The following is a 115,343-nucleotide window of genomic DNA, read 5'->3' as shown; positions in this document are numbered from 1 at the left end:
CCGCAGCCGTAAGTCTTGAACTTGGCATCTTCGATGATGCCGGCGTCGTTGACCTTGATCTGCAGGCGCATCACGTCGCCGCACGCCGGAGCGCCGACCATGCCGGTGCCAACATCAGGATCTTCCGCGTCCATCTTGCCGACGTTGCGCGGGTTTTCGTAGTGGTCGATGACCTTTTCGCTGTAAGACATGATTCTCAATCCTCACTCATCAGGGCCGCTCTTGAGGCCCTGCAGTTACGCTGCGTTTATCGCCGCGCTGCTACAGGTCCTGTATCCGGCGGCTTCTATCGTTAGTGTGCCGCCCACTCGATCTTCGAGATATCGACGCCGTCTTTGTACATGTCCCACAGCGGCGACAAAGCGCGCAGCTTGGTAACGGCCTCGCAAACTTTCTGCGCGGCGTAGTCGATTTCTTCTTCGGTGGTGAAACGGCCGAAGGTGAAACGGATCGAACTGTGTGCCAGTTCGTCGTTGCGGCCCAGGGCGCGCAGTACGTACGAAGGCTCGAGGGAAGCCGAGGTGCAGGCCGAACCGGACGATACCGCCAGATCCTTGAGGGCCATGATCAGCGACTCGCCTTCAACGTAGTTGAAGCTCAGGTTCAGGTTGTGCGGAACGCGGGCGGCCATGCTGCCGTTGACGTACAACTCCTCCAGGTGTTCTACCTGCTTGTAGAAACGCTCGCTCAACGCCTTGATGCGTGCGTTTTCGGCAGCCATGTCTTCCTTGGCCACACGGAAAGCTTCACCCATGCCGACGATCTGGTGGGTCGCCAGGGTGCCCGAACGCATGCCGCGCTCGTGACCGCCACCGTGCATGGTCGCTTCGATACGTACGCGCGGCTTGCGGCTTACGTACAGGGCGCCGATGCCTTTAGGACCGTAGGTCTTGTGGGCGGAGAACGACATCATGTCGACTTTCAGCTTCGACAGGTCGATGTCGACCTTGCCGGTGGACTGAGCGGCGTCGACGTGGAACAGGATGCCCCTGGAACGGAGCAGTTCGCCGATCGCTGCGATGTCGTTGATGGTGCCGATTTCGTTGTTCACGTGCATGACCGAAACCAGGATGGTGTCGTCGCGCAGTTCGGCTTCGATCATCTCAGGGGTCACCAGGCCATCGGTACGAGGCTCGATGTAGGTCACTTCGAAACCTTCACGCTCCAGTTGGCGCATGGTGTCCAGGACAGCCTTGTGCTCAATCTTGGTGGTGATCAGGTGCTTGCCTTTGGTGGCATAGAAATGCGCCGCACCCTTGATTGCCAGGTTGTCGGATTCGGTGGCGCCGGAGGTCCAGACGATTTCACGCGGGTCGGCGTTGACCAGGTCAGCGACCTGACGACGGGCGTTTTCGACGGACTCTTCGGCTTTCCAGCCGAACACGTGGGAACGGGACGCCGGGTTACCGAAGTTTCCGTCGACCAGCAGGCATTCACTCATTTTTTGCGCAACACGCGGATCAACCGGGGTGGTCGCAGAGTAATCAAGGTAAATCGGCAATTTCATGGACTATCTCCTAAATCAGGCTGGCTGGCGTGCCGCTAGCTCTTCGGCTGTCATTCGACGGCGGACGCTTCAATCTTGTCCAGGCGTGGCGCCTTGCTGTTGCAACGGCGCTGGTCCTGACGCTGGGCTACTTCTTGCACCTCACGGCGAGTCACAAGATCAGCCAAGCTGATACCGCTCAGAAATTCGTGAATCTGCAGGCTCAGATCGCACCACAAGTGGTGAGTCAGGCAAGTGTCACCGGAATGGCAATCACCCTGGCCTTGGCATTTGGTTGCATCGACCGATTCGTTCACCGCATCGATCACCTGGGCGACCTGGATGCCCTGCATGTCGCGGGACAATTGGTAGCCACCGCCCGGACCACGCACACTGGACACCAGATTGCTGCGGCGCAATTTGGCGAAAAGCTGTTCGAGGTAGGACAGGGAGATGCCTTGGCGCTCGGAGATATCGGCCAAGGACACGGGCCCGTGCTGCGCGTGCAATGCCAGATCGAGCATGGCGGTCACGGCGTATCGGCCTTTTGTAGTCAGTCGCATGGACAATTACCACGGAGTTCGGAATGAGGCGAGTATGCAATTCCCGAGTATTTAAGTCAACTATAAGACCTAGTACTTTAGTCAGGTTTACCCGCAAAAGAGCGGGCGCATCATAGCAAAGGCTGGCTGCGAACAGCCAGTAATACCGAGTTACCGTTCTTCGCGAGCAGGCTCGCTCCTACAGGGGAAAGCATTTCAAATGCAGGAGTGAGCCTGCTCGCGATAAGGTCAACTCGGTCTAGCTGGCCTGACTCTGATCCTTGTCCTTCACACAGGCAAAGTCTTCTTCACGCAGCTCAGGCAGATCTTTCGCACAGTAATTGCTGCCCAGGTCCTTCAGTGCCCCGCACATCCCCTCCAGACGCCCATCGACCGCCTGCAGATGATCAAGGAGCTGACCAATGGCGCGCGCCACCGGGTCAGGCATGTCTTCGCTGAGGCCGTAGGCATCGAAGCCAATCTTCTCGGCCATAGCCTTGCGTTTGGCGTCCTGCTCGACATCGGACTTGACGATGATCCGCCCCGGAATACCCACCACAGTGGCACCCGGCGGCACTTCCTTGGTCACGACAGCATTGGAACCCACCTTGGCCCCGGCACCGACAGTGAACGGGCCAAGCACCTTCGCGCCCGCCCCGACCACCACGCCATCACCCAAGGTCGGGTGACGCTTGCCTTTGTTCCAGCTGGTGCCGCCCAGGGTTACGCCCTGATAAATAGTGACGTCATCGCCGATCTCGGCGGTTTCACCGATGACGATGCCCATGCCATGGTCAATGAAGAAGCGACGACCGACCTTGGCACCCGGATGGATCTCGATCCCGGTCAACCAGCGACCGAAGTTCGATACCAGCCGCGCCAGCCATTTCAGGTCAGCGCGCCACAGCATCGCCGACAAACGGTGAATCCAGATGGCATGCATGCCGGGGTAGCAGGTCAGGACTTCAAAAGCGTTACGCGCCGCCGGGTCTCGGTGGAATACGCTCTGGATATCTTCACGCAAACGCTCGAACATCATTAATCCTTCCGCTTAAGGAGCTCACCACGGGCCGCCTTCTGGGTTTCCGTGAGGATGCCACGCAAAATATTCATTTCCGCCCGGCTGACCGAGCTGCGTCCGTACAACCGGCGCAGGCGCGCCATCAAGTGCCGCGGCTTTTCCGGATCGAGGAATTCGATGGCCACCAGGGTCTGTTCCAGGTGCTCATAGAATCGTTCCAGCTCGTCCATGGTCGCAAGCTCAGCGCTTTTGACCGAAGCCACTTCTTCCTTCTCGACCTTGCTCGGCTGACCTTGGGCCGCCAGCCAGGACATGCGCACTTCATAACCCAACACCTGCACCGCCGCCCCAAGGTTCAGCGAACTGAACTCAGGGTCTGATGGAATGTGCACGTGATAATGACATCGCTGCAGCTCTTCGTTGGTCAGGCCGGAGTCTTCACGACCGAACACCAGGGCGATCTCCGCGCCCTGCCCGGCTTCCTCGACCACCTTGGTTCCGCATTCGCGGGGATCGAGCAGCGGCCAGGGAATGCGCCGGTCGCGGGCACTGGTGCCAAGCACCAGGTTGCAGCCGACCAGGGCATCTTCCAAGGTGGCGACGACTTGCGCGTTTTCAAGGATGTCTCCGGCACCGGAGGCACGGGCATCGGCCTCGTGATGCGGGAACAGACGAGGCTCGACCAGCACCAGCCGCGACAGCCCCATGTTCTTCATGGCACGCGCAGCCCCGCCGATATTGCCTGGATGGCTGGTATTGACCAGGACGACACGAATGTTTTGCAGCAAGGGAGGCGCTCTCGAACACAATAATCGGGAGCAGAATCTTACAGCTCATCCTACCGTTAAGCCATGAAAGCGAACGCCGTCCTTCTCCTGTAGAAACTTTCTGATAGAATGCCCGGCTTTCTTTAACAACCTTAGGTGACACATCCATGCAGCCCATGCTGAATATCGCGCTGCGCGCCGCCCGCAGCGCCAGTGAATTGATCTTCCGCTCCATCGAGCGCCTGGATACCATCAAGGTCGACGAAAAAGACGCCAAGGATTACGTATCCGAGGTGGATCGCGCCGCCGAACAGAAAATCATCGACGCTCTGCGCAAGGCCTACCCGAATCACTCGATCATGGGTGAAGAAACCGGCATGCACGCCGGCACCGGCATCGAAGGCGAAGAGTACCTGTGGATCATCGATCCGCTGGACGGCACCACCAACTTCCTGCGCGGCATTCCTCACTTCGCTGTCAGTATCGCCTGCAAATACCGCGGTCGTCTTGAGCACGCTGTTGTCCTGGACCCGGTTCGCCAGGAAGAATTCACCGCCAGCCGTGGTCGCGGCGCCCAACTGAACGGTCGTCGCCTGCGCGTTAGCGGTCGCACCAGCCTGGACGGCGCCCTGCTGGGTACCGGCTTCCCGTTCCGTGATGACCAGATGGACAACCTCGACAACTACCTGGGCATGTTCCGCGCCCTGGTTGGCCAGACTGCCGGCATCCGCCGCGCAGGTTCCGCGAGCCTGGACCTGGCCTACGTGGCCGCCGGCCGTTTCGACGCCTTCTGGGAGTCGGGCCTGTCCGAGTGGGACATGGCTGCAGGCGCCCTGCTGATCCAGGAAGCCGGCGGCTTGGTGAGCGACTTCACCGGCGGTCACGACTTCCTTGAAAAAGGCCACGTCGTTGCAGGCAACACCAAATGCTTCAAGGCAGTTTTGACGGCGATCCAGCCGCACCTGCCGGCTTCGCTGAAGCGCTAAGCTTCCGGCGACAGAAAAAGCACCCTTCGGGGTGCTTTTTTTATGCCTGGAAATCGATCTGAAACACACCACATACCCACTGTAGGAGCGAGCTTGCTCGCGATGGTCGCCAACGATTACGCGCGCTTTCAGGATTAACGCGGTGCCTTTGGGTTCTTCGCGAGCAAGCTCGCTCCTACAAGGGACTCGCTGCGGCGCATAAATCGCGGGCACAAAAAAAGCACCCCGCAGGGTGCTTCTTTTTTATCCAGCGTCAGCAGATCACTGAGCCGCCTGATTCTCCGACAAGATCAACTTGCCTTCCTTATCCACCGGAATCTGGTTGCCTGGATCACGATCCATGCGCACCTTGCCTTCCTTGCCGTCCAGCGAATACCGCACGTCGTAACCTACAACCTTGTCACTGATGTCGTTAACCGTGTTACAGCGGGTCTGGGTCGTGGTGTAGGTGTCACGCTCTTGCATGCCTTCCTGCACCTTGTTGCCGGCGTAACCGCCACCGACAGCACCCGCGACCGTGGCGATCTTCTTACCGGTGCCGCCACCGATCTGGTTACCCAGCAAACCACCTGCCAATGCACCGACCACCGTACCGGCGATCTGATGTTGATCTTTCACCGGCGCCTGCCGGGTGACCGCTACATCCTTGCACACTTCACGTGGAGTCTTGATTTGTGTCTTGACCGGCTCAACGGCGAGTACTTGCGCGTACTCTGGGCCGCTTTTAACCAGGCTGTAGGTGGCCACAGCACCCCCGGCAGTTACACCGACAGCACCCAGTACAGCACCAACCAGCATCGACTTGTTCACATGAACCTCCTGGACCATCAAATGCGGAACTTGTCCGCGCTTCTCCCAGCCTTGGAGCACAAAAAAAGGCGCGAGTTCAACTCGCGCCTTTTTTGGACTACATCGCTTAAAGACTTTGCCTTCAAGGACGGTCGTCGACTTCCTTCTCGGTATTCACCGGAGGAATCAGGTCTTCAGTGCTCAGGTTCAACCAGATCAGCACCACGTTCGCGATGTAGATCGACGAGTAAGTACCCGCCAGAACACCGATGAACAGGGCGATGGAGAAGCCGAACAGGTTGTCGCCACCGAAGAACAACAGGGCCGCGATCGCCAGCAAAGTGGAGATCGAAGTCGCCATGGTCCGCAGCAGGGTTTGCGTGGTCGAGATGTTGATGTTCTCGATCAGGGTGGCCTTGCGCAGTACACGGAAGTTCTCACGAACCCGGTCGAATACCACGATGGTGTCGTTGAGCGAGTAACCGATGATCGCCAGTACCGCCGCCAGCACCGTCAGGTCGAAGGTGATCTGGAAGAACGACAGGATACCGACGGTCACGATGACGTCGTGGATCAAGGACACGATCGCACCGACCGCAAACTTCCACTGAAAGCGGAAGGCCAGGTAGATCAGGATGCCGCCCAGCGCCATCAGCATGCCGAGGCCGCCCTGGTCGCGCAGCTCTTCACCTACCTGCGGGCCGACGAACTCGACACGCTTGACCGTCGCCGGGTTCTCGCCGCCGACCTTCTGCAAGGCTTCGGCTACCTGGTGACCCAGTTGCGGGTCTTCGCCAGGCATGCGCACCAGCAGGTCGGTGGTTGCACCGAAGTTCTGCACGATGGCTTCGTGATAACCGGCGGTCACCAGTTGCTCACGCACCTTGGTAACGTCGGCCGGACGCTCGTAGGTCAGCTCGATGAGCGTACCGCCGGTGAAGTCCAGGCCCCAGTTCATGCCCTTATGGAAGACACTGAACATTGCCAGCGCGGTAAGGAACAATGTGACGCCGAACGCAAAGTTGCGAACGCCCATGAAGTTGATTGTACGTAACATGGCAGCCCCTTAAATCCACAACTTCTTGAAGTCACGACCGCCGAAGATCAGGTTGACCATCGCGCGGGTCACCATGATGGCCGTGAACATCGAGGTAAAGATCCCGAGGGACATGGTCACTGCGAAGCCCTTGACCGGGCCGGTGCCCATGGCAAAGAGGATGCCGCCGACCAGCAAGGTGGTCAGGTTGGCGTCGAGAATCGCGGTGAATGCCCGACCGAAGCCTTCGTTGATTGCGCGCTGCACGGTCATGCCGGCGGCGATCTCTTCACGGATCCGCGAGAAGATCAGCACGTTGGCGTCGACCGCCATACCCATGGTCAACACGATACCGGCGATACCCGGCAGGGTCAGCGTTGCACCCAGCAGCGACATCAGGGCCAGCAGCATCACCATGTTCACCGCCAGCGCGACGGTGGCGATGAGGCCGAAGAAGCGGTAGATGGCCATGATGAACAGCGAGACAAACAGCATGCCCCACAGCGATGCATCGATACCCTTGGTGATGTTGTCGGCACCCAGGCTTGGGCCAATGGTGCGTTCTTCAGCGAAGTACATCGGTGCAGCCAGACCACCGGCACGCAGCAGCAGCGCCAGTTCGGACGACTCGCCCTGACCATTCAGGCCAGTGATGCGGAACTGCGCACCCAACGGCGACTGAATGGTCGCCAGGCTGATGATCTTCTTCTCTTCCTTGAAGGTCTGAACCGGCACGTCTTTCTCGACGCCATTGACCATCTGCTTGGTGTAAGTGGTGATCGGACGCTGCTCGATGAAGATCACCGCCATGCTGCGACCAACGTTCGAACGGGTCGCACGGCTCATCAGCTCGCCGCCGTGACCGTCCAGACGGATGTTCACTTCCGGCGTGCCGTGCTCGCCGAAGCCAGCCTTGGCGTCAGTCACCTGGTCACCGGTGATGATCAGGCCACGCTCGATCAGCGCAGGAGGACGCTTGCCCTCACGGAACTCGAATTCCTCGGAAGTGGCTTTCGAAGCACCCGGCTCAGCGGCCAGACGGAACTCGAGGTTGGCCGTCTTGCCGAGGATACGCTTGGCTTCAGCGGTGTCCTGCACGCCCGGCAGTTCAACCACGATGCGGTTGGCGCCCTGGCGCTGAACGATCGGTTCGGCAACACCCAGCTCGTTGACGCGGTTACGCACCGTGGTCAAGTTCTGCTTGATGGAGTATTCGCGGATTTCCGCCAGCTTGGCCGGGGTCATCGCCAGACGCAGCACCGGTTGACCATTGAGGTCGGCCGGAACAATGTCGAAATCGTTGAAGTTCTTGCGGATCAGTACACGGGCCTGTTCGCGGCTGTCTTCATCAGCGAAGCCCAGCTGGATGGCACCACCCACTTGCGGCAGGCTGCGATAGCGCAGTTTCTCTTTACGCAGCAGGCTCTTGACGTCGCCTTCGTAGACTTTCAGGCGCGCATCAAGGGCTTTGTCCATGTCCACTTCCAGCAGGAAGTGCACACCACCGGACAAGTCCAGACCCAGCTTCATCGGGTGCGCAGCGAGGTTGCGCAGCCATTGCGGGGTGGTTTGTGCCAGGTTCAATGCAACGACGTAGTCATCACCCAGCGCCTTGCGTACAACGTCCTTGGCCGGCAGCTGGTCTTCAGCCTTGGTCAGGCGAATCAGGCCGCCCTTGCCGTTGGCGGCCAGGGTGGCAGCCTTGACGTTGATCCCGGACTCTCTGAGCGCCGTGCTTACACGGTCCAGATCAGCCTGATTGACCAGCAGCGCAGTGCTTGCACCGCTGACCTGAATGGCCGGGTCATCAGGATAAAGATTGGGAGCGGAATAAATCAGACCGACCGCCAGCACCGCCAGGATCAGAATGTATTTCCACAGAGGATATTTGTTCAGCATCACGCCGCCCGTTTATGACGCGGGGCGCCTTGCGCGCCCCGTCGGTTGAATATGAAGTTGAAACTCAGATCGCTTTGAGCGTGCCTTTTGGCAACGTGGCGGCGATGGCGCCTTTCTGGAACTTCATTTCGACAGTGTCGGAAACTTCCAGAACGACGAAATCGTCGGCCACTTTAGTGATCTTGCCGGCGATGCCGCCGGTGGTCACAACTTCGTCGCCTTTCTGCAGGCTGCTCAGCAGGTTCTTCTGCTCTTTGGCGCGCTTGGCCTGTGGACGCCAGATCATCAGGTAGAAGATGACCAGGAAACCGACCAGGAAAATCCACTCGAAACCGCCGCCCATTGGGCCGGCAGCAGCAGGTGCAGCGGCGTCAGCCATGGCATTAGAGATAAAAAAGCTCATTTAGCACTCCAGTTGCAAATGTTGAATCTTGGGGTCAGAAAACTCAGTCCAAAGGCGGAACAGGTAACCCGCGTTTGGCGTAGAAGGCATCGACAAAGGCGGCCAATGTACCCTGTTGAATAGCCTCGCGCAAACCAGCCATAAGCACTTGATAATGACGCAAGTTATGGATGGTATTGAGCATGCTTCCCAGCATTTCGCCGCACTTGTCCAGGTGATGCAGATAAGCGCGGGAGAAGTTCTGGCAGGTATAGCAATCGCAGGTCGGATCGAGCGGCGAATCATCATGGCGATGGAACGCATTACGGATCTTCAGCACGCCGGTATCAATGAACAGGTGCCCGTTGCGGGCATTACGGGTTGGCATCACGCAATCGAACATGTCCACACCGCGGCGCACACCCTCAACCAGATCTTCCGGTTTGCCAACGCCCATAAGGTAACGAGGTTTGTCAGCCGGCATCATGCCCGGCAGGTAATCCAGCACCTTGATCATTTCGTGCTTGGGCTCGCCCACCGACAGGCCGCCAATGGCCAGGCCGTCGAAGCCGATCTTGTCGAGGCCTTCCAGGGAGCGCATGCGCAGGTCCTGGTGCATGCCGCCCTGAACGATGCCGAACAGCGCCGCCGTGTTGTCGCCATGGGCTTCTTTCGAACGCTTGGCCCAACGCAGGGACAATTCCATGGAAATACGGGCGACGTCTTCATCAGCCGGGTACGGCGTGCATTCGTCGAAAATCATCACGATGTCCGAGCCCAGGTCACGCTGGACCTGCATCGACTCTTCCGGCCCCATGAACACCTTGGCGCCGTCGACCGGGGAGGCGAAGGTCACGCCCTCCTCCTTGATCTTGCGCATGGCGCCCAGGCTGAACACCTGGAAACCGCCGGAGTCGGTCAGGATCGGGCCTTTCCACTGCATGAAATCGTGCAGGTCGCCGTGCTTCTTGATCACTTCCGTGCCCGGGCGCAGCCACAAGTGGAAAGTGTTGCCCAGAATGATTTCAGCGCCAGTCGCCTCGATATCCCGTGGCAGCATGCCCTTGACCGTGCCGTAGGTGCCCACCGGCATGAAGGCCGGGGTCTCGACGGTACCGCGCGGGAAGGTCAAACGACCGCGACGAGCCTTGCCATCAGTGGCCAGCAGCTCGAAAGACATACGACAGGTGCGACTCATACTGTTTCCTCTGGGCCCGATTCTTTAGGGGCAGTCGGCGCAGGATTACGCGTGATGAACATCGCATCACCGTAGCTGAAAAAGCGGTAACCGTTGTCCACGGCAGCCTTGTAGGCGGCCATGGTTTCGGGATAACCGGCGAACGCCGAAACCAACATCAACAGCGTGGATTCGGGCAAATGGAAGTTGGTGACCAGGGCATCGACCACATGAAACGGCCGGCCCGGGAAGATGAAAATGTCGGTATCGCCGCTGAACGGCTTGAGCACGCCATCGCGGGCGGCGCTTTCCAGAGAACGCACGCTGGTGGTCCCCACCGCCACCACACGACCACCGCGAGCGCGGCAGGCGGCAACGGCATCGACCACGTCCTGGCCGACTTCCAGCCATTCGCTGTGCATGTGGTGGTCTTCAAGCTTCTCCACGCGAACCGGCTGGAAGGTGCCAGCGCCGACGTGCAGGGTCACGAACGCAGTCTCGACGCCCTTGGCGGCAATCGCCTCCATCAGCACCTGATCGAAATGCAGCCCCGCCGTCGGTGCCGCCACCGCGCCCAAACGCTCGGCGTAGACGGTCTGGTAACGCTCGCGGTCGGCGCCTTCGTCCGGGCGGTCTATATAAGGAGGCAGCGGCATGTGCCCGACGCGGTCGAGCAGCGGCAACACCTCCTCAGTGAACCCCAGCTCGAACAACGCATCGTGCCGCGCCAGCATCTCGGCCTCGCCACCGCCGTCGATGAGGATCTTCGACCCAGGCTTGGGCGACTTGCTGGAACGCACATGGGCCAGCACGCGATGACTATCGAGCACCCGTTCCACCAGGATTTCCAGCTTGCCGCCGGAAGCCTTCTGGCCAAACAGCCGCGCCGGAATCACCCGGGTATTGTTGAACACCATCAAGTCGCCGGGGCGCAAATGCTCCAGCAAATCAGTGAATTGACGGTGTGCCAGGGCGCCGCTGACCCCATCCAGGGTCAACAGGCGACTATTGCGCCGCTCGGCCAGCGGATGGCGGGCGATCAGCGAATCAGGGAGCTCGAAGGTAAAGTCAGCAACGCGCATGATGGGGTTCGTCTAGCAGGGCCGGGAAGTCTAGCGGAAATATCAAAAATTCTCCATGTACCTGATTGACCAGCGGTTATCTCATCTCTATACTTCGCCGCCATTGAGCCCTGATGGCGGAATTGGTAGACGCGGCGGATTCAAAATCCGTTTTCGAAAGGAGTGGGAGTTCGAGTCTCCCTCGGGGCACCATTTGCAGTACATAGACGACTACCAGCGTCTACGCAACACCTCTAGAGCCCGCTAACTGCGGGCTTTTTGGTCTCTGGGGTTCCATCCCCGTCCCTTGCAAGCCAGCCTCTTTTTGGTACATTTTCTGTACAGATTCCAGTTCGAGAACCGGAGGTGTACAGCCATGCCCCTCACCGCCTTGCAAGTCAAAGCGTCCAAGCCTACCGACAAGCAATACACATTGGGTGATAGTTCGGGTCTTGCCCTTTTGGTTCAGCCGAACGGGCGCAAGTACTGGCATTTCCGCTATACGTACCTTGGTCGGCCGGCGCGGGTGTCGCTTGGTGTCTATCCGAGCATCTCCTTGCAGGAGACTCGTGAACGGGCTGCTGAATGCCGGAAGCTGCTCAAGGACGACATCAACCCTGGCGCCAAGCGGCGGGATGACAAGCAGCAGCAACGGGAGGCCGGGCTCAACACCTTCAGGCGAGCAACGGAGTACTGGTATCAGTTCAAGGCCGACTCCGGCCGCAGCCATGCGACGCTAAAGAAGATTCGCGACTACCTCGACAAGGATCTGCTACCGGCACTCGGCGAGATGCAGCTGGAGCACATCACTCGCGCCGACTGCGCGAAGTTGCAGGCCAGCATCGAAAAGCGTGGGGCGTTCAATGTGGCAGACAAGGCTCGGACCTGGCTCAAGCAGATTTTCAGTCAGGCGATTGCGCGGGGGTTGTGCGAACACAATCCGGCTTCAGAACTTCATGCCATCGCGTTGGTGCCGCCTCCCCCTGAGCACTATCCGCATTTGCGTGAAAGCGAGCTGCCGGAATTTCTTCAGGCGCTGAGTAAGACCACCAGCCGGTTGCCGTCGAGGATTGCTTCGTGGATGGCAATACTGACGGCGAGCCGACCCGGCATGGTTCGGTATGCGACGTGGGATGAAATCGATTTTGAAGAAGGGACGTGGACCATACCAGCTGAACGCATGAAGATGCGCCGGGACTATGTCAGCCCCCTGCCCCATCAACTGATCGCGATGCTGATCAAGCTGCACCAATGCACTGGGCGCAGCCGCTACCTGTTTCCGGGTAGTGGTGAGAAACGGCCCGTCATCAGCGAGAACACGATCAATCTGGTGTTTGCCAAGATTGGCTATAAAGGGCGGATGGTCAGCCATGGCGTTCGCCACACCGCGAGCACACTACTGCGGGAACATGGGTGGCTGAAGGATCATGTCGAAAGCCAACTCGCGCACGTCGAGGGCGGTATCGCTGGCGAGTACAACCAAGCGCTTTACCTGACGCAACGGCGGATCATGATGCAGTGGTATGCCGACTATCTCGATGCGCTCAGGGTTGGGATTACAGCGAGCCTGCGGGATCAGTTTGATACGCGGGTTAATCAGTTTCTGTCGCGCAAGTCTTCGGAGCTTCTCGGGGTCAACGCGGTCGATGGCGGCATCAGCGCCTTGGAAGATGAGCGTGGCGCATTCCAGCGCTAACACGCCAGTGAAATCTCCACAGCGTTGCCTTCCACGCGGGCCCTGCTTGGAAGGGCCTCACTTGAAAAACCTAAAAATCAGTGTAACCGTCTTCTAGAAACCACGGATTTCCATAGACGGCTTATGCCATTCGCAGCCGCAGAATTCTCGAAAAGTCGAGCCTTGACCCTGTCTATCGGCGAGCGTAGAAAAGATCGTGCAAGTGCTGTCGTTGACAGCAACCCAGGTAGCCAGAACCTTTAAGGCTACGCCACACCGTGGTGGTTCTCCCAAAGTGTGATTAGCGTCCGGCGGCTCGCACGGTCACAGCGATGTGATGGATGCCTACTTTTACCAGTGTGCCCACTGCGGCAACTCATCCCCTTTCATAGCTGCCCTGCAGCAACCAATCCGCTTGGCCACTCCCGTGCGCCAACCTGCGCCCGTCTCTTTCTCCCGGAAAGAGACGGGCGCTCCAACCGCTACTGCAGCCCAACTCGTACAGGGCTTTGCGGCATTCCCCTTCGTGACAATTGGCGTGACAAACACCGAAGTCACCAGCAACAGCGATGCAGATGAAGGTGCCGCAGCCCAGGGAATGGACTGCACCTGACTGACAGTCAGGCATGCCCCGGTCATCGAATCACTGCCTTCACCCGACTCAGGATCTCGCGGCGCCGGTCTCGTCAGCCAGCGCAGCCTCCACCCGCCCACTTCCTCGGAAGTGTTCAGGAGGCCAGATCATGAGATGCCCAAGCTCCCGGTCGTAAGGAGTCGCCAGTCCCGCGTTAGTGGACAACCCTCACAGGTCGCAGGGGCCTTGATCCCTGATAACACTCAGCATTCATGGCGGGATGACGTGGGGAAAGTTTTAAAGGTTTGGCTTCGAGAGGAGTTTGATCATGGCATTGGTCGGTAGACGGGACGGGCGGAACTTTGGCTATGGACGGCAACTGAGTTATGCCGGGCCACAGGCGCTACGTGATCTGTTTGGCGGCGGGCATTACGGGACGGTCAAAGCGTACAGTGATCGCTGGCAGGCGTTTGTGCGCTGGTGTCGGTCGGAGGATGGGCCAGGGTTTAACGATGCTCGGCAGATTGCTCGGCGGACTTTGCTCGATTACGCCAGATATCTGCGGCAGCAAGTTGAACAAGGTGAGCTGGCCATCGCCACCGCGCAAAACCGATTGTCCAGCGTGAACCGAACCATGGCCGCGCTTCGCGGTGATCTGAATGTGAAAGTACCGAGCCCGAGCAAGGCACTAGGAATGCAGCGCACCAGCGTTCGTTGCTCGGTGCCGCAGGGCCAAGACCGCGAACACGTGAAGCGGATCGTCGAGGTACTTTGCGCACACCAAATGCCGCGCGCGGCGGCCATCGCTCAGTTGGCGCGAGCCACCGGCATGCGCCTGCGCGAGGCCATTTTGGCCGACCTTCCGCGCCTCAAACGCGAGGCCGAACAATTCGGCAAGATCAACATCCAGGACGGCACCAAAGGTGGCCGCGGCGGCGCAACCGCGCCTCGTTGGATCGCTGTGGATGACCATATTCGCGAAGCGCTGAGGTATGCCGAACAGGTCTCGCCCGACGGCAGCCGCAACCTGCTGGCACCGAACGAAAGCTACCTCGTCTTCCAACGGGAAATCGTCCGACCCGCCCGAGATATCCTCCATACGCACAACCTCAAAGGCTTCCACGAACTGCGTGCGGCTTATGCGTGCGAACGCTATGAGCAGATCACCCATCACCTAGCACCCATTAACGGGGGCAGGTGCAGGCGCCTCGATCCACGCCTTGATCGAGAGGCACGCTTACAAATCAGCTTTGAGCTGGGACATGGTCGAATCGACGTGGTATCGGCGTATATCGGTGGTCGGGTATGAATAAACCATTCGATATGGAGATCTTCTTGGCTGGGGTGCTGACTGGAGCACATGCCACACGCGAACGTCACATCCGCCAGGCCAAGACTATTCAAGCAGCCATTTCTGAACGCTGGAACCGAGATAATCCATGGACATGGCAAAGAAAACATCTCGTTTGGTTTTTGAACGACCACATGAACTCAAACTCGAAATCGACGCGCTACTACTACCTGCTGACTACAAACCTGATCACTCTGCGCCTAGGAAAATCCTGGAACTTTCCACGCTAGCCGAATGCCAGCAACTGCGCGCTCTGTATCCCTCACCGGCAGATTGAGCCAGCCAACGATTTGATTGGGACTAGGGCGGACCCCTTGAGCTCCTGAACCGAACCTCTGTTGTTTGATAACCTCTATGTTTTACTGATGGACTGAGGGTTGTAGCTCGAGGCTACAGGCTTCACCTGAGACGTAGAGGCTGAAGGCGGTGATAGACACTAGTCTGGTGGCGAAGCTAAGGGCTGAGAATGCAAGATTGGTTGCCTTGCTGGATGCTCATGGCATCGAATGGCGCCCGCCTGCTGAGCCAGTCAAAATAGCGATTGTCCAAGCAGAGCCATCACAGCAACTCGATACTGAAGGAAAGCTTGCCCTATTCCGAAGCTTGTTTCGTGGCAGGACGGACGTTTATCCCGTCCGCTGGGAAAGCAAGGCAGGCAAATCAGGATACGCACCCGCTTGCGCAAACGAATGGAGGCCTGGCGTTTGTGAGAAGCCCCGAATTAAATGTGGCGACTGCGGTAACCGCCAGCTGCTTCCGCTGACCGATGAGGTGGTCTATCGCCATCTGGCGGGCGAAGTGGTCGCTGGTATCTACCCCCTACTCCCTGATGACACTTGTTATTTTTTGGCGGTCGACTTCGATGAGGCCGAATGGCGTGATGATTCCAAAGCTTTTGTGCAGTCATGCCATGAGCTGAACGTCCCGGTGGCGCTGGAAATATCGCGCTCAGGCCAAGGGGCTCATGGCTGGATTTTCTTTGAGCGTAATGTTCCTGCCTGCGATGCGCGCCGCCTCGGTGCCGCAATCATCAGTCATGCCTGTGAGCGCACCCGGCAGTTGGCGCTCAGCTCCTATGATCGACTGTTTCCAAACCAGGACTATATGCCCAAAGGCGGCTTTGGAAATCTCATCGCGCTCCCTTTACAAAAGCGCGCCAGGGCCCAAAACAATAGTGGTCCCCGACGGCTTTGGGATTCAGGACATTTTTCGGCGTCTAGCCGACGACTCTGAGCGGACAGCCAAAATCGTCTCGGAGATTGAGCTGGCGTACAACGAGGGTAGAAAAATTCTAGTGCTAACGGAGCGGACGGAACATGTGGATGCCCTTGAATTAGAATTGAAGCAGCGCGTGCATAACCTGTTCACGCTTCATGGGCGAGTGCCTAAGAAACAGCGCATTTCCCGTATGCATGAGCTTGAGTCCCTTCCCCCTGATGCTCCACGAGTGCTGTTGGCAACAGGAAAACTAGTAGGTGAAGGCTTCGATCATCCGCCGTTGGACACGCTGGTGCTGGCAATGCCCATCTCATGGAAGGGAATCCTTCAGCAATATGCGGGACGGTTGCATCGATCGCATGCCGATAAGGTCGACGTGCGAGTGATCGACTTCGTTGACGGGGGTAATGTCGCACTGCTGAGGATGTGGGATAAGCGCCAGGCGGGTTACAAAGCGATGGGCTACCGTATGGCTGATTCCATGGTCACCATGGACCTACTCTAACGTGGTTGACGGTCAACCTCCGTACCAGTCTCAGGATGCTTTTTTCGAGGACAAACAAAACCCCTACCTGCAGATGCAGATAGGGGTTTCGGAATTTAATCTTGACGATGACCTACTCTCACATGGGGAAACCCCACACTACCATCGGCGATGCATCGTTTCACTGCTGAGTTCGGGATGGGATCAGGTGGTTCCAACGCTCTATGGTCGTCAAGAAATTCGGGTACTGAGTCGTGGCCGGTTGGCCTCGCTTCAGCAAATTGGGTATGTAATAGATTTGTGTGTTTCTCGAACTTTCGGTTCTTTCGTCTTCACACACCGCAATCTGGCCTCTCTCGAGTTCGCAAATTGCTTGGGTGTTATATGGTCAAGCCTCACGGGCAATTAGTATTGGTTAGCTCAACGCCTCACAGCGCTTACACACCCAACCTATCAACGTCGTAGTCTTCGACGGCCCTTCAGGGGACTCAAGGTCCCAGTGAGATCTCATCTTGAGGCAAGTTTCCCGCTTAGATGCTTTCAGCGGTTATCTTTTCCGAACATAGCTACCCGGCAATGCCACTGGCGTGACAACCGGAACACCAGAGGTTCGTCCACTCCGGTCCTCTCGTACTAGGAGCAGCCCCTCTCAAATCTCAAACGTCCACGGCAGATAGGGACCGAACTGTCTCACGACGTTCTAAACCCAGCTCGCGTACCACTTTAAATGGCGAACAGCCATACCCTTGGGACCGGCTTCAGCCCCAGGATGTGATGAGCCGACATCGAGGTGCCAAACACCGCCGTCGATATGAACTCTTGGGCGGTATCAGCCTGTTATCCCCGGAGTACCTTTTATCCGTTGAGCGATGGCCCTTCCATACAGAACCACCGGATCACTAAGACCTACTTTCGTACCTGCTCGACGTGTCTGTCTCGCAGTCAAGCGCGCTTTTGCCTTTATACTCTACGACCGATTTCCGACCGGTCTGAGCGCACCTTCGTACTCCTCCGTTACTCTTTAGGAGGAGACCGCCCCAGTCAAACTACCCACCATACACTGTCCTCGATCCGGATAACGGACCTGAGTTAGAACCTCAAAGTTGCCAGGGTGGTATTTCAAGGTTGGCTCCACGCGAACTGGCGTCCACGCTTCAAAGCCTCCCACCTATCCTACACAAGCAAATTCAAAGTCCAGTGCAAAGCTATAGTAAAGGTTCACGGGGTCTTTCCGTCTAGCCGCGGATACACTGCATCTTCACAGCGATTTCAATTTCACTGAGTCTCGGGTGGAGACAGCGCCGCCATCGTTACGCCATTCGTGCAGGTCGGAACTTACCCGACAAGGAATTTCGCTACCTTAGGACCGTTATAGTTACGGCCGCCGTTTACCGGGGCTTCGATCAAGAGCTTCGCGTTAGCTAACCCCATCAATTAACCTTCCGGCACCGGGCAGGCGTCACACCCTATACGTCCACTTTCGTGTTTGCAGAGTGCTGTGTTTTTAATAAACAGTCGCAGCGGCCTGGTATCTTCGACCGGCGTGGGCTTACGGAGCAAGTCCTTCACCCTCACCGGCGCACCTTCTCCCGAAGTTACGGTGCCATTTTGCCTAGTTCCTTCACCCGAGTTCTCTCAAGCGCCTTGGTATTCTCTACCCAACCACCTGTGTCGGTTTGGGGTACGGTTCCTGGTTACCTGAAGCTTAGAAGCTTTTCTTGGAAGCATGGCATCAACCACTTCGTGTTCCAAAGGAACACTCGTCATCAGCTCTCGGCCTTGAAATCCCGGATTTACCTAAGATCTCAGCCTACCACCTTAAACTTGGACAACCAACGCCAAGCTGGCCTAGCCTTCTCCGTCCCTCCATCGCAATAACCAGAAGTACAGGAATATTAACCTGTTTTCCATCGACTACGCTTTTCAGCCTCGCCTTAGGGACCGACTAACCCTGCGTCGATTAACGTTGCGCAGGAAACCTTGGTCTTTCGGCGTGGGTGTTTTTCACACCCATTGTCGTTACTCATGTCAGCATTCGCACTTCTGATACCTCCAGCAAGCTTCTCAACTCACCTTCACAGGCTTACAGAACGCTCCTCTACCGCATCACCCGAAGGTGATACCCGTAGCTTCGGTGTATGGTTTGAGCCCCGTTACATCTTCCGCGCAGGCCGACTCGACTAGTGAGCTATTACGCTTTCTTTAAAGGGTGGCTGCTTCTAAGCCAACCTCCTAGCTGTCTAAGCCTTCCCACATCGTTTCCCACTTAACCATAACTTTGGGACCTTAGCTGACGGTCTGGGTTGTTTCCCTTTTCACGACGGACGTTAGCACCCGCCGTGTGTCTCCCATGCTCGGCACTTGTAGGTATTCGGAGTTTGCATCGGTTTGGTAAGTCGGGATGACCCCCTAGCCGAAACAGTGCTCTACCCCCTACAGTGATACATGAGGCGCTACCTAAATAGCTTTCGAGGAGAACCAGCTATCTCCGAGCTTGATTAGCCTTTCACTCCGATCCACAGGTCATCCGCTAACTTTTCAACGGTAGTCGGTTCGGTCCTCCAGTTAGTGTTACCCAACCTTCAACCTGCCCATGGATAGATCGCCCGGTTTCGGGTCTATTCCCAGCGACTAGACGCCCTATTAAGACTCGCTTTCGCTACGCCTCCCCTATTCGGTTAAGCTCGCCACTGAAAATAAGTCGCTGACCCATTATACAAAAGGTACGCAGTCACCCAACAAAGTGGGCTCCCACTGCTTGTACGCATACGGTTTCAGGATCTATTTCACTCCCCTCTCCGGGGTTCTTTTCGCCTTTCCCTCACGGTACTAGTTCACTATCGGTCAGTCAGTAGTATTTAGCCTTGGAGGATGGTCCCCCCATATTCAGACAAAGTTTCTCGTGCTCCGTCCTACTCGATTTCATGACCAAGAGATTTTCGCGTACAGGGCTATCACCCACTATGGCCGCACTTTCCAGAGCGTTCCGCTAATCTCAAAGCCACTTAAGGGCTGGTCCCCGTTCGCTCGCCACTACTAAGGGAATCTCGGTTGATTTCTTTTCCTCAGGGTACTTAGATGTTTCAGTTCCCCTGGTTCGCCTCTTGCACCTATGTATTCAGTACAAGATAACCATCTTATGATGGCTGGGTTCCCCCATTCAGACATCTCCGGATCAAAGTCTGTTTGCCGACTCCCCGAAGCTTTTCGCAGGCTACCACGTCTTTCATCGCCTCTGACTGCCAAGGCATCCACCGTATGCGCTTCTTCACTTGACCATATAACCCCAAGCAATCTGGTTATACTGTGAAGACGACATTCGCCGAAAATTCGATTCTTGCTCATAACGAGCAACTCACAAATTTTACCTTAGCCTGATCCGTTACCAGTGAAAGTAACGTTCAGTCTATCTTTCTATCACATACCCAAATTTTTAAAGAACGAACTAGTCAAAGACTAGAAATCAATATTCACGCTGGAATACTCATTTCTAAACTCTAACGAAGCAGACCACCTTAAAGGCTGGCCTCTCGTCTTCTTCAATGAATCAAGCAATTCGTGTGGGAACTTATGGAGCAGCTGAGTCGTCGATTAAGGAGGTGATCCAGCCGCAGGTTCCCCTACGGCTACCTTGTTACGACTTCACCCCAGTCATGAATCACACCGTGGTAACCGTCCTCCCGAAGGTTAGACTAGCTACTTCTGGTGCAACCCACTCCCATGGTGTGACGGGCGGTGTGTACAAGGCCCGGGAACGTATTCACCGCGACATTCTGATTCGCGATTACTAGCGATTCCGACTTCACGCAGTCGAGTTGCAGACTGCGATCCGGACTACGATCGGTTTTGTGGGATTAGCTCCACCTCGCGGCTTGGCAACCCTCTGTACCGACCATTGTAGCACGTGTGTAGCCCAGGCCGTAAGGGCCATGATGACTTGACGTCATCCCCACCTTCCTCCGGTTTGTCACCGGCAGTCTCCTTAGAGTGCCCACCATTACGTGCTGGTAACTAAGGACAAGGGTTGCGCTCGTTACGGGACTTAACCCAACATCTCACGACACGAGCTGACGACAGCCATGCAGCACCTGTCTCAATGTTCCCGAAGGCACCAATCCATCTCTGGAAAGTTCATTGGATGTCAAGGCCTGGTAAGGTTCTTCGCGTTGCTTCGAATTAAACCACATGCTCCACCGCTTGTGCGGGCCCCCGTCAATTCATTTGAGTTTTAACCTTGCGGCCGTACTCCCCAGGCGGTCAACTTAATGCGTTAGCTGCGCCACTAAGAGCTCAAGGCTCCCAACGGCTAGTTGACATCGTTTACGGCGTGGACTACCAGGGTATCTAATCCTGTTTGCTCCCCACGCTTTCGCACCTCAGTGTCAGTATCAGTCCAGGTGGTCGCCTTCGCCACTGGTGTTCCTTCCTATATCTACGCATTTCACCGCTACACAGGAAATTCCACCACCCTCTACCATACTCTAGCTCGTCAGTTTTGAATGCAGTTCCCAGGTTGAGCCCGGGGCTTTCACATCCAACTTAACGAACCACCTACGCGCGCTTTACGCCCAGTAATTCCGATTAACGCTTGCACCCTCTGTATTACCGCGGCTGCTGGCACAGAGTTAGCCGGTGCTTATTCTGTCGGTAACGTCAAAACACTAACGTATTAGGTTAATGCCCTTCCTCCCAACTTAAAGTGCTTTACAATCCGAAGACCTTCTTCACACACGCGGCATGGCTGGATCAGGCTTTCGCCCATTGTCCAATATTCCCCACTGCTGCCTCCCGTAGGAGTCTGGACCGTGTCTCAGTTCCAGTGTGACTGATCATCCTCTCAGACCAGTTACGGATCGTCGCCTTGGTGAGCCATTACCTCACCAACTAGCTAATCCGACCTAGGCTCATCTGATAGCGCAAGGCCCGAAGGTCCCCTGCTTTCTCCCGTAGGACGTATGCGGTATTAGCGTTCCTTTCGAAACGTTGTCCCCCACTACCAGGCAGATTCCTAGGCATTACTCACCCGTCCGCCGCTGAATTCAGGAGCAAGCTCCTGTCATCCGCTCGACTTGCATGTGTTAGGCCTGCCGCCAGCGTTCAATCTGAGCCATGATCAAACTCTTCAGTTCAAACATCTTTGGGTTTTGAGAAAACCCTAAACTTGGCTCAGCAATCGTTGGTTACATCTTTGATTTCTCGCGGAGTAACTTGTGATGCTGATAATCTGTTGACTAGCAGTCTGACCCCACAAGCACCCACACGAATTGCTTGATTCAGTTGTTAAAGAGCGGTTGGTTAAGATCTTTCGTCTCAACCGAGGCGTGCATTCTATAGCAAACCCCTTTAAGCAGCACCCTTAAAAGCTTCTGATTTTAATAATAAAATCAACCACTTAAGCCAAAACCAGCATCAAACTGCTCGTTAGCGGGAGGCAAATAATACAGCATTAAAATACGTGGTCAACCCCTGCCTAGAAATTCTTTTCCCTTACCAAAGAGCCTAGGTTGCCACTATGAAAACTTCCAAGGTCTGTACAAAATTTTTACAAATACCTTTTGATTTTTTCCTACCATCAATCTTTAAAAAGCACTGTTGTTTCAATCAGTTACATTCCGCATAGCGCAGAAACGTAAAATGTTTTTACACAGCCTCGCCCCATAGCTGTCACTCGCCAGCGGCAGCTGTCGACCGATTCTGTTGAAAAAGTCCGAGCGGATTGACTCAACCTACACTGAGCTTGAAAAGCGTCCGATTTACGCGTTGCTCGTGCTCCTAGCAGGGCGAGAGTATTGCAGTGAATCGCTCCAGCCCTACCACTTATGCCTGAGTCGTTAATCATGGAGGACGTCACTACCATGCCCTCGGATGATGTACCTGCTATTCAACATATAGTGCAGCGCAAACTCGGACGCTGTCTGTTGCGCTTGCAACAATACGAACGGCAGCTGAAAGCCATTGTCGCGCATGGTGAGCTGAGCGGTCCTGCGGATCGGCTGCCTATCATCCGTGAGCAGAAGGTCGCACGTGCCCAGAACAAGACGATGGGCACGTTGATGGGGATGTTGACTGAAAGCTTTCTGTCCCCGCCGCCCCCAAATGAAGAAGAGTCACAGACGGAAGCCGATTCCGGTGACCAGATCTGGTTCAGCTATCGACACCAGTTGGAAATGCCAGCCGAGCACTATGAGGCAACGAAGGCCGCCCTCAAGGAGCTGGTTGACCTGCGCAATAAACTGGTTCACCACTTCATTGAGCGTTTCGATCTCTGGTCTGAATCAGGCTGCCAGGCGGCGGATGGTTTTCTGGAGGAAAGCTACGAAACCATCAATCGGCATTGTCTGAATCTGCAATGTTGGGCCAAAACCATGATTGAGGCACGAGCTAAAATGGCTTCGTTTATACAGAGCCAAACATTTGAAGACGCGCTCATCGACGGTATCAGGGAGGACGGTTCAATCTATTGGCCTGGCAGTGGGATATGCCGTTGTTTACGTGAAGCAGAAACCAAGCTTGCCGAAGGTGGCTGGACTCGACTAGAAGCAGCGATCCGCTGGATTGGTGGTACCTATCCAGAGCAGACGCCCAAGCGCTACGGTTGCAGCAGCTGGAGGCATGCGCTGCACGAATCACGGCAGTTCGAAATACGAAAATCCCAAGCTGATAACGAACCTACTGCCGTCTGGTATCGCAGCAAGGTCAGTTGAATGGGAAACTGAATCCTCCTCCATTTTGCAAGCGCGCTGAGTGACTGCTCCTAGCCGACTTCTGCCTGTCACTACCGTCAGCTTTGGGTCCAGGCTGTGTAAAAACGCAGACACTGTCTTGAAGTCTGTGTCGCTACGTAAAATCTGCCAATGATTGGTGTATCAGCGGACCTGAAATTTGTGTAGGAACGCGATTTTCGTTCTGGTTCTGACTGTCAAACCTGCTCTAAACCGTTTTTACACAGCCTCGGTCGTTTTCTGCCTGTCATGACTGACATGTTTGGGTCGACAGTTGCCTATAGCGGCAGGCCAGACTCCACCGAACCCAATTGCTTTGTTGACAGCAATGACTCACACAACATGCATCTCGTCGGAAATCAGAAAGGCGAAATCTGGAATCTTCAATCCACCAAGTTCCATTGATATAAATCACTCAAATTTACACTTTTCCGTATATTAAAAAGTGTACATGTGCTTTTATAGATATTAATCAAATGCTTAACCTATTCTTCGAGTCCCCCTCGGGCACCAAAATTAAGAAAGGTCTTGCTTTGCAAGGCCTTTTTTTTTCGCCTGCAGAAAAGCACCTGACACCCCACCGTCCTGTGTAGGAGCTGCCGAAGGCTGCGATCTTTTGATCCTGCTCTTCCATGCAGCCCACAACGGCAGAACATTTCACAAGGATTCTCTCCATGGAATTGCAGCTGGAAAGCGTTGCCCTCTTCTCCCTCAAACTGGCTTATGAATCGGAAGATTCAAGCCCGATTTTGCGGGATGATTTGGTCATGGGTGACTACCAGCGGGATGTGTTTGAGTTGCTGGTGCGGCAGGGGGATGTTGAGGCGATTCAGTTGAAGGTGGATGAGTGTGTGGGGTTGGCGCTGGAGGCCATTGGCGGTGTGGATAAGCCGTTGGGGCGGGAGTTGCGGAGGTTGGCGGGTGAATTTGCCGGTATCCAGACGATGGCGCAGATTGATGCACCGCTCGTTGCGCTCAAGGATTATTTGAAGGACATTCAGTGAATGAAGGCGGACGATTAAAAAATGATAATAAATCCGCCCCTTTTTGTTGTTCATTCAAGCCGCGGCGCAAATCCTGCATCAACGTGTAAGTTGCAAAGCAGGTAGAAGATGGACACGCACCCGCGGCCATTCAACCATACGACGAACAGCTTCAGTCCATACGTCTTTTGCAGACCTGCCAATAGCCAAGTGCAACCGTGGAGGCATACGGCTGACCTTGCTGTTGCTCGTGATCAGGCATAGTTTTGTGTATACGGGCAGGCGATGAAGCGATGTGCCTCGCAGGGCTGTGGGGCACATCAGCAATAGGTCACCGAAAGTAAACAGCTGATACGCCTCAACTTGCACCCTGGTGTCGGGACGTAGTCTGGTATGCCATTGCAGGGAGTCTATATCGCCAAGCCTCACCTGCTCGTCGAGAATGAAGCTTGTGGTCTGCATCTGGCGTATTTCCAACTTCCCGGCCACGACGTAGGTAATGCTCGACATCGCCCCGCGGGAGGCCAGCAGATATGCCATGAAGAGTGCAAGGATGCACAGCCCGGCGATGAATACCCTCCGATAAATATCGCCTTTGAGCAAATAAAATAACAATGCCGGAACCAGACTCAGTGCCAAAGTACAAATAGAAAACACGGCAACGAAATTTACTGCAGCCTGATTGTCTTGCCCCACATAGCTGTTAAGAATAAGTAAGAGGGGAAGTGATCCGGAGATCACCGTCAATACCAGCATGACTGCGATGGGCACATATATTTTCCTGCGCGCGCCCAAGGGAGCACCTGCCGCGATGAGTACCCGTAGCGTGGGGATTCTCGATACGCCAAGAAACGTAACCACGATGACTAGCGCCACGATAGCTATTGCTTCGCCAGTGTTCACATGACCACTGAAATAAAACACAAGCAGGACGAAAGCGGTAAGCCCGACCACCACCGGCACCACCAGCCACAGCCCGACGACTCTGGTCCTGCGACGATGCCGAGATACCAATGAGATCGATGAGGCGAACAACCAAGAACAAGTCATCAATACGCAGAGCTGCAACACCATGATGAACACTACGCAGATCATCCACACAAGCAACGCTGATTTCGAGTCCAGCGTCGACATGAATATGTCTACACGGCCGATCGCCAGCGTGTAAATGTACAGACTGAGCATCCCAAAGCCAGTACTGAGAAAGATCATTAAAACGCTGATGGGTGACCAGTACTGAAATATCCGCTTGAGCCACTTTCTGCTGCAGCTGGGGAAGGTCAAATCGGCTGTCCCTGTCATGACATGTCCTTAAATTACGCGCTGTTCCAAGTTCCCGTAGAAGGAGCGGACTAGAGCAAGAGCTCCCATTAACTTCCGACTATCCACATACTGCATAAACCAAAGTAATGGACAACTGAATAAAACATAAAAATCCCTAGCTACTTATCGAACCGCCCCCTCTCATATGCGATGTATGGAGAAAAATGAAACAGAGAAAAAGCGAAGAAAAATGGTCAGATCTATTTCCACTAACTCCTCTAAAAATTCCAAGCCCCGAACGATTTGAGCAAGTAGTTTATTTCAAGCAGGCAACACAAACCTTGCCTCAAGCCTATGCAACAACTCAAACGTATTCAAAAAAGGAACATTGAGCTCCTGACAAATATTGGGAATGATGAATTTTCGTTTAGCGTCGCGATTCAGTACCTCATGAGTAACGACTGTGGCCCCTGCAGTCATCGCTTTCGCAATTAACCAAGGGTCAGCACCCGCTAAGAACTCCTCCATAGCACCTATTTTCATCTTAGGCGCTTGGCCAGCCACAAGCCCCGCAATTTGCGCGAACGCCAGTTGCGTATCCTGATCGGTGGTGGAGTGAAAGAAATCGGAATTGTCCTTCGCCCAACCCGCCAGATCGTCATGCCCTTTTGTTAGTTCATCCAGTACCGGTGCAATACTGGCTAAAGCCAGTGCTTTATTTTTCAGCAACAACCATTGCCAGAATCCAGGACAGATAGCCATCCCGTAGTAACGGTTCTTCGCTTCGATCAGCGTGTTAGCGTCGAGTAAATGATTCATTCCGTAATCTTGCTGGCGAGAGTCCTTAATTTGGCAGGTTGCACGCCGAGCAAGTGTCCCGCCTCGCGTAGCAGCATCCGGCCACTCATTGCTTCAGTCAGCACTGCTTTGCTTAGGCGAGGGCTGTTTTTCGCGGTGGCGTTACGGTAATAGTCACCCGCCCCACCTTTCTCATCCTGGAAAGCCTTGAGGATCATTCGATAGTAAGCGCTGTAATACGCTTGGCTTATATAACCAAGATCCAATGCGCGGCGACCGATGGCTAATTTACTGATGTGAAACCGAGTGGCTAGCGGAGCTAAATTGTCTTCCCAGTTAACATCTGCGTTCCACAGGGCGCGAAATTGTGCTTCGGGAGCCAGAAATTCACCTGCAACAGCGTTGCAAAAACGTTCCTCGTCTCGACCGTTTGCGGTACTTCCGTCAGACACTCCACTGCTACCAATCCAGATATGGGCCAGCTCGTGAAGTAAAGTGAACAGCCTAGCGGTCGGTGCGTCGGAACTGTTGATAAATACAACGGGGGCGTAGGCATTGCTGATGGCAAAACCCCGAAACTCGCTCACTTCAAGTTTGCGGTGAGTATTCCCCAAAGCAATTCCACTGCGCATAACCAAAATGCCAGCCGTTTCCGCTGCCTCGATCAAGGCGCGGCTGTATTTTTCGTAATCCAATCGAGCAATGTCAGGGTTCACGCCGAGCACCCGGCGGATATCGTCCACCACCTCTCTGACTTGAGATCGACTACTGAAACGACCTACAAATGCCAGCGGTTGATGCTCCTGGTGTTGCAGATACTCCAGGTACCAGTCCTGCTTACGTATGGCATCCCTTACGGTATCCAACAGTTCCAAAGTGGGACGTTGAGGAGCAATCCCTCCCACTGTCCGCAGATCAGGTAAAGGCAGTTGCTCGACGGGAGGCTGCTGTAGAAACAGGAATCCGAAAGGGATGTGAGCGACACTCGCCCACTTTTGAGCCTGAAGGAATGTTGGCTTGGCCTCGCCAGCCTCCCACTCCTGAACTCGATCAGGTTTCACTGGCAGCTTTTTAGCAACCTGCTCAGTGGAGAGACCTGCGCGCTCCCGAGACCAGGTGAGCAGGCTTGGATTGACGTAGGCAGCTTGACTCATAGGGTCACAGGCAAATCAGATGTGGCCGGCAGGCGTTCGAGGGCATGCTTGGTGGATGCACTCGATTGACGCTGATTCCAGCTATCTGGCATTGCCTTTCTCCTTGGCTGTTTGAGGTCTGGTGGCAGCGACTACAGATTAGTCGATAAGCAGAACGGTAGGAGCGCGCGATTATGAGGTAATTCCGCAACGACCCGAAGCGCAAATATGTAACCCGCGGACAGATGGCATTGCCCTTTTTCCAGAGCCCCGCCGCGCCGTCATCACGTGGATATCCCAAAGACTTACCACCTAATCACCCAGCGCTCTCGAAGGTTGCAGCAAAACGATCTGCACGATACCCTCCCACCGTCGCTGCCAATTCAGCGACCGGGTGTGGTAACCCGAGTTATTCAAGGCGCAACAGCGCCCCAATCACGTCATCAGGCGCTTTTTTTATGCCTGCGGCGTGAGTTATGGCGGCTGTGCGTGGGACGCCCTCGGGCGTGCCGGTTTCGTGCGCCCAGCATGGGCGCAATCTTGTGGGTGCAAGTCCCACCGTAAGTTGACCACAGCAAACGAAGTGAAGCGCAACTGCATGAGGGTGACCGAGTGTGGGGAGGAAGCGTGGAGCGAAGCCGCGAGCTGATGTACAAAAATCGAATATGAGGCGAAGTCGGCCAGGGCGAGCGGGCGAATAACCGCGAAGCTCTAGTGGTCAAAAGGGCGACGACGTAGATTCGGCAGTTGTGCGGTGAAGGATTGCGTTCTTACCTGGGGAGATCTCGCCTAGCGCCTGAAAGGGCGACGGCGCAAGCCGGAGCGAGAAGTCAGCAGAGGCCGTAGTAGTCTTTTTTTTTAAGACGAAGGGCCGAACGAGAGAGAGCGTAGTAGGCCACCTTGATGCGACACGACCGGAAGTCAGATGCCTGCCAAACGCGGGGCGGATGCGGAGAAAGAGCGGTGAAGCCGTGAATCTCCCTGTCAGCGACGAGGCATGTTGCCCGCAAGGTGATACCGAAAGCGCAGGGCAAGGGTTGCTGCAATGCGCCTTTGCGAGAGAAAACCTGCAACAAGCGTGGAAGCGAGTCAAAGCCAATAAAGGTGCAGCGGGTGTCGACGGTCTGGACATTGATCAGACAGCTCAACATTTGCTGACAGAGTGGGCTGGGATTCGCCAACAATTGTTGTCAGGGGCGTATCGGCCCAGCCCGGTACGCCAAGTGGTCATCCCAAAACCCGACGGCGGCGAACGCGAGCTGGGTATCCCGACGGTCACCGACCGCCTTATCCAGCAAGCACTACTGCAAGTTTTGCAGCCTCTACTTGATCCTACCTTCAGTGAACACAGCTACGGTTTTCGTCCGGGTCGTAATGCTCACAGCGCGATTCTCGCGGCACAGCACTATGTATCCTCGGGCCGGCAAATCGTGGTGGATGTGGATCTTGAAAAGTTCTTTGATCGAATCGATCACGACATTCTGATTGATCGTTTAAGCAAACGGATTGCAGAGCAGCCGGTTATCCGGCTGATCCGGGCTTATCTGGACGCCGGAACGATGAAGGATGGCGCGGTTGAAAAGCGCCGTTGCGGGGCGCCGCAAGGCGGCCCGTTATCGCCCTTATTGGCGAACGTGCTGCTGGACGAAGTGGATCGTGAGCTCGAACGCCGAGGGCATTGCTTTGTGCGCTATGCCGACGATGCGAACGTTTATGTTTGCAGCCAAAAGGCAGGCGAGCGAGTAATGGCATTACTCCGGCGCCTGTATGAAAAGCTGCACTTGAGCGTCAACGAGAGCAAAAGTGCAGTGGCGAGTGCGTTTGGCCGCAAGTTTCTGGGCTACGAGTTCTGGTCCAGAAGAGGCGAAGTCAGGCGCGCGGTTTCATACAAAGCACAGAAGCAGTTCAAGCAGCGAATCCGCCAGCTTACCCGGCGCAACTGCGGCCGCAGTATGCAGCGGGTTGTCGATGACCTTCGCCGGTATCTGTTGGGTTGGAAAGCGTACTTCAGTCTGTCGCAAACTCCGAAAATCCTGCGTTTGCTGGAGGAATGGATACGGCACCGACTAAGGGCTATTCAACTGAAACAATGGAAACGCGGAACGACGGCTTTCACAAAGCTGCAGGCGCTGGGCGCCAATAGGGATGATGCACAAAGAGCAGTGGGAAACACCCGCCGCTGGTGGCGTACTAGCTGTCTTGGGTTGAATCGGGTGCTGAATCTGGCTTGGTTTGACCGCCTGGGATTGCCGCGTCTGTCCTGACCTCAATCTCTCGAACCGCCCGGTGCGGACCCGCATGCCGGGTGGTGTGGCAGGGGAACGGCAAGGCCGTCCCCTATGCCGATCTTGATTCCCGGTTTACCACCCTGCGCACAGCTGTCACCCATTCGTGTGGTAACGAACGTGGCAGCGCCTCATATCAAGGAGTTGGATAATGCGCAGTATCAATCCGTTTGAAATTTGGCTTTTCCCTCTACGCAATTCCCAATCGCGTAACACCCTCCCCCATTGCCTCTCCATCCTCGGAGGTGGGCAATGACTGAACAATCCGAACTCAAAACCATCGGCCTGACGCCCGCCATTTACTGTGCGGATCAAGCGCTGTTTCATGTCACTCGCGGGGTTCCTCTCGGCGATGCGTTATCCATGGCTTCCGATTTTCTGTTCCTGGCTAAGACACTCACTGAAGATGCTGCTTATGCCAGGGACACTGACCGTCATGCCTGGGTGGCACATTATCTGACTTCGATGAGTAAGGCGTTGGTGGATGATGCGGTGAAGGTGCTGACGCGGGATCGGACTTGTGCGCCGGTATCCAAGCGGGCGGGGGCGACGGCTGAAACTTAGTGGTTGAGGCCTGTGGGGTGTGGGTGGCTTGTGATGGTGGCAGCTGATTCAGCATTTATGTTGGCTGGGCTGGCGCTTTCGCGGGCAAGCCCGCTCCCACAGGGATTGCGGTGAGCTGACAGGCATTATTTGGCCTGAGTGGGTGAGTGGTTTGTGATTTCGGTACACCTTCAGTATTGGTGCTGGTTGGGCTGGCGCTTTCGCGAGCAGGCTCGCACCCACAGGGGGTTGTGTGTTTAGTGGGATTTGTGATTAGCCCCGGGGATTTCTTTAGGAAAGGCTTCGGAGGGGCTGGCTTAGGCAACTTCCATGTTCCAAAAACAAGAAGGCCCGAACGTAATGCCGGACTGAGCCAGCACCAGAGGATCGGGCGCGATTGGGATCAATGCTGTCGTAGCCTAATGACGATGTCAACGTCGCCAGCAGGAACGGTGGTTGCCTCGGTTTTTTCGCGAGCGAGCTTCTACAGGGGTTGTGGGGAATCGGTTTTGAGATTTCCGGCTTTCGAGTGCTTTCGGTGGGCTTGATCGTCACCTTCTCCACAAGCAATCCGCTGTGCATAACTCCAGCAACCTCCCCTCTGGCACGGCGCCTCCCGCCTCATTCTTCTAGACTCAATACAAGGTCGTAGACAGAACCAAACACGTCGCTCTGGTGCGGCCGATTCAAGGGCCGCGTGGCAATCTGGCTTTTATGCCCCTATAGCGGCGCGGCGAAGACCGCGCCGGGCACAACAAGATGCCCGCTCAGGGTGCCCTGGCCGACGGTCTGTAGATGCCACGATACCGTGACGTGGTGTGAATGCCGCAGCCGACACTTTCGGACAACCGACGACCTTCTGGTTTGTCCGTGACCGTGAGGATTGCTGAATGCCTGATGAGATGTTGCACCTGCCTGTGGTCAACAGTCTGCTGGAGCGCCATAAGGGCACCCCGGGTGCGCTGTTGCCCATTCTTCATGATATTCAGGAGCACATCGGTTACATCCCCGATGTCGCCGTCCCCGAGATTGCCCATGCCCTCAACCTGAGCCAGGCCGAGGTTCGTGGGGTGATCAGTTTTTACCATGACTTCCGTACCGCGCCGCCCGCGCGGCATATCCTTCGGCTGTGCCGGGCCGAGTCCTGCCAGAGCCGCGGTGCCGAGCAGCTTGCCGCGCAGTTGCGCGAGCGTCTGCAACTGGACGATCACGGCAGCAGCGCCGACGGCAGCATCAGTTTGCGCCCGGTGTATTGCCTTGGCGCGTGCGCCTGTTCGCCGGCCCTGGAGCTGGATGGCCGGGTGCATGCGCGGCTCAGTGCCGAGCGTCTGGATGCCCTGCTTGACGCTTGCCGGGAGGACGCGTGATGCCGACTCTTTATCTGCCTTGTGATTCCCTTGCCCGTGCCGTGGGTGCCGATGAGGTGGCAGTGGCCCTGATCACTCAGGCCCGGGAACGCAATCTGCCGCTGGAGTTGCAGCGCACCAGTTCGCGTGGTCTGTATTGGCTGGAACCGTTGCTGGAGGTGGACAGCCCGAAAGGCCGTATTGGCTTTGGGCCGTTGACTGCTGCGGATGTGCCGTCGGTGCTTGATGCCCTGCAAGGCGAGCCATCCGCTCATCCGCTGGCCTTGGGGCTGGTGGAAGAACTGCCTTATCTGAAGACTCAGCAGCGCCTGCTGTTCGCCCGTGCCGGCATCACCCGGCCGCTGTCCCTGGAGGATTACCGGGCCCACGGCGGTTTCGAGGGTTTGACCCAGGCCATCGCCATTGGCGGCGAGCAGACCGCGACGGCGGTGTTCGATTCAGGCCTGCGTGGCCGTGGCGGCGCAGCGTTCCCCGCCGGTATCAAGTGGCGCACGGTGCGCGGCACTCAGGCGGCGCAGAAATATATCGTGTGCAACGCCGACGAAGGCGACTCCGGCACCTTTGCCGACCGCATGTTGATGGAAGGCGACCCCTTCCTGCTGATCGAAGGCATGGCGATTGCCGGCATTACCGTCGGCGCCAGCTACGGCTACATCTATGTGCGCTCGGAATATCCGGATGCCGTGGCCACGCTGCGTGCAGCGTTGAACATCGCCCGAGATGCCGGTTACCTCGGTGCCAATGTCGGCGGCAGCGGTCAGGCATTCGATATGGAAGTGCGCGTCGGTGCCGGTGCTTATATCTGCGGTGAAGAAACCGCGCTGCTGGACTCCCTCGAAGGCAAGCGCGGGATCGTCCGCGCCAAGCCGCCGATTCCGGCGTTGAAGGGGTTGTTCGGCTTGCCGACGCTGGTGCACAACGTGCTGACTTTGGCCTCGGTGCCGCTGATTCTGGCCAAGGGTGCGCAGTTCTATCGCGATTACGGCATGGGCCGTTCTTTGGGCACCATGCCCTTCCAGTTGGCGGGCAATGTGCGTCGCGGCGGTCTGGTGGAACGGGCCTTTGGCCTGACCCTGCGGGAGCTGGTGGAAGACTACGGCGGTGGTACCGCCAGTGGTCGGCCGCTGAAGGCTGCGCAGGTCGGCGGCCCGCTCGGCGCCTGGGTTCCGCCTTCGCAGTTCGATACGCCGCTGGATTACGAAGCCTTTATGGCCATCGGCGCGATGCTCGGTCACGGTGGTGTGGTAGTGGCTGACGACACCCTGGACATGGCCCGCATGGCGCGCTTCGCCATGCAGTTCTGCGCCGAGGAATCCTGTGGCAAATGCACGCCCTGCCGCATCGGCTCGACCCGCGGCGTCGAGGTGATCGACCGCCTGCTGGCCGCGCCTGACCAGATCAGTCGTGATGAGCAGGTGATCATCCTCAAGGACCTGTGCGACACCCTGCAATACGGTTCGCTGTGCGCGTTGGGCGGCATGACGTCTTATCCCGTGGCCAGCGCCCTCAAGCACTTCCCCGCTGACTTCGGTCTGCAAGCCTCGGAGGCCGAACAATGATCACTCTCTTCGACCCGAAAACAGACATTGACCTGGGTACTCCGGCCCGCGACAGCCAGGTGCAAGTCACCCTGAACATCGATGGCCGCAGCATCAGCGTGCCCGAAGGCACCTCGGTGATGCGCGCCGCCGCGTTGCTGGGCACCACCATCCCCAAACTCTGTGCCACCGACAGCCTGGAAGCCTTCGGCTCGTGCCGCATGTGCCTGGTGGAGATCGACGGCATACGCGGTTATCCGGCGTCCTGCACCACGCCGGTCAGCGAAGGCATGAGCGTGCACACCCAGACGCCCAAGCTCGCAACGCTGCGGCGCAACGTCATGGAACTGTACATCTCCGACCACCCGCTGGACTGCCTGACCTGCTCGGCCAACGGCAACTGCGAGCTACAAACCGTGGCCGGCCAGGTTGGCCTGCGGGAAGTGCGTTATGGCTATGAAGGCGAGAACCATTTGGAGGACGTGAAAGACACCTCCAACCCCTATTTCGACTACGACCCGAGCAAGTGCATCGTCTGCAACCGCTGCGTGCGCGCCTGCGAAGAAACCCAGGGTACCTTTGCCCTGACCATTACCGGGCGCGGCTTCGAATCCCGCGTGGCGGCTGCTGGCGGGGATAACTTCCTCGACTCGGAATGCGTGTCCTGTGGCGCCTGTGTGCAGGCCTGCCCTACCGCGACGCTGATGGAAAAAAGCGTGGTCGAACTGGGGCAGCCCGAACGCAGTGTGATCACCACTTGCGCCTATTGTGGCGTGGGCTGTTCGTTCCGTGCCGAGATGAAAGGCGACCAGTTGGTACGCATGGTTCCGGACAAGAACGGCCAGGCCAACCACGGCCACTCCTGCGTCAAAGGGCGCTTTGCCTGGGGCTATGCGACCCACCCGGATCGCATCACCAAGCCGATGATCCGCAAGCACATCAGCGACCCCTGGCAGGAAGTCAGCTGGGATGAAGCGGTGACCTACGCCGCCAGTGAATTCCGCCGGCTGCAGCAAAAATATGGTCGCGACTCCATTGGTGGCATCACCTCCAGCCGTTGCACCAACGAAGAAACCTACCTGGTGCAAAAACTGGTGCGGGCCGCCTTCGGTAATAACAACGTCGACACCTGTGCGCGGGTCTGCCACTCGCCCACCGGCTATGGCCTGAAACAAACCCTGGGCGAGTCCGCCGGCACCCAGAGTTTCGACTCGGTGATGCAGGCCGACGTGATCCTGGTGATGGGTGCCAACCCCAGCGACGCCCACCCGGTGTTCGCCTCCCAACTCAAACGCCGCCTGCGTGAAGGCGCGCGGCTGATCGTCATCGACCCACGACGCATTGATCTGGTGGATACGGTGCATGCCCGCGCCGAGTATCACCTGGCCCTGCGCCCCGGTACCAACGTCGCCATGCTCAACGCCTTGGCTCATGTGATTGTCACTGAAGGACTGCTCAACCAGGCCTTTATCGACGCCCGTTGCGAGGGTAGCGATTTCGCGATCTGGAGTGAGTTCGTCAGCCGTGCGGAAAACTCGCCGGAAGCCCTCGGCCCTGTCTGCGGTGTACCCGCTGCCGACATCCGTGCCGCTGCGCGCCTGTATGCCACCGGTGGCAATGCGGCGATCTACTACGGCCTGGGTGTCACCGAGCACAGCCAGGGCAGTACTTCGGTGATGGGCATTGCCAACCTGGCCATGGCCACCGGCAACATCGGCCGCGAAGGCGTGGGCGTGAACCCGCTACGCGGGCAGAACAACGTCCAGGGCTCCTGCGACATGGGTTCCTTCCCCCATGAACTGCCCGGCTACCGGCACGTCTCCAACGAGGTGGTACGAGCGCAGTTCGAACAGGCCTGGAACGTCACCCTGCAACCCGACCCGGGCCTGCGTATCCCCAACATGTTCGAGGCAGCCTTGGGCGGCAGCTTCAAGGGCCTGTATTGCCAGGGCGAAGATATCGCCCAGAGCGACCCCAATACCCAGCACGTCACTGCGGCTCTGTCGGCCATGGAATGCATAGTGGTGCAGGACATTTTCCTCAACGAAACCGCCAAGTTCGCCCACGTGTTCCTGCCGGGCTGCTCGTTCCTGGAAAAAGACGGCACCTTCACCAACGCCGAGCGACGCATCTCCCGGGTGCGCAAGGTCATGGAGCCGCTGGGCGGCAAGGCCGACTGGGAAGGCACCGTGGCCCTGGCCAATGCCCTGGGCTACCCAATGAATTACAAACATCCGTCGCAAATCATGGATGAAATCGCCAGCCTGACGCCGACTTTCACCAACGTCAGCTACACCGAACTGGACCGCCACGGCAGCCTGCAATGGCCGTGCAACGCCGAGGCACCGGACGGCACACCGACCATGCACATCGAAGAATTCGTGCGTGGCAAGGGGCGCTTCATGCTCACCGGCTACGTGCCCACCGAGGAAAAGGTCAACAGTCGCTATCCGCTGCTGCTGACCACCGGGCGCATCCTCAGCCAGTACAACGTCGGCGCCCAGACCCGGCGCACCGACAACGTCGCCTGGCATGACGAAGACCGCCTGGAAATCCACCCGAGCGACGCCGAGAGCCGTGGCATCAACGAAGGTGACTGGGTCGGCATCGGCAGCCGCGCCGGGCAGACCGTGCTGCGGGCGCGGATCACCGAACGGGTCGCCCCGGGCGTGGTGTACACCACCTTCCACTTCCCGGAATCGGGCGCTAACGTGATCACCACCGACAACTCCGACTGGGCCACCAACTGTCCGGAGTACAAGGTCACCGCCGTGGAGGTCAGCCGCGTTTATCACCCTTCGGAGTGGCAGAAGCGCTTCCAGGAATTCAGCGACGAACAACAGCGCCTGCTTGACGCTCGTCGCCAGGAACGCGGGACCAAAGCCGAGGTGCGCCGATGAGCACGGACAACCTGATCAAGATGGCCAACCAGATCGCCCAGTACTTTGCCAGCCAGCCGGACCAGCAACAGGCGGTGCTCAGCGTGCGCAATCATATGCAGATGTACTGGGCGCCCAGCATGCGCAAGGAGTTGCTGGCCTGGCAGACGGAGCACCAGGGGGCGGACTTGCACCCGCTGGTGCAGGCGGCGGTGACTGGGGCGGGTTGGGAGGCTTAGGCCTGGAAGTTCGGGCTGAATAACTGTGGGAGCGAGCCTGCTCGCTCCCACTGGGATTGCATGTACTTTGATTCAGGCTAGTCAATTTGAATCGGCTCAGGAGTGAGGTACTGTCGCCGAAGGCAAAAGGCATAAATGTTCATGCCTGATAAATACATTGTAATAGGGCTATCCATTTCGAAGAGCTTGGTGGCCACGGGAACCACCACCAAGCATTCGATATCGATTTTATTACTTTACTGCTTCACTTTGTTCTCATCGAACACCCATCCAAACTCCCCCTTATGATTTTGATCTAGTTTAAGGCCTTTATCCTCTCCTTTAATTGTTACTTTACGCAACACATCGAGAAATGGATCACTTTTTACACAAGAATCTTTAGCGAGCTTCAGATTATCGATAGCTGAGTCTATTTTTTTGACCAATGAGTTTAATTTGTCTGCTTTAAAGCTTGCATGCTCATAAGAGCTCCGCCCCAATTGATTTTTCCAGGCATTGACCAATACCATTTAATTAGACAAGTTCTTATGAATAGTTTTCGCACTACTCATGATAGTTATTTTCTCATCAGCAGAAAGCTTCTGACTCTTGAGCTCCACAACCATTTTCGAGGAGCTTTGCAGTACAGTTTTTATACTACGCGCCAAGTTATCAATATCGCTTTTATGCACAGTTTTTTGGTCAGTATCAATAGGTATTAACCTTAAGCCGTGACTGCCAGATACGTCCATCGCCACTTATCTCCAGAGTAATTTTAAATACGCAAGGCATTTACATACAGCAGCCGCAGAACAGGTTATTGCCCCATTACAAACAGCTGAACTTGAAGCCTATAACGCAATAAAATATTTACTCTTTCAAATTTCGCTCACTTTTATAAATTCATTTCGCTGCCCCCTGGCATCCCGGTTCAGATGCTTCAGATCAACGAACGGGTCGCACCGGGCGTGGTGTACACCACCTTTCACCTCCCGGATTCGGGCGCCAACGTCATCACCACCGACGACTGCCCCTGGCCTGCTGGCTGAAAAAACTGTGGGAGCGGGCTTGCTCGCGAAGGCGTCAGTTCAGGCGACATTGATGTTGAATGTGCTGGCCTCTTCGCGAGCAAGCCCGCTCCCACAGGGGGGTTCTGAGCGTATCCTGTTCACGACTGCCTTCCCTGAGCCCCGGAACCACAATGACCAAAAGCATTCTCTACGCCTTGGGCGCTGCTGCCTTGTTCGGCGCCAGCACGCCCTTGGCCAAGTGGCTAGGCTTGAACGTATCCCCCATCCTCCTCGCCGGCCTGCTTTACCTGGGCAGCGGCGTCGGGCTGACGCTGACCCGCCTGATCCGTGATCGTGGCTGGCGGCCGACAGGCCTGACAGCCCCTGAGTGGCCGTGGTTCATCGGGGCCATTGTGTTCGGTGGCGTACTGGGTCCGGTTTCATTGATGTTTGGACTCACCCTCACCTCTGGCACCACCGCATCACTGTTGCTGAACCTGGAAGCCGTGTTGACCGCACTGATGGCGTGGGTGGTGTTCCGGGAGAACGCTGACCGGCGCATTGTTGCGGGGATGGTGGCCATTGTTGCCGGGGGCGTGTTGTTGGCGTGGCCTCGCACTTCGGCAGAGGTTCATGGCTGGTTGGGGCCTGTCGCGGTGGCGGTGGCCTGCTTTTGTTGGGCCATTGATAACAACCTCACCCGCAAGGTGTCTGCGTCGGATGCGTTGTTTATTGCTGGCACCAAAGGGCTGGTGGCAGGGGCCGTCAATTGCACGCTAGGGATCGCGCTGGGTATGCACCTGCCAGAATGGTCGCTTCTTGGGCCAACCCTGCTGGTGGGCTTTTTGGGGTATGGCGTTAGTCTGGTGCTGTTCGTCCTGGCGTTGCGGGGGCTTGGTACGGCGCGGACCGGGGCGTACTTTTCTACGGCACCGTTCCTGGGAGCCGCGATAGCGATCCTGTTTTTCGGTGAAGCCGTGACCTGGGTGTTCTGGATCGCTGCCGGCCTGATGGGGCTTGGGGTCTGGATTCACCTGACCGAGAGTCACTCACACGAGCATCAGCACGAACCGCAAATCCACGACCACAAGCACGTCCACGATGAGCATCATCAGCATGAACATGCCTTTGAGTGGGATGGTGTGCAACCCCATAGCCATGTTCACCAACACTCACCGATCGTCCACAGTCACCCGCACTTTCCCGACATCCATCACCGGCACTCGCACTGAGCCCCGGAGGCTGCGGCCATTTATAACCGGCCGCCCTTACTCGACTTCCTTCTGCCGTGACGCCGTCACGGTCACTTCAATTGCCCGGACACTGATCGCCGCGAATGTCGCGGTCATCAGCACGCCGTTGAAACCCAGCAGGATCGCCAGCACCCGCGAAACGCCCAGCTTGGGCACCAGCTCTCCATAGCCGATGGTCAGCCCGGTCACGAAGGCAAAGTAGACACCGTCATCAGGGCTCCATCCTTCCAGCTGGGCGATGATGAGGCCAATCGCAACGATCACTAACAGCAGTATCGAGAAGATCGGCCACACCACTTTGAAATAGAACCAGACGGCTTTGTAGAACTCTTTGCGGACGTTTGATGCACGGGCGAGGTTCATGGCGTGGGCTTCCTTGGGTTTGACTGGCCGGCATTCGAATGCGCGGCGGTTCAATACCCCGTTCAGCTTGGCACAAGCGTTGAAAACTGCGACCAACGGGGCGTTATCTTTGGCGAGGACTATGACAAAGATGACGCCCCGCAAACTATCCAGAAACCGCCTGCTGCTGGATTCATTGTAGGAGCGAGCATGCTCGCGATGGTCGTTAACGATAACGCTGTAAACCTGATAGCCCACGGCGCTCTCTAGTCCATCGCGAGCATGCTCGCTCCTACAGAAAAGTTGCCATCATCGGTGGTGATGGCAGGTTTTACCCCTCAGTTCGCTTCAGTTTCCCGAATCAGCTTCTTGTTGATCTTGCCGACGCTGGTCTTGGGGATTTCGGTCACGAACTTGAACTGCTTGGGGATCGCCCATTTGTTGATGCGCCCGCCGTCGACGAAGGCTTGCAAATGAACCTCCAGAATCTTGCGGTCGAGGTATTGCCCTGGCTCGCAGACGACCATGGCCATCGGGCGTTCGCCCCACTGTTCATCGACGATGCCCACGACGGCGACGGACATGACGCCCGGGTGCTCGCTGATCAGGCTTTCCAGTTCCAGTGAGCTGATCCACTCGCCGCCGGTCTTGATCACGTCCTTGATGCGGTCCTTGATTTCTACGCCGCCCAGTGGGTCGATCGAGGCCATGTCGCCGGTGTGCAGCCAGCCGTTGTGCCACAGCTCCGCGCCTTTGTCCGGGGCTTTCAGATAGCCCTGGGTCAGCCACGGCGCGCGCACCACGATCTCGCCCAGGGACTCACCGTCGTGGGCCACATCGTTGCCCTCGGCGTCGATGATCTTCAGGTCGACCATCGGCACCGGCGTGCCGGTCTTGATGCGCGTCGGCAGTTGGGCCTCGGCGGACAGTTGGCGGTCTTCATCGCGCAGGTACGTCAGGCACAGCAACGGGCAGGTCTCGGACATGCCGTAGCCGGCGTGCACCACCATGCCTTTGGCATTGGCTTCGCTAGCCACGCCCAGGGTCAGCGCGCTGCCGCCCAGGAGCATTTTCCAGCCGTCGAAACGGGTCGCCTTGCCTTCTTCACAGTTAAGGATCATCTGCAAAATGGTCGGCACGCAGTGGGAGAAGGTCACCTTCTCTTCACGGTACAGCCTGACCAGGCTGTTGGGCTCGTAGCGGCCGGGGTAGACCTGCTTGATGCCCATCAGGGTCGCGACATAGGGCACGCCCCAGGCATGCACGTGGAACATCGGCGTGATGGGCATGTACACATCGTCGGAACGCAGCAGCGGCTGGCCCTGATAGACGCCCAGGGTGCCGACGGCATTCAGGGTGTGCAGCACCAGTTGCCGGTGGCTGAAGTACACGCCTTTCGGGTCGCCGGTGGTGCCGGTGGTGTAGAACAGCGTGGCGACCGAGTTCTCGTCGAAATCGGGGAAGTCGTACTGGTCCGGGGCCAGGGACAGCAGGTGCTCGTATTCGCCCAGCACCGGCAGCGAGGTCGTGGTCGCCTCGTCATCGGTGAGCTGCAGGTAGCCTTTTACGGTTTCCAGCCGACCGTGGATCTGCTCGACCAGTGGCAGGAAATCATCATGCACCAGCACCAGGTCATCCTCGGCGTGGTTCATGGTGAACAGCACCTGCTCTGGCGACAGGCGAATATTCACCGTGTGCAGCACCGCGCCGATCATCGGCACGGCGAAGAAACATTCCAGGTAACGGTGGCTGTCCCAGTCGAGCAGGGCCACGGTGTCGCCAGCCTTGACCCCGGCCGCCGTCAACGCATTGGCCAGTCGGCGGATACGCTTGTTGAGGGTCTGGTAGCTGTAGCGCAGCTTGTCGGCGTAGACGATTTCCCTGCCCGGCTGGTAGCGCACGCCGGACAGCAGCAATTGCTTGATCAGCAAGGGATAGACATAAGCGCCGTCGGCGGGCGGAATTATTTTTGTCGCCATCATGATTAAGGTTCCTTGTCCTTTCGATCAGAACTGATCGGCTTGCAGCTCGTAGAGGCAGTCGCTGCCGGCCTTGGCCGATGCGCTCAACGAGTGGATACGCGGCAGCAACCGGGCGAAGTAGAAACGCGCGGTGGCCAGTTTGCTGGTGTAGAAATCGTCCTCGGCATCCCCGCTCATGACGACCTTGGCCATGCGCGCCCACATGTAGGCGTACGCGGTGTAGCCGAACACGTGCAGGTACTCGACCGAGGCCGCGCCGATTTCATTCGGGTTGTTTTGTGCCCGGTCGAGCAACCACGCGGTCAGTTCGTCGAGGGTGTCCACGGCGGCGTTCAACGGCTGGGTGAACTCGCCAAGGTTCGCGCAGGCAGTGGCCGTGAAACTGCGGATTTCCGAGGCGAACAAGCGGTAGAGCGCCCCGCCGCTACCGACGATCTTGCGTCCGGCCAGGTCAAGCGACTGGATGCCGTTGGTGCCTTCGTAGATCTGGGTGATGCGCACATCGCGCACCAGTTGCTCCTGGCCCCACTCACGGATGTAGCCGTGGCCGCCGAAGACCTGCTGGCCGTGGATGGTGGTTTCCAGGCCCATGTCGGTGAGAAATGCCTTGGCCACTGGGGTCAGCAGCGATACCAGATCCTGCCCGCGCTGGCGTGTCGGTGCGTCTTCGCTGTACTTGGCGATGTCCAGTTGCAGGGCCACGTAGCTGGAGAACGCGCGGCCGCCTTCGTTCAAGGCTTTCATGGTCAACAGCATGCGGCGCACGTCCGGGTGCACGATGATCGGGTCGGCGGCTTTGTCCTTGTGCTGCGCGCCAGTCGGTGCGCGGCTTTGCAGGCGGTCACGGGCGTATGCGACGGCGTTCTGGTACGAACGCTCGCCCTGCGCCAGGCCTTGAATGCCGACACCCAGACGCTCGTAGTTCATCATGGTGAACATGGCGGCCAGGCCCTTGTTCGGTGCGTCGACGATCCAGCCGGTCGCGCCGTCAAAGTTCATCACGCAAGTGGCGGAGGCCTTAATGCCCATCTTGTGTTCGATGGAACCGCAGGACAGCGCGTTGTTTTCACCCAGCGATCCGTCGGCGTTGACCAGCACTTTCGGCACCAGGAACAGCGAGATGCCTTTCGGTCCGGCCGGTGCATCCGGCAGTCGTGCCAGTACCAGATGGATGATGTTCTCGGTCAGGTCGTGCTCGCCACCGGTGATGAAAATCTTGCTGCCGCTGATGGTGTAGCTGCCGTCAGCCTGGGGTTCAGCCTTGGTGCGGATCAGGCCCAGGTCGGTACCGGAATGGGCTTCGGTCAAGCACATCGAACCGGTCCAGGTGCCGGCGTACATGTTCGGCAAGTAAGCCGCTTTCAGCTCTTCGCTGGCGTGGGCCTTGATTGACAGGCACGCGCCGGCGGTCAGCATCGGGTACAGGCCGAACGACAGGCTGGCCGAGTTGACCATCTCTTCGACCTGCGCCGAAATCGCCTTGGGCATGCCCATGCCGCCGTACTGCGGATCACCGCCGACACCCACCCAACCGCCTTCGGCGAAGGCTTGATAGGCCTGGGTAAAACCGTCCGGGGCGCTGACCGAGCCGTCGTTCCAGGTGCAGCCCTGTTCGTCGCTGGCGCGGTTCAGTGGCGCGATCACTTCGGCGCTGATCTTGCCGGCCTCTTCGAGGATGGCGGCGGCGGTCTCTTCATCGATAACCTCGGCCAAACCGGGTAATTGAGCCCAGAGCCGGGACACCTGGAAAACCTCGTTGAGTACGAAGCGCATGTCGCGCAGGGGAGCTTTGTAATCAGACATCTTGGCTTACTCGGAAGTGGTCACGGCATGGGGCATGCCGGGACGTTCAGTGGATTCAGCGTTTTCGGTTGCCGCGACAGAACCGGGCTGCGGTGCCCGTTCGCGCAGCAGGAACCAGGACAGGGCCGGAATCAGGATCAGCGCGCCGAGCATGTTCCACAGGAACATGAAGGTCAGCAGGATGCCCATGTCGGCCTGGAACTTGATCGGCGACCAGACCCAGCACACCACGCCGGCCGCGAGGGTGATGCCCACCAGCCCGACCACGCGGCCGGTGAACGACACGGCGTTGCGGTAGGCCTCGGACAGCGGCAAGCCCTGGCGCTGGAAGTGCAATTGCACGCTGAGCAGGTACAAGGCGTAGTCCACGCCGATGCCCACGCCGAGGGCGATCACCGGCAGGGTCGCGACTTTCACGCCGATGCCCATGGCCACCATCAAGGCTTCGCAGAGGATCGAGGTCAGCACCAGCGGCAACAGCGCCACCAGCGTGGCGCGCCAGCTGCGGAAGGTGATCAGGCAGAACAGCGTCACCGCCGCATAGACGTACAGCAGCATGGTGCGGTTGGCTTCACGCACCACGATGTTGGTTGCGGCTTCAATACCGGCAGTACCGGCGGCGAGCAGGAACTGGCGATCCGCGGTGCTGTTTTCCTTGGCGAACTTGTCGGCAATCGCCACCACCGCATCCAGGGTTTCGGCCTTGTGATCCTTGAGGAAGGTGATCACCGGCATCAGCGAGCAGTCAGTGTTGAACAGCTCCGGGGAGTTGACCGAGGCTTGTTGGGCGGCGTAGTTCAGCACGTCCTGGTTGCGCTGGATGCTGTTGAGCTTGGGGTTACCTTCGTAGGTGCCGGCGGTGATCTGGCGTACCGCGTTGACCAAGGACGCGGTCGCCTGCACACCCGGATACTGTTGCAGCTCCCAGGCCAGGCGGTCGGCGAGCACCAGGGTCTTGTAGTTCAGGCAGCCTTCCGGCGCGGTCTTGATCATCACCGCGAACAGGTCGCTGGACAGCGCGTAATGCTGGGTGATGTAGGCGTTGTCGCGGTTGTAGCGCGAGTCGGCGCGCAACTCCGGCGCCCCGCTGTCGAGGTCGCCGATCTTCAGGTTCTGGCTGACCATGTAACCGCCGATGCCCATCAACACTGCGACCACTACCGCGCCGGTGGCCCACTTGGCGGTGGTGAAGCGATCGAGCGCGTCCCACAGTCTGCCGAAGCCTTTGTGCTTCTCTGCGCGGTTGTCGATTTTCAGCGCACGCTCGGCGGCCTTGGCGCCGACGCCGACGTAGGACAGCGCCACCGGCATCAACAACAACGAGGTGAAGATCAGCACCGCGACACCGATGCTGGCAGTGATCGCCAGGTCCTGGATCACGGGAATGTCGATCAGCATCAACACGGCGAAGCCCACGGCGTCGGCCAGCAGCGCGGTGACACCGGCGATGAACAGACGGCGGAAGGTGTAGCGCGCAGCGATCAGTTTGTGGGTGCCTCGGGCGATGTCCTGCATGATGCCGTTCATCTTCTGTGCGGCGTGGGACACGCCGATGGCGAAGATCAAAAACGGCACCAGCACCGAGTACGGATCGATGGCGTAGCCGAGCCAGGCGACAATGCCCAGCTGCCAGACCACCGCGATCAGCGAGCAGCCGACCACCAGCAGAGTGCTGCGCACGCAACGGGTGTAGCCGTAGATGATGATCAGCGAGGTGACCACGGCCAGGCCGAAGAACATCATCACCTGGATCAGGCCGTCGATCAGGTCGCCCATGAGTTTGGCGAAGCCGATCACCCGCACCTTGTAATGGCCGGTGCCTTCGACCCCGGATTTACGCGCCGCACTGTCGCCGGCGTATTCGATCTTGTCGCGCAACTGCTCTTCGAGCATCTGCGAGAACGCGTGGTAGTTGATGCGTTGACCACCGGCGGCGGCTTTGTCCATCAGCGGCACGATCAGCATGGTCGACTTGAAGTCGCTAGCCACCAGGCTGCCCACCAGACCGGCGCGGGAGATGTTCTGGCGCAACTGTTCAATGTCGGAGGGCGAGCCCTGATAACTGTCGGGCATCACCGGGCCACCCTGGAAACCGTCCTCGGTGACTTCGGTCCAGCGCACCGCCGGGCTCCACAGCGACTTCATCCAGGCGCGGTCAACGCCTTCGGTGAGGAACAGCTGGTCGTTGACCTGCTTGAGCACGTCGAGGTATTGCGGATCGAAAATATCACCCTGGGTGTTCTCGACCACGACGCGCACCGAGTTGCCCAGACCGCGCAGCGACTGGCGGTTTTCCAGGAAGTTCTGGATGTAGGGCTGGCTCTGGGGAATCATTTTTTCGAAGCTTGGGCGCAACTCCAGGCGAGTCACCGCCATGAAGCCCAGCACCACGGTGGCCAGCGCCATCAGCAGCATGAACAGCGGGCGGTAGTTGAACACCAGCCGTTCGAGGAGGTTGCCGGAGCGCTGGTCGAAATCCCGCAGCTCGCGGATCACCGGCATGGCGTCTTGTTTGATATTGCCCATGTCTGGGTTCTCGCTCTTAGGGTTCGAGGGCTGGATCGGCGGACAGCGTCCGGGCGCCACGGCTGCCCGCTACCACCAACGCGCCAGCGGCGGACTGGGTGGCACCGGCGACCGGGGTCGGTGCCGGTTGCCGCACCAGATGCAACTGCGCGCCCGTCCCTTGGCTGACCAGCATCTGCCCGCCCTGGGTGAACAAGCGATAGTTGCCACGGGCATCGATCAGGCCCGCGGTGATGCTGACGTGCAGGCCGGTGTCCAGCGCAGTCCAGCTCTGGCCGCCGTCGGTGCTGCGCAACACGTTGCCGCGCAGACCGTAGATCAGCACTTCGCCAGGCTTGCCGAGCACGCCGAAGAAGCTGCCTTGATAAGGCGTCGGTACGGCATTGAAGCGTTGGGCGCTGTCATCCCACTTGAGCAACAGGCCTTGCTCTCCAGCGATGTACACACTGTCGCCGGTAGAGGCGATGGCGTTGAGGTGAAAACCCTGGGGGTTGTCGGTGCGGTCCTGGAATGGCGTCCAGCTCTGGCCACCGTCGTCAGTGCGCAGGATCAGGTTGAATACACCGACCACATAGCCGGTTTTGTCGTTGGCGAACCAGACGTCGAGCAGCGGTTTGTCCGCGCCCTGATCGACTAGCTTCTGGCCCTCGGTGACCAGCAGCGGCCATTGCTCATTGCCCGGTTCGGCGCTGGCCAGCGCCGTGTAATGCTTGACCAGCAAGGCGCCGATCTGACGACCGTCGAGCTGCTTTTGCCAGGTCGCGCCGGCGTCGCTGCTGTGCAGCACCACGCCGTCATTACCCACCGCCCAGCCTTGGGTGGTGGTCGGAAAATTCACCGCAGTGAGGTCGGCACTGGCCGGTACGGCGGCCTGTTGCCAATGGTTTCCCGAATCATCGGAAAACAGAATATGGCCACGCTGGCCGACGGTAATCACGCGCCCGCCGGCGCGGGTCATGCCGGACAACGGGCTGTTGATGGCCAAGGCACTGACGCTGGCGGGCAGGTCCAGTACATCGACGTATTCGGCGGCGTGGGTTACGCACTGCGACAGGCCGAGCACGACACCAAACGCCAGCCGCAAAATATTATTTTTATATGAACACATACTGCGTCCTCATCGGAAAACCGCGCCACACCTCGCGCCGTGCAGGTCATGCCGTTGTAGGAGCGAGCTTGCTCGCGATGGACGTTAACGATTACGCGTGCTTTCTGGATGCCCGCGTCGCCCTCTGGTTCATCGCGAGCATGCTCGCTCCTACATCGCGGTTGGCTTAGCGAATACCGGCGCCGGCCAGGGATTCCGAAGACCACTGGGCCTTGGAGAGTGGCTCGATGTACTTGATGCCGCCGTAAGGGCCGACTACACCGTTGATGTTGTAGGAACCGCCGACCAGGTCGTAGATCATGAACGGCGTGGAGTCCGGAACCTGCTTGTCATAGCTCTGGCTGAGGAAGGCGAAGGAACCGCGATAGAGCTGACCACGGGCGTCATATTGATCCGAGGCCAAAGCGGTCCAGCTGTCTTCGTCGAGGTAGAAGCGGCGCTTGGCGTAGATGTGACGAGCACCGGCCTTGAGGTTGCCTTCGACGACCCATACGCGGTGTTTTTCCCAGCGTACGAAGTCAGGCGACAGGTGATTGGCGGTGGTCAGCGACTTCGGATCCTGGACGTAGGTCAGCTTGTAGGTGTTGTAGGGCACGATCATTTCCTGCTTACCCACCAGCTTCCAGTCGTAGCGATCCAGCGCACCGTTGAACACGAACACGTCATCGTAGGTGCCCGCGCCGGCGGTACCAGGGTTAGGTGTGTCGTAGGCCAGGCTCGGCGCCAGTTTCACTCGACGCTGCCCCGGCAAGTACTGCCAGGCGCGACGCGGTTGCTGCAACGGGTTGGCGGCGTCCTTGAGCATGATCGCCTCACCGGCGCGGCGCGCAGGGCCGGTGTATGCCAGCTTCATCTGGTAGTACACGTCGGCGCTGCTGATCGGCTGCGAGAGGTTTTCATAGATCGGGTAGGAGATGTTCGCTTGCCCGGTGGTCGCCAGGCTCGCCACGCCGGCCGAGTCGACGTTCCAGGAGTCGTACTTGGAGCTGATGCTGACGCCTTGGTAGCGCAACAGGAAGTTCCACATCGCCTCGTTGCCCGACTGCGGAATCGGGAACGGAATGCCCGGCAGGACGTTGTCGATGGCCAGGCCACCTTCCAGGGACTTGGCGCCGCTGGCGTTCTTCACGCCGTTATCCAGTATCGCTTGAGGCAGCGATACGGTGCGGTGCGTCGGGAACACGTCGACACGGAACGTCGGGAAACGCTTGGCCAGTTCTACCGTGGTCGCCGTGAGCATGCCCTTGTACTGATCGACGTTCTTGCCGTCGATCACCAGCACAGGCTTTTCACTGGCAAACGGATCCGGGCGCATGCTGTCGCCGGCTTTGAAGCTGGCCGGCGCAGTGGTCAAGCCACCGTTGTAGGCAGGAATGGAACCATCAGCGTTCCCGGCTTTTTCAGCCCCTACCTGTGTCAGGCTGGTGCCCAGCTTGGCAGCTTCCTGAGTTGAAACAGCAGCCTGTGCCTGAGCGGCAAGGACCATGGCCAGCGAAGCGGCCAACACGGTTTTTACAAATTTCATCTTGTTATTCTCCTGCTTGCATTGAGCAAATCAGTGGTGAATCAGAATGTTGTTTTCATCGTCAGGTACACGGCGCCACGGTCCTCAGTCGTGGCACCACCTCCGGAGAAGGACGAGTAGCCACCGGCGAAACAGGCGTAGTTTTCGTTGCCGCTAAAGGCGTTCGGGGTGGAGCCGTCACCGCCGTTCGGGCCGGTACTCACACCGCTGACATTGCATTTTTCGGTTTTGCCAAAGGAGTCCACGTATTTCAGGTCGACAAAGTATTTGTTGTACACAACGGCACCGACGCCCACGGCATAGTTACCGGTGTCCTTGGCACCGCCGCCGGAGACCGGCGACACGCCGGCGAGACCAACGTTGACCGACATCGGCGCGTTGAGATCGACACCCGGGAATACCTGGTACCAGGTCGGTGTGAAGTTGACCGCGATACCCCAGTTGTCACGGGTCGGCGCGTCGATGCCGCGATAGCTGTCCTTGCCCTTGTAGAGCGCCTCGTTCTTGCTATCGAGCTTGAGCAGGTTGCTGTAGTACAGCTCGGCAAGCACAGTTGCCTGATCGAACACCGGCGTTTTCGGCAGGGTCATCAGACCGTTGAGTGTCCAGTGCAAGGTGTCGCCGGTGGCGCTCATGCTGTCGCCGCGGCTCGGGGTGTCATAGACCACACCGGTGGCGTCCGTACGTGCAGGCAGCAGACCAAGCCCTTGACCCAGGCCCAGCGGGCTGCGGGTACTGACGATCGCCGGGATACTGGCCAGCGGCATGTTGTGACGGATGTTCAGGTCCGAACCCACGCTGATCCCGCCGACGTCCTTGGACAGGCTCAGGCCGAGGATCTTGATGTTGTCGGCATAGGCCAGTTGATAGGTGGCGGTGTCCAGCGAATTGAGGGTGTTGATCACCGCAGGCACTTGCCCCGCCGGACGGGTGCCGTTCGGGTTGGCCGAGGTAATGCCCCTGGCGTCCAGAAAGGCTTGCGGCAGGATTTCCGAGGTTTCGCGGTAGTAAACGCCGAGGGTGCCATCCAGCCAGGCCGGCGACCACTTGGCCATGACGCCCCAGTCGCCGCTGCTGCCCGGTGTCAGGTCATGTCCACGACGCACGTTGGTCAACGCGTTGCACGGCGCCAGGCCACAACCCAGCGGACTGCCAGGCACCACGGCGTTGGTGTTGCCGAGCAGGAACGATTGCGCACCAAAGCCGATCAGATCGGAACCACCGTAATAAGTGCCCGCTTCCGGCAGACGCGCGGCGTCCCAATCGAGGAAGTACTGGGCACCGACAGTCAGCTCGGGATTGACGGTGAACGACATCGACAACTGGTTACGCGGAACGAACAGTTCCTTGGCTTCGGTGCCCGGCGACGCGGCAAGCTTGGCCAGGTCGAGGCCGGACTGGCCATAGCTGACCGAGTGCACCGGGTTGAGAATGGTCTCGCCCCAGAACACGTTGTGCTGACCGGCCTTGACGCTGAACATCGACTCCTCGCCCACTTCGGTGCTGTAGAACACGAAGGCATCGAGGATTTCGCCCGAAGGACCGCTGTAGTAGCGCTGGGCATAGTTGCTCAGGTGCGGGCTGCCGTTGCCGACGTTGTCATGGGTGACCCCGGCCAGGCGCGGGTCGTTGGCGATCAGGCCCGAACGCGCATCGTTGCCGTTGACGAACGGGTTGGAATTGGAGCCGGTGTTGTCATAGGCTTTGTCGTACCAGCTGGCGGCGCTGACGCGAAAGCCCATGGCGTTCTTGTAGACCACATCCATTTCGGTCAACAGGTCGATACGGTTGGTGATGTTGGTACCGGCCTTGCGGAAGTTGTAGTCGCCGTCGTTGTTGTTCGGCGTTGCCAACATGCGCTTGTCGGCACTTTCGGTGCGCACGCCGTAGTTGTACTTGATGGTGTTATCCACGCGTACGTTCCAGTCCGGATTCCCCGTCTCGATCTCGGCCGCATGGGCCACCGGTACGGTTGCCGCGAGAATGGCTGAGGCCAGCAAGGTGCAGCGTGGAGCGGTGAAGCCGTGACTCTTATTGTTGTGCATAGCGTTGTCTCCGCCTTTTTGTATTTGTTTTAAGCGCAGCCGCCCTCGCGCAAGCCTCTTTGGGTTTGCGTTTAAGGAATGAGGGCAAATGCCGGTTGGCGTACTGCCAGTCCAGCTCCTTGTACTAGCGATCCAGCTCCTGGATGAGTGCCTCGGCTTGCTGCCAATGGCCAAATCCTGCGGCCGGATTGAGATGGCCGACATCGCCCAGGTTGAGCAATTCGGCGCCCCAGCCTTCTGCCATGCGGGTGACCGCAGGCAGACTGGCCAGGTGATCGTTGGTGCTGCCGGCCACGATGCTGCGAAATGGCAGCGGGCCTTGTGGCAGAGGATTCCAGCCCTGGCTACGCAGGGTCTCGGAAGATGGATAGTTTGACGGCCAGACCGCATCGAGATCCGGTGGCGCGGCCAGCAAGGCGCCCTTGATCGGACGGCTGTAGTGCGCCGCCCAGTGCGCGACCATCAGCACGCCGGCGCTGTGGGCCACCAGAATCACGGGCCCGTCGATCTGTTCGAGTTCGTGTTGAATCGCCCGCACACGGGCCATGCAATCGAGCTTGTCGGTCTCCAGCGGCGCAACACTGCGCACGTTGCTCAGCCTGGCTGCAAGCAAAGTTTGCCAATGTTCGGCCACGTGCTCGCGCAGACCCGGAACGATCAGAATGGTGGCGGCAGTTTGCAGTTTGTCCACGGTCAGCACCTTCGCTTTCTCGATAACTCGACTGGCTGTTTTCGCCAGAGGCTTTTTGTAGGGTCGACATTAAAGAGCGCCCACCCGAAGCGCTTTACATTGGACGTCAGGCACTTTTCTTTTGATGACAAATTGTCGGACAGCAGGACAGCGCGACCGCTGGTCGAAAAATCCCGCAGGTTGGCGCAAGGTCACTGTAATCAACGGATGAGCGCTGATGGCTCCATGCAGCGTAGAGGATGGATGACCGGACAGCATGAAAACCATCAACGACATGACAACTGTTCAACTGTTGATACGCTGGATATAGTCGCCACGCTCACGCCAACCGCCATCGGCCCAGGGAAGACCTTCGCATGACCAAGCTTGTTCGCGCCGCTGTCTTGACCAACTACCTGGAGGTCACCCAGTACCTGGGTTTCAACCCGCGCGACGTGATGGCTGCTGTCGGCCTGAGCAGGGCCCAACTGCAAGCCCCTGAACACCGCATCCAGATCGATGCCGCCGTCCGCTTGCTGGAAGACTCGGCCACCGCCAGCGGCTGCCAGACCTTCGGCCTGAGCATGGCAGAGTCGCGCCAGCTCTCGGACTTCGGCGTGGTCAGCCTGCTGCTCAGCCACCAGCGCACCCTGCGCGATGCCTTGCAGGTCGTGGTGGATTACCGGCACCTGATGAATGACTCACTGGCCATCTTCATTGAAGAGGCCGGCAAGATGGTGATCATCCGCGAAGAGGTGGTCACCGAAACGCCGATGCCCAGCCGCCAGGCCACGGAGCTGGCCATCGGCGTGATGTTCCGGCTGTGCTCGGCCCTGCTCGGTTCACACTGGCACCCCTACAGCGTCAACTTCATGCACCAGCCACCGGACAACCTGCACCTGCACCGCCGGCTGTTCGGCTGCAACCTGGAGTTCGGCAGCGAATTCAACGGCATCGTCTGCCCTGACGTCAGCCTCGACGTGACCAACCCCAACGCCGACCCGGCCATGGCCCGCTACGCCCAGAGCTACCTCGACTCGCTGCAGAACCACGAAGGCGCCTCGATGCTGTTCGAGGTGCGCAAGGCCATCTACCTGCTGCTGCCCATGGGGCGCGCCACCATCGAACAGGTCGCCCAGAGCCAGGGCATGAACGTGCGCACCCTGCAACGCCGCCTCAAGGACGACGGCTGCGCTTTCAACGACGTGATCAACGACGTACGCCGCGACCTGGTGCTGCGTTACCTGGACAACCCGAATTATCCGCTGAGCCGGATTGCCGACATGCTTGGCTACTCGATGGCGAGTTCGTTTACGCGGTGGTTCATTAGCCAGTTCGGTATGCCGCCGGCTTCATGGCGTGCGCAAAAACAATCCACAGCAAAACCTGTCGCAGGCCCGAAAGATCTCTGAATCGACCGCACAAAAAAAACGGCGACTGCTGGTACAGTCGCCGCGAAAGACCGGTGTTTGTAGCACCGGTCTGGAGCCCCACGGCATGAGGAGTCAACGCCGTGCAGCCCTGCCATAAAACGAACGATTGGTGACGCGCTCAGAGCCCCCAGTGCAGCAACAACAGCACCAGCACGACCAGGAACACCGTCTCCCCGACCATCAGCAGAATCGGCTTGATCCCGACCGCCGCCAGCTCCTTGAGCCGGGTCTTCATGCCCAGGGCACTGATGGAAATCACCAGGCACCAGCGCGACAGTTCGTTGACCGATCCTTGCACCGCAGGCGCTATCCATCCGGTGCTGTTGATGCAGGCCAGAATCAGAAAGCCGACGGCGAACCACGGCAACAGCGGCGGGCGTTTGCCGGTCGGGTCGGCGCCTTGCATGCGGGTGATCATCGCCGCGGTGACGATCACCGGCAGCAGCATGGCAACGCGCATCAGCTTGACCACCGTGGCCGTGTCGCCGGTCTCGGTCGACATGCTGTAGCCGGCGCCGACCACCTGGGCCACGTCGTGGATCGTGGCGCCGAGGAACACGCCCGCCACCTGCGGTGACAACTGCAGCCAGTTGGCGATCATCGGGTAGACGATCATCGCCATCGTCGACAACGCCGACACGCCAATGACCGTGAACAGTGTGGCGCGCTCTTTCTGCGGATGGTTCGGCAGCGCCGCTGCCAATGCCAGGGCCGCCGAGGCGCCGCAGATGGCCGTCGCGCCGCCGGTGAGCATGCCGAACAGGCGCTGGAAGCCCAGGGCCTTGGCGGCGATCACAGACACGCTGATGGTCACCACCACCAGGATCACCACCAGCGCTATCGGCTTCCAGCCCAGCGCCGCCATTTGTTCCAGGGTGATGCGCATGCCCAGCAGCGCCACGCCGATGCGCAGCACGGTGCGGGCGGTGAACTCGACACCGGCCTTGCAGGGGCCGTCATCGGCGAGAAAATTCAGGGCCATGCCCAGCAGCAAGGCAAACAGCATGACCGGCGCACCGTAGTGCTCGGACAAGAACGACGCGGCGGCCGCGACAATCAGACTGACGATAAACCCCGGTGCCAGTTCGCGCGTGCGACTGTGGATACGGGTGAGAGCAATGGCGCTCATGGCGCGGACTCCTCGGATGCGATGACGATAAACGCCTGGCCGTCGATGATCTCGACCGGGTAGTTGGTGACTTTGACCTGCCTGGAATTGAGCAGGTAGCCGCTGTGCAAATCGAAGCGCAAACCATGGGCGAGGCATTGAATCACCCGACCCTCAAGACGCCCTCCGCATAGCGATGAGCCCTGGTGCGGGCAGCTGTCGTCAATGGCAAACAACTGCCCGTCGACGTTGAACAGCGCCAGGCTTTTGTTTTCGAACTCGAACAGCGCCCGGCCACCGGCCTGCGGGTGCTTGCCGGCTGGCACGGGAATGCGCCGGGTCATGCTGGCTGCCGCTCGTGATCACTTTCTTTCAGTGCCTGGCTCATGGCTGCGAGCAATGCCTCGGCAGGTTGCGCGCCCACGACCGTCATGCGGCGGTCGAACTGAAAACTCGGCACGCCACTGCTCGCCCCGGGCAAGCCTTCAAACGGCGTGGCATCGCCCTTCAGGCAATCGAGCACCCCATCCGGGGCGACGCCGCAGGAGCGGGCAATGGCAAGCAAGGTCTCACGGCAACCGAGGTTTTCGCGTCTCAGGAAATAAGCGGCGAACAGTCGTTCGAGCAACATCTCACGCTGACTGGCATTGCCCAGTGCACTGGCACGCTCGAACAAACGATGGGCGTCCGCGGTGTTGGGCATCGTCTCGATACGGCTGAGGTCAATGGCCAATCCAACTGCCCCGGCAGCCTGCTGTACCTGGTTCTGGCGCATGGCCACGGCGTCGGCATTGCCCAGACGCTTGCGGTAGAAATCGGCGAAGGGTTCACCTTCTACCGGTATCTGAGGCAACAGCTGCACGCCATGCCACACCGTGGTGATCTGCACATCCGGGTGGCGACTGCGAAACTGTACCTGCGCATGCTCCAGTTGGCGTTTGCCGATCAGGCACCAGGGGCAGATAAAATCGAAAAACACATCAATACGTAAACGACGACTCACAACTTCACCTCTATCCCGGCTTCACCGATAGGGTCAGGCACGCTCTGACCCTGAAGGCGGGCAATATCTTTGTGGTAATGACACTTGGCATAAAAGAACACCGCCGCCGCCGCGAGGCTGACCAGTGGCACCAGTTGAAACGCGGCATGCAGACCGATGAGGTCCGACACCCGGCCGGTGATGAACGGCCCGGGCGCCAGCCCCAGCATGTTGTTGGCCAGGGTCAGCGTGGCGAACGCCGTACCGTGCACCGAGTAATGGGTAAGGTTGGCAACCATCGCACCGGCGGGGCCAGTGGTACCGGTGGCAATCAGCATGCCCAGGCAGATCAGCAGCAGTTGCACTGGCCCTGCCTGCAAGGCAAAGGCCGCCGACAGCAACAGGCAACTGCCCAGGCAAAAGCCGATGGCCAGGCTGACCTTGCGCTCCGGCGAGTTGCGACACAGCCGATCGCTGAGCATGCCGCACAGGATCATCCCCGCGCCGCTGCACAACACGATGATCGCCGCCATGCCGCCGGCCTTGTCGGTAGGCATGTCGTAGTAGCGGTTGAGGTAGCTGGGAATCCACACCATCACCGTACCGCCGACGAACAACTGCAAGCCGCTGGCGACGTAGGTCGCTACCACCGAACGGCTGGACCACAGCGTGCGCAGCGGACGCTTGACCGCGGCGGCCGTCTTGTTCGCAATCTGCGCGGCACGTTGTGGCGCAATGCGCGCTTCCTTGACGATGAGCGGGTAAAGCACCGCCAGAAACAGGCCAAACAACGACATGCCGGCGAACGACCAGCGCCAGCCCAGCTTGGCGGCAATCGCACCGCCCAAAGCCATGCCCAACACCGAACCGAACATGCCGCCAGCCATGAAGGCGCTGGCCAGGGTGGCGCGCATGTGTTTGGGGAACACCGAGATCACCACGGCGATGCCCACGCTGCCGTAGGCGGCTTCGCCGACGCCGACCATGAATCGCGCGATGAACATCTGCTGGTAGTCCTGAGCCAACGCGCAACCCAGCGTCGCCACGCTCCACAGGAACGCCATCAGCGCCAGGCTCTTGACCCGGCCGAAACGGTCAGCCATCAACGACAGGGGAAACGTCAGCAGGCCGACCATCAGGGCAACGATGCCACTGAGCAGACCGAGCTGTCCGTCGCTCAACGCCCACTCAGTCTTGAGCAGCGGGAATACCGCGTTCAGCACCTGACGCGACATGTAATCGGAAATCAACAGACCGAACGTCAAGGCAAAGACGATCCAGGCATATTGGCGCGCAACGCCGACTCCGCTGGAGTCGTCATCGTCAGCGGCTATTGGGTGAAAGGCCATGCAGCCTCCTCAAGAGCTTTGTTTTATTTTTGTTATCAAGCGTGTAACGGTCAGGCGGACGAGAGGTCACGGCCTCTCGTCCCGACCCACGGTCAACCGCGTTGCGGAGTACCTTTCTGCCCAGCCTTGCGGTTGGGGGCCATGCCGTTGGCCAACAGGGTTTCTTCGATGGATTCGTACTGCACGCCGATGCGGTAGATCTCGCGGGCTTCTTTGCCGGTGGCGATTTCACGACCCAGTTCATGGGCAATGCGCACGGTTTGCTGGATCTGGGCAACCGAGCCGAAACGGTCGCCCTTGTGGTCAATGATAGTGTCTTCATTGCCCACACGCGGGTGCATGCCCATGGCCATCGACATGGTGTTGAACGGCATGACGTTCTTGAGCAGCGATTCGGAGGTCAGGGTGCAACCGTCCGGCGCGCGGTGGATGAAGTTGAAGAAGTTGAACGGGTTCGGGCCGTCGAAACCGCCGCCGATGCCGATCCAGGTCAGGTTCAGCGGGCCCTTGTAGACGCCACGGCGCACCAGGCGCTCGAGGGTTTCCAGGGCGTGCATGCCGGTCAGCTGGAAGTGCGGCTGGATGCCGTTGTCCATCAGCCGCTTGAGGTGCTCGGCAACCCAGGCCGGACCCGCCGGTACGGTCATTTCGCTGTAGGCGGCGTGGATCAACGGGTTGTCCAGGGAGGTGCCTTTCAGGTACTCCGGGTACAACAGTTCCATGATGTTCATCTGGGTGGTGTTGATTGCCACGGTGACCTGGTCCGGTTTCGGCGTCAGCTCGGCCAGCATGTGGCGAGTGTCGTCGGACAGCCACTTGGCCGCTTCGCCATCGCTTTCCGGAGCGAAGGAAATCGAGCCGCCGACCTGGATGATCATGTCCGGCACGGCTTCACGCACACCGGCGATCAGCTCGTTGAATTTCGACAGGCGCTTGGAGCCCTTGCCGTCCAGTTCGCGCACATGCAGGTGCAGCACGGTGGCGCCGGCTTCATAGCATTCGACCGCTTTCTGGACTTGCTCATCCATGGTCAACGGGATGTCTTCCGGGAAGTCTTCGGGCATCCACTCCGGGCCGTACGGGGCCACGGTAATGACTACCTTTTCCATGTTTTCGGGGTGCAGGGAATCGTCGAAGAATTGCATGGTTACTCCAGTTCTTATGCCAGTTCTTATGATTGTCCCGCCCACCCGGGGTCGTGCCGGGCAGACGTGTTTACGAGTGCGAATGCTGCGAATGCGAATGCAGGTGGCGTTCGATCAGAACGTCTTGTCGCCGATAATCCCGGCACGCTCCATCTTGCGATGGCACGGCGGGTAATCCATGACGGCGTAGTGCTGGGTACTGCGGTTGTCCCAGATGGCGATGCTGTTGGGCTTCCAGCGCCAGCGCACCTGATACTCAGGGATGTACGCCTGGCTGATCAGGTAACGCAGCAACTCGCCGGCGCCGGGGTTGGCGTCCTGGCCGAAACGCACCCGCTCAGGGGTGTGGTAGTTGCTGAAGTGGGTGGTGAAGGCGTTGACGAACAGCACCTTCTCGCCGGTTTCCGGATGGGTGCGCACCACCGGGTGTTCGGCGTCCGGGTACATCGCCTTGAGCGCCAGGCGTTTTTCAATCGGCATGGCGGCGCCGAAGCTCGCCTCGATGCTGTGGCGGGCACGCAGGTCGGCGATCTTGACCTTTACGTCTTCCGGCAAGTTCGCATAGGCCTGGACCATGTTGGTCCACATGGTGTCGCCGCCCACTGGCGGGCATTCCACGCAACGCAGCACGCAGCCCATCGGCGGTGCTTCGCGCCAGGTGGCGTCGGTGTGCCAGGCGTTTTCGTAGCGGTCCATCGGCTGATCCGGATTCTTGTAGATCCGCACCAGCCCCGGATGATCCGGATCACTGCCGGCCACCGGATGATCTTCCAGCTCGCCGAAGCGTCGGGCGAAGGCCACGTGCTCGGCGCGGGTGATGTCCTGATCACGCAGGAACACCACGCGGTGCTTGAGCAACTGGGCACGAATCTCGGCAAACAGACCGTCGTCATGTACCGCGTCGGCCAGGTTGACGCCGATCAGTTCGGCGCCAATGCTGCAGGTCAATTGTTCGACTTTCATGGCTGGCAGCTCCTTAAATGACGAAAATCGACGAGCCGGTAGTCTTGCGAGATTCAAGGTCGCGATGGGCCTGCACGGCATCCTGCAAGGCGTAGTGCTGGTTGATCTCGATCTTGATCCGGCCGCTGCCGACGTGGTCGAACAACTCGCCAGCCAGGGCGGCTTTTTCGGCCGGGTCGCTGATGTAGTTGGCCAGGGCCGGACGGGTCAGGTACAGCGAACCTTTCATCGCCAGCATCACCGGGTCGAACGCCGGGATCGGTCCGGATGCGGTACCCACGCAGACCATCAGGCCACGGGGTTTCAACGAATCCAGCGAACCCATGAAGGTGTTCTTGCCAACACTGTCGAACACCACGTTGACGCCCACACCGTCGGTCAATTCGCGAACGCGAGCGGCGACGTCTTCATGGCTGTAATTGATCGTATGGTCGCAACCGTGAGCCCGGGCGATTTCCGCCTTTTGCTCGGTCGAAACCGTACCGATCACGTTCAGGCCCAGCAGTTTGGCCCACTGCGAAACGATCAGACCGACACCGCCAGCGGCGGCATGCAACAGGATGCTGTCGCCCGGCTTGAAGTCGTAGATGCGGCGCATCAGGTACGAAGACGTCAGGCCACGCATTGTCATCGCGGCAGCGGTCTCGAAGCTGATGGTTTCCGGCAGCTTGATCAGCGGCGCGGCCGGGATCAGGCGCTCGGTGCTGTAGGCGCCGAGGGTGTTGAGGAAACCGGTGTAGGTGACGCGATCACCGACCTCGACGTTGGTGACCCCTTCACCAACGGCCTGGACTACGCCAGAGGCCTCGACGCCCATGCCGTTGGGCATCGGAATCGGGTAGGTGCCGTTGCGGAAATAGGTGTCGGCATAGTTCAGGCCAACTGCCACATGACGAAGCCGAACCTGGCCGGGACCGGGTTCGCCGACTTCGACGTCCTCATAACGTAGAACTTCGGGACCACCGGTTTCGTAAAAGCGTACGGCTTTGGCCATTTTTCTTATTCTCCAATCTGCAATATGGGCGTGTTGCATCGAATTGCGCTGATTGGACTGTAGGACGAGGCCTGTTGAGACGCTTCTCATCAGACGACAATGGCTTTTCATTTGGTGACAGGCGGAAACGGGATCGTCTAGCCGGTCCCGCCGCCACCTGCGCTATCATCGCCCGCCTCGATCCCCCAAGAGTCTTGAACCCGGATGCCCGACACGCTGCCACTGCCCGACGATCACCAAGCCTTGCCGCCGGTCCTGGCGGGCCCGCTGTTGCGGCGTCTTGAGCCCACGCGGCTGGTGCTGTGGCTGGTGGGTTCCCGGGCGCTGGCGCTGACCTTGCGCTTGCAGGGCGTCGGCGATATCCGTCTCGATGCCGGGCAATGCACGGTGATTGCAGTGGGGGCTCATGCCTATGTGCACTTGATCGATGTGCAACTGGATTGCGCCCTGCCCTGCGATGAATCGATCGACTATGACCTGCTGATCGATGGCACAGAACAAGGCATCGCTGACTGGGCGCCGCACCTGCTGTATGGCGACGCCCATTGCCCGAACTTCGTCCTGCGCGCACGGGTCGACCAGTTGCTGCACGGCTCTTGCCGCAAGCCTCATCACCCGGCGACAGACGGCTTGCTGTGCGTCGACCGGTTGCTGGCGCAGGAACACGCCGCCAGGGACCGCCCGGCACTGCTGATGATGACGGGCGATCAGGTCTATGCCGACGATGTCGCGGGGCCGATGTTGCGGGCGATTCACGCCTTGATCGAGCGCCTGGGTCTGTTCGGGGAGCACCTCGAAGGCGCCGTGGTCAGCGACAGCGCCAGGCTCTACGAGCATCCGGCCAGTTACTACCACCGCGCGGATCTGCTGCCGGCACTGCAAAGCAATGAAACCCTGCGCGAACGCTTTTTCGGTGGCGCGCGCAAGCCGATTTTCACCAGCAACAGTGCCGACAATCACCTGGTGACCTTCGCCGAAGTGATGGCCATGTATGTGCTGGTCTGGTCGCCAGTGCCCTGGACCCTGATCGCGCCCCAGGCACCGACGCTGACGCCGGAACGGCTCAAACGCTACGCCCTCGAACAGACGCGCATCGATGCCTTCAAGGCAGGCCTTGGCAACGTCGCGCGGGCACTGGCGCATCTGCCGACGCTGATGATTTTCGACGACCACGACGTCACCGACGACTGGAACCTTAGCGCGCAATGGGAGGAAACGGCCTACGGCCATCCGTTCTCCCGGCGCATCATCGGTAACGCGCTGCTGGCGTACATGTTGTGCCAGGGTTGGGGCAACAATCCGGATGCTTTCGCCGCTGTGCTGGAAAAGGCCGGTTCGTTGAGCGCCAGCACACACGACCGTCACCTCGACAGCACCGTTCAGGATGACTTGATCGATGATCTGCTGAAGTTTCAGCACTGGCATTACGTGCTGCCCACCACCCCGGCCGTGGTGGTGATCGACACCCGCACCCGGCGCTGGCGCAGCGAGATGAACCTCAAGCAGCCTTCCGGTTTACTCGACTGGGAAGCCCTCAGCGAACTGCAACAGGAACTGCTGGACCACCCGAGTGCGATCATCGTTTCGCCGGCGCCGATCTTCGGCGTCAAACTGATTGAAACCGTGCAGCGGGTATTCAGCTGGTGCGGTTATCCACTGCTGGTGGACGCGGAAAACTGGATGGCCCATCGCGGCGCGGCGCAAGTGATCCTGAACATTTTCCGCCACTCGCGCACCCCGGGTAACTACGTGGTGCTGTCGGGCGATGTGCACTATTCCTTCGTCTATGAAGTGCTGATCCGCCACCGCAAGGCCGGGCCGCGCATTTGGCAGATCACCAGCAGCGGCATCAAGAACGAATTCCCCGCCACCCTGCTCGAGTGGTTCGACCGCCTCAACCGCTGGCTGTACTCGCCGCGTTCACCATTGAACTGGCTGACCAAACGTCGACGCATGCGCATCGAGCCCCACGTACCCGAACACGCCGAAGCCGGTGAGCGGCTATGGAACTCGGCGGGAATCGGGCAGGTGTATTTCAATGACCTGGGGCAGCCGCAGACCATCTATCAGCACAACTCGAACGGCTCGCCGAAGACCCGGATGATTGCGCCGGAAGACGATGATTGAGGTAAAGAAGACACTACAAAAAACTGTGGGAGCGACGGTGCGGCGAGCAGGCTCGCACACACTGGATTTCTGGCATGTACTATTTCCAGACCCTGTGGGCCTGCTCGCGAAGAGGCCAGTTAAATATTGGGGGAATCCATTCTGTAACCCGCACCCGGCGAACCTTCATGGAGTGCCACCTGAATTTTCGAATACAAGGCATTCGCCTCAGCAGTGGTGATTGATCGCGAACAATCACGCAGTACAACACGTAGTAGCACATTCTCCTGCCCAGGCAGCAATCCGAGGCGATCAACGGCCTGCAGAGGCAGCTCTGTGAACGCCCAGCGTCCTTTGATCTGCATTTCCTCGATCCAATCTGAACAGTCGCCAGCTGCCTGCAACATCCTTTCAGTCAACACTTCCTCGCTCAGCCCCGGCGTTACCGCTAACGAAATATCACGAGTAATCGAAGGCAACCGAGAGACGGCGCGCCACGGATTCAGATCATGCATCTGTGCCTGTACTCGTTCGTTCTGATCACGTAGCAAACGAATATCCGGGATGCCTTTGCGCAGCATGGTCAAGCGATCCAATCCCATTCCCAGCGCCAGTCCTCCATGACGCAAAGGATCGATCTTCAGTCGCTCCAATAATGATTTGGCAATTCGACCGCACTCCAGGACCTCTACAGGGACGCCGTCATTCAACAGATTTACTTCGATCCCGCCCTCAGTGTAGTGATGCGGACTATCACTGAAGATCCAAGGCATATCAGGCACGGCAGATTTGAGGATATCGCCGACCAAGCAGAGCAAATGCTCATGCGTCGACAAATCAGGATCACCGAGCACCCAGATATCCATCTGGTGCGGTTGCGCACAATGCCAACGATCCCGGCTGTCGCGACGAAAAGTGATACCAGGCGCGGCCAATAATATTGACTGCCCCGGCTGTCGTAGCTTGGCCGCTCGCTGAAGCGCAGACGGAATTTGGCTAGTGGTTTGCGTCCGTAACAGAGACCACTCGTCAACCCATCGAGTGTGTGCACTTCCAAGCGTAATCTCAGATGGGTCATAACCAAGCAATCCGTAGTTTTCTTCAGCGGAGACAATTCTCGGACCCGTCTGCACTTGCGCTTTTGGCCAGCCTTTATCCGTTAACCCTTGAAGGACCTCCATGAGTAATAATCGAATGGCGTGATCGGGTGCAGCGGGTTCTGTTAGATCAGCCAGTAACAAGGCTTGGTGTACGGACGCATCCGTCAGATATTTCTTTGATTCCTGCACTACACAACCCCTTATTAACAATTGAATGTAGCCCCCCGCAAAAAGAGCCCCATAGACCAACCTAACGATTTCAGATCGTCCATCACAACCAAATTCGGTGAAAAACTAAATTTTCAGAAGAGGACTACAGCCACTACTTACACAAATAACCAAGAGCTTCTTATAAGACACCTCACGAGCATCATTAATTCTAAAAAAACCTCAAACAACCTATTTAATACATCAAAAAAAATCTGTATTAATTATTTCGCCCCCTCAAGACCACCAGGGAGCACAAAATCAACAAAATGAAAAAGGATGATCAAATGAAAAAGAAAAATGTCGTTAAAGAAAAGCTCACCCGCATAACTTCCGGCCCGGAAAATTTTGGCTGGGCACCGTTAGCTTGGGCTCATACTGAAGAGTAAATGATGAAAATGGGCGTCAAGATCACTCTTGGCGCCCACCGACAAAAAAGGAGGTACCAATGTTATCCAGGACGATGATAACAACGCTCTTTGGACAAGAAGAGCCTTCTATAATTGCGGACCTTGAGGAGTTCCTCAAAGAGTGCTCTAAATTAGGATTCAAGACACTCAACATCTCTGACATCGACAGTCTTCCCAGAAACAGCATCATCTTTTCATTCACCAATGACGCAGCGAAAAAAACATTTGAAATTGCGAAAAACACCAAACACAAAAAAAGCATCTTTTGTGCAACACAAGTATTCGAGCCTACTTTAAAAGCAGCACTTTATAGTTTGAACCTGTTATTGATAAGCGACTTTCAACGAGCGCTAAGCACACAAAGACGTGTACTGAACATGCTCAACTCACACAATTCATTTTTCTTGACCGGAAATGATGCTGACGCGCAAATAACGATAGCCCCTCACGCTCAGCCTTATGCTTTGATTACCGAGGATATAGAAAACGATTTCATTCAGTCCGTGGCGGAGTTTTTTGAAGTTCATTATGCTCACATGAACCCACAAGAGCCGAGTCCGTTTTCCTTTCACGGAGCCTTAAAAATATCCGGAATACTTACAGTTCTTAGAAGAGCCAACCCAGCCTTACCAGAAGGCTTAAATACTTCTTTAAAATGGTTGAGCGATCGCATATCTGAAGAAGGTGGAATATTGACCATTGAAGACAACACAATCACTTCACTGAAAATAAATGACAATGAACACATAAAACTATTGGATCTTGCAGCAGGACCTAGAGGCCTCAAGCTGACTGAGTTTGCTATTGGAGTAAACGACACAATCGCAAATAGCATTGACTACAAAATCAACTCTCAATTAAACGAAGGGATTAATGGCGTTCATATAGCAATTGGGGACGGCTCCTCTGGCTATCACATAGACTTCCTGAGTCCAGCAGTAAAGGTAAGCCCAACTCACAACTGAGCCAACCTGATCGCCCTCACTACAACCACCCACATCACAGCGATGTCTAAAAACTGACACTATAAAATGGCTTACAGTAATGATGAGCAGTGACGCGCGGCAAGTTACCGATGGACCTCAAGGCGCACAGGCCGGCGGATTCTGGTGCACCTGTAGGCTTGCCCGCGATAAGACCAGCACATCCAACATCAATGCTGACTGAAACACCGCTTTCGCGAGCAGGTTCGCCCCCACAATTGATCGGTGTCTCTCATGAACCTCACCCGAACCTTGATCATCGGCAACTCCGGCTCGGGCAAGAGCTGGCTGGCGCAGCGGCTGGCCGAACAACTGTGTGTGCCCTGGACCGATCTCGACCGGATTCACTGGCTGTCCGACGAACACAGCATCCCCCGCCCCCGAAATGAAGCGCTGGGTATGGCGCACGGAGCGGCAAGTGAAGAGCGCTGGGTGATCGAAGGGGTTTACGGCTGGATCGTCAGCGAAATCCTCCACCGCGCCACGGCGTTGATCTGGTTGTGTGTCGATGACGAGGATTGCGTCGCCAACATTCGCCAACGGGAAACACAGGATGATGAACGGTTGATGGCATTGCTGGAGTGGGCGGGCAGCTACCGCACCCGTGATGACTCAAGTGGATTTGCTGCGCATCAGCGGTTATTCGAAGGGTTTACCGATTCAAAAACTCGGTTGATGGATCAAGCTGAAATCACGGATTTTTTCGGTGCAATGCGAAACACCGGTTAACCAGTGCATCTGACCCTTTCAAATCGGATCTGGACTACAGCAATCGCAGAAACATCTTTTGGAATGCAAACGGATACTGAACACCTATCCAGATGCCGAGAAGACCATGCGATATATCCGACACTTGCTGAGTCATTGCAGAATGAAAAAGAACACGCCGGTTGGCCTCGACGTATCTGATGAAACCGCTTATCTACTACGATCCAAAGCCAACGTTGAACGATTACTCCAGTCGATCGAGAACTTGCGAAATCGTCCGACTCACCCCTCTGACAATCATTTCCACCTCCCGCTCATCAATGGTCAGCGGCGGTAGCAGGCGGATGGTCTTGCCCCGCGTGACGTTGATCAGCAAGCCATGATCCCGGGCGGCGATCAGGCTCAGGTCGCGGATCGGTTGCTTGAGTTCGATGCCGATCATCAGGCCCTGGCCGCGGATTTGCGAGACGTTCGGGTTGCCCGCCAGTTCTGTGCGCAATCTTTCGAGCAGGCGCTCCCCCTGAAGCCGGGCGTTTTCCAGCAGCCCTTGTTCTTCAACGATCTCCAGCACGGTGCAACCAACCCGACAGGCCAGCGGATTACCGCCGAAAGTGCTGCCATGGCTGCCCGGCGTGAAGAGTTCGGCCGCCTTGCCACGGGCCAGGCAAGCGCCGATGGGCACGCCGTTGCCCAAGCCTTTGGCCAGGGTCATGACGTCCGGGACGATGCCTTCGTGCTGGAACGCGAACCACTGGCCGGTGCGGCCGATGCCGGTCTGGATTTCATCGAGCATCAACAGCCATGAGCGCCGGTTGCACAGTTCGCGCACGGCCTTGAGATAACCCGGTGGCGCCAGTTGCACGCCGCTTTCGCCCTGGATCGGCTCCATCAGGATCGCCACGATCCGCGAGCCAAAGGCCTGTTGCACCTTGTCCAGTGCGGCGAGGTCGCCGAACGGCACTTTGACGAAATCCCCCGGCAGCTTGTTGAAACCCAGGCGCACCGCCGGGCCATCGCTGGCCGACAAGGTGCCGAGGGTGCGGCCATGGAACGCGTTCTCCATGACCACCACCAGCGGCTGCTCGATGCCCTTGTGCCAGCCATGCAGCCGGGCGATTTTCAGTGCGGTTTCGTTGGCTTCGGCCCCGGAGTTGTTGAAGAACGCCCGGTCCATGCCCGCCAGCCGCGTCAGTTTCTGCGCCAGCCGCTGTTGCCAGTCGATGCTGTAGAGGTTCGAGGTGTGCAGCAGCAACCCGGCCTGCTCGGTAATGGCGGCAACGATTTTCGGGTGGGAGTGGCCGACATTGGTCACCGCCACACCGGCGACCGCATCCAGGTATTCGCGACCGGCCTGATCCCACAGGCGTGTGCCCAGGCCCTTGTTGAAACTCAAGGCCAAGGGTTGGTAAGTGCTCATCAGGCAGGCGGCGGTCATGACATCAAGCTCCAGCAAGGGTCGGTGTTTTTGCAGTATGGTTATCCACCCGAGCTGGATAAACACCGTAAAACTTCAATCATTTAAAAGCAGAGCTTGATAATGGATCTGTTCCAGGCAATGACCGTCTACGTGAAAGTGGTGGAGACCGGCAGCATGACCGCCGCCGCTTTGCAGTGCGAAATGTCCACGACCATGGTCGGCAATCACCTCAAGGCCCTGGAGCAACGGCTGGGTGTGCGCCTGCTCAACCGCACGACGCGGCGCCAGCGGCTGACCGAGTTCGGCGCCGCGTATTACCAGCGCTGCTTGGAAGTGTTGGGGTTGGTGGCCGACTCCGAGCGCTTGGCCGAGCAAGCGTTGGACGAACCGAGCGGCATCTTGCGCATCACCGCGCCTTTGACCTTCGGTACCGAACGCCTGGCGCCGGCACTGAGTGAGTTCAGCCGGCAAAACCCGCGGGTGAAACTCGACGTAGTTCTGACCAACCGTCGCCCGGATCTGCTGGAAAACGGTCTCGATGTAGCGTTTCGCCTCGGCGCGCTGGAGCGCTCCAACCTGATCGCCCGCCCGCTGATCGACTACACCCTGACCATGTGCGCCTCGCCGGAATATCTCGCCCGCCGGGGCACGCCACAGACACCTGAAGACCTGCGACACCACGACTGCCTGTCCTTTGCCTATCCGGCTGGGGATGACTGGCAATCGGTGCAAAAGGAATGGCGCCTGGCCGGTCCCGATGGCGAAGTCAGCGTCGGGGTCGGCGGGCCGATGCTGATCAACAGTTCCGCCGGACTGCATCAGGCGGCGCGGACCGGCATGGGCATCGTAATGATGCCCGACGCCTTGGTCGAGCAGGACCTCAAGGACGGAAAGCTGCAAGCCTTGATGCCCGACTACTGCCCGCCCAGTCGGCCGATGCACCTGGTCTATGCCCAGGATCGCCACCGCTTGCCAAAACTGCGGCGTTTCGTAGAGTTCGCCGTACAGAGGTGGGGCAAGCATCCATCGGCCGAATAGGCCATGAATTTACATCCCCGACTTCACCAGCACCGGCTGTTCCTGATAACGATTCGGGTACAGCTGCTTCAACTGCGCGACCTTCGGCAAATCGTTGATCACGATGTACGGATAGGTCGGATGTTCGGTCAGGAAGTCCTGATGTTCTTCCTCCGCCGGGTAGAAACCGTTGAAGGTTTCGAGCTTGGTCACGATCGGCTTGTCGAAGGCATGGGCGGCGTCGAGCTGGGTGACGTAGGCCTGTGCGACCCGCTGCTGCTCGGCACTTTTGGTAAAGATTGCCGAGCGATACTGGGTGCCGCTGTCCGGCCCCTGGCGGTTGAGTTCGGTCGGATTGTGCGCCACTGAAAAGTAGATCTGCAGCAAGGTGCCGTAGCTGACCTGAGCGGGATCGAAAGTGACTTCGACAGATTCCGCATGGCCGGTATTGCCGTTGCTGACGCGCTCGTATTGCGCGGTATTGGCCGCCCCGCCCGCGTAGCCGGAGACAGCATTTTTCACGCCTTTGACATGCTGGAACACCCCTTGAACGCCCCAGAAGCAGCCGCCGGCGAACACCGCGGTTTCGCTGCGGGCCTGGGTGGTTTCGTCGAGGGCCGGCGGTGGAATGATTACCGCCTCTTCGGCACCACCGAAGGAGAAGGCCGAGCATTGACTGATGATGCCAGCAGCCGCCAGCCCCAGCAGGGTACGGCGCCAGGTAAAGAGTGTTTTCATGGGGCGAACTCCTGAAGTGTTGGAAAGTAATCAGCCGAAGGTGAAGGCGTAAGCCGACGCACCCGGGTCAAGAAACTCGATGCTGAAGGTCCGGTCGGTCACGCCGCCGCTCTGGCGTACCAATTGATACAAGCGCTGGTCTGTCACAGTGCCGCTGCCATCGGGTGCCACGTCCATGCCGTGGGCATCTCCGGGGGCTTTGCCGTCGATCAGCACCCTGAAGCGCACCGGTTTGCCATCGGCGCCAGGGCCGAGCACCAAATGCAAATCACGGGCGTGGAAGCGATAGACGATGCGGCTGGCCGGTGCACTGGCGGTGGCCCGCTCCGGGCCGACATGCCACTGGCCGCCCAGACTCCAGTCGTTGAGGGCCAGTTGCGCCGGCGGGTTGTAGGCCGCGACCTTGTCCGGCACCAGTGCGGTTTCCGGCACGAAATGCTCCGCGCGCTGGTAGCCGACATAGGTTTCCGGCGACTGCACGGCGTCGTTGTCCGGGGCCATTTGCACACCGTCGGCCTTGGCACTGATCAGCCCGTCGGCGACCTTGGCCGCACCGGCCTCGCGCAGCAATTGCTGGATGACTCGCTCCGATTCGGCGTACGCGCCTTCGCCGAAGTGGTGATAACGAATGCGTCCCTGGGCATCAGCAAAGTAATGCGCCGGCCAGTACTCGTTGTTGAAGGCGCGCCAGATCTTGAACTCGTTGTCGATGGCCACCGGGTAGTTGATGCCCAGGTCTTTCATGGCCTTGGTGACGTTGCTGACGTCGCGCTCGAAGGCAAACTCCGGCGCATGCACGCCGATCACCACCAGCCCCTGATCGCGATACTTCTCAGCCCAGGCCTTTACATAGGGCAGCGAACGCAGGCAGTTGATGCAGGAGTAGGTCCAGAAATCCACCAGCACCACCTTGCCTTTCAAGGCTTGGGCATCGAGGGGCGGCGAGTTGAGCCACTGCACGGCGCCATCCAGCGGAGGCAGGTTGCCTTCGACCGGCAAGGTGCCCGGGGTTTTGTCAGCCACTTGCACCGCGCCCCCGGAGGTCGTGTTCTGCGCTAGCAGCGCCCCGCTGTTACGCGGCGATTTGCCGGACAGTTTCTCCACCAACGCTTGCTCGATACCGCCGGTAGACGCTGTGGAAAATCGCGCCAGAACCCCCGTATCCAGACCCAGGGCAATCGCCGCCACGCCGGCCAGCATCGCCGCGCCAAGGCCGCGACGCAGCCATTCGCCCGCGCCAATCGAGCGTTTCATCGCGGTGAAGACTTTGCCGCCCAGCAACAAGGCCAGCGCGAGGGACGTGGCGGCACCCGCGGCGTACGCCAGCAGCAAAAAGGTGGTTTGAATGCTGGCGCCTTGCAGCGCCGCGCCGGTCAGCAGCAAACCGAGGATCGGCCCGGCGCAGGGCGCCCACAACAGGCCGGTGGCCACGCCGATCAGCAACGAAGCACCAGGACGTGGCCGCGCATCGGCGCCCGCCGCCTCCGACAAACGACTGCCCGCCGCCACCAGCGGCCGGGTCAGGCGCTCGGCCATTTGCGGCAGCAACAACGTCAGTCCGAACAGCGCCACGAACACCAGCGCCAGCCAGCGCCCGTACTGGTTGAGTTGCACCACCCAGCCACCGCCCACCGCCGCCAACGTGGCGACCAACGCGAAGGTCAGCGCCATCCCCACCAGCAGCGGCAATCCGCTTTTGACGAAGGGTTGCCCGGTGCGGGCGAAGACAAACGGCAACACCGGCAGAATGCACGGGCTGACAATCGTCAGCACACCACCGAGATAAGCGAGGACCAGCAGCCACATGGCGATTACCTGCAAAAAGTGAGTGGTAGGGAATCACACCGTCTTCGGCACGAATTTCATCGCCAGGCCGTTCATGCAGTAACGCAGGCCGGTGGGTTTCGGGCCGTCGTCGAAGACATGGCCCAGATGCCCACCGCAGCGCCGGCAGTGAACCTCTTCGCGGACCATGCCGAACGCACGGTCCTGGCGGGTGGCCACGGCCTTGTCCAGGGGTGCCCAGAAACTCGGCCAACCGGTGCGGCTGTCGAATTTGGTCGCTGAGGAAAACAGCGGCAGGTCGCAACCGGCGCAGGCGAAGGTGCCATCGCGGTGCTCGTTGTTCAGCGGGCTGCTGTAGGCCCGTTCGGTACCCTCTTCGCGAAGGATGTCGTACTGCTCATCGCTGAGGATGGCGTGCCATTCTTTGTCACTGTGGGTCACTTCGAATGCCTCCGCTGCGCTGGCCTCGCTGATTAATGCGGTGCCTGTGGAAAACTTCGGCAACAGGCCGATCGCCAGGGTTGCCACCCCCAGTCCGCCGCTCACTAGAAGAAATTGCCGTCGTGAAAACATGCTCGTCTCCAAAAAATCCAGGGGTGTTTCATGGAACACAGCCTAGGCTTTGGGTGATCGCCAAATCCTCACGGGAAGTTAAACAATTCGTGATAACTCGGGCCCTGAAAAACCCGCACAATGCGTCCATTGCGCCGAAGGATTGAGCTGTATGGAACAGACCAAACGCGTCCTCGTGGTCGAGGACGATATGCATATCGCCGACCTGATCTGCCTGCATCTTCGCGATGAGCAGTTCGAGGTGGTGCACAGCGCCGATGGCAATGAAGGCATGCGCCTGCTGCAGCAAGGCAACTGGGACGCACTGGTCCTTGACCTGATGCTGCCCGGTGTCGACGGCCTGGAAATCTGCCGCCGCGCCCGCGCCATGGCTCGCTACACGCCGATCATCATCACCAGCGCGCGCTCCAGCGAAGTGCACCGGATTCTCGGCCTGGAGCTGGGTGCCGACGACTACCTGGCCAAGCCCTTTTCCATGCTCGAACTGGTGGCCCGGGTCAAGGCGCTGCTGCGCCGGGTCGATGCCATGGCGCGCAACCTGAAGATGGACGCCGGCAGCCTGCTCACCGACGGCCTGGCCATCGACCCGATCACCCGCGAAGTGTCCCTCGACGGACGGCGCCTGGACCTCACACCCCGGGAATTCGACTTGCTGTACTTCTTCGCCCGCCAGCCCGGCAAGGTGTTTTCGCGCATGGACCTGCTCAATGCCGTGTGGGGCTACAGCCACGAAGGCTACGAGCACACGGTCAATACCCACATCAACCGCCTGCGCGCCAAGATCGAGGCCGACCCGGCGCAACCGGTGCGCATCCTCACGGTCTGGGGCCGCGGCTACAAGTTCGCCACAGGCGAGGAGCCGCAGCCATGAGGCTGACCCTGACGCAACGCCTGTCCCTGGTGTTCGCCGTGCTGCTGCTGGTGTGCTGCGGCACGTCAGCTTGGTTGCAGGTGCGCTCCAACCAGATGCATGAGCAGGAAGTGGTGCAAGGCTTGTCCCGGGACCTGGCGCAGCACATCGCCAGTGACACGGTGCTGATGGACACCCAGGGCCTGATGCCCAATGCCGTGCGTGACCTGTTCAGCAAACTGATGCAGGTCAACCCGAGCGTCGAGGTGTACCTGCTCGACACCGAGGGCAAGATTGTCGGCAGCGCCGCGCCCGAGGGCCGGATCCGTCGTGAACGGATCGACCTGGCGCCGATCCAGCGCCTGTTGCGGGGCGATGCCCTGCCGATTCTCGGCGACGACCCGCGCAGCGTCGATGCACGCAAGGTGTTCAGCGCTGCGCCGCTGAAGGTCGACGGCAAGCCGGCCGGTTATCTCTATGTGGTGCTGCTCGGCGAGGATCACGATCGCCTGGCCGAACGCGGTGCGACCAGCGCGGCGCTCAACACAGCGCTGCTGTCCATTGGCCTGGTCGCGCTGCTGTGCCTGATTGCCGGTCTCACGGCGTTTGCCCTGATTACCCGGCCGTTGCGCCGCCTGACTGAAACCGTCAGCCAGTTCGACATCGATGGCGTTCCGGTCACCCCGGCCCTGCCCGTCGCGGTGGAAAAAGCCGCCAGCCACGATGAAATCGCCGTGCTCGATGCCGCGTTTCGGCAGATGCAGGCACGCCTGGGCGAACAATGGCGCTCATTGACCCGCCAGGATCAGGAGCGCCGCGAACTGGTGGCGAACATCTCCCACGACTTGCGCACGCCGCTGGCCTCGTTGCACGGTTATCTGGAAACCCTGTCGCTCAAGGACGCTACGCTGTCCCCTGCCGACCGCCGTCGCTATCTGGGCATCGCGCTGGACCAGAGCCGCAAGGTCGGTGGTCTGGCGCAGTCGCTGCTGGAACTGGTGCGGCTGGAACATGGTTTTGTGCAGCCGGTGCTGGAACGCTTCTCCCTGACCGACCTGGCCCAGGACATTTTCCAGAAATTCGAGCTCACCGCCGAGGCGCGCAAAGTCAAACTCAAGGCCACCTTCGCGCCTAATGCCTCGGCGGCCTGTGCGGACCTCGGATTGATCGAGCGGGTGCTGACCAACCTGTTCGACAACGCCCTGCGCCATACCCCGGCCGGTGGCGAGGTCGAACTGGGCCTGCGCCCGCAAGGATCGTTTATCGAAGTCACCGTCAGCGATACCGGCCCCGGCATCGCCCCGGAACTGCGCGAAGGGTTGTTCCTGCGTCCGTTCAATATCGGCGGCGCACGGCGTGATGGCGGGTTGGGGCTGCGGATTGTGCATCGCATCCTGCAATTGCATGGGCGCGAGATCCAGTTGATCGATGTGCCGGGGCGGGGGGCGACGTTTCGGTTTTCTTTGCCGATCGATGAGGAAACGGCGACTGCGTTGGCGGTGCGGTCGATGAACCTCAATACACCGAGGCAGGCCTGACAGACCGCGGCGTCTGCTTTCGCGAGCTGGCTCGCTCCTACAGGGGAGCAAAAAAATGACCAGCCGCCCGTTGATCCGTGACAACGCCGCCCCGGTCCAATAGATTAGGCGACCTGAAAAAGCCCCCGGGCTTTCTCGCCCCAATTCAAGTTATAGAAGTAGTGAAATATCAATGTCCGATTCCAATACCGCTGAAACCGTAGTCACCTTGTCGTCCAAAGCGGAATACGAAAACTCCATCAATCTTTCACAACACGTGTCCCAGGCCAAGACCATCAGCGAGATGGTGCTGGACGCTTTCCAGTCCACCCGCGAAAGCGACCAGATCCGCGAACTGCGTGCCGCCATCCGTCAGGCCCACGACAGCTTCGACGATGACAAGGCCTACGAACTGATGGGCCAGCTCAAGCAGCTCAAGGACGTCGAGGCCGCCGACATCGCCGCCCTCGAAGACCTGAGCAGCAAATTCCCGATCAGCCGCATCCTGTCCAGCTTCAAGGACGACCCGGCGTTCCAGGAAATCGTCTACGGCCTGGCCCTGAAGGTGCTGAACCAGACCCACCAGGCCATCAGCAACCCGAGCGGCGGCAAGAGCAAAGCCGCCAAGGCCAAGAAAGAAGTCGAAGTGTTCACCATCAGCAAGGACGGCATGAGCGTCACCTTGCCGTTGCGCACCCCGCGCTCGCGCCTGAGCGTCGACCGTGAAGCCCTGGAATTCCTCGGTTTCACCTTCGTTGGCGAAGGCGAAGAGGCGGAACTGGAAAGCGAGACGTTCCTGGACAACAGCGGCGCCGAGCAAGCGGTCAACCGCAAGAACATCATCACCGCCCTGCAGCAGCAGACCGCGTTCGATGGGTACAGCATCGCAGCGCAGTAAGGCGCCCCACCCTGATCTGTGGTGAGAAGACTGCCTGTGGCGAGCGAGCTTGCTCGCGCTGGGCTGCGAAGCAGCCCCAAACAATCTGACAACACTTGCCGATTGTTGTGAGTGCTCCGCACTGGAGCGCCAGCCCGGTCAAGCGGGAGCAAGCTCCCTCGCCACAGATACTTCACAGCCCCACTCAAGAGCCCCGCCATCTGAGCGGGGCTTTTTATTGCCCGTGATTCGGGCAAATCCGCGATTACTCTTCCAGTATCGACGCAGAACCAAACTTCCCTTCACCCATGAGCACCACGGGTCCGCCTGCGGGGAGCGTCAACTCACTTTCCAGCCCAGACCTCAGTGGTGCAACTGCCGAGGTCATCATGAACACGACCCCCTTGTATCGCCAGTTGGCCAACCACTACCTGGACGCTATCCGCAGCGGCACCCTGAAAACCGGTGAACGCCTGCCCTCGATCCGGTTGATGATGGAAAAACACGCCGTCAGCCTGTCGACCGCCGTGCAGGTGTGCCGGGAACTGGAAGACTGCGGTGTGCTGGAAGCCCGGCCGCGCTCCGGCAACTACATTCGCCAGCCCGACACCCTGCCCAGGCCCGCCCCGATTGCCCTGGCACCAGCGCCGGACACCCGCGCGTATGTCGGCATTCATGAACAGGTCTGCGCGGTGCTCAAGGCCAGTCAGCGCGCGACGATCAAGGTCAATTTTGCCAGCGCCTACTGCGCGCCTGAGCTTTATCCGCTCAAGACCTTGCAAGACAACATGATCAAGGCCCTGCGTTACGACGCCTGCCTGTTCGGCACCGCGGGCGGCGCCTGCGGCAACAGCGCATTGCGCAACATCCTGGCCCGGCGGGCACTGGCCAGCAAGACCAACCTGGCCCCCGAGCAGATCGTGATCACCAACGGCGCCACCGAAGCGATCAACCTGGCCTTGCGTGCGGTCACCCGCCCCGGCGACTCCGTGGCCGTAGAGTCGCCAACCTTCTACGGTCTGCTGCAAATTCTCGAAAGCCTGAACCTGCGCGTGCTGGAAGTCCCGGCCTCGGCCCACACCGGGCTCAATCTGCAGGCCCTGCAACGGCTGCTGCAAGGCCCCGAACGGGTCAAGGCGCTGATCGTCATCCCCAACCTGCAAAACCCGTTGGGCAGCATCATGCCCGACGCCAACAAGGCCCGCCTGGTGAAACTGTGCGCCGAGCACAACACCGTGCTGATCGAGGACGACACCTACGGCGACCTGGTGGACACCGAGCAGCCGCTGTCCACGCTCAAACATTGGGATAGCACCGACAACGTGATCTATTGCGCTTCGTTGAACAAAACCCTGGCACCGGGCATGCGCCTGGGCTGGATCAGCGCCGGCAAATGGCACGACCGCGTGGAGATGCTTAAGCATGCGCAGTCGCGGGGGTGCGAGGCGTTATCGCAAATGGCGGCCAGCGAATTCATGCGTACACCCTCCTACGAGCGTTATCTGCGGCGGTTGAGGAAAACCCTGACCCAACAACGTCAACAGATGAGCGAGGCGATTATTCGTTACTTCCCCCTCGGCACCCACGTGACCAACCCCCAGGGCGGCACGTTGTTATGGGTTGAACTGCCTCGCCGGCATTCGTCCATCGCGTTTTTTCACGAGGCGTTGAAGGTCGGCATCCAGATTTCGCCTGGGGATATCTTTTCCAATGCCAGGCGTTTCGATCACTTTGTGCGCATTGGCTGTGGCGCGCCGTATTCGCCGCGGATTGATGAGGCACTGCAGACGTTGGGACGTATCCTGAAAAATCAGGGCTAACACTACCCCCTGTGGGGGTGATTTTCAGAGCGGATTCTGGTGCAGGCAAATGATATGCGGGTCGTCATTCCAGTGCGGGAAACGCTCGGCGATCAGCGGGTCGTGGCCGGGGATGACGTGGTCTTCGCTGTCGGCCAGGCGGTCGATCTCGGTGAAGGCTTCGAGAGTTTGCGCCAGGTCATCAAGGATCGGAAACGGACTGCGCTGACGAATGTTGACCCACAAATGTGCGGCATCCGAGGCCAGCACAATCCAGCCGCGTCCGGTATTCACCCGCACCACCTGGCTGCCCGGCGTATGCCCGCCCACCGGGTGCAGGGTCACGCCGGGAAGCACCTCGACAACGCCTGTGTGCAAACGCATCCGCCCTTCGAACAGCGGTGGCAGCGCCGACATCACGTCCTCGACCTCGTAGGTTTTGTTCACCGTGCGATGGGCCATTTTCGGCCCGGTGCAGAAACGCAGTTCCGCTTCCTGCAAATGCACCGTCGCCTTCGGGAACAGCCCAAGGTTGCCGGCGTGATCCCAGTGCAAATGGGTGAGAATCAGGTGCTCGACCCGGGCCGGATCGATGTCCAGTTGCCGCAGGGATTCTTCCGGCAGGCGGTACATCTGGCGATTGCGCCGGTGCGCCGTGGCCGGTTGGAAACAGGTGTCGACCACGATCACCTGCTGCTCGTTGCGGATGACCCAGAAATAGTAGTCCAGCGGCATCGGCGCATTCGGATCACCGCAGCAGGCATCGTAGAGAAAATTCTCCCTGGCGGTGCGCTGGGCGTTTGCGCCGACACGAATAGCGAAGACTTCGTACACAGGAGCAAACATGGACACCTCCGGGTTCAGGCGGCCGCCGTGGTTTTGAGGGTCGGGCGGAAATCGAAATCGATCTGGTCGCTGATGCCCAGGTCCTGCGCCAGCTTATGCAGACCGCTGTAGTCGCGCATGATGGTCGCGTTCTTGTTGCTCTCGCGGGTGTCGGCAATGATCAGCGCCGCATCCTCGACCCTGAGCTGCGTCAGAATCGCCTCCCACATCGAGTAGTCCTGGGCGATAAAAGCACTCAGCGCCACCGACAGGTTGCGTGCGAAAAATTCCCGCTGCATGGGCTGCATGTTCGCGTACATGACCTTGGCCACTTCGGCCAGCACCTTGCTGTGGGCATATTCGTCACGGTTGTGCAGCTCAGCCACCCGGCGGTTCTGCGGCTGGATGGTCTGGTCGTCTGCCAGCAAGTCCAGATAAGCGTTGACGCTGATCTCGGCCACCACCGCAAAGGTGATCGCCGCCAGATCCCGCTGCCATTGTTCGGGCAGTGCTTCACGCTGGGCTTTAAGGCGCAGGTAAGTGACGGAGGGTGGCAAGTCCAGATCCTGATCCAGCGCCCGGTCCAGCTTGGTCCGTTCGATGGCGCGCAGGTGCATCAGCGTGTGGTAGTGCTCGTCGATCAGGGTTTGTTGCATGGCCTCGCGAAAGTGCCAGTCGTCCTTTCCCAGGTACTGATTGGCGATGACGCTCAACGCCGGATTGACCACATGTTCCTCGGCGGTGACAGTGCGCAGGTTGTAGCCGATCCAGCCCCAGGTCACCACGCTGCTCTTGAGCTCGTCGCTCAAGGCCTGGAATTTCGGATGATGGAAGAACGGCACCATGCACTCCGGGTAGTCCGGGCGCGCCGGGTCGAATGCTTCGTTGATCTGGGCCCTGTCCGGCGAACACACCGTGGCGCGCTTGGTCCAGGCCTGGTTGAGCCGCACGATCAGTTGATGATCGACCTGGGCGATCTCGATTGCTGTTTGCATGACGCGATACCTGTAAGGCGCGTACCCGCCACGGGGTACGCCAAAAGAATGAAGGGCGCCGGAAAAATCAGGCCAGCCAATAGCGGGTCAGGTTGCGCGCCGGGTCAGTGTAACGACTGCGGGCGTGGATCATTCGCCAGTTGTCCCAAATCAGCAGGCATCCGTCGGGAATCAGCACCGGAACGTTGTGCTCGACGAAATACGCTTCGCCGAGCACGGCAAACCTGGCCAGTGGCGAGGTACTGTTGGCGACCAGTGATTGCTGCAGGGCCTCCTTGGACGGGTTCACGTCGCCGTAGTGAAACTGGTTGTAGCTGAAGCGAAAAATATCCCCATCTTCCGTAGGCGTGAGGATGTACTCCTTGACCTGCCGCTGTCCCGGCTCGCCCGGTTTGGCGGTGGCGACAAATTCTACCGGAGTGTCATCCAGCCACTCACGCAGTTCTGGTTCGCTGCGTTCCAGGGACTTGAGAAATTCGTAACCGTCCACCAAGCCGGTGTGCCCGCCACCGCACGTGGCCTGTTTATGGCAATGCAACGCCAGGTAGCGCGGTGGCGGGCCGTACACCGGTGCTTCAGTGTGCGGGCCGATGCCGTTCATGCTCTGGGAATACGGCAAGTCTTCGTAACCCGGCTTGCGGGTAATGGGAAAGGCCATCTGGCCGTTGAACTGCGGAATGATCGGGCCGAATTCGCGCAAGGTGCCTACGACATCATCGGCAAATTCCTCGGGGGTCAGCACCGTCCAGCCCAACGTCGACAGTTCTTCGTGACGATGGCCGAGCGAAATGCAAGGTTGAGACGCAACAATCCCTTGGTCTGACATGGTGAGATTCCTGGCAGGTAATCAGGCGTTTACGGTTGAGGTGTAAGCGGCGATGAAGTCGCGGCAGGCGTCACCCGGTCGATAGTGCTGCTCATCGATGCTCTGCACTGGGGTGATTTCGGCGGCGGTGCCGGTGAGAAAACACTCGTCGAAGTCGCCAAGCTCTGTAGGCAGAATCGTGCGTTCGACCACCTGGTAGTCCAGCGCCCTGGCCAGTTCGATCACGGTCTGGCGGGTGATGCCGTTGAGGAAGCAATCCGCTGTCGGGGTGTGCAGCGTCCGGTCTTTGACGAAGAACACATTGGCGCTGGTGGCTTCGGCAACGTGGCCGCGCCAGTCGAGCATCAGCGCATCGTGGTACCCCGTGTTCTCGGCGTCGTGCTTACTCAGTGTGGCGATCTGGTAATGCCCGGAGGCCTTGGCTTGGAACGGGCTGCTACTCGGTGGCGGGCGACGCCAGGTCGCGGTTTTCAAGCGGATGCCGGCCATGCGCGCCGCCGGGTCGAAATAGCTCGGCCACTGCCAGCACGCGATGGCCAAGTGCACACGGTTGAAACGTGCCGAGGTGGAAATCATCTCGCTGCCACGCCAGGCCACCGGGCGCAGGTAACCGTCAACGACCTTGTTGCATTGCAGCAGTTCGTGGCTGGCCGCCTCCATTTCAGCCAGCGCATAGGGGATGGCAAAGTCCATCAGTTGCGCCGAGCGATACAAGCGCTCGCTGTGTTCGCGCAGCTTGAAGATCCTGCCGTTGTAGACCCGCTCGCCTTCGTACACGGTGCTCGCGTAGTGCAGGCCATGGGTCAGCACATGCAACTGCGCCCGGGACCACTCGACGAACTCGCCGTCGAGCCAGATAACGCCCTCGCGCTGATCAAACGGGATACTGCTCATATCCATATCTCCCCATTGTTCATGATTTTTCCTACGCCGTTTCCAGCAACACGGGTATCAATTCCGGCACGGCGGTGAGCTCGGTCTGAAAGAAGAACGCCCGCTCGCCGAAGGCCGGTTGCAGGTCATCGAACCAGGTCACCTGCGGATCGAAGCGCGCGTAGAACGTGCGCAACACCCATTGCGGATTGCGTGCCTGGAGAAACTGCAAGACGAAGACCTTTTCCCCGGCGACGGTCTCGATGCCGTTGATCAACACCTTGCCGTAGAAGGTGCTCATGGACGGCCCGCGCACCGTGCGCGCAAGCCCCGACACCGTGCGGTACGCCGCCTGGAAGATCTCGAAGGCCCGGGCCAGTGGCATCGCGAAGTAGTGGCTGGGCCCTGTATCGCGCTCGACGAACATGTAATAAGGCACCGCCCCGAGCCGCACCCCTTCGGTCCACAGCGCGGCCCAATCCGCGGGGTTTTCGTTGATGTGGCGGATCAGCGGCGCCTGCATGCGCACTGTCGCGCCCGTCGAGCGAATGCGCTCGACGGCCTGGCGGGCAATGGTCTGGCGGATCTCCACCGGGTGGTTGTAGTGGCCCATGATCGACAGGTTTTTCCCCGCTGCGACGATTCGTCGGAACAGCTCCAGCAGCTCTGGTGCATCCTTGTCGCTGACAAAACGCTGCGGCCAGTACGCCACGGACTTGGTGCCGATGCGGATGTTCTTCAGGTGTGGCAACGCCAGCAGCGGCTCGATGTAACCGGCCAGCGAGCGGGTGTTCATGATCATCGGGTCGCCGCCGGTAATCAGCACGTCGGTCACTTCGCTGTGCACCCTCAGGTAGCTGACCAGTTCCTGGGACTCACGGGCGTTGAACTTGAGTTCTTCCTCGCCGATGAACTGCGCCCAGCGGAAACAGAAGGTGCAGTACGCGTGACAGGTCTGACCGGCACCGGGGAAAAACAGCACGGTCTCGCGGTACTTGTGCTGGATGCCCGGCAGGACTTTGCCGTTGAGGGTGACACCGTTGTGGGTCAACTGCCCGGCCGGATGCGGGTTCATGCGCCGCCAGATCGCCTCGATCCGACGCTTGATCGCTGCGCTGTCATCCAGCTCGATCAGTTGCTTGAGCGAGGCATATTCCTCCGCCAGCAACATGTCCTTGTGGGGGAAGGTCATGCGGAAAACCGGATCGTCCGGAATGTTGTTCCAGTCGATCAGCGTGCCCAGCACATATTCGTTGGTGCGAAACGGCATGACCCGCGCCACCACGGTCATGGCCTCCTGCAACGCCGGCGTCAGCTTGTGCCAGTACGGTGAGTCGCGGATGGTGCGCGAGTTATAGGGTTTGTAGCGTTCGTGCTCCGACAGTCCTTGCATGGCCGCGCTCCTGGTGATTGCCCTGAGTGTTGTTACGCGATGGCCGGCGCTTTGCGCTCTATGTCCATCCACACCCGGACGCTGTCGCGATCCCACTGGCGACGCACATACGCCGCGAGCCGCGCCGGTATCGGATCGCCGTTGGCAACCAGTCGGTTGAGCATGATTGCCAGGTCGGTATCGGCAATGCTCCAGTCACCGAACAGATGCTCGGCGCCCTCTTCCAGCAAATGCTCGGCGACGAAGAACAAGCGCTCGACGGCGGTTTGGGCCTCGTCGGACAGCGCGGTGTTTTTCTTGCCGAAGTACACCAGGTCAAACGGGCGTTCCTTACGCACCACCAGCAAGTCACTGCGCAACCAGGCCTGCAATTGACGAGCACGGGCGCGCTGCTGGAGGTCCTGCGGGTAGAGTTTTTTATCCCCCGGGGAGAGTTCATCGAGGTATTCGGCAATCGCCGATGATTCCGACAAGGCAAAAACGTCGTGAACTAACGTTGGAATCTTGCAGGTCAGCGAAAGATCGCGATAACTCGCCAGATAATTTTCGCGTGCTTTTAGATCAACAGTAACAAGTTCAAATGAAAGTTGCTTTTCCTTGAGCGCCACAAAAGCCGACATTGCAAACGCGCTGATATGATCGGCACCGACATACAGTTTTAGCTTCCTGTTTTCCATAGAACACTCCATTGACCAACTGCAGGAATTGACGTGCATTGGAAGTGATCGTAGTTAGTTGAATGAAGGCTGAATAGATACAGAATTTGTCCGTTTCAATCGATACAGAAAGTTGATTTCCACCGACAGATACGCAGCCAAAACCCCGGCGATAACGGGGCAGGTCTGAAAAACAAAAAAAGGGAGCCGACGAAGGTGGGCTCCCTGGGCTGTTGCGCTGGGAAATTACGGCTGGGAGGTGATCAGGCCATGGCTGTCGGCGAAGTTCGAAAGCAGTGCCATTTGCGACATGTTGCTCATGTTCAGCATCGCCAAAGGTTCGTGCTTACTGGTGTTGACGAAGCCGTGCTTGGTCCACGCCGGTACCAGTAGCACGTCGCCATTGCTGACGTTGACCCCGTCGGCATCGCCAACGGTCAACACGCCGCTGCCGCACTGGATGACAAACAGATGCCACCAGGAATGGGCATGGCCATTGAGCGTCACACCGGGGTTCAGCCATTGCATGGCGATCGCCATGCCAGGCGTCACCTCACAGCCCTCAATGCTCTTGTCGTGAGCCAACGCGACAATATCAACGTCGCTGGCTTCAAGGGTATGACGCATGCCCGCCAGTTCGGTACCCTTCCACACCTTGGGACTTGGCGTTCGATGGTGCAGGCTCTGACGAAAGTCCTTATATGAAAAAAACGCACCTTGAAAGTTATCCATTCGCACGTCCTTTTTTTATTACCCATACTTTAGCGCTAAACCTTAAGTTAAGAGTTCAGCGCTGTAAAGCCGGGGAATAATTTACAAAACCGATGGACGCAAGGCGGCAATCATGTCCACTTCTATCGCGGCATTCTTGGGTAACTGATAAACACCCACCGTGGTGCGGGTATGTTTACCGGCATCGCCCAGCACATGGCTGAACACATCCGAGGCGCCGTTGGCCACTTCACTCAAATCGACAAAGTCCGCCGTGGACTTCACATAGACCGTTACCCGGATCAATGACTTGATCTTGTCCAGCGAACCAATGGCATCGACGATCAACGCCAGCCCGCGCATCGCGCTGATGCTGGCGGCCGCTTGCGCATCGGCCAAGCTGAGGTCCAGGCCGACGCGGCCGGGGTAATGGATCTTGCCGTTCATGCGCGGCACCAGGCCGCTGATGTACAACTCATCGTGATGGCGGATCAGCGGTGCGTAATGCCCGCCTGCGGTGTTTTCGCCGTAGATGTCATAACCAAACTCTTTGGCCAGGGCGATGAAGCGTTCATCGCAGGTCATGTGCTGGATCATTGATCGAACCCTCTTAATCAGTAATGCAAAAAACGGGTGCTTGCAGGCTCAACACACGGCGCGGGTCGCCGGTGCCAGGCAAGTCACCTCAATGCGTGACTCAATCGCCTCGGCCAGACGCAACAGGTCGTTGCTCAGTTGCCCGTAGTGTTCGTTGAACAACACGATGTGGCCGATGAATGAGAAGTTGTCTTTCACTAACGCGCTGACGGAGTCGCCGATACGCTTGGCGTACTGGCCCTCCACCAGCTCGATACGCAGGGCGCGGGCCAGGGCCTCAATGTCGGGCGTTGCACGCAAGATGCCGCCATCCGGCGCCCTGAGCAGGCGAATGCCGCAGTAGCCGCGGGCCACTGGCTCGTGCTGTTCGGTCTGGCCTTCCACCGCCCAACGCACCCAGCGTTCCCATGGGTCGAAATTGACGAAGGCGCGTTTGGCCAGGTCCCAGATGTGCATGCCGCCGGGGCGCATGTTGGTTTCCACGGCGGAGGTCAGGTTGTCGCTGCGCAGGAACACTTCGTTGTGCCAGGCACCATTGGCCTGGGATACCAAGCCCGACATATGCCGACCGGCTGCCATCAAACGTGCCTGTACCTCAGCCGGAAGCGGTGCGGGGACGACTTGCTGGATCTCGGCGCGGTAGGCGCCTTCGGTGGTGGTTTTTTCAGTCACCCAGGTGCTGCCGGCCACGTAGTCCCAGCTGTATTCGCGGGCGTTCTGCACCAGCGCTTCAAGGACGATGCCGCCTTCGCGGTAAGGCTTCAGGGCGAGCCAGGCGTCATCGCATTCCGAAGGGTGATGGATGACGCGACAGCCCCGGCTCGCGCCTTCGCAGGCCGGTTTGATGAAGGCTTTTCCGCCCAGTTCGACGACGCGCTGGCGCAGTTCCGACAGGCTTTCGACCCGCGCGGAAAACACCGGTCGGTATTCTCCGGGGGAGGTGCTGGCCGCAGCTTCCAGCTGGCGGAAGATCTGCTTGTCCAGGCCCGCCCGCGCTTCACCTGGGGTAATGCCCGGCAGGCCGAAGTGAGTGGCCAGCGCTGCACCGAGCAGCACGCCGCGATCGGAGAACGGCAGTACGCCGATCAGCTTCCAGCTGTCGGCATTCAGACACCCCACCACCAGTTCAAGGGACGTCGCCACATCTTCTTCAACCAATGAAGTGCTGCAGACGTGATCGGCCACCTGGTCGTCATGGGGCTGAATTTTCTCGACCAGCAGGATGAGCCTGGCGCTATAGAGCGACTTGCACAGCTCGCGCAGTTTCTGGATATCGTGAACCCGATTGCCGTTGTAACCGACCACTACTACGCATGAAGTCGTATTCATATTGCCCCCGACCTGCAAAGTGAAAACCGCAACGGCGATGACTCAGTCATGCAACGACGCATTGGATTTACGGTTGAGCCAATACCAGGCCAGGATCCCTGCGGCACCGATGGCGGCCAGCACCAGCGCGTTGTACGGCGCCGGCACCACCCGCATGATCAACACTGTCAGCCCGGCCCCCACCCCCAGGGACACTTCCTTGACGAACATGTTGTTTTGCTTGACCGAGAAGTAGTCGAGGTAGCTGAAGGCGCATTCGGCGATGGACAGCAGCGCCACCCAGATCAGTGCCCCGGCGAGGGTTTCGACGTGGAACGCGGCGGGCGAAGACAGCACCGCAAAGCCGCCGACGATGATCCCGATCACCGCCACGACCTTGAAGCGCCCGGTGCGCTCGATCAGCTTCATCACCGGCACCTGGGCAAACACCACCACGGCACTGTTGAGGATCAGCATCAAGCCGTACCAGGCCGGCAGCTCACCGGTCTTGAGCAGGATCGCCTGTGGCAGGATCGAGAACACCCCGAACAGCTTGATGCCCATGATGATCCCGGCAATCACCCAGGGCAGTTTGTTGCCCCAGTGGCTGCCGACCTGACTGGCTGGGCGGGCTACCACCGGCTCCGTGGTGAAGGTCGCGCCAAGGGCGATCGGCAGGCACAGCAACACGAACGCTGCCGCACCGAGGAAAAACATCGTCGGCGTGAGCAGTGGCGACAGCAGGATCAAACCGGCCACCAGGCTGCCCATGTTCATGGCCACGCGGTTGTAGGCCGCGCCTTCCTTGGTCTGGGCCGCTTCGCTCTTGATCAGGTAACCGGCAATCGCAATGCCGTAGGCAAACAGCGCGGCAGCAAACATCACCATGCCTTGATGGCTGGTCAGCGCCAGCAGCACCAGGCCAAGGCCGGCACACAGCAGGGTGACACTCAGGGAACGACGGCCAAGCACCAGTAAAGTCAGGGGCAACAGCAGCAACAAGGCGCGGTACCCAAGGGCCAGGATGCTGTTGGTGGCCGTGTCGAGCCAGACGTTGGCCTTGCCCAGCACCGCGAACAGCGAGACGGCGGTGATGATCCGGATCGTGAATAACCGCAGGTTAATGACCGGCTTGGCTACCGCGACCGTTGTTTCGACACCCATGCAACACCTCAGGAACCGGGTGAATGCCCGCCGACAAAGGCCGACATTCAGAAAAGTCTGTAAGGGCATGGTAGAGAGAGAGGCTTGTCCTGATCAGGGCAAGTTCGTATAGAATCCAACGAACTTTACTGCCGGAGAGACCAGTAAAATGCAGCTTCAACGTGCAGTCATTGCCGCCATTGAATTCCAGCCCGGCGTGCCGCTGGTGCAGCAGATCGTCGATCAACTGACCCAGGCGATCAGCACCGGTGGCCTGCCCCACGGCGCCAAGCTGCCGCCGATTCGCGAACTCTCCGACTTGATGAACGTGGGCAAGTCCACGGTGGTCGATGCCCTGGACCGCATGCGGGCCAAGGGGCTGGTGGTGTCTCGCCAGGGCTCCGGGCATTACGTGCATCGCTCCGAAGCGGCGCTGAAAAGTGGCACCGGCCCGGACCTGCAACCCCAGGACACCCTCAGCGTGATTCGTCGCGCCTTGCTGCTGGACAACGGCACGCTGCGCCCCGGCTGCGGTTTTCTGCCGACCTCGTGGCTACCCGCCGAAGAACTGCAGAAAGCCGTGCGCAGTACCCTGCGAGCAACGTCGTTGCGCATGGGTGAGTACGGCGTGCCCGGCGGTTACGTGCCGTTGCGCCAGGCCCTGCGGGTCAAGCTGGCGACCTTCGGCATCGAAGCGCCGGTGGACCAGATCATCACCACCGCCAACACCATGCAGGCCATCGACCTGCTGATGCGCCTGCTGGTCAAACCCGGCGACACCGTGCTGCTCGACGACCCCTGCTACTTCAACATGCACGCCAACCTGGCGCTGCACGGGGCCAAGGTCATCACCATCGCCCGGGATTGCGACGGCATGGACCTCGACGCCTTCGAGCAATTGCTGATCGCCCACAAACCCGTGCTGTACATGACCAACAGCACGCTGCACAACCCCACCGGCCATTCGTTCACCCCGGCCCAGGTCTACCGATTGCTGGAACTGAGCCACCGCCATGGCTTGCACATCGTCGAAGACGATCTGTACTGCGACATCCAGCAACGCCGCACCCCACGCCTGGCGGCCAGCGGGCTGGACAACGTGAGCTATGTGTCAGGCTTCTCCAAGACCCTGACCGCCAACAGCCGCGTCAGCTACACCGTGCTCTCGCCACAATTGGCGGCACGAATGGTCGCCCTGAAAATGGCCTGCGGTGGCGTGACCTCAGAGCTGGCGGAACAGATCACCTGCACCATGCTCAGCGACGGCAGCTATGCCAAGCATGCGCGGCGCACGGTGGATCGGTTGTATGAGTCCAATAGCCGAGTGGCGAGTTGGTTGGCGGAGGCTGGGTGTTCGCTTTCCTCGCTGCCCGGCGAAGGCGTGTTTATCTGGGCGCGGTTGCCGGAGGGCTTGCACGCCGAGAACCTGGCTCGCCAAGGGCTGGAGAACAATATGGTGTTGGCGCCGGGCACGTTGCTGAGCAAAGGGCCGGATGCCAGCCATTTCCTGCGATTCAATGTGGCGCACAGCGACAGCTTGCAGGTGCGGGAGCGCTTTTTTCGGTTGCTTGATAAACCACTTAAATAACTGACTGCCCTCAATCCTGTGGGAGCGGGCTTGCTCCGGGCGGCGATCCGACGAAGAGGCCGTCACATCCAGCATCAATGTTGCCTGACCCACCGCCTTCGCGAGCAAGCCCGCTCCCACAGGGATTGCAGTGTCCAATGAGATCCCCGGCCACCAGATCGCTACGATTGCCGACCTCATCCTTGCCGGCTAACTTCGCCCGGTCGCTGCCAATTCAGCGACCGGGCCTGAGAACCCGGGTAAGATGCCACGCAGCTACGCCCCACGATTGTTGGCGTTTTTCTACGCCTGAATTTTCGTGTTATGGCGGCTGTGTGTGGGAGACCTTAGGGTCTGCCGGGTCCTGCATCTCCGGTTTCTCAGCCTGCGCACAGCTGCCACCCATTCGCCTGAGAACGAACGGGACAGCTTCACTTATGCAGGAGTTACAAATGAACGCTATCGATCCGTCTGCTACACCAGTCATGCCCCTCCACCTCCCAACCAACAAGAGGTGAAGCCCAATGACCAATCCCCAAGACCTCAAAACCATCGGCCTCACCCCCTTCGCCTACCACGCCAACGAACCACTGTTTCGCATCAACGCCGGTGTCCCGGTGATCGAAGCCCTCTACCACGCCTCCGACCTGCTCCACCTCGCAAAACTTCTCGCCTCAGACGCGGCCATGGTTCGCGATTCCGACCGACACGCCTGGGCCTCACACTTTTTGCAGGACATGAGCAAGGCAATCATCGATGACGTGGTGAAGGTGCTCGATGCACCGTGTAACAACCGCGCGTAAATGAAAAAGCCCCGCGATTCTTTTGAATGCGGGGCTTATTGGATAACCGTATCGCGCTCTGAATAATGCTTACTCTCGTTGTTACTCGACTGTAGCTTCGACTCGTTGCTTTTCCTCATCCTGCGCTATGAGCAAGGCTTGCGTGACCTGTTCGATGTAGTCAAACACCTCCTCTTGAACCGAATACTTGAATTGCTTACGGCGGTGTTTCGAGACGCTGCCATTTTGCGCGAGGCACATCATCACAAGATTGGACAAGTCGCTGCCCCTGACGTCATAGCGCTCATCGACTGCCTTGACGATCTTGTCGTAGTTTTCGAGAAAAATAGTCTCTTCACGCAACTCGACTTCGAGCGCCCTCTTGGCCATTTCCAGAGTGAATCGCACACCTGGCGTGGCATCCCAGAATCGATAAATTGCCGGGTGTCCCGTGAACTTGAACGATAGAGTCCCTTGGTCAATCCATCGGACGTCCCAGAACTCACGCGCTGGGCGAGAGAATTCCTGCAAGGCTTCCAGATACAGGCGCTCTTCGCGCTTCATTGCAACCGATACGGGGAGTAGAAAGCCGTTTTCCAAAGCACCTGCGCGGCACAGTGTCTGATGGATGAGAAAGCGAGAAAGTCGACCATTTCCATCCATGAATGGGTGTAGGAAGACGAAGCCGAATGAAATGACTCCGGCGGCAACTAGTGGGTCAATGTGCTTTGTCGCTTCATTTCCCAAAGCCATAAGCTGATCCATCAGCTCCCGACACAGATCAGGTGCAGGCGGAACAAACGTTACACCCGCAGCACCTTGCAGACCATTTGCCAAGTGGTTCTGCTCATGGCGGAACGCAGCAGCCATATCATAGGGATTGGAAATCGTCGCATTCTGGAGGGTCACCAAGTAATCCTCGCTCAATGGAATGCGTTCATGCGCCTGTCTGAGCAATTGAATAAAACGTCTGGATTTTTCCTCGCTCGGCGAATCCTTCTCGATGGCAAACGAGTCCCGGGTTTCATTCAGGTAGGCCCAGTTGATCGCTCGATCCATCATTCCTGATGGCAGGTTCTGAATGAATTGCTGGGCGCGTGCAAGAATATCGTGCTCTAGCAGAGCAGTGATTTGAGGTGTCCGTTCAACTGTCGCGCAGTAAGCCAAAGTGCCAATACCGTTGAACTCCACACGCCAGCGAGAGTTGCGCTCCCCCGGCATCGTCAAATACTGTTTCGGGTCGAATAAAGGGATGAAGCTACCCTTTACTGGAGAGTGCTGAGTCAAGCCTTCGCCAGTGAACGCTTCGTAAAGGAAACAAGCCTTACGGATGTAGATCCCGTTCGGAGCTTTTTGCAATTCGGCCTCAAGTGCTTGTGCCGGAATCTGAGGTAACGCTTGGGCTAGAATGGTGAGGTTGATGCCTTCATGCTTCAAGGCGAAGAGCACATGCCCCAACAGATCGTCTGAAGCAGGGGCAATCCCAGGTGGAACTGCCAATGTGTCACCGATTCGCTCAAGCCGTGTAACGGGCTGCACCTTGGCGGGCTGGCGCAAAGGAAAGGCTGAAAGCTGCAGCGTGTCTTGCAGGCATGCGTACCCAGCTGAACTCATCGCGCAGATCCTCCTTTTGATCAGGCCGGACATTTTTTCTTTAGTCGGCCAATAAAATCTTAATATTCCAAGATTATCTCAATTTTTTCTTAAGTCGCAGTTTAAATGCTTGTCGCCTGGAAGCGCATGCGCCTGGAGTTCTTGCGTACCCATATCAGCGATTTGCAAGTCTTCCACCGCATTGCGGCCCTTCATAAACATGGCTTCGCGTTGAACTCTCATTTCTTCAACGCCCTGTATCAACTCGTCAAACAGGTTCCGTTCTCTCATTCATCCCTCCTCTAATGTCATCGAAGACGTATACGCCGCCAACGTCGTCTGCCCTGAGGATCTATTAATTGGTAAAGAGAAACCCTACACGAGCAATGCAGGTGCCGGCGTTAGGACATTTCCCAAATGCCATACTCCGTTTTCCGAAATGACTAAAATTCCCCCAATCGGCATAGGGGGCGGCCTTCACAGGCCGCTCCCCTGCCACACCACCCGGCATGCGGGTCCGCACCGGGCGGTTCGAGAGATTGAGGTTATGAGAGTCGCACCAGACCCAGCCTGTCGAACCACGCCACATTCAGCACTCGATTGAGCTCAAAGCGGCTGTTACACCACCAACTATAAGAGTTGGCCGCCACTTTCCGTGCGGTGTGGGCACTGGCCCCCAGAGCCCGCAGTTCACGGTAAATCGTCGGACCACGCCTCCATTGTTTGAGCTGGATCGCTCGCAATCGGTGTCGCATCCACTCGTCCAGCCCTCGCCAGACTTTCGGCGTTTGTGACAACCCAAAGTAAGTTTTCCAGCCCAGAAGATAAGGGCGTAGATTCTCGACAACTTGTCGCAGACTGCGACCGCCTGAGCGACGGGTGAGGTCGCGTACCCGTTGCTTGAATTGCTTGCGCGTCTTGACCGCTACCGCTCTTTTGACGCCTTGTGGAGATGCCCAGAAGGCGTAGCCCAGAAACTTGCGACCAAATGCACTCGCCACCGCACTCTTGCTCTCGTTGACGCTCAAGTGCAGCTTTTCATACAGACGTCTCAGCAGAGCCATCACCCGCTGTCCTGCCCTACGACTGCGAACATACACATTCGCATCGTCGGCATAGCGCACGAAACAGTGGCCTCGACGTTCAAGCTCCCGATCCACTTCGTCCAGCAGCACATTCGCCAGCAACGGCGACAGCGGACCGCCTTGCGGCGCCCCGCAGCGGCTTTTCTCGACCACGCCATCGATCAGCGTTCCCGCATCCAGATACGCCCGAATCAGCCGGATAACCGCCCGATCCGCAATCCGCTTGCGTAACCGATCAATCAAAATATCGTGGTCGACCCGGTCGAAGAACTTCTCCAGATCAACATCCACCACCACTTTACGTCCTGAAGACACATGGCTCTGGGCCGCCAGAACGGCATCCTGCGCGCAGCGTCCCGGGCGAAAGCCGTAGCTGTGTTCACTGAAAGTCGGATCGAGGAGTGGCTGCAAGACTTGCAGCAACGCTTGTTGGATCAAGCGGTCGGTGACCGTCGGTATTCCCAACTCGCGCTGACCGCCGTCGGGTTTGGGAATGGCCACTCGGCGTACCGGACTGGGCCGGTAGACACCCGAAAGAAGCTGTTCACGAATCGCCGCCCATTGGGTCAGCAGATGTTTGGCGGTCTGTTCAATATCCAGACCGTCGACTCCCGCTGCACCTTTATTGGCCTTGACCCGTTTCCACGCCCGTTTCAGGTTTTCTCTCGCAAAGGCCCGTTCCAGCAGCCCTTGCCCTGCGTTGTCGGGTTCATCTTGCGGGCGATTGACCTCGTCGCTGGCGGGACTTCTCACGGCTTCACCGCTCGTTAACTCCGTCCGCCCCGCGTTTGGCAGGCATCTGACTTCCGGTCGTTCGCATCAACATGGCCTACAACACTCTCTCTCGTTCGGCCCTTCGTCAAAAAAAAAAGACTACTACGGCCTCTGCTGACTTCTCGCTCTGGCTCGCACCGTCATCCTTTCAGACACAAGGCGAGATCTCCCCAGGTAAGAACGCAATCCTTCCCCGCACAACCGCCGGATTTACGCTGCCTGACCCTTGACCACAAGAGCTTCGCGATTTATGGCTCGCTCGCCCTGATCGGCTTCGCCTTATATCCGGTTCTTGTCCATCGGCTCGCGGTTTCGATTCACGCTTCCTCCCCACACTCGGTCGCCCTCATGCAGTTGCGCTTCACTTCGTTCGCTGTGGTCAGCTCACGGCGGGACTTTCACCCGCAAGATTGCGCCCATGCTGGGCGCACAACAAAAAGCCCCGCTCTTCTCTCGAAGGCGGGGCTTTTCTTTACAGCATCCGACGCTTAAGGCGCGTACGTCAGCAACAACTCGGCCGGCACTTTGAAGTCCAGGGACATCATCACGCTCAACGCGGTAATGGTGAAGATCGAGAACACGAACAGCTTGCGTGCCCAGACCGTGTCATCCACTGCCTTGTAGCCGGTCCAGGCCATGTACAGCCAGTACATGCCCATGGCCGCGGCGACGGCGAGGTAGCTCATGCCGGCGTAGCCGCTGAAGGTCAGCATCAAGGTCGCCACGAGGAAGGCCAGGATGTAGATCAGGATGTGCTTCTTGGCCACCTGGATGCCGCGCTTCACTGGCAGCACCGGAATCGATGCGGCCAGGTAATCGTTGAAGCGGAAGATCGCGATGGCGTAGGAATGCGGCATCTGCCACAGGCTGAACATCACCAGCAGGGTCAGTGCGGCCATGTCGAAGGTGTTGCTGACTGCGACGTAGCCGATCACCGGCGGCATGGCGCCCGACAGACTGCCCACCAGCGTGCCGTGAACCGACTTGCGCTTGAGGTACAGGCTGTAGAAGCCGACGTAGATCACGAAGCCGATCACCGCGAACAACGCGGCCAACGGGTTGGCCACCTTGTACAACAGGGCAACGCCGGCGACACCCAGGACGGTCGCATAGATCAGGGCCAGTTTCAGGGAGATCAAGCCCTGGACCAGCACCCGGTTCTTGGTGCGTTCCATCTTCAGGTCGATGTCGCGGTCGATGCAGTTGTTGAACACGCAACCGGAGGCAACCACCAGGGACGTGCCGATCATGGCGGCCAGGAAGATGGCCAGATCGACATGCCCTTTGGAGGCCAGGAAAAATCCGCCTGCCACAGAAAGCACGTTACCGAAAATGATCCCCGGTTTGGTGATTTGGATAAAGTGCTTAAGGGACATGCGGATCTACCTCACTTCGCCATCATGAACGTGTGGATGCTGAACATGATCCACAGCGACAAGCCAACCAGCAGGACAATCACGATCGCGGCAAAGACAAACGCAATCACGTTGTTACGCTGCGCGGCCGAACGGTCCAGGTGCAGGAAGTACACCAGGTGCACCAGCACCTGGATGACTGCGAACGCGACGACGATCATCAGGGTGATCGACTTCGGCAGCGTCGGGTACATCACCAGACCGAACGGAATCAGGGTCAGGATCACCGACAGGATGAAACCGATGCCGTAGGACTTGACGCTGCCGTGACCGGCGTCGTGGCTGTCATGGGAGTGTGTGTTAGCCATTTACATAGTCCCCATCAGGTAAACAACGGTGAATACGCAGATCCACACGACGTCCAGGAAGTGCCAGAACAGGCTCAGGCAGCTCAGACGGGTCTTGTTGGTCGCCGTCAGGCCGTTTTTCTGCACCTGATACATCATGATCGCCATCCAGATCAGACCGCTGGTCACGTGCAGACCGTGGGTGCCGACCAGGGTGAAGAACCCAGACAGGAAGCCGGAACGGCTAGGGCCGTAGCCCTCGGAGATCAACATGTGGAACTCGTTGATCTCCATGCCGATGAAGCCGGCACCGAACAGGAAGGTCAGGGCCAGCCAGCCCAGGACCTGCTTCTTGTTGCCACGGAAGAACGCCAGCATGGCGAAGCCGTAGGTGATCGAACTGAACAGCAGCAGAGCGGTTTCGCCCAGTACGTATGGCAGTTCGAAGATGTCGTGGCCCGACGGGCCACCCGCTACGTTGTTAACCAGTACCGCGTACGCCGCGAAGATCGACGCAAACAGAATGCAGTCGGTCATCAGGTAGAGCCAGAAACCGAATACGGTCATCTCGCCCGAGTCGTGGTGATGGTCATCATGCCCATGTCCATCGACATGGGTGTGTCCAGCATTGGTCACTAAGTTCGACATGGTTTAAGCCTGTTCCAACGAGGTTTCAACACGGGTGGCAGTGGCCGGGATTTTCCCTGCCGCTACCAGACGCTTGTGCTGCTCGGCTTCGATGCGCTCGATCACGTCGACCGGCACCATATAGCCTTGATCATCACGGGCCGCGTGGATCACGAAGTAGATCACGGTGCCGGCCAGGCCAGCGATTGCCAGCCACCAGATGTGCCAGATCATCGCGAAACCGAACACGGTCAACAGAGCACCCATGACCACACCGGTCGCGGTGTTGTTTGGCATGTGGATCGGCTGGTACTTGGCCGGGGCCTTGTACGCGGTGCCGTTTTCCTTGGCTTCGGTGAACGGGTCGACAACATCGGCTTTTGGCAGCACGGCGAAGTTGTAGAACGGAGGTGGCGACGAGGTCGACCATTCCAGGGTGTGTGCATTCCACGGGTCACCGTGTTCGCACATGTTTTCCGGCTTGTTGCGGTCACGCACGCTGACGTACAGCTGGATCAGCTGGCAAGCGATACCTGCGGCGATCATCACCGCACCGAACATGGCGACGTACAAGTACGGCACCCACTCAGGGTTGGTGGTGGCGTTCAGACGACGGGTCATGCCCATGAAGCCCAGTGCATAGAGCGGCATGAACGCGACGAAGAAGCCGCTGATCCAGAACCAGAATGCTGCCTTGCCCCAACCTTCGTGCAGCTTGAAGCCGAACGCTTTAGGGAAGTAGAAACCGAAACCGGCGATGTAACCGAACACCGCACCGCCGATGATCACGTTATGGAAGTGCGCGATCACGAACAGGCTGTTGTGCAGAACGAAGTCGGCACCCGGGATGGCCAGCAATACGCCGGTCATGCCGCCGATGGCGAAGGTCACCATGAAGCCCAGGGTCCACAGAACCTGGCTGGTGAAACGCAGACGGCCCTGGTAGATGGTGAACAGCCAGTTGAATAGCTTCACACCCGTCGGGATGGAAATCAGCATCGTCGCCAGACCGAAGAAGGCGTTGACGCTGGCACCCGAACCCATGGTGAAGAAGTGGTGCAGCCAAACCATGAAGCCCAGGATCGAGATTGCGCCCGATGCGTAGACCATCGAGTGGTGGCCGAACAGTTTCTTGCCGGTGAAGGTCGAGATGACTTCGGAGAAGATACCGAACGCTGGCAGGATCAGGATGTACACCTCAGGGTGACCCCACGCCCAGAACAGGTTCACGTACATCATCGGATTGCCACCAAGTTCATTGGTGAAAATGTGGAAATCCATGTAACGGTCAAGCGTCAGCAGTGCCAGGGTAGCGGTCAGGATCGGGAACGAAGCCACGATCAGGACGTTGGCCCAGGTGCAGGTCCAGGTGAAGATCGGCATGTCCATCAGCTTCATGCCAGGGGTACGCATTTTCAGCACGGTGGCCAGGAAGTTGACCCCCGTCAGCGTCGTACCCAGGCCGGATAGCTGTAGCGCCCAGATGTAGTAGTCCATCCCCACGCCAGGGCTGTATTGCAGGCCTGACAGCGGCGGATAGGCAACCCAGCCGGTCTTGGCGAATTCACCGACGCCCAGGGACAGGTTGATCAGCACCACGCCGGAAACCAGCAGCCAGAAGCTCAGGGAGTTCAGGAACGGGTAGGCAACGTCACGCGCGCCGATCTGCAGCGGCACTGCAAGGTTCATCAGGCCGGTGAAGAATGGCATCGCCATGAAGATGATCATGATCACACCGTGAGCGGTGAAGATCTGGTCATAGTGTTCAGGTGGCAGGTAGCCAGGCGAACCCTCGGTGGCCATGGCCAGCTGGGTACGCATCATGATGGCATCGGCAAAGCCGCGCAGCAGCATGACCATGGCGACGATGATGTACATCACGCCGATTTTCTTGTGGTCGACCGACGTCAGCCACTCGGTCCACAGGTAGGTCCACTTCTTGAAGTAGGTGATTGCAGCGAACAACGCCAGACCACCGAGCGCGATCATGGAGATGGTTATCATCACGATCGGTTCGTGGAACGGGATCGCTTCCCAACTTAATTTACCAAACATCGTTTACTCCTCTGCCCCGGCAGCTGAATGCGAACTCGAGTCCATCCCTTCCATCTGGGCCACTTCTTTCTCTGCTTTCTCGTGCTTGACCTTAGGACCTGGTTTCATGCCTTCGTACTTGTCGACGATGGACTGGAACATGCCTGGGGTAACCGAGTTGTAGAGCTCGACTGGGTTGTTCTGGCTTGGTTTGGAAAGGGCTGCGTATTCAGCTTGTTCAAGCTGTTTAGGTGCCTTTTTGACTTCACTTACCCAGGCGTCGAAATCTTCCTGGGAAGTTGCGATCGCTTTGAATTTCATACCGGTGAAACCCGCGCCGCTGTAGTTGGCGGAGATACCGTCCATTTCAGCGTTCTCGTTGGCGATCAGGTGCAGCTTGGTCTGCATGCCCGCCATCGCGTAGATCTGGCCGCCCAGAGCAGGGATGAAGAACGAGTTCATCACGGCGTCGGAAGTGATCTTGAAGTTGATCGGGGTGTGCGCCGGGAACACGATCTTGTTGACCGTGGCGATGCCTTGTTCCGGGTAGATGAACAGCCACTTCCAGTCCAGCGCGACCACTTCGATGGTCACAGGCTTGACGTCGGATTCCAGCGGCTTGTACGGGTCAAGGGCGTGGGTCGACTTGTAGGTGACGTAACCCAGGGCAATGATGATCAGCACTGGAACAGCCCACACCGCGATCTCGATCTTGGTGGAGTGGTTCCATTTCGGGGTGTAGGTGGCGTTGGTGTTGGACGCGCGGTATTTCCAGGCGAACAGGAAGGTCATGACGATGACCGGCACCACGACCAACAGCATCAGCAGCGTTGCGGTGATGATCAGGTTTCGCTCGTCCAGACCAACCTGGCCCTTGGGATTGAGCAAGGTCATGTTGCAGCCTGACAGCAACAACGTGCCGATCAGCGGCAATAAGCCTAGTAGTCTGGGGTACCTGTTTTTACTCATCTCACGACCTCTAAAGCAGCTTGCGCAATGCAGTTGGGTTTTGATCGCCAACACTTCACCCTGCCAAGGGTTGGCATTTTTCTTGGATTGAATAAGGGCATGCCCATCGTGCGTCAGACGCTGTACGACAAATCCCGGGCCTGCGGTGAGTTCTTATTCGAATTCGTGGTCAAAGGCCTTGTTACAGACCAATTCCATTTGGTGCGGGTAGTTGGAGGCTCCGACACCTGGGCATCGCATGAAGCCACCAGACCTCTCGACACCCTGTTTCTGCTCACGCCTGGTTAAGATTTGAGCAGTGCCGGGGATTCAGTGCGGGCGATTGTAGATATGTAACGTTGTATAAACCATGTCTCATCCCGAAATAATTTTTATCCGAACCGGCAACAATCATTAACCGTTTTCGCAAAAGCGGCGCATCTTATCGAAATTAATTCTCAACAAAAACACCACAATAAGTAGGTCTTCCACCCACAGTTCAGACAGTATCGGGTCCCTCCTCACCGCCCTTCACCTTGCCCGAAGCCCGATATGACGGGGGCTCCGGCCATTCGCCAGACCCTGTTAAAACTGCCTGCTCGCGTTCGCAATGGAAAAAACCGCAAGCCTGCAAAACAGCCCAATTTCGTTACGTTTCCATGTACCAATCCGGCCTCTTCGAACGCCCTGCGACACTGACTCTGTGACAACATGTCGCACATGTGTCGCACCCTTGATTGCCGCCCGTCACGGTCTTTTTACCCAGCCTCTGAAATGTGCTTTGCAAGACAAAAAAAGCCCCGGTCCTCTCTTCGAGGACCGGGGCTTTTTTGTCCGACAATGCGCGGCGCAGATGACCTCAGCGCAGCGCTTTGCGGTTACGCGACGCCAGCAACGGCACCAGCACCACGATCAGCACGAAGGCGACCAGCGCCCACTGCGCCAGCGACAGACCGAGGATCGGCGGGTATGGCGTGGAGCAGAAACCATCGACCTGGAAACCCAGCGGGAAGATCTTCGCCAGCGGCAAGTCATCGACGATCGGTTGCAGCACATCGATGCCGCAGCTGACCGCCGGATAGAACTGCGTATAGACGTGATGCCCGGCAACGCCGACGCCTGCCAGTGCGCAGATCACTACCAGGGTTTCAAACACCGTGATGCTGCGACGGCTGCGCATGGCCGCGCCGATGAAGGCAAAGATCGCGATCAGCAACAACGCATAACGTTGCAGGATGCACAGCGGGCAAGGGGCCTCGCCCAGAACAATTTGCATGTACAGCGCACCGCCGATCAGCGCCAGGCAAATGATGCCCAACAACACCAGGTAGCGCCGTTCACGCCCCAACCGCATGGATTCATCGCTCATCGCGTTTCCCTTGAAGATATCGATTGCCCGCCAGTCTACACGCTGGCCCGGACCTTTGAGAGCCTGGAGCATGTGAGGGGGATTCGGGGGAATAGACGATAAGGCGGTTAAGGAGGGATTAACTTTCTGGCTTTTTTCAGTTCAGGACCGAGGTGAAGCAATCGCGGGCAAGCCGCGCTCCCACAGGTTTTGTGTCGTTCACATCAATCTGGATCGACACAAATCCCTGTGGGAGCGTGGCTTGCCCGCGATGAAGCCAACGCGGTGAGCCTGCTGGCTCACCGCGCCAACCCCTTACTCCAGCGCCGCAGCCGGCCCGAAGAACTCATAGCGGCTTTGCTTCTCCGGCACACCCAGGGCTTTGAGGTGACGCTTGATAGCGGCCATGAAACCTTTCGGCCCCAGGAAGTAAGCATCAAGGTCACGCTGCTCCGGCAGCCATTCATTCAACTGCTGCTGGCTCAACAAACCGACCTTGTGCGCCGCCGGACTCACGCCGTCATCTTCGGCGTAGCAGTAGAAGCGCTTGAGTTGCGGGTGACGCTCGGCGAGGCCGTCGATCCAGTCGCGGAAGGCATGGACGCTGCCGTTGCGCGCGCAATGGATGAAATGCACTGGCCGCTGGGTCTCCAGCGCCGCTTCGAGCATCGCCAGGGTCGGGGTGATGCCGACGCCGCCGCTGATCAGCACCAGCGGCTTGTCGCTGGCGGTCAGGGTGAACTCGCCCGATGGCGGGAACAACTGGATGCTGGCGCCGACCTGCAACTGGTCGTGCAGGTAGTTGGAAGCGCGGCCACCGGCTTCACGTTTGACGCTGATGCGGTACTGGCCTTTGTTCGCCAGCGCCGACAGCGAGTAGTTACGACGGATCTCTTCACCGTCGAGGATCAGTTTCATGCCGATGTACTGGCCGGGTTCTGCCTTCAGGATCGGGCCTTTGTCTGCAGGTTCAAAGTAGAACGAGGTGATCTCTGCGCTCTCCTCCACCTTGCCGGCCACGATGAATTCCCGCGCCCCACGCCAGCCGCCGTGGGCCTGTTCCTTCTGGTCGTAGATGCTGGTTTCAGCACCGATCAGGATGTCCGCCAGTTGGCCGTAGGCCGCGCCCCAGGCCGCGATCACTTCCGGGGTGGCGATCTCTTCGCCCAATACTTCGGCGATGGCCCGCAGCAGGCAGCTGCCGACAATCGGGTAGTGCTCCGGCAGAATCTGCAGGGCCACGTGCTTGTTGATGATCTTGGCCACCAGGTCGCCCAACTGGTCGAGCTGGTCGATATGGCGCGCATACATCAATACGCCGTTGGCCAGGGCACGCGGCTGATCACCGCTGGTCTGGTGGGCCTGGTTGAACAACGGGCGGACTTCCGGGTATTCGGAGAGCATCATGCGGTAGAAGTGCGTGATCAGCGCCTCACCACCGCTTTCGAGCAGCGGTACGGTGGATTTGACGATGGCACGGTCTTGAGCGCTCAGCATAAGGTGACTCCTGGTCTTCTTGGGTTGCTAACGGATTACCCTATGCTTATCAGCTTCCGTGCCAACTATTTAATCGTTATAAATTAATAAGTTAAAAACTTAATAGTCATTTAGACACCCCTTGATTTATAGTCATACCGACTACACGGAGTCACTATGACTGCAAAATCCCTGCTCACCGCCCTGCTGCCCCTGGTCTCCGACCTGTCCCGCGAACTGCCCGAGGGTGAGCGTTATCGCCGCCTACTGGAAGCCATGCGCGCCCTGCTCCCATGCGACGCCGCCGCCCTGCTGCGCCTTGATGGTGAATGGCTGGTGCCGCTGGCCGTTGACGGCTTGAGTACCGACACCCTCGGTCGGCGCTTCAAGGTCAGCGAGCACCCGCGTTTCGAAGCGCTGCTCAGCGGCCCCGGCCCGACCCGTTTCGCTGCCGACAGCGACTTGCCTGACCCCTATGACGGCCTGGTCGATGGCCTGGATGATCATCTGGAAGTCCACGACTGCATGGGTTGCCCATTGTTCATCGACGAGCGTCCCTGGGGTCTGCTGACCCTCGATGCCCTCGACCCAGAGCGCTTCGAACCGATCGAACTGGATGCCCTGCAAGCCTTCGCCAGCCTCGCGGCGGCCACGGTCAACGCTGCCGAACGCATCGAGCGGTTGAACAACCGGGTCGAAGACGAGCATCAACGCGCCGAGGTCTACCGCCAGGCCAGCGGCCAGCAGAATCGCGAGATGATTGGCCAGAGCAAGGCCCATAAAAGACTGGTGGAAGAAATCAACCTGGTGGGCGGCAGCGACCTGACCGTGTTGATTACGGGCGAAACCGGGGTCGGCAAGGAACTGGTGGCCCAGGCCATCCATGCCGCCTCACCCCGCGCCGACAAACCGATCATCAGCCTCAACTGCGCCGCATTGCCCGACACATTGGTGGAAAGCGAGTTGTTCGGCCATGTTCGCGGCGCCTTTACCGGGGCGATGAACGACCGCCGTGGCAAGTTCGAGCTGGCCAATGGCGGCACGCTGTTCCTCGATGAAGTCGGTGAGTTGTCGCTGACCGTGCAGGCCAAGTTGCTGCGGGTGTTGCAGAGCGGTCAACTGCAGCGACTGGGTTCGGACAAGGAGCATCAGGTCGACGTGCGCCTGATCGCGGCGACCAACCGCGACCTCGCCGAAGAAGTGCGCAGCGGCCGTTACCGCGCCGACTTCTACCATCGCCTCAGCGTTTATCCGCTGCTGGTGCCTGCCCTGCGCGATCGCGGGCGTGATGTGCTACTGCTCAGCGGTTACTTCCTCGAGCAGAACCGCTCGCGCATGGGCCTCAACAGCCTGCGCCTGAACAGCGACGCCCAGGCTGCGCTGTTGGCCTACGACTGGCCCGGCAACGTGCGCGAGCTTGAACATCTGATCGGCCGCAGCGCCTTGAAGGCCTTGGGCAATTGCAAGGAACGGCCGAAGATCCTCAGTTTGAGCGCAGCCGACCTGGACTTGCCCAACGCCAGCGTTGAAGCCGCCGCAGAGCAACCCGTCGCTACCATCACGCAAGCGGTGACCGGCGATTTGCGCGAGGCCACCGAGCATTATCAGCGTCAATTGATCGGTGCCTGCCTGGAGCGGCACAACAACAATTGGGCAAGCGCGGCCCGTGAGCTGGGCCTGGATCGGGCGAACCTGGGGCGGATGGCCAAGCGGTTGGGGATGAAATAGCGTCGCTATAGGGTGAGTGGAGTCTTTGTGGCGAGGGGGCTTGTCGGATCGACACAATGGTCCTGTGTTTGACCCGAGAGAGGTATTCACCCTAAAGCCCGCCTCCGACACGTCGATAACCCGGCATCGAAGTCATTGGCGATCCCGGGATTGCCCGTCACCTTTTTCCAGAGAAGGTTCATATGTCCTCCACCAAAGCCCGCGCAGACTCACTTTCGCTTTTGCTGTTTACCTTGCGCAGCGGCAAGCTGATGGCGATCAACCTGCTCAAGGTCAGTGAAATCATTCCCTGCCCGCCGCTGACCAGGCTTCCGGAGTCGCACCCCCACGTCAAAGGCATTGCCACCCTGCGCGGTGCCTCGCTGTCGGTAATCGACCTCAGCCGTGCCATTGGCGAGCGTCCGCTGGAAGACCCCAACGGCGGCTGCCTGATCGTCACCGACGTCAGCCGCTCCAAGCAGGGTCTGCACGTGCAGGCGGTGAGCAGGATCGTCCATTGCCTGACCACCGACATCCGCCCGCCGCCCTTCGGCTCCGGTGGTTTGCGCGCCTACATCACCGGCGTGACGTCGGTCGATGGCACCCTGGTGCAAGTGCTGGACATCGAAAAAGTCATCCATGGCATCGCCCCGGCACAAATCGAAATGGCGCCGACCGAACTGAGCATGGAAGACGCCGAACTGCTCGGCAACGCGCGCATCCTGGTGGTCGACGACAGCCAGGTCGCCTTGCAGCAATCCGTGCACACCCTGCGTAACCTTGGCCTGCAATGCCGTACCGCCCGCAGCGCCAAGGAAGCCATCGACTGCCTGCTGGATCTGCAAGGCACCGCGCAGCAGATCAACCTGATCGTCTCGGACATCGAAATGTCGGAGATGGACGGCTACGCCTTCACCCGCACCCTGCGGGAAACCCCGGATTTCGCACATCTTTATGTACTGCTGCACACCTCGCTGGACAGTGCGATGAACGCCGAGAAAGCACGACTGGCGGGGGCGAACGCGGTGCTGACCAAATTCTCTTCGCCGGAATTGACCCAGTGCCTGATCACCGCGGCCAAGGCTGTCGCCGAACAGGGTTATTGAATGTTGACCGAAGAATTCTGTTGGCTGATGCGGCGCGACCTCTCTGTCGTCGCGCCGTCCCCCGATTGGCCTGCTGGCCTGCAATTGAGCGAGTACCGCCCCGAACTGGGTGCCGCCGTACACCGGTTGATGGAGTTCGGTTATCTCGACGGTGGTGGTCGCGTAGCCGCGCTGGACATGTGGCAACGGCAGTTCGAAACCGATCCGGAATATGATCCGGCCCTGTGCTTGATTGCCCTGGATGCCGGAGAAGTGGTGGGCGTGTGTCAGTGCTGGACCAGTGCCTATATCAAGAATCTGGTGGTGCATCCGCGGTTTCAGGGCCGGGGGTTGGGGCGTGCACTGTTGTTGCAGTCATTCAAGATGTTCCAGCAGCGGCGTGAAGGTTTCGTGGACCTGAAGGTACGTGAAGACAACCATCGGGCGCGGCGCTTGTATGAAAGCGTCGGGATGCGCGCGGTCCGTCGGGAGCCGGTTCCACTCTGACACGACGCCATCGCGAGCAAGCTCGCTCCCACAGGTTACCCGTCGTACACAAAATCTGTGGCCACACTCGACCACTGTGGGAGCAGCTTGCCCGCAAAGAGGTCGGCACAACCACCTCAAAACCTTCAGGCATACTCACCTTTCGGCCACAGCACAAAGGATGCCTGAACCATGAAAGCAGCAACCCTGACTTTTTTCTGCCTCACCGCCCTCGCCACGCAGGCCCATGCCTCCAGCCCCGACGCCTGGGCCACCTACGACAAAGCAGTACTCACCAGCTGCACCAAGGCCAGCGGGCTGAAGGACAGCAAACCGCTCGGCAACGCCGCGCAGTTCGATGACCGGGTCGGTTACACCGCGCTCCTGCTCCAGGGCCAGTACCCGCAAAAGCACATGAAAGGCGCACCAGGCACCGAGTTGTGTCTCTACAACAAAAAGAGCAAAACCGCGTACGTCACCGAATGGGACTCCATCCGCCCGGCCGGCAAGGCAAACTGAGTGGCGCATAATTTGCTTCGATAGCGGCTTTTGCGGCGGCATTCTGTCGCCGTTTCATGCACCGTGATGCGAACGAACGCTCGATGAATACAACGTTTTCCTGTGTAGGCTGCGGTAAATGCTGCAACGACCACCATGTGCCCCTGACCCTGAGCGAAGCCCGGATGTGGGCAGCCGACGGTGGTCAGGTGATCGTCCTGGTGGAAGCGTTTCTGGGCAACGGCCTGGGTCTGCCGGTGCAGCAACGGGAACACGCCGAACGCCGTTCGGCAGCGGTGCGCAGCGGCGAATCCGAGACGTACGTGGCCATTACCTTCGCCGCCTACAATGTCGGCCCCTGCCGAAATCTTGACGAAGACAACCTCTGCCGCATCTACGAACGCCGGCCGTTGGTATGTCGCATTTATCCGATGGAAATCAATCCGCACATTGCGCCGAACACCGCCGCCAAAGAGTGCCCGCCAGAGTCATGGGAAACAGGGCCGGAGCTGATCGTCGGCGGCAATCTGGTCGATCAGGAGCTGGTGCAACTGATCCAGCGCTCACGCGAGGCGGATCGTGACGATATTCAGATGAAGGATGCAATTTGCGCATTGCTGGGCATCCGCACGACAGCCCTGAAGGGTGATGGGTTTACTGCTTATCTGCCGGATATGGCGGAATTTGCCGCGATCATCGACGACCTGGCGGGACAAACCTTGCCTGAGTGGGGCAGCGAATGGCTGTTTCATGTGTCCGGCGATGACATTGCCGGGCAAGTGCTGGCGGCTGGCGCACAGGTGGTAACGGATGCGCCGGCGAACTATGCGTTCATTTCGTTGCGCGCGGTTTGATTCTGGATTTGCAGTGTTTGTGCCGGCCCCTTCGCGAGCAAGCCCGCTCCCACAGGGGAGCGCGTTCTTTCATGAAAATGCGATCAGATGTGGGAGCGGGCTTGCTCGCCAAGACGGCAGATCAGGCACCGCTGACTTAAGAACTCAGCGCTTGCCCATCGACCGACGAGTCCCCGGCGGCGCCATGCCCGGCGTCTTGGTGTGGCCATTCTTGGCGCCGTTCTTGTACCACGGCTGGTTGGAGCCCTTGGCGGCCGCCAGATCACCCGGCTTGAACGGGAACTTGAACGCCGGGATCTCGGCTTTGGTTTCGCTGTCGGCGCTGGAGTCGACGCTGTCTGGCAGCTCTGCCTGAACGTCGCTCAGGGCGTCGGCGATCGGCGGTTGTTTCGGGGAAGTCATGAAAGCTCCGGGTGGTGCATGAAATGTCGGGCCCGGTGAGTGGGCCGCATGCCACAGTATAAGAAGTGCGGCAGTATAACTGGATGGAGCACGACAAGCTGCAAGCTTGCATTGACCGCCTGACGACTCGCACAAATCCCGTGAAGAATGTTAGCGTGCTCATCATTCTTTACCGCCCGACGAGCCCGTCCCCCATGAAAAAGACCGTCCTTGCATTCAGCCGCGTCACTCCACAAATGGTTGAACGGCTGCAACAGGATTTCGACGTCATCGTGCCGAATCCGAAAAACGGCGACATCAACGCCCAATTCAACGAAGCCCTGCCCCACGCCCACGGCCTGATCGGCGTCGGTCGCAAACTCGGCCGCGCCCAATTGGAAAACGCCACCACGCTGGAAGTGGTGTCCAGCGTCTCGGTGGGCTACGACAACTATGACCTGGCCTACTTCAACGAACGCGGGATCATGCTGACCAACACGCCGGATGTGCTCACCGAAAGCACCGCCGACCTGGCGTTTACCCTGTTGATGAGCAGCGCCCGTCGCGTCGCCGAACTGGATGCCTGGACCAAGGCCGGACAATGGCAAGCCACTGTCGGTGCGCAGCTGTTCGGTTGCGATGTGCACGGCAAAACCCTGGGCATTGTCGGCATGGGCAACATCGGTGCGGCCATCGCCCGGCGCGGTCGCCTGGGGTTCAATATGCCGGTCATCTACAGCGGCAACAGCCGCAAGACCGGGCTGGAACAGGAACTCGGCGCACAGTACCGCAGCCTCGATCAATTGCTGGCCGAAGCTGATTTCGTCTGCCTGGTGGTGCCGCTCAGCGAGAAAACCAAACACCTGATCAGCCATCGCGAACTGGCGCTGATGAAGCCGAGTGCCATTCTGGTAAACATTTCCCGTGGTCCGGTGGTGGACGAGCCGGCGCTGATCGAAGCGCTGCAAAACAACCGCATTCGTGGTGCAGGGCTGGACGTGTACGAAAAAGAACCGCTGGCCGAGTCGCCACTGTTCCAGCTGAAAAACGCCGTGACCTTGCCGCACATCGGCTCGGCCACCCATGAGACCCGCGATGCCATGGCCAACCGTGCCCTGGCCAACTTGCGCAGCGCCCTGCTGGGCGAACGGCCGCAGGATCTAGTCAATCCGCAGGTGTGGAAAGCCTGATTAAACAATGGCACGTCATAATCGGCGTGCCACTTTATATAAATCCTGAAAAACATTTTCCTTAAACAACTTACCGTCTAACCCATATAACAAACGACATAACCTGCAAACCACTCTTCACCCCCACACCATCTAAACCTCTATAAACTCCGAAAGACAAAAACACATCAATCGTACATTCGGAGAGCATCCTGCATGAGCTATTTCACCACTGCCTGCCTGGTAAGGCGGAGCAAATTAATAGTTGTCTTCATGGCGGCATTATTCGGTACAACGACCCTTATCAACAACATTACCGACTACACTGCATACGCCGAGTATATCGGGCGAATCATCAGCATGAGCGACACCACCGGCAATGATTCCCGCCGTTACCGCGCCATCAGCTCAACCCTGTTTCACCACCGCTTTTACTGGGCACTGATCACACTCGAGACCATATTCACATGCAGTTTCATAGTTGGATTTTATCTACTCTACCGTAAACTCGATGCACCGCACAGCGAGTTCCACGAAGCCAAAAAATTTGCCACAATCGGCTTTATTACAGCCATTTTTGCGTATCAGACCTTCTACATCATCATACTAAACGAATGGTTTGACTTAGAGTATTCCAAACAGGCCAACGCCTTTGAATGGGCACAAACCCACATTCAATACATGTTCTTCGGTATTATTTATCTGTTGACGGCAAAGGATACCTGAATAGTTTCAGGCCAGCTTGCCCGCCACCGGACTGGCACTTGCCTTGGGCTTGCGAAACACCAGCACATTACCCAACATGACCATCACCAGCCCCGCCAGTGCCGGAGCGGTCCACTGGTAACCCTCGGCGAACGCCGAGACATTTAGCGCCACCACTGGGAACAGCACAGTGCAGTAGGCAGCACGTTCCGGCCCCATGCGCCCGACCAACGTCAGGTAAGCGGTGAACCCGATCACCGAGCCTGGAATCACCAGGTACAACAATGACCCGATGTAACGCGCACTCATCTCCACGTCGAAGGGAATGCCTTTGACCAGGCACCACACCGTGAGCATCGCCGCCCCGTAGGCCATGCCCCAGGCATTGGTGGTCAGCGGTTTGAGGCCGGCCTTCTGTTGCAGGCTCGAAAGCATGTTGCCCGCCGAGAAACACAAGGTGCCGCACAGGGCCAGACCGAGGCCGAGCAAGGTTTCCGGACTCGCGGTATGCCCGGCCAGCTCCGGCCAGAACAGCAGGCCCAGGCCAAGCAGGCCCAGCGCACCGCCCATCAGCACATTGCGGGCGATTTTCTGACCGAAGAACACCCGCGCGTTGAGGGCATTCCACAGGGTGGCCGTGGAAAACACCACGGCCACTAATCCGCTGGGGATCCATTGGCTCGCCGTGAGGAAGCACATGAAGTTGACGCAGAACAGGCACAAGCCCTGAGCCAGGCAGATCAGGTGCCCGCGGCGGTTCATCACTTGCAGCCGCCGGCTGAGCAGCAGGATCACGAACAGCACCAGCGCGGCGAGGCCGAAGCGATAGACGATCGACACGGGAATGGCCACCACGCCCAGTTGCCATTTCAAGGCAATCCAGGTGGTGCCCCAGATCAGCACGGTCAGCAGGTACAACGAAAGGTTCATGACTAAGGCTCCTCGATAGGAGCCCAGTGTCCGGCGCCACGCTTGGGCGCACTTGCATAAACTTGCGCTTTTGTCTGGCGGCAGGCTGGCAGGCGCACGTCTACGGAGTAGGATGCAAGGCGTTGGATGCAGGTGTTAGAGAGCAACGATCATGGCTGCACTGGATACCCTACAAGTCTTTCAAGCCCTCAACCGCTCGCCCAATGCTCGCCTCGAGCACAGTGCCGAGCTCGGTGACGGCTTGTCTGCAGCCTTGTGGAGCAATCACCACGACGCCCAGGAATACGAAGCGCCCAGCCACCACACGTTGTCCTGTTACCTCGCCGGCGGCACCGGCACCTTTCGCCGCGACCAGCCCGACAACAAGGGTGGTCCGGACAAACTGTGCATCCTCCCGGCCGATCACCAGTCAGGCTGGGTGATCAACGGCGATATTCGCCTGGCACACCTGTATTTCAGCCCCGAACAATTTGCCCTCGGCTGCGTCACCCTGCTCGATCGCGAACCACGGGAAATGCAGCTGCGCGAGCAGACCTTTCTCGATGATCCGCAGCAGGCGCTGCGCTTTCGGCAGTTGATCACCTTGAACTGGGACGAACCGGGCGAGCGTCTGCTCACCAGCAGCCTGGCTCACGAATTGCTCAGCCATGCCCTGCTCAGCCAGGTCAACGTGCGTCAGGGCTTGCGCCTTAAAGGTGGGTTGGCCGCGCATCAGCGTCGGCATCTGGTGGAGTTCATCGACAGCCATCTGGACGAGGCCATCAGCCTCGGTCAGTTGGCGGCGTTATGCGCGTTATCGGAATACCACTTCGCGCGAATGTTCCGCGAAAGCTTCGGCTTGCCACCCCACCAGTACGTGCTGGCGCGGCGCCTTGACCGGGCGCGGGAGTTGCTGCGCACGACCTCGCAGCCACTGGGGGAGATTGCACTGGCCTGCGGCTTTTCCAGTGCCAGCCACTTCACCAACCGGTTTCGCCAGTCACTTGGCGGGACACCCGGTGAGTATCGGCAGGCGTTTTTGCGCTAGATCCGGTGTTTTCGGCGCCTTTCAGGCCGCCATCGCGAGCAGGCTCGCTCCCACCTTTGGACTGTTTTTCCCTGTGGGAGCGAGCCGGCTCCGGGCGGCGTTCCGACGAAGAACGATGACACGGTCTATCGTCAGAACTCCAAGGTACTCGACAACGTCACCTGCCGCGAATCCCCCATCGAAACAAAGAACCGACTCGCCGCCGAGGTGTAGTAGGTGCGGTCGAACAGATTCTTCACGTTGAGCTGGAACTTGACCTTCTGCCCTTCGACCCTGGTGTCGTAGGTGGCGAACGCATCGGCCACGGTGTAGCTCGGCAGGTCGAAATCGTTCACCGCGTTGCCCGCGCGCTCACCCACATAACGCGCCCCGGCGCCGACCCGCAGCTGATCACCGCCAATGACGCTGCCGAAGTCATAGACGGCCGACAACGAGCCGCTGTTCTTCGCCACGTTCTGCAGTTGATTGCCTTGGTAATCCGGGTCTTCGGTGACCTCGGCATCGGTGTAGGCGTAGCTGCCGATCATGCTCCAGTGATCGGTGAGCTGACCGCTCAGGTCCACTTCCAGGCCTCGGGAACGCACTTCACCGGCGGCACTGTAAACCGTGGTCGGGCCTTCGGCGTTGGACACCAGCACATTGCGTTTCTTGATGTCGAACAGTGCGATGTTACCGGTGACGCGGCCCGGCAGATCGAGCTTGGCGCCCAGCTCCCAGGACTTGGCTTCTTCCGGCGCGATGCCGCCGTCAAGCACGGTACTGCTGCCGCTCAAGGGTGCGATGGTCGAGTTGGGTTTGAACGACTCGGTGTAGCTGCCGTAGAACGACAAGGCATCGGTGTACTTGTACACAAGGCCCGCGCGCGGCACCCATTTCTGCCCGTTGCTGTCGGTGTTCGCGTGGAACGGCACGCCTTTGCCGGCGTACTGGTCGTACGCCTGGAAACGCGCACCGGCCACCAGAATCCACTGATCGGTGAGGTGGATGGAGTCTTGCAGGAAGACCGAATCGCTGCGCAGTTCATCGGTCTGCGCACTGTCGGCCGCGCTGACCGTGGTACCCGGCACTTCCTGGCCATAGATCGGGTTCACGTAGCTGAACTGGGTACGGCTTTTCTGGCGGATCAGGTCTTCGCGATAAATCTTGCGGTATTCGTCGTCGATGCCGAACAGCAGGTCGTGCTGCATGCCGAGCACGTTCACGTTGCCTTCGAGGCTGGCGGTGGTGAAACGGTCGGTACTGATCGCATTTCGGGTGCCGTCCATGTTGCGGGTCAGGGTGCCATTTTTGGTGTCGATGGCGGTCACGCGCACCTGGCTGGCATCGTAGGTTTCACGGTTCCAGCTGTAGCCGAAATGGGCTTTCCAGTTGTCGTTGAGTTCGTGATCGGCCTCGAAGTGATAGAGGTCCGAACGCCCTTCCATGTTGTTGAACGGCTCGTCGAGACGCTCGTTGCGCGAGATGTCCAGTGGATGGTTGGTCCGTGGATCGATCAGCGTGCCACGGTCGAACGGTGTGAGAAATTCGCGGTGCTCATAGGAGAACAGCAGCTTGGTACTTTCGCCGTACCAGGCCAGGGATGGCGCGATCAGGCTCTCGCGATGCACACCGAAGTTGCGCCAGTAATCCTCATCTTCGTAGTCCAGCACCATGCGGTAGGCCAACCCGGAATCGCCGAGGGCCCCGGTGCTGTCGAGACCGCCGCCGCTGCCGTTCTTGCCGTCGCCATAACTCGAACCGCGCGCGGTCAGTGCGTTGTACTGCTCAAGCTCGGGCTTCTTGCTGACCATGTTGACCACGCCGCCCGGATCCTGGATGCCGTAGAGCAACGAGGCCGGACCCTTGAGTACTTCGACCCGGTCGACGCTGGCGTTAAGGCCACGGCCCTGCACGATCGGCATGCCGTCGCGCATGATCGAGCCGTTACGGTTGTCGCCAAAGCCGCGGACCATCACCGAATCCTGGGTGCTGCCCAGGGTGTTGGCCTGGGTGATGCCGCTGACATTGGCCAGGGCGTCATCGAGATTGCGCGGCGCCTGGTCGCGGATGACCTGGGCCGGGACGACGTTGATGGTCTGGGGGATATCCTGAACCGGGGCCGAGGAGCGCATCACTGAAGTGGTGGGTGGCGGTTGGTAGCTCATGGAGTCATCCATCACCGAGGTGATGGTGGTCGCGCCCAGGTTCAACGCACCTTCAGTCGGCCGTGGCTCCAGTGCAATGGTGTGGCCGTCGGTGCGACGGAACGTCAAGCCCGAACCAGTGAGCAGTCGTTGCAGGGCCTGTTCGGCGCTCATCTGGCCATTGATGGCCGGCGCATTGAGGCCGTACGGCGCTTCATCGGTGTAGACGACACTGATGCCGGTCACCCGGCTGAAATCACTCAGGGCCTGGGGCAGCGGTTTGGCGGCCAGCGCGAAATTGAATTGCCCACGCGGCCGACTGCTGCCCGTCTCTGCGGCCAGCGCCACGCTCAGCGGCAACAAGGCCAATGCCGAAAAGCTCAACGCAGACACACTCAACCATTGTTTGACCGAACCCGATTTTGCCCTGGACTTCATGACTCATGACCTGTGTAGAACCGCAACGGATGCGAATGACTCGCAGTTTCAGTCACTACACGAATGGCAATCGGGTTTACCTCAGCAAAATTTGAAAATATTTTTATTTGAGTGGTTGGGTGTCTGATCTGCCGTCATCGCGAGCTTGCTCGCGATGGGGCCAGTCGCCTCAACGCAAAATAATCAGATGCCCCAAAACCTGATGCTGCTCAAACCCCAACACGCCCTGCAACGAACTCAACACCGCCTGCGGGTTCCTGCTCGGAAAGCTGCCACTGACCCGCCGCGTCGCCAGTTCATCGTTGAGCAACACGATCCGTCCGGAGTAATAGCGCCCCAAATCCTGCACCACATCGGCCAGCGTCGCCTTGTAGTAATTGAGCCAGCCCTGGCGCCATGCCAACTGCGCTTCGCTGTCCACCGCCTGGAGTTTTTCCGCCGAGCCTTCGCCATAGGCCACTTGCTGGCCGGCAGTGAGGATCTGCTGCTCGGCATTTTTGTCCGCCGTCACGCCGACTCGACCGGACAGCACCGTGACCTGTGTACCGTGGGGCTGCAAACGGACTTCGAACTGCGTGCCCAAGACCCGCGCCTGCCCTTTCTCGGCCTCCACCACAAACGGCTCGCCGGTGTGGGTAACGCTGAAAAAACCGGCACCGCGACGCAGTTGCACACGCCGCTCGCCGCGACTGAAATCCACGGCGATGGCGCTGTCGGCATCCAGTGTCACCTGCGACTGATCGGCCAGGGTGACGGTGCGAATTTCCCCCGGTGCCGAAACGTAATCCGCCCCCAGGTCATCAATCCAGCGCATCGGCTGCCAGCCTGTGCCGAGACAGATCATCAACAGCAGACACGCGGCCATCGCCAGCGCACCGGACCAACGCCCGACCGTGTTGCGCCGCGGCTTGTCCATGGCGTGGAGATACCCCTGCAAGGCAAAAGCGTCTTCATCGGCGAGCGTGCGCGCCGGCCCTTCGCTCAACTCCCACATTACCTGCGCCTGGGCATAGGCCTCGGCATGGGCGGGGTCGGCTTGCAACCATTGGCTGAACGTCGCCTGGTCACCGCTGCTGGGCTGGTCATGCAACAGGCTCAGCCAGGCCAGCGCGGCCTGCTCCTGCGCGGGCGTCGGAGTGACGCGTTCGAGGTGGTTCACGGTGCTTTCCCTGGCGTACGCGGTTCGGGTTCCCGAAGGCTGGCCTTGCAGGCTTCGAGGGCGCGCATCATATGTTTTTCCACGGCACTTTGGGACAAGCCCATGGCCTTGGCGATCTCGGCGTATTTACGGCCATGGATGCGATTGAGCAAAAAGATCTGCCGCGTACGCTCCGGCAAGGCGCGCAACGCCGCTTCGACATGACGCAAATCGTTGCCCGCCTCCAGCGCCGCTTGCGGTCCAACGTCATGGCTGTCCGGTGGTTCCACCATCAAGCCTTCACTGACCCGGACCCGCGTGCCTTCACTGCGCAAATGGTCGATGGCGATGTTGCCGGCGCAGCGCAACAGGTAGGTGCTGAGTTCCTCGACTTGCACCAGCGGCCGCCGCCAGAAACGCAGGAACAAATCCTGTACCAGGTCAGCCGCTGTCGCCCGGCAACCGACACGCCGACTCACCAGTGCTTCCATTTGCGAACGCTGGGAGAGAAACACCTTGAGAAAATGCGCACGGTCGTCGCGCTGTTGATCGCGCTCGTTATCGTGGGGGTCGGGGGGCAGAGTGATCATCGTTCATGTTTCGACCTGAAAACCGGTGAGGCCACGACAGCGTCAGGGGCCGGCAAGGCCACAATATTAATGATAAATATTCTCATATGCAAAAAGATCGGGTGCAGCCCGCTATCAATCCCGTTGGTTGCACCGCAAACCTGGCTGTCCCCACAGCCAGCCAATGACCATGAAATCCAAAAGCCACCGAAACGAAAACGGGCCTGCAATGCAGGCCCGTTCTAATGGGAAGGTAAAAAGTGAATCAGGTGTCAGCCGTTAAGCGCCGCCTGTTCGTTTTCCAGAAACTCTTCTTCCAGCAGCTGGTCGGCATGGGCGCCACTCTCGATGGGCACCACATTGGCTCGTTTGCCGCGTAATTTGCCGAACATATGCTCCAGCGCATGTTCAAGTTTGGTAGCTGCTCCGTCGATCGCCTGCTCCATGGTGGAGGCTTTATGGGTGACGGAAACCGGTTGATGGCCTTTTGGCCGCGCCTCCAGTTGGCAGCGCATGTCGTGGGGACCCGGCTTGTCGCCGTTCTCGTCCCGCAGGTGAACCTCGACTCGTGTCAGGTCCTCTTCGTAGCGTTCGAGCGTGCTCTCAATGGTCGTACGTACCCACTCCTCCAGTCGTTTACTGCCTTGAATATGGTTATCGCTATTGACTTGGATTTGCATAGTTCATCCCTTATTTCAGCTAGCTCGCGAGAGGCCGGTCAGCTAAGCCCTTGGGCGTCATCACCGTGACCTCTTACTTACACAATCGGTCTGTACGCTGAACAATTCAACCCCTAAAAAAGATAAATTTTCAATCGCAAAAAAAAGCCGGACAACCGGTAAAAGCGCTGTTAAGGTCGGGAGTTGGGTCGCCCTGCTCTTACGTAATAATTGCTCACATTTGCCGCTCCCCCAACGGGTGCAGGCTGCGAAAAGCACCCGCCTCCTCCACCAACCAATCGTGCACCGCGCGCACACCTGGATGGCTCAACGCCCCCGGTGCGTAAAGCAGCATGTAGCGCTTGTGATTGGGCACCGCCAAGCCAAACGGCACGATCAAGGCACCACGCTCCAACTCATCATTGAGCAACGTTCGTCGCGCAATCGCCACGCCCATCCCGGCGATGGCCGCTTCGATGGTCAGGTGGTTGCGATTGAACGTATGCCCGCGTCGCACATCCGCCCCCTCGAAGCCGATGGCGTTGAGGTAAAACTCCCATTCCGCGTACTCGTAGCTGCCGCGCCAGGCGGTGATGTCGTGCAACAAGGGAAAGTGCATCAGGTCTGCCGGACCGTGCAGCGGCGGACGACCACGCAACAGGCTCGGCGCGCACACCGGAAAAATCTGTTCATCCAGCAAGGCTGTGGATAACAGGCCCGGATAACTGCCGTCGTTCAGGTCGATCGCCAGGTCGAAATCGCCTTCATGCAACGGCACGCTGCTGTCCTCGGCCACCAGGCGCAGCTGAATGTCCGGAAAACGCTGCTGCAAACGCGGCAGGCGCGGCGTCAGCCATTTGCTCAGGAACGACGGAATCGAACGCACCCGCAGAATCCCGCTGATCATGCCCGCATCCAGTCGCCGCAATTCCGCGTCGATGCTGCCAAAGGCCTCGTTGACGGTAATGGCCAGGCGCTGGCCCTCTGCGCTCAGCTCCACTCCGCGGGCGCGGCGGTGAAACAGGCGAAAGCCCAGGCGTTCTTCCAGCTGGCGAATCTGCTGGCTGACCGCCCCTGGTGTGATGTGCAGTTCTTCGGCGCACCGGGTGAACGACAGGTGCCGCGCGGCACAGGCAAACACGTTCAGCCAGACATACGTCTGGGCGTGTAATTGACGGCTCATCGTTTAGTCCTGCTAAAGGATGTCTTAGGAATTTTCGTTGGTCACGCAGGATCGTGACAGGCAGTATCGCCCAAATTGCGCTTGTCCTACAGAAATGGCAGCGATTACCCTTCCATTGCATGTAAAGGCTTTAGCATGGCTATCAGTGTTTTCGATCTATTCAAAGTCGGCATCGGCCCGTCCAGTTCCCATACCGTCGGTCCGATGCGCGCTGCCGCAACATTTGCCCAAGCGCTGGTCGATCACGGTTTTCTGGCTGACGTGCGACGCGTGGAAATCCGCCTCTATGGTTCTCTTTCAGCGACCGGCGTCGGCCATGCAACGGACCGCGCCTGCGTCATGGGCCTGATGGGCGAATGGCCCGACCGCATCGATCCCACCACCATCGACAGGCGCATTCACACCCTGCGCGAAACCGGCAAATTGTGCCTGGCAGGCGTTGCGGAAATTGCCTTCGACTGGCAACGCGATCTCCTGCTGCTTAACGAGAGCCTGCCCTACCACCCCAATGCCATGTCCCTGACAGCCTTGGGTGAAACCGGCGAACTGTTCGAGCAAACCTACTACTCGGTGGGCGGCGGTTTCATCATCGAAGCGGCCGAAGCTGAATCCGGGGTCGCACCGGCCGGCGATGTGGTGCTGCCTTACGATTTCTCCAGCGCCGCCGAACTGCTCAAGCTGTGCAATGAGCACGGGCTGCGGGTGAGCGAACTGATGATGACCAACGAACGGGCATGGCGCAGTGACGCAGAGATCCGCCAGGGTCTGTTGCATATCTGGTCGGTGATGCGCGAATGCGTCGAGCAGGGCTTGCGCCACGAAGGCATCTTGCCCGGCGGTCTGAATGTTCCACGTCGAGCGGCGAAACTGCATCGCAGCCTGCAGGAAATCGGCAAGCCGAACGTCATTACGTCCACCTTGTCAGCGATGGAATGGGTCAACCTGTACGCCCTTGCAGTGAACGAAGAAAACGCCGCCGGCGGGCGCATGGTCACGGCACCGACCAACGGCGCGGCGGGGATCATTCCCGCGGTGCTGCACTACTACATGAAATTCAATGCCGATGCGTCTGAGGACGACGTAGTCGCGTTCTTCCTGGGTGCAGCTGCCGTCGGCATCCTGTGCAAGAAAAACGCTTCGATCTCCGGGGCCGAAGTCGGCTGCCAGGGTGAAGTCGGCTCCGCCTGCGCCATGGCCGCCGCAGGCCTGGCAGAGGTGCTTGGCGCCACCCCGGAGCAGCTGGAAAACGCCGCCGAAATCGGCCTGGAACACAACCTCGGCCTCACCTGCGACCCGGTGGGCGGACTGGTGCAAGTGCCGTGTATCGAGCGCAACGCGATCGCCGCAGTGAAAGCCATCAACGCCACGCAAATGGCCCTGCGCGGCGACGGCATACACTTCATTTCCCTGGATCGGGTGATCCGCACCATGCGCGACACCGGGGCCGACATGCACGACAAGTACAAAGAGACGTCGCGGGGCGGTCTGGCGGTGAACTGGGTGGAATGCTGATCGCTTTGGAGGCACGTCGAGGTTTATTGCCCTGAAACGTGCAGAAAACGCGGCCCCCTGTAGGAGCGAGCTTGCTCGCGAAAAACCCTCAGGCGCCGCAAACCATCTGGTTTGACGCGTTATCGTTCACGACCATCGCGAGCAGGCTCGCTCCTACAGAACGTTTTTTTTGTCCGACAATTTTGTCGGCATGCCCCTTGCTACATCCTGGTTGGAACAATGATGGCGAGATGGCCGGTGGTCTGGCATTGCGAACCAACCCGATCACGGCCGGTCAACAACTGCACGTTCAATCAGGCGGTGACGCATCATGGACAACCCTTTCCAGCTCATTACCGATGCCTTTGCAGCGGATTACCAGATCAACCTGAGCATTCAGGGCCTGGACGGCAGCATCATGCTGACCCTGTCCAACAGTGGCCGCGTGGTGGCCAAACGCATGATCAGCGCCGAACAACGCAATGACCTCGAGCGCCTGAAACGACTGGTGCAAAGCATTCAGTTCGGCATTGCCATCGAACAGGGCCACAGTGCCGTGGCCATCCTCGAATCCATGACCGATGGCGGCACGCGCAGCCTGCCGCCACCATCAGCCAACGGCCGGCCCCGACCCGCCATGGGGCTTTAAAGTTCGCCCTTTTCTACTTCCGGATGTTCACTGGAGCCCGCACCTGTCTTGCGGTGCGGGTTCTCAATCTTCACCGAAGGAAATTGCGACGAAGCGTAACGCACCACCAGAATCGCAAACGCCAACAGCAGAATCCCGCCGCACAGGTAGATGATCCCCAGGTCCGGCGGGTTGTGGTGCGAAACGTTGGAAATCAGCAGCCGCGTCAGCGCGGTGATCGCCACGTAGATCAGGAAGCGCACGGGCATGTGGTTGGTCTTGAAGTAAATCCCGACCATCGCCCCCAGTTCCAGGTAGATGAACAGCAGCAAGATGTCATCGATCTTGATGTGCCCCGCTTCGATCATCCCGAGAAATTCCATCACCGCCGCCCACGCGGTCACCGCACCAATGGCGAACAGCGCCAGGTAGTGAAAGGTTTCGACGAACAGGTTGCCCAGGGACTCGGCCAGTTCATGCACGTTCTGCCGCAGTTTTTCGGCCCAG

At 58.9% G+C, this 115,343-nt stretch carries 98 protein-coding genes, 1 tRNA gene, 3 rRNA genes and 1 pseudogene (2 of these 103 only partly in view); 37 read left to right on the top strand and 66 right to left on the bottom strand.

The window, feature by feature from the left end:
• The 5 genes from iscU to trmJ form a co-directional block, all read right to left on the bottom strand.
• Nucleotides 1-191, bottom strand: partial view of a Fe-S cluster assembly scaffold IscU gene (gene iscU / locus AC3ITY_RS04940; protein ID WP_007982746.1) — the 5' end (the start) only. 196 nt of this gene lie to the left of the window's left edge; only the first 191 of its 387 coding nucleotides appear in the window; the start codon lies at nucleotides 189-191; its stop codon lies off the left edge, out of view.
• Nucleotides 192-292: 101 nt separating this feature from the next.
• Entirely contained in the window at nucleotides 293-1,507 is a 1,215-nt protein-coding gene (locus AC3ITY_RS04935; RefSeq protein ID WP_489307923.1) for an IscS subfamily cysteine desulfurase, read from the bottom strand.
• 50 nt (nucleotides 1,508-1,557) lie between these two features.
• Nucleotides 1,558-2,049, bottom strand: a complete 492-nt coding sequence (gene iscR, locus AC3ITY_RS04930; protein ID WP_003227911.1) for a Fe-S cluster assembly transcriptional regulator IscR — start codon at nucleotides 2,047-2,049, stop codon at nucleotides 1,558-1,560.
• Nucleotides 2,050-2,287: 238 nt separating this feature from the next.
• Nucleotides 2,288-3,064, bottom strand: a complete 777-nt coding sequence (gene cysE, locus AC3ITY_RS04925) for a serine O-acetyltransferase (protein WP_102670196.1) — start codon at nucleotides 3,062-3,064, stop codon at nucleotides 2,288-2,290.
• Nucleotides 3,065-3,066: 2 nt separating this feature from the next.
• Nucleotides 3,067-3,837: a tRNA (cytosine(32)/uridine(32)-2'-O)-methyltransferase TrmJ gene (gene trmJ / locus AC3ITY_RS04920; RefSeq protein WP_103394285.1), complete on the bottom strand. Its 771-nt coding sequence runs from the start codon at nucleotides 3,835-3,837 to the stop codon at nucleotides 3,067-3,069.
• A 146-nt stretch (nucleotides 3,838-3,983) separates the two neighbouring features.
• Between trmJ and suhB the strand changes: the two genes are divergently transcribed.
• The gene (gene suhB, locus AC3ITY_RS04915; RefSeq protein WP_007982736.1) at nucleotides 3,984-4,802 is read left to right on the top strand and encodes a type III secretion system regulator SuhB; all 819 of its coding nucleotides are present in this window, start codon (nucleotides 3,984-3,986) and stop codon (nucleotides 4,800-4,802) included.
• Between the two features lie 261 nt (nucleotides 4,803-5,063).
• Here suhB and AC3ITY_RS04910 read toward each other — a convergent pair whose 3' ends face one another.
• From AC3ITY_RS04910 to queA, 6 genes are all read right to left on the bottom strand, one after another.
• Nucleotides 5,064-5,612, bottom strand: coding sequence for a glycine zipper 2TM domain-containing protein (locus AC3ITY_RS04910; protein WP_150728289.1), 549 nt, complete (start codon nucleotides 5,610-5,612; stop codon nucleotides 5,064-5,066).
• A gap of 121 nt (nucleotides 5,613-5,733) precedes the next feature.
• The gene (gene secF / locus AC3ITY_RS04905; protein WP_489307922.1) at nucleotides 5,734-6,648 is read right to left on the bottom strand and encodes a protein translocase subunit SecF; all 915 of its coding nucleotides are present in this window, start codon (nucleotides 6,646-6,648) and stop codon (nucleotides 5,734-5,736) included.
• Nucleotides 6,649-6,657: 9 nt separating this feature from the next.
• Nucleotides 6,658-8,526, bottom strand: coding sequence for a protein translocase subunit SecD (secD, locus tag AC3ITY_RS04900; RefSeq protein WP_489307921.1), 1,869 nt, complete (start codon nucleotides 8,524-8,526; stop codon nucleotides 6,658-6,660).
• A gap of 64 nt (nucleotides 8,527-8,590) precedes the next feature.
• A complete protein-coding gene (gene yajC, locus AC3ITY_RS04895; RefSeq protein WP_007916913.1) occupies nucleotides 8,591-8,929 on the bottom strand; it encodes a preprotein translocase subunit YajC in 339 nt (112 codons plus the stop codon).
• Between the two features lie 43 nt (nucleotides 8,930-8,972).
• Nucleotides 8,973-10,088, bottom strand: a complete 1,116-nt coding sequence (tgt, locus tag AC3ITY_RS04890; protein ID WP_162130301.1) for a tRNA guanosine(34) transglycosylase Tgt — start codon at nucleotides 10,086-10,088, stop codon at nucleotides 8,973-8,975.
• A gap of 14 nt (nucleotides 10,089-10,102) precedes the next feature.
• Nucleotides 10,103-11,167, bottom strand: a complete 1,065-nt coding sequence (gene queA, locus AC3ITY_RS04885; RefSeq protein ID WP_223516000.1) for a tRNA preQ1(34) S-adenosylmethionine ribosyltransferase-isomerase QueA — start codon at nucleotides 11,165-11,167, stop codon at nucleotides 10,103-10,105.
• A gap of 107 nt (nucleotides 11,168-11,274) precedes the next feature.
• Here queA and AC3ITY_RS04880 point away from each other — a divergent pair.
• The 5 genes and pseudogenes from AC3ITY_RS04880 (at nucleotide 11,275) to AC3ITY_RS04860 (ending at nucleotide 16,469) form a co-directional block, all read left to right on the top strand.
• A tRNA-Leu gene (locus tag AC3ITY_RS04880) sits at nucleotides 11,275-11,359 on the top strand.
• Nucleotides 11,360-11,522: 163 nt separating this feature from the next.
• Complete coding sequence (locus tag AC3ITY_RS04875) at nucleotides 11,523-12,842, top strand: tyrosine-type recombinase/integrase (RefSeq protein WP_489307920.1); 1,320 nt, start codon at nucleotides 11,523-11,525, stop codon at nucleotides 12,840-12,842.
• 881 nt (nucleotides 12,843-13,723) lie between these two features.
• Nucleotides 13,724-14,704 (top strand): integrase domain-containing protein, encoded by a 981-nt coding sequence (locus AC3ITY_RS04870; RefSeq protein ID WP_489307919.1) that lies wholly within the window; start codon nucleotides 13,724-13,726, stop codon nucleotides 14,702-14,704.
• Nucleotides 14,701-14,976 (top strand): hypothetical protein, encoded by a 276-nt coding sequence (locus tag AC3ITY_RS04865; RefSeq protein ID WP_169909505.1) that lies wholly within the window; start codon nucleotides 14,701-14,703, stop codon nucleotides 14,974-14,976. Before AC3ITY_RS04870 ends, AC3ITY_RS04865 begins: the two co-directional genes overlap by 4 nt.
• A 196-nt stretch (nucleotides 14,977-15,172) precedes the next feature.
• A pseudogene (locus AC3ITY_RS04860) lies at nucleotides 15,173-16,469 on the top strand (DEAD/DEAH box helicase).
• A 99-nt stretch (nucleotides 16,470-16,568) separates the two neighbouring features.
• Here AC3ITY_RS04860 and rrf read toward each other — a convergent pair.
• The 3 genes from rrf to AC3ITY_RS04845 form a co-directional block, all read right to left on the bottom strand.
• A 5S ribosomal RNA gene (rrf, locus tag AC3ITY_RS04855) occupies nucleotides 16,569-16,684 on the bottom strand.
• Between the two features lie 148 nt (nucleotides 16,685-16,832).
• Nucleotides 16,833-19,726 (bottom strand): 23S ribosomal RNA (locus AC3ITY_RS04850).
• A gap of 314 nt (nucleotides 19,727-20,040) precedes the next feature.
• Nucleotides 20,041-21,577: ribosomal RNA gene (locus AC3ITY_RS04845) — 16S ribosomal RNA — on the bottom strand.
• The 16S, 23S and 5S rRNA genes sit together here, the layout of an rRNA operon.
• A 708-nt stretch (nucleotides 21,578-22,285) precedes the next feature.
• On the opposite strand from AC3ITY_RS04845, the gene AC3ITY_RS04840 reads away from it, so the two are divergent.
• Together AC3ITY_RS04840 and AC3ITY_RS04835 are read left to right on the top strand one after the other, a co-directional pair.
• Nucleotides 22,286-23,152, top strand: a complete 867-nt coding sequence (locus AC3ITY_RS04840; RefSeq protein WP_489307917.1) for an OST-HTH/LOTUS domain-containing protein — start codon at nucleotides 22,286-22,288, stop codon at nucleotides 23,150-23,152.
• A 692-nt stretch (nucleotides 23,153-23,844) separates the two neighbouring features.
• On the top strand, nucleotides 23,845-24,174 hold the full coding sequence (locus tag AC3ITY_RS04835; RefSeq protein WP_489307916.1) for a hypothetical protein: 330 nt from the start codon (nucleotides 23,845-23,847) through the stop codon (nucleotides 24,172-24,174).
• A 78-nt stretch (nucleotides 24,175-24,252) separates the two neighbouring features.
• Here AC3ITY_RS04835 and AC3ITY_RS04830 read toward each other — a convergent pair whose 3' ends face one another.
• The 3 genes from AC3ITY_RS04830 to AC3ITY_RS04820 form a co-directional block, all read right to left on the bottom strand.
• The gene (locus tag AC3ITY_RS04830; RefSeq protein ID WP_489307915.1) at nucleotides 24,253-25,455 is read right to left on the bottom strand and encodes a hypothetical protein; all 1,203 of its coding nucleotides are present in this window, start codon (nucleotides 25,453-25,455) and stop codon (nucleotides 24,253-24,255) included.
• Nucleotides 25,456-25,737: 282 nt separating this feature from the next.
• Nucleotides 25,738-26,235, bottom strand: coding sequence for a DUF4411 family protein (locus tag AC3ITY_RS04825; protein WP_489307914.1), 498 nt, complete (start codon nucleotides 26,233-26,235; stop codon nucleotides 25,738-25,740).
• On the bottom strand, nucleotides 26,232-27,368 hold the full coding sequence (locus AC3ITY_RS04820; RefSeq protein ID WP_489307913.1) for an ImmA/IrrE family metallo-endopeptidase: 1,137 nt from the start codon (nucleotides 27,366-27,368) through the stop codon (nucleotides 26,232-26,234). Before AC3ITY_RS04820 ends, AC3ITY_RS04825 begins: the two co-directional genes overlap by 4 nt.
• Nucleotides 27,369-28,294: 926 nt before the next feature.
• On the opposite strand from AC3ITY_RS04820, the gene ltrA (AC3ITY_RS04815) reads away from it, so the two are divergent.
• The 6 genes from ltrA (AC3ITY_RS04815) to AC3ITY_RS04790 all read left to right on the top strand — a co-directional run bounded on the left by ltrA (AC3ITY_RS04815) (nucleotide 28,295) and on the right by AC3ITY_RS04790 (nucleotide 36,198).
• The gene (gene ltrA / locus AC3ITY_RS04815) at nucleotides 28,295-29,611 is read left to right on the top strand and encodes a group II intron reverse transcriptase/maturase (RefSeq protein WP_489307912.1); all 1,317 of its coding nucleotides are present in this window, start codon (nucleotides 28,295-28,297) and stop codon (nucleotides 29,609-29,611) included.
• A 273-nt stretch (nucleotides 29,612-29,884) separates the two neighbouring features.
• Entirely contained in the window at nucleotides 29,885-30,196 is a 312-nt protein-coding gene (locus AC3ITY_RS04810) for a DUF3077 domain-containing protein (protein ID WP_489307911.1), read from the top strand.
• 869 nt (nucleotides 30,197-31,065) lie between these two features.
• Nucleotides 31,066-31,542 carry a formate dehydrogenase subunit gamma gene (locus AC3ITY_RS04805; RefSeq protein WP_477763283.1) on the top strand — a complete coding sequence of 159 codons (477 nt, stop codon included), beginning with the start codon at nucleotides 31,066-31,068 and terminating at the stop codon, nucleotides 31,540-31,542.
• Nucleotides 31,542-33,101, top strand: coding sequence for a formate dehydrogenase beta subunit (locus AC3ITY_RS04800; RefSeq protein ID WP_489307909.1), 1,560 nt, complete (start codon nucleotides 31,542-31,544; stop codon nucleotides 33,099-33,101). Before AC3ITY_RS04805 ends, AC3ITY_RS04800 begins: the two co-directional genes overlap by 1 nt.
• A complete protein-coding gene (gene fdhF, locus AC3ITY_RS04795; RefSeq protein ID WP_489307908.1) occupies nucleotides 33,098-35,980 on the top strand; it encodes a formate dehydrogenase subunit alpha in 2,883 nt (960 codons plus the stop codon). Before AC3ITY_RS04800 ends, fdhF begins: the two co-directional genes overlap by 4 nt.
• On the top strand, nucleotides 35,977-36,198 hold the full coding sequence (locus AC3ITY_RS04790) for a formate dehydrogenase subunit delta (RefSeq protein ID WP_046040259.1): 222 nt from the start codon (nucleotides 35,977-35,979) through the stop codon (nucleotides 36,196-36,198). The genes fdhF and AC3ITY_RS04790 overlap by 4 nt, the downstream gene beginning before the upstream one ends.
• A 236-nt stretch (nucleotides 36,199-36,434) precedes the next feature.
• Here AC3ITY_RS04790 and AC3ITY_RS04785 read toward each other — a convergent pair whose 3' ends face one another.
• Nucleotides 36,435-36,707, bottom strand: a complete 273-nt coding sequence (locus tag AC3ITY_RS04785) for a hypothetical protein (protein WP_489307906.1) — start codon at nucleotides 36,705-36,707, stop codon at nucleotides 36,435-36,437.
• Nucleotides 36,708-37,378: 671 nt separating this feature from the next.
• On the opposite strand from AC3ITY_RS04785, the gene AC3ITY_RS04780 reads away from it, so the two are divergent.
• Nucleotides 37,379-38,419: a DMT family transporter gene (locus AC3ITY_RS04780; protein ID WP_489307904.1), complete on the top strand. Its 1,041-nt coding sequence runs from the start codon at nucleotides 37,379-37,381 to the stop codon at nucleotides 38,417-38,419.
• Between the two features lie 36 nt (nucleotides 38,420-38,455).
• On the opposite strand, the gene AC3ITY_RS04775 is transcribed toward AC3ITY_RS04780, so the two are convergent.
• The 8 genes from AC3ITY_RS04775 to AC3ITY_RS04740 form a co-directional block, all read right to left on the bottom strand.
• Nucleotides 38,456-38,803: a potassium channel family protein gene (locus tag AC3ITY_RS04775; RefSeq protein ID WP_489310775.1), complete on the bottom strand. Its 348-nt coding sequence runs from the start codon at nucleotides 38,801-38,803 to the stop codon at nucleotides 38,456-38,458.
• 317 nt (nucleotides 38,804-39,120) lie between these two features.
• Complete coding sequence (locus AC3ITY_RS04770) at nucleotides 39,121-40,764, bottom strand: fatty acid--CoA ligase (RefSeq protein ID WP_489307902.1); 1,644 nt, start codon at nucleotides 40,762-40,764, stop codon at nucleotides 39,121-39,123.
• 24 nt (nucleotides 40,765-40,788) lie between these two features.
• Nucleotides 40,789-42,567, bottom strand: coding sequence for an acyl-CoA dehydrogenase C-terminal domain-containing protein (locus AC3ITY_RS04765; RefSeq protein ID WP_489307901.1), 1,779 nt, complete (start codon nucleotides 42,565-42,567; stop codon nucleotides 40,789-40,791).
• A gap of 6 nt (nucleotides 42,568-42,573) precedes the next feature.
• Nucleotides 42,574-45,093, bottom strand: a complete 2,520-nt coding sequence (locus AC3ITY_RS04760; protein WP_489307899.1) for an efflux RND transporter permease subunit — start codon at nucleotides 45,091-45,093, stop codon at nucleotides 42,574-42,576.
• A 16-nt stretch (nucleotides 45,094-45,109) separates the two neighbouring features.
• Complete coding sequence (locus AC3ITY_RS04755; RefSeq protein ID WP_489307897.1) at nucleotides 45,110-46,201, bottom strand: WD40/YVTN/BNR-like repeat-containing protein; 1,092 nt, start codon at nucleotides 46,199-46,201, stop codon at nucleotides 45,110-45,112.
• 166 nt (nucleotides 46,202-46,367) lie between these two features.
• Nucleotides 46,368-47,726, bottom strand: a complete 1,359-nt coding sequence (locus AC3ITY_RS04750) for a DUF1329 domain-containing protein (RefSeq protein ID WP_489307895.1) — start codon at nucleotides 47,724-47,726, stop codon at nucleotides 46,368-46,370.
• A gap of 41 nt (nucleotides 47,727-47,767) precedes the next feature.
• The gene (locus AC3ITY_RS04745) at nucleotides 47,768-49,771 is read right to left on the bottom strand and encodes a DUF1302 domain-containing protein (protein ID WP_489307894.1); all 2,004 of its coding nucleotides are present in this window, start codon (nucleotides 49,769-49,771) and stop codon (nucleotides 47,768-47,770) included.
• A gap of 124 nt (nucleotides 49,772-49,895) precedes the next feature.
• On the bottom strand, nucleotides 49,896-50,462 hold the full coding sequence (locus AC3ITY_RS04740; protein WP_489307892.1) for an RBBP9/YdeN family alpha/beta hydrolase: 567 nt from the start codon (nucleotides 50,460-50,462) through the stop codon (nucleotides 49,896-49,898).
• A 356-nt stretch (nucleotides 50,463-50,818) separates the two neighbouring features.
• Here AC3ITY_RS04740 and AC3ITY_RS04735 point away from each other — a divergent pair, with 356 nt between their 5' ends.
• Nucleotides 50,819-51,853, top strand: coding sequence for an AraC family transcriptional regulator (locus tag AC3ITY_RS04735; RefSeq protein ID WP_489307891.1), 1,035 nt, complete (start codon nucleotides 50,819-50,821; stop codon nucleotides 51,851-51,853).
• Nucleotides 51,854-51,992: 139 nt separating this feature from the next.
• On the opposite strand, the gene AC3ITY_RS04730 is transcribed toward AC3ITY_RS04735, so the two are convergent.
• The 7 genes from AC3ITY_RS04730 to AC3ITY_RS04700 form a co-directional block, all read right to left on the bottom strand.
• Nucleotides 51,993-53,003, bottom strand: a complete 1,011-nt coding sequence (locus tag AC3ITY_RS04730) for a YeiH family protein (protein WP_223543381.1) — start codon at nucleotides 53,001-53,003, stop codon at nucleotides 51,993-51,995.
• Nucleotides 53,000-53,326: a Rieske (2Fe-2S) protein gene (locus AC3ITY_RS04725; protein ID WP_489307889.1), complete on the bottom strand. Its 327-nt coding sequence runs from the start codon at nucleotides 53,324-53,326 to the stop codon at nucleotides 53,000-53,002. The genes AC3ITY_RS04730 and AC3ITY_RS04725 overlap by 4 nt, the downstream gene beginning before the upstream one ends.
• Entirely contained in the window at nucleotides 53,323-53,985 is a 663-nt protein-coding gene (locus AC3ITY_RS04720; RefSeq protein WP_223543382.1) for a DsbA family oxidoreductase, read from the bottom strand. Before AC3ITY_RS04720 ends, AC3ITY_RS04725 begins: the two co-directional genes overlap by 4 nt.
• Nucleotides 53,982-55,313, bottom strand: coding sequence for an MFS transporter (locus AC3ITY_RS04715; RefSeq protein ID WP_489307888.1), 1,332 nt, complete (start codon nucleotides 55,311-55,313; stop codon nucleotides 53,982-53,984). Before AC3ITY_RS04715 ends, AC3ITY_RS04720 begins: the two co-directional genes overlap by 4 nt.
• Before the next feature lie 92 nt (nucleotides 55,314-55,405).
• Nucleotides 55,406-56,458, bottom strand: coding sequence for a beta-keto acid cleavage family enzyme (locus AC3ITY_RS04710; RefSeq protein ID WP_489307887.1), 1,053 nt, complete (start codon nucleotides 56,456-56,458; stop codon nucleotides 55,406-55,408).
• Between the two features lie 114 nt (nucleotides 56,459-56,572).
• Nucleotides 56,573-57,421 carry a TauD/TfdA dioxygenase family protein gene (locus tag AC3ITY_RS04705; protein WP_007979208.1) on the bottom strand — a complete coding sequence of 283 codons (849 nt, stop codon included), beginning with the start codon at nucleotides 57,419-57,421 and terminating at the stop codon, nucleotides 56,573-56,575.
• 13 nt (nucleotides 57,422-57,434) lie between these two features.
• Nucleotides 57,435-58,415, bottom strand: coding sequence for a quinone oxidoreductase family protein (locus AC3ITY_RS04700; protein WP_223448320.1), 981 nt, complete (start codon nucleotides 58,413-58,415; stop codon nucleotides 57,435-57,437).
• A gap of 204 nt (nucleotides 58,416-58,619) precedes the next feature.
• Between AC3ITY_RS04700 and AC3ITY_RS04695 the strand changes: the two genes are divergently transcribed.
• Nucleotides 58,620-60,542, top strand: coding sequence for an alkaline phosphatase D family protein (locus AC3ITY_RS04695; protein WP_489307885.1), 1,923 nt, complete (start codon nucleotides 58,620-58,622; stop codon nucleotides 60,540-60,542).
• Nucleotides 60,543-60,661: 119 nt separating this feature from the next.
• Here AC3ITY_RS04695 and srmL read toward each other — a convergent pair whose 3' ends face one another.
• Complete coding sequence (gene srmL / locus AC3ITY_RS04690) at nucleotides 60,662-61,810, bottom strand: PheS-related mystery ligase SrmL (RefSeq protein WP_489307883.1); 1,149 nt, start codon at nucleotides 61,808-61,810, stop codon at nucleotides 60,662-60,664.
• Nucleotides 61,811-62,276: 466 nt separating this feature from the next.
• Between srmL and AC3ITY_RS04685 the strand changes: the two genes are divergently transcribed.
• Both AC3ITY_RS04685 and AC3ITY_RS04680 read left to right on the top strand, forming a co-directional pair.
• Nucleotides 62,277-63,203, top strand: coding sequence for a CgnE/CgnB domain-containing protein (locus AC3ITY_RS04685; protein ID WP_489307882.1), 927 nt, complete (start codon nucleotides 62,277-62,279; stop codon nucleotides 63,201-63,203).
• Nucleotides 63,204-63,455: 252 nt separating this feature from the next.
• A complete protein-coding gene (locus AC3ITY_RS04680) occupies nucleotides 63,456-63,950 on the top strand; it encodes a P-loop NTPase family protein (RefSeq protein ID WP_489307881.1) in 495 nt (164 codons plus the stop codon).
• 223 nt (nucleotides 63,951-64,173) lie between these two features.
• Here the strand turns inward: AC3ITY_RS04680 and AC3ITY_RS04675 are convergent, their stop codons facing one another.
• Nucleotides 64,174-65,364, bottom strand: a complete 1,191-nt coding sequence (locus tag AC3ITY_RS04675; RefSeq protein WP_489307879.1) for an aspartate aminotransferase family protein — start codon at nucleotides 65,362-65,364, stop codon at nucleotides 64,174-64,176.
• Nucleotides 65,365-65,466: 102 nt separating this feature from the next.
• On the opposite strand from AC3ITY_RS04675, the gene AC3ITY_RS04670 reads away from it, so the two are divergent.
• Complete coding sequence (locus tag AC3ITY_RS04670; RefSeq protein WP_489307878.1) at nucleotides 65,467-66,384, top strand: LysR family transcriptional regulator; 918 nt, start codon at nucleotides 65,467-65,469, stop codon at nucleotides 66,382-66,384.
• Nucleotides 66,385-66,393: 9 nt separating this feature from the next.
• Here AC3ITY_RS04670 and msrA read toward each other — a convergent pair whose 3' ends face one another.
• Genes msrA through msrB form a run of 3 tightly spaced genes read right to left on the bottom strand, consistent with a single transcriptional unit; the run spans nucleotide 66,394 to nucleotide 69,459 of the window.
• Nucleotides 66,394-67,101 carry a peptide-methionine (S)-S-oxide reductase MsrA gene (gene msrA, locus AC3ITY_RS04665; RefSeq protein ID WP_489307876.1) on the bottom strand — a complete coding sequence of 236 codons (708 nt, stop codon included), beginning with the start codon at nucleotides 67,099-67,101 and terminating at the stop codon, nucleotides 66,394-66,396.
• Nucleotides 67,102-67,131: 30 nt separating this feature from the next.
• A complete protein-coding gene (locus AC3ITY_RS04660) occupies nucleotides 67,132-68,907 on the bottom strand; it encodes a cytochrome c biogenesis protein DipZ (protein ID WP_489307874.1) in 1,776 nt (591 codons plus the stop codon).
• Between the two features lie 33 nt (nucleotides 68,908-68,940).
• Nucleotides 68,941-69,459: a peptide-methionine (R)-S-oxide reductase MsrB gene (msrB, locus tag AC3ITY_RS04655; protein WP_223459081.1), complete on the bottom strand. Its 519-nt coding sequence runs from the start codon at nucleotides 69,457-69,459 to the stop codon at nucleotides 68,941-68,943.
• 151 nt (nucleotides 69,460-69,610) lie between these two features.
• Between msrB and AC3ITY_RS04650 the strand changes: the two genes are divergently transcribed.
• The 4 genes from AC3ITY_RS04650 to AC3ITY_RS04635 all read left to right on the top strand — a co-directional run bounded on the left by AC3ITY_RS04650 (nucleotide 69,611) and on the right by AC3ITY_RS04635 (nucleotide 74,523).
• Nucleotides 69,611-70,330, top strand: coding sequence for a response regulator transcription factor (locus AC3ITY_RS04650; RefSeq protein WP_057716342.1), 720 nt, complete (start codon nucleotides 69,611-69,613; stop codon nucleotides 70,328-70,330).
• Complete coding sequence (locus tag AC3ITY_RS04645) at nucleotides 70,327-71,847, top strand: sensor histidine kinase (protein WP_223459084.1); 1,521 nt, start codon at nucleotides 70,327-70,329, stop codon at nucleotides 71,845-71,847. Before AC3ITY_RS04650 ends, AC3ITY_RS04645 begins: the two co-directional genes overlap by 4 nt.
• 172 nt (nucleotides 71,848-72,019) lie before the next feature.
• Nucleotides 72,020-72,724, top strand: coding sequence for a hypothetical protein (locus AC3ITY_RS04640; RefSeq protein WP_489307872.1), 705 nt, complete (start codon nucleotides 72,020-72,022; stop codon nucleotides 72,722-72,724).
• A gap of 368 nt (nucleotides 72,725-73,092) precedes the next feature.
• Nucleotides 73,093-74,523: an aminotransferase-like domain-containing protein gene (locus AC3ITY_RS04635; RefSeq protein ID WP_489307870.1), complete on the top strand. Its 1,431-nt coding sequence runs from the start codon at nucleotides 73,093-73,095 to the stop codon at nucleotides 74,521-74,523.
• Between the two features lie 24 nt (nucleotides 74,524-74,547).
• Here the strand turns inward: AC3ITY_RS04635 and AC3ITY_RS04630 are convergent, their stop codons facing one another.
• The 10 genes from AC3ITY_RS04630 to AC3ITY_RS04585 all read right to left on the bottom strand — a co-directional run bounded on the left by AC3ITY_RS04630 (nucleotide 74,548) and on the right by AC3ITY_RS04585 (nucleotide 83,850).
• Nucleotides 74,548-75,348, bottom strand: coding sequence for an N-acyl homoserine lactonase family protein (locus tag AC3ITY_RS04630; protein ID WP_489307868.1), 801 nt, complete (start codon nucleotides 75,346-75,348; stop codon nucleotides 74,548-74,550).
• A 14-nt stretch (nucleotides 75,349-75,362) separates the two neighbouring features.
• The gene (locus AC3ITY_RS04625) at nucleotides 75,363-76,322 is read right to left on the bottom strand and encodes a diiron oxygenase (protein ID WP_489307866.1); all 960 of its coding nucleotides are present in this window, start codon (nucleotides 76,320-76,322) and stop codon (nucleotides 75,363-75,365) included.
• A 67-nt stretch (nucleotides 76,323-76,389) separates the two neighbouring features.
• Nucleotides 76,390-77,148, bottom strand: a complete 759-nt coding sequence (locus tag AC3ITY_RS04620) for a TauD/TfdA family dioxygenase (protein ID WP_489307864.1) — start codon at nucleotides 77,146-77,148, stop codon at nucleotides 76,390-76,392.
• Between the two features lie 21 nt (nucleotides 77,149-77,169).
• Nucleotides 77,170-78,042 (bottom strand): branched-chain amino acid aminotransferase, encoded by an 873-nt coding sequence (locus tag AC3ITY_RS04615; RefSeq protein WP_489307863.1) that lies wholly within the window; start codon nucleotides 78,040-78,042, stop codon nucleotides 77,170-77,172.
• 31 nt (nucleotides 78,043-78,073) lie between these two features.
• The gene (locus tag AC3ITY_RS04610; RefSeq protein WP_489307861.1) at nucleotides 78,074-79,414 is read right to left on the bottom strand and encodes a KamA family radical SAM protein; all 1,341 of its coding nucleotides are present in this window, start codon (nucleotides 79,412-79,414) and stop codon (nucleotides 78,074-78,076) included.
• A 32-nt stretch (nucleotides 79,415-79,446) separates the two neighbouring features.
• Nucleotides 79,447-80,091 carry a glutathione transferase gene (yfcF, locus tag AC3ITY_RS04605; protein ID WP_489307859.1) on the bottom strand — a complete coding sequence of 215 codons (645 nt, stop codon included), beginning with the start codon at nucleotides 80,089-80,091 and terminating at the stop codon, nucleotides 79,447-79,449.
• Nucleotides 80,092-80,316: 225 nt separating this feature from the next.
• Nucleotides 80,317-80,802, bottom strand: a complete 486-nt coding sequence (locus AC3ITY_RS04600; RefSeq protein ID WP_489307857.1) for a cupin domain-containing protein — start codon at nucleotides 80,800-80,802, stop codon at nucleotides 80,317-80,319.
• A gap of 81 nt (nucleotides 80,803-80,883) precedes the next feature.
• On the bottom strand, nucleotides 80,884-81,378 hold the full coding sequence (locus AC3ITY_RS04595; protein ID WP_150727357.1) for a RidA family protein: 495 nt from the start codon (nucleotides 81,376-81,378) through the stop codon (nucleotides 80,884-80,886).
• 48 nt (nucleotides 81,379-81,426) lie between these two features.
• Nucleotides 81,427-82,707: an ATP-grasp domain-containing protein gene (locus tag AC3ITY_RS04590; protein ID WP_489307856.1), complete on the bottom strand. Its 1,281-nt coding sequence runs from the start codon at nucleotides 82,705-82,707 to the stop codon at nucleotides 81,427-81,429.
• Nucleotides 82,708-82,749: 42 nt separating this feature from the next.
• Nucleotides 82,750-83,850: a hypothetical protein gene (locus tag AC3ITY_RS04585; protein ID WP_489307855.1), complete on the bottom strand. Its 1,101-nt coding sequence runs from the start codon at nucleotides 83,848-83,850 to the stop codon at nucleotides 82,750-82,752.
• Nucleotides 83,851-83,998: 148 nt separating this feature from the next.
• Between AC3ITY_RS04585 and AC3ITY_RS04580 the strand changes: the two genes are divergently transcribed.
• Both AC3ITY_RS04580 and AC3ITY_RS04575 read left to right on the top strand, forming a co-directional pair.
• Nucleotides 83,999-85,417 carry an aminotransferase-like domain-containing protein gene (locus AC3ITY_RS04580; protein WP_489307854.1) on the top strand — a complete coding sequence of 473 codons (1,419 nt, stop codon included), beginning with the start codon at nucleotides 83,999-84,001 and terminating at the stop codon, nucleotides 85,415-85,417.
• Between the two features lie 503 nt (nucleotides 85,418-85,920).
• A complete protein-coding gene (locus tag AC3ITY_RS04575) occupies nucleotides 85,921-86,199 on the top strand; it encodes a DUF3077 domain-containing protein (protein WP_489307853.1) in 279 nt (92 codons plus the stop codon).
• An 81-nt stretch (nucleotides 86,200-86,280) separates the two neighbouring features.
• On the opposite strand, the gene AC3ITY_RS04570 is transcribed toward AC3ITY_RS04575, so the two are convergent.
• From AC3ITY_RS04570 to cyoA, 8 genes are all read right to left on the bottom strand, one after another.
• Nucleotides 86,281-87,792: a Fic family protein gene (locus AC3ITY_RS04570; protein ID WP_489310773.1), complete on the bottom strand. Its 1,512-nt coding sequence runs from the start codon at nucleotides 87,790-87,792 to the stop codon at nucleotides 86,281-86,283.
• A 78-nt stretch (nucleotides 87,793-87,870) separates the two neighbouring features.
• Nucleotides 87,871-88,062 carry a hypothetical protein gene (locus AC3ITY_RS04565; protein ID WP_223459107.1) on the bottom strand — a complete coding sequence of 64 codons (192 nt, stop codon included), beginning with the start codon at nucleotides 88,060-88,062 and terminating at the stop codon, nucleotides 87,871-87,873.
• A 254-nt stretch (nucleotides 88,063-88,316) separates the two neighbouring features.
• A complete protein-coding gene (gene ltrA, locus AC3ITY_RS04560) occupies nucleotides 88,317-89,609 on the bottom strand; it encodes a group II intron reverse transcriptase/maturase (protein WP_489307852.1) in 1,293 nt (430 codons plus the stop codon).
• A gap of 509 nt (nucleotides 89,610-90,118) precedes the next feature.
• Nucleotides 90,119-91,006, bottom strand: a complete 888-nt coding sequence (gene cyoE / locus AC3ITY_RS04555; protein WP_489307851.1) for a heme o synthase — start codon at nucleotides 91,004-91,006, stop codon at nucleotides 90,119-90,121.
• Nucleotides 91,007-91,017: 11 nt separating this feature from the next.
• Entirely contained in the window at nucleotides 91,018-91,353 is a 336-nt protein-coding gene (gene cyoD, locus AC3ITY_RS04550; RefSeq protein ID WP_008046747.1) for a cytochrome o ubiquinol oxidase subunit IV, read from the bottom strand.
• A complete protein-coding gene (locus AC3ITY_RS04545; RefSeq protein WP_007986828.1) occupies nucleotides 91,354-91,980 on the bottom strand; it encodes a cytochrome o ubiquinol oxidase subunit III in 627 nt (208 codons plus the stop codon). It lies immediately after the preceding gene.
• Between the two features lie 3 nt (nucleotides 91,981-91,983).
• A complete protein-coding gene (gene cyoB, locus AC3ITY_RS04540; RefSeq protein WP_489307850.1) occupies nucleotides 91,984-94,014 on the bottom strand; it encodes a cytochrome o ubiquinol oxidase subunit I in 2,031 nt (676 codons plus the stop codon).
• 3 nt (nucleotides 94,015-94,017) lie between these two features.
• Nucleotides 94,018-94,962, bottom strand: coding sequence for a ubiquinol oxidase subunit II (gene cyoA, locus AC3ITY_RS04535; protein WP_489307848.1), 945 nt, complete (start codon nucleotides 94,960-94,962; stop codon nucleotides 94,018-94,020).
• Nucleotides 94,963-94,989: 27 nt separating this feature from the next.
• Between cyoA and AC3ITY_RS04530 the strand changes: the two genes are divergently transcribed.
• Nucleotides 94,990-95,250 carry a hypothetical protein gene (locus AC3ITY_RS04530; RefSeq protein WP_489307847.1) on the top strand — a complete coding sequence of 87 codons (261 nt, stop codon included), beginning with the start codon at nucleotides 94,990-94,992 and terminating at the stop codon, nucleotides 95,248-95,250.
• A gap of 550 nt (nucleotides 95,251-95,800) precedes the next feature.
• On the opposite strand, the gene AC3ITY_RS04525 is transcribed toward AC3ITY_RS04530, so the two are convergent.
• Both AC3ITY_RS04525 and hmpA read right to left on the bottom strand, forming a co-directional pair.
• Complete coding sequence (locus tag AC3ITY_RS04525) at nucleotides 95,801-96,310, bottom strand: disulfide bond formation protein B (RefSeq protein WP_489307845.1); 510 nt, start codon at nucleotides 96,308-96,310, stop codon at nucleotides 95,801-95,803.
• A 294-nt stretch (nucleotides 96,311-96,604) separates the two neighbouring features.
• Nucleotides 96,605-97,786, bottom strand: coding sequence for an NO-inducible flavohemoprotein (gene hmpA / locus AC3ITY_RS04520; RefSeq protein WP_489307843.1), 1,182 nt, complete (start codon nucleotides 97,784-97,786; stop codon nucleotides 96,605-96,607).
• A gap of 156 nt (nucleotides 97,787-97,942) precedes the next feature.
• Between hmpA and norR the strand changes: the two genes are divergently transcribed.
• From norR to AC3ITY_RS04495, 5 genes are all read left to right on the top strand, one after another.
• On the top strand, nucleotides 97,943-99,493 hold the full coding sequence (norR, locus tag AC3ITY_RS04515) for a nitric oxide reductase transcriptional regulator NorR (protein WP_489307841.1): 1,551 nt from the start codon (nucleotides 97,943-97,945) through the stop codon (nucleotides 99,491-99,493).
• 182 nt (nucleotides 99,494-99,675) lie between these two features.
• Entirely contained in the window at nucleotides 99,676-100,578 is a 903-nt protein-coding gene (locus AC3ITY_RS04510; protein ID WP_223532662.1) for a chemotaxis protein CheV, read from the top strand.
• Complete coding sequence (locus AC3ITY_RS04505) at nucleotides 100,579-101,064, top strand: GNAT family N-acetyltransferase (protein WP_489307838.1); 486 nt, start codon at nucleotides 100,579-100,581, stop codon at nucleotides 101,062-101,064.
• 171 nt (nucleotides 101,065-101,235) lie between these two features.
• Nucleotides 101,236-101,562 (top strand): hypothetical protein, encoded by a 327-nt coding sequence (locus tag AC3ITY_RS04500; protein WP_489307836.1) that lies wholly within the window; start codon nucleotides 101,236-101,238, stop codon nucleotides 101,560-101,562.
• An 83-nt stretch (nucleotides 101,563-101,645) separates the two neighbouring features.
• Nucleotides 101,646-102,395, top strand: coding sequence for a YkgJ family cysteine cluster protein (locus AC3ITY_RS04495; RefSeq protein WP_489307835.1), 750 nt, complete (start codon nucleotides 101,646-101,648; stop codon nucleotides 102,393-102,395).
• Nucleotides 102,396-102,539: 144 nt separating this feature from the next.
• Here AC3ITY_RS04495 and AC3ITY_RS04490 read toward each other — a convergent pair whose 3' ends face one another.
• On the bottom strand, nucleotides 102,540-102,797 hold the full coding sequence (locus AC3ITY_RS04490; protein ID WP_223459130.1) for a hypothetical protein: 258 nt from the start codon (nucleotides 102,795-102,797) through the stop codon (nucleotides 102,540-102,542).
• 194 nt (nucleotides 102,798-102,991) lie between these two features.
• Between AC3ITY_RS04490 and AC3ITY_RS04485 the strand changes: the two genes are divergently transcribed.
• Nucleotides 102,992-103,966, top strand: a complete 975-nt coding sequence (locus AC3ITY_RS04485; RefSeq protein ID WP_489307834.1) for a 2-hydroxyacid dehydrogenase — start codon at nucleotides 102,992-102,994, stop codon at nucleotides 103,964-103,966.
• A 195-nt stretch (nucleotides 103,967-104,161) separates the two neighbouring features.
• Nucleotides 104,162-104,671, top strand: a complete 510-nt coding sequence (locus AC3ITY_RS04480) for a DUF2165 family protein (protein WP_489307832.1) — start codon at nucleotides 104,162-104,164, stop codon at nucleotides 104,669-104,671.
• Nucleotides 104,672-104,677: 6 nt separating this feature from the next.
• Here the strand turns inward: AC3ITY_RS04480 and AC3ITY_RS04475 are convergent, their stop codons facing one another.
• Nucleotides 104,678-105,580 carry a DMT family transporter gene (locus AC3ITY_RS04475; RefSeq protein WP_489307831.1) on the bottom strand — a complete coding sequence of 301 codons (903 nt, stop codon included), beginning with the start codon at nucleotides 105,578-105,580 and terminating at the stop codon, nucleotides 104,678-104,680.
• Nucleotides 105,581-105,731: 151 nt separating this feature from the next.
• On the opposite strand from AC3ITY_RS04475, the gene AC3ITY_RS04470 reads away from it, so the two are divergent.
• Nucleotides 105,732-106,607: a helix-turn-helix domain-containing protein gene (locus AC3ITY_RS04470; protein WP_223459138.1), complete on the top strand. Its 876-nt coding sequence runs from the start codon at nucleotides 105,732-105,734 to the stop codon at nucleotides 106,605-106,607.
• Nucleotides 106,608-106,738: 131 nt separating this feature from the next.
• Here the strand turns inward: AC3ITY_RS04470 and AC3ITY_RS04465 are convergent, their stop codons facing one another.
• The 5 genes from AC3ITY_RS04465 to AC3ITY_RS04445 form a co-directional block, all read right to left on the bottom strand.
• A complete protein-coding gene (locus AC3ITY_RS04465) occupies nucleotides 106,739-109,168 on the bottom strand; it encodes a TonB-dependent siderophore receptor (RefSeq protein WP_489307829.1) in 2,430 nt (809 codons plus the stop codon).
• A 169-nt stretch (nucleotides 109,169-109,337) separates the two neighbouring features.
• Nucleotides 109,338-110,327: a FecR family protein gene (locus AC3ITY_RS04460; protein ID WP_489307828.1), complete on the bottom strand. Its 990-nt coding sequence runs from the start codon at nucleotides 110,325-110,327 to the stop codon at nucleotides 109,338-109,340.
• Nucleotides 110,324-110,896, bottom strand: coding sequence for an RNA polymerase sigma factor (locus AC3ITY_RS04455; protein ID WP_489307826.1), 573 nt, complete (start codon nucleotides 110,894-110,896; stop codon nucleotides 110,324-110,326). The genes AC3ITY_RS04460 and AC3ITY_RS04455 overlap by 4 nt, the downstream gene beginning before the upstream one ends.
• Before the next feature lie 251 nt (nucleotides 110,897-111,147).
• Nucleotides 111,148-111,555: an HPF/RaiA family ribosome-associated protein gene (locus AC3ITY_RS04450; RefSeq protein WP_007970346.1), complete on the bottom strand. Its 408-nt coding sequence runs from the start codon at nucleotides 111,553-111,555 to the stop codon at nucleotides 111,148-111,150.
• A gap of 214 nt (nucleotides 111,556-111,769) precedes the next feature.
• Entirely contained in the window at nucleotides 111,770-112,717 is a 948-nt protein-coding gene (locus AC3ITY_RS04445; RefSeq protein ID WP_008046773.1) for a LysR substrate-binding domain-containing protein, read from the bottom strand.
• A gap of 135 nt (nucleotides 112,718-112,852) precedes the next feature.
• On the opposite strand from AC3ITY_RS04445, the gene AC3ITY_RS04440 reads away from it, so the two are divergent.
• Nucleotides 112,853-114,229, top strand: coding sequence for an L-serine ammonia-lyase (locus tag AC3ITY_RS04440; RefSeq protein WP_489307825.1), 1,377 nt, complete (start codon nucleotides 112,853-112,855; stop codon nucleotides 114,227-114,229).
• A 310-nt stretch (nucleotides 114,230-114,539) separates the two neighbouring features.
• Nucleotides 114,540-114,857 carry a DUF3509 domain-containing protein gene (locus tag AC3ITY_RS04435; protein ID WP_489307824.1) on the top strand — a complete coding sequence of 106 codons (318 nt, stop codon included), beginning with the start codon at nucleotides 114,540-114,542 and terminating at the stop codon, nucleotides 114,855-114,857.
• Here the strand turns inward: AC3ITY_RS04435 and AC3ITY_RS04430 are convergent.
• Nucleotides 114,854-115,343, bottom strand: the 3' portion of a protein-coding gene (locus AC3ITY_RS04430) for a phosphate-starvation-inducible protein PsiE (protein WP_489307822.1). Its footprint extends 11 nt past the window's final position; the window shows 490 of its 501 coding nt (coding positions 12-501); its start codon lies off the right edge, out of view; it ends in the stop codon at nucleotides 114,854-114,856. The genes AC3ITY_RS04435 and AC3ITY_RS04430 overlap by 4 nt on opposite strands.

This window comes from Pseudomonas sp. GL_091, from assembly GCF_057837725.1.
Note: the sequence above shows the minus strand (reverse complement) of the source record. Positions and strands in the feature narration are given on the sequence as shown.

Coding starts and splice junctions, on each gene's coding strand:
- AC3ITY_RS04565 (WP_223459107.1), bottom strand. CDS start 88,062: ATGAGAGAACGGAACCTGTTTGACGAGTTGATACAGGGCGTTGAAGAA.
- AC3ITY_RS04675 (WP_489307879.1), bottom strand. CDS start 65,364: ATGACCGCCGCCTGCCTGATGAGCACTTACCAACCCTTGGCCTTGAGT.
- cyoE (WP_489307851.1), bottom strand. CDS start 91,006: ATGTCCCTTAAGCACTTTATCCAAATCACCAAACCGGGGATCATTTTC.
- AC3ITY_RS04875 (WP_489307920.1), top strand. CDS start 11,523: ATGCCCCTCACCGCCTTGCAAGTCAAAGCGTCCAAGCCTACCGACAAG.
- AC3ITY_RS04650 (WP_057716342.1), top strand. CDS start 69,611: ATGGAACAGACCAAACGCGTCCTCGTGGTCGAGGACGATATGCATATC.
- suhB (WP_007982736.1), top strand. CDS start 3,984: ATGCAGCCCATGCTGAATATCGCGCTGCGCGCCGCCCGCAGCGCCAGT.
- cyoD (WP_008046747.1), bottom strand. CDS start 91,353: ATGGCTAACACACACTCCCATGACAGCCACGACGCCGGTCACGGCAGC.
- AC3ITY_RS04770 (WP_489307902.1), bottom strand. CDS start 40,764: ATGATGGCGACAAAAATAATTCCGCCCGCCGACGGCGCTTATGTCTAT.
- AC3ITY_RS04500 (WP_489307836.1), top strand. CDS start 101,236: ATGAAAGCAGCAACCCTGACTTTTTTCTGCCTCACCGCCCTCGCCACG.
- AC3ITY_RS04525 (WP_489307845.1), bottom strand. CDS start 96,310: ATGAGCGATGAATCCATGCGGTTGGGGCGTGAACGGCGCTACCTGGTG.
- AC3ITY_RS04865 (WP_169909505.1), top strand. CDS start 14,701: ATGAATAAACCATTCGATATGGAGATCTTCTTGGCTGGGGTGCTGACT.
- AC3ITY_RS04465 (WP_489307829.1), bottom strand. CDS start 109,168: ATGAAGTCCAGGGCAAAATCGGGTTCGGTCAAACAATGGTTGAGTGTG.
- AC3ITY_RS04725 (WP_489307889.1), bottom strand. CDS start 53,326: ATGACCCGGCGCATTCCCGTGCCAGCCGGCAAGCACCCGCAGGCCGGT.
- AC3ITY_RS04505 (WP_489307838.1), top strand. CDS start 100,579: ATGTTGACCGAAGAATTCTGTTGGCTGATGCGGCGCGACCTCTCTGTC.
- yajC (WP_007916913.1), bottom strand. CDS start 8,929: ATGAGCTTTTTTATCTCTAATGCCATGGCTGACGCCGCTGCACCTGCT.
- AC3ITY_RS04835 (WP_489307916.1), top strand. CDS start 23,845: ATGGAATTGCAGCTGGAAAGCGTTGCCCTCTTCTCCCTCAAACTGGCT.
- AC3ITY_RS04475 (WP_489307831.1), bottom strand. CDS start 105,580: ATGAACCTTTCGTTGTACCTGCTGACCGTGCTGATCTGGGGCACCACC.
- AC3ITY_RS04575 (WP_489307853.1), top strand. CDS start 85,921: ATGACCAATCCCCAAGACCTCAAAACCATCGGCCTCACCCCCTTCGCC.
- AC3ITY_RS04775 (WP_489310775.1), bottom strand. CDS start 38,803: ATGAACCTCGCCCGTGCATCAAACGTCCGCAAAGAGTTCTACAAAGCC.
- AC3ITY_RS04840 (WP_489307917.1), top strand. CDS start 22,286: ATGGAGGACGTCACTACCATGCCCTCGGATGATGTACCTGCTATTCAA.
- AC3ITY_RS04635 (WP_489307870.1), top strand. CDS start 73,093: ATGAACACGACCCCCTTGTATCGCCAGTTGGCCAACCACTACCTGGAC.
- AC3ITY_RS04470 (WP_223459138.1), top strand. CDS start 105,732: ATGGCTGCACTGGATACCCTACAAGTCTTTCAAGCCCTCAACCGCTCG.
- AC3ITY_RS04870 (WP_489307919.1), top strand. CDS start 13,724: ATGGCATTGGTCGGTAGACGGGACGGGCGGAACTTTGGCTATGGACGG.
- AC3ITY_RS04600 (WP_489307857.1), bottom strand. CDS start 80,802: ATGGATAACTTTCAAGGTGCGTTTTTTTCATATAAGGACTTTCGTCAG.
- tgt (WP_162130301.1), bottom strand. CDS start 10,088: ATGTCTTTCGAGCTGCTGGCCACTGATGGCAAGGCTCGTCGCGGTCGT.
- AC3ITY_RS04810 (WP_489307911.1), top strand. CDS start 29,885: ATGACTGAACAATCCGAACTCAAAACCATCGGCCTGACGCCCGCCATT.
- AC3ITY_RS04590 (WP_489307856.1), bottom strand. CDS start 82,707: ATGAATACGACTTCATGCGTAGTAGTGGTCGGTTACAACGGCAATCGG.
- AC3ITY_RS04735 (WP_489307891.1), top strand. CDS start 50,819: ATGACCAAGCTTGTTCGCGCCGCTGTCTTGACCAACTACCTGGAGGTC.
- msrA (WP_489307876.1), bottom strand. CDS start 67,101: ATGAAAACACTCTTTACCTGGCGCCGTACCCTGCTGGGGCTGGCGGCT.
- msrB (WP_223459081.1), bottom strand. CDS start 69,459: ATGTTTTCACGACGGCAATTTCTTCTAGTGAGCGGCGGACTGGGGGTG.
- AC3ITY_RS04715 (WP_489307888.1), bottom strand. CDS start 55,313: ATGGCCTTTCACCCAATAGCCGCTGACGATGACGACTCCAGCGGAGTC.
- AC3ITY_RS04530 (WP_489307847.1), top strand. CDS start 94,990: ATGCAGTTGGGTTTTGATCGCCAACACTTCACCCTGCCAAGGGTTGGC.
- AC3ITY_RS04495 (WP_489307835.1), top strand. CDS start 101,646: ATGAATACAACGTTTTCCTGTGTAGGCTGCGGTAAATGCTGCAACGAC.
- AC3ITY_RS04455 (WP_489307826.1), bottom strand. CDS start 110,896: ATGATCACTCTGCCCCCCGACCCCCACGATAACGAGCGCGATCAACAG.
- AC3ITY_RS04680 (WP_489307881.1), top strand. CDS start 63,456: ATGAACCTCACCCGAACCTTGATCATCGGCAACTCCGGCTCGGGCAAG.
- AC3ITY_RS04485 (WP_489307834.1), top strand. CDS start 102,992: ATGAAAAAGACCGTCCTTGCATTCAGCCGCGTCACTCCACAAATGGTT.
- norR (WP_489307841.1), top strand. CDS start 97,943: ATGACTGCAAAATCCCTGCTCACCGCCCTGCTGCCCCTGGTCTCCGAC.
- AC3ITY_RS04750 (WP_489307895.1), bottom strand. CDS start 47,726: ATGAAATTTGTAAAAACCGTGTTGGCCGCTTCGCTGGCCATGGTCCTT.
- AC3ITY_RS04790 (WP_046040259.1), top strand. CDS start 35,977: ATGAGCACGGACAACCTGATCAAGATGGCCAACCAGATCGCCCAGTAC.
- AC3ITY_RS04480 (WP_489307832.1), top strand. CDS start 104,162: ATGAGCTATTTCACCACTGCCTGCCTGGTAAGGCGGAGCAAATTAATA.
- yfcF (WP_489307859.1), bottom strand. CDS start 80,091: ATGGAAAACAGGAAGCTAAAACTGTATGTCGGTGCCGATCATATCAGC.
- AC3ITY_RS04755 (WP_489307897.1), bottom strand. CDS start 46,201: ATGTGTTCATATAAAAATAATATTTTGCGGCTGGCGTTTGGTGTCGTG.
- AC3ITY_RS04780 (WP_489307904.1), top strand. CDS start 37,379: ATGACCAAAAGCATTCTCTACGCCTTGGGCGCTGCTGCCTTGTTCGGC.
- iscR (WP_003227911.1), bottom strand. CDS start 2,049: ATGCGACTGACTACAAAAGGCCGATACGCCGTGACCGCCATGCTCGAT.
- AC3ITY_RS04625 (WP_489307866.1), bottom strand. CDS start 76,322: ATGCAAACAGCAATCGAGATCGCCCAGGTCGATCATCAACTGATCGTG.
- AC3ITY_RS04510 (WP_223532662.1), top strand. CDS start 99,676: ATGTCCTCCACCAAAGCCCGCGCAGACTCACTTTCGCTTTTGCTGTTT.
- AC3ITY_RS04745 (WP_489307894.1), bottom strand. CDS start 49,771: ATGCACAACAATAAGAGTCACGGCTTCACCGCTCCACGCTGCACCTTG.
- AC3ITY_RS04800 (WP_489307909.1), top strand. CDS start 31,542: ATGCCGACTCTTTATCTGCCTTGTGATTCCCTTGCCCGTGCCGTGGGT.
- secD (WP_489307921.1), bottom strand. CDS start 8,526: ATGCTGAACAAATATCCTCTGTGGAAATACATTCTGATCCTGGCGGTG.
- AC3ITY_RS04695 (WP_489307885.1), top strand. CDS start 58,620: ATGCCCGACACGCTGCCACTGCCCGACGATCACCAAGCCTTGCCGCCG.
- AC3ITY_RS04760 (WP_489307899.1), bottom strand. CDS start 45,093: ATGGGCAATATCAAACAAGACGCCATGCCGGTGATCCGCGAGCTGCGG.
- AC3ITY_RS04705 (WP_007979208.1), bottom strand. CDS start 57,421: ATGAAAGTCGAACAATTGACCTGCAGCATTGGCGCCGAACTGATCGGC.
- hmpA (WP_489307843.1), bottom strand. CDS start 97,786: ATGCTGAGCGCTCAAGACCGTGCCATCGTCAAATCCACCGTACCGCTG.
- ltrA (WP_489307912.1), top strand. CDS start 28,295: ATGCGGAGAAAGAGCGGTGAAGCCGTGAATCTCCCTGTCAGCGACGAG.
- AC3ITY_RS04570 (WP_489310773.1), bottom strand. CDS start 87,792: ATGAGTTCAGCTGGGTACGCATGCCTGCAAGACACGCTGCAGCTTTCA.
- AC3ITY_RS04580 (WP_489307854.1), top strand. CDS start 83,999: ATGCAGCTTCAACGTGCAGTCATTGCCGCCATTGAATTCCAGCCCGGC.
- AC3ITY_RS04670 (WP_489307878.1), top strand. CDS start 65,467: ATGGATCTGTTCCAGGCAATGACCGTCTACGTGAAAGTGGTGGAGACC.
- AC3ITY_RS04820 (WP_489307913.1), bottom strand. CDS start 27,368: ATGAGTCAAGCTGCCTACGTCAATCCAAGCCTGCTCACCTGGTCTCGG.
- AC3ITY_RS04640 (WP_489307872.1), top strand. CDS start 72,020: ATGTCCGATTCCAATACCGCTGAAACCGTAGTCACCTTGTCGTCCAAA.
- cysE (WP_102670196.1), bottom strand. CDS start 3,064: ATGTTCGAGCGTTTGCGTGAAGATATCCAGAGCGTATTCCACCGAGAC.
- AC3ITY_RS04730 (WP_223543381.1), bottom strand. CDS start 53,003: ATGAGCGCCATTGCTCTCACCCGTATCCACAGTCGCACGCGCGAACTG.
- queA (WP_223516000.1), bottom strand. CDS start 11,167: ATGCGCGTTGCTGACTTTACCTTCGAGCTCCCTGATTCGCTGATCGCC.
- AC3ITY_RS04595 (WP_150727357.1), bottom strand. CDS start 81,378: ATGATCCAGCACATGACCTGCGATGAACGCTTCATCGCCCTGGCCAAA.
- AC3ITY_RS04620 (WP_489307864.1), bottom strand. CDS start 77,148: ATGTCAGACCAAGGGATTGTTGCGTCTCAACCTTGCATTTCGCTCGGC.
- AC3ITY_RS04700 (WP_223448320.1), bottom strand. CDS start 58,415: ATGGCCAAAGCCGTACGCTTTTACGAAACCGGTGGTCCCGAAGTTCTA.
- AC3ITY_RS04685 (WP_489307882.1), top strand. CDS start 62,277: ATGTTATCCAGGACGATGATAACAACGCTCTTTGGACAAGAAGAGCCT.
- AC3ITY_RS04440 (WP_489307825.1), top strand. CDS start 112,853: ATGGCTATCAGTGTTTTCGATCTATTCAAAGTCGGCATCGGCCCGTCC.
- fdhF (WP_489307908.1), top strand. CDS start 33,098: ATGATCACTCTCTTCGACCCGAAAACAGACATTGACCTGGGTACTCCG.
- AC3ITY_RS04490 (WP_223459130.1), bottom strand. CDS start 102,797: ATGACTTCCCCGAAACAACCGCCGATCGCCGACGCCCTGAGCGACGTT.
- AC3ITY_RS04830 (WP_489307915.1), bottom strand. CDS start 25,455: ATGACAGGGACAGCCGATTTGACCTTCCCCAGCTGCAGCAGAAAGTGG.
- AC3ITY_RS04645 (WP_223459084.1), top strand. CDS start 70,327: ATGAGGCTGACCCTGACGCAACGCCTGTCCCTGGTGTTCGCCGTGCTG.
- AC3ITY_RS04785 (WP_489307906.1), bottom strand. CDS start 36,707: ATGGTATTGGTCAATGCCTGGAAAAATCAATTGGGGCGGAGCTCTTAT.
- AC3ITY_RS04825 (WP_489307914.1), bottom strand. CDS start 26,235: ATGAATCATTTACTCGACGCTAACACGCTGATCGAAGCGAAGAACCGT.
- AC3ITY_RS04615 (WP_489307863.1), bottom strand. CDS start 78,042: ATGAGCAGTATCCCGTTTGATCAGCGCGAGGGCGTTATCTGGCTCGAC.
- AC3ITY_RS04630 (WP_489307868.1), bottom strand. CDS start 75,348: ATGTTTGCTCCTGTGTACGAAGTCTTCGCTATTCGTGTCGGCGCAAAC.
- AC3ITY_RS04450 (WP_007970346.1), bottom strand. CDS start 111,555: ATGCAAATCCAAGTCAATAGCGATAACCATATTCAAGGCAGTAAACGA.
- AC3ITY_RS04545 (WP_007986828.1), bottom strand. CDS start 91,980: ATGTCGAACTTAGTGACCAATGCTGGACACACCCATGTCGATGGACAT.
- AC3ITY_RS04660 (WP_489307874.1), bottom strand. CDS start 68,907: ATGTGGCTGCTGGTCCTCGCTTATCTCGGTGGTGTGCTGACGATTGTC.
- AC3ITY_RS04445 (WP_008046773.1), bottom strand. CDS start 112,717: ATGAGCCGTCAATTACACGCCCAGACGTATGTCTGGCTGAACGTGTTT.
- AC3ITY_RS04585 (WP_489307855.1), bottom strand. CDS start 83,850: ATGGGTGTCGAAACAACGGTCGCGGTAGCCAAGCCGGTCATTAACCTG.
- cyoB (WP_489307850.1), bottom strand. CDS start 94,014: ATGTTTGGTAAATTAAGTTGGGAAGCGATCCCGTTCCACGAACCGATC.
- AC3ITY_RS04765 (WP_489307901.1), bottom strand. CDS start 42,567: ATGTCTGATTACAAAGCTCCCCTGCGCGACATGCGCTTCGTACTCAAC.
- AC3ITY_RS04710 (WP_489307887.1), bottom strand. CDS start 56,458: ATGCAATTCTTCGACGATTCCCTGCACCCCGAAAACATGGAAAAGGTA.
- AC3ITY_RS04435 (WP_489307824.1), top strand. CDS start 114,540: ATGGACAACCCTTTCCAGCTCATTACCGATGCCTTTGCAGCGGATTAC.
- AC3ITY_RS04610 (WP_489307861.1), bottom strand. CDS start 79,414: ATGCAAGGACTGTCGGAGCACGAACGCTACAAACCCTATAACTCGCGC.
- cyoA (WP_489307848.1), bottom strand. CDS start 94,962: ATGAGTAAAAACAGGTACCCCAGACTACTAGGCTTATTGCCGCTGATC.
- AC3ITY_RS04935 (WP_489307923.1), bottom strand. CDS start 1,507: ATGAAATTGCCGATTTACCTTGATTACTCTGCGACCACCCCGGTTGAT.
- AC3ITY_RS04805 (WP_477763283.1), top strand. CDS start 31,066: ATGCCTGATGAGATGTTGCACCTGCCTGTGGTCAACAGTCTGCTGGAG.
- secF (WP_489307922.1), bottom strand. CDS start 6,648: ATGTTACGTACAATCAACTTCATGGGCGTTCGCAACTTTGCGTTCGGC.